The following is a 111,858-nucleotide window of genomic DNA, read 5'->3' as shown; positions in this document are numbered from 1 at the left end:
TGCGCTGGCGCTGGAAATCGTCGGTAGTTACCTGGAACTGCTGGCCAGCCACGATTTCGTCAAACTGAAAAAAAACACCGGCTGTGACGACGACGCGCTGCGCGCGGCGCATGCGATGATCTGTAGCCTCAACCCGCGGCCTGGCGCGCAGTACGCCTCTTCCGATACGCGTTACGTCACCCCCGATGTGCTGGTGCGCAAGCTGCGCGAACAGTGGTCGGTGAGCGTCAATTCTGACGCTTTCCCTCGTCTGCGAATCAACAGTCTTTATGCCCAGATACTTTCCCGACAGCGTGGCTCGGGGCTGGCGGTCCACCTGCAGGAAGCGCGCTGGTTGATCAGGAACGTGCAACAACGGTTTGACACGATCCTGCGTGTGGCGCAGGCTATCGTTGAACGTCAGCGTCAGTTCTTCGATCATGGTGAAGTCGCGATGCGGCCTCTCGTCTTGCGTGAAGTCGCCGACGTCCTGGGGCTGCACGAGTCGACCATCTCGAGGGTGACGACGCAAAAGTACATGGCGACGCCACGCGGGATCTTTGAACTGAAGTATTTTTTTGGCAGCCACGTCGGCACCGAAGCTGGCGGGGCTTATTCGGCAACGGCCATTCGTGCGCTGATCAAGCAAATGATCGGCGCCGAAGAACCGAAGAAGCCACTTTCGGATAGCCAGATATCCGAAGTTCTTGGTCAGCAGGGCATTGTCGTTGCACGGCGAACGATTGCGAAATACCGTGAAGCGCTCAGTATCCCGCCGGTCAGCTTACGCAAGTCCATCTAAAAGAAGGAGCCACATCATGAACCTGCAAGTCAGTGGACACCACCTCGAGATTACCCCGGCACTGCGCGATTACGTAACCGGAAAGCTCGAGCGGATCACTCGTCATTTCGATAACGTGATCGACGTGAACGTGATCCTGTCGGTGGAAAAGCTGAAGCAGAAGGCTGAAGTGACCGTCCACCTCGCCGGCAAGGATGTTTACGTGGAAACCACCGACGAGGACCTCTATGCGGCCGTCGATGCTCTTGTTGACAAACTCGAGCGTCAGGTACAGAAGTACAAGCAGAAGTTGCAGGACCACCATCGCGGGAGCAAAATTGTCGATCACATAGTCGTTGAGTGATCGTTGTACACTCTGCGCACGGATCGAGGGCTGCACTTGGCCTGCGATCCGTGCGCTTCCTTGTTTGAACTCAACCATGTCAGCCTTTTTCGGGTTTTTGTCGCATGAGCCAGATTACCCAGTTACTCCCCCTCGAAAACATCATTCTTGATCTTGACGCGAGCAGCAAAAAACGCGTTTTTGAACACGTGGGGCTCCTGTTCGAAAATTATCTTGGTATCGCCCGCAGCACCGTCTTTGACAGTTTGTTTGCGCGCGAAAAACTGGGTTCGACCGGCCTTGGTCAAGGTGTCGCCATCCCGCACGGCCGAATCAAGGGGCTGAAGGACGCCACCGGCGCCTTCCTGCGACTGGCTACTCCGGTAGCCTTTGACTCCCCGGACGGCAAGCCGGTGTCACTGTTGTTCATCCTCCTGGTCCCCGAGGTAGCCACCGAGCAGCATCTGGAAATCCTCTCTGAACTGGCCCAGCACTTTTCCGACCGCACGTGCCGCGAAGCGCTGTCCTCTGCCATTGACGCCAGCGGTATTCGCCAGATTTTTGCCGACGGAAAATGAACGCCCCGCGTCAGTTTAGTGTCGTCCAGTTGTATGAGGACCACCGTGACAAACTTAAGCTTGCGTGGGTCGTCGCCGTCGGTGTCGATCGTCATATCGAACTCAAGGAACAGAGCAACTACGGCGCCGATGTGGTCGGGCACCTCAACCTGATCCACCCCGAACGCCTGCAGGTGATCGGCAGGGCCGAGCAAGCCTGGGCGCTACGCGTTACCAGTGAACGTTTGCGGCAGCAGTTGCGCGAACTGATCGGCGCCAGGCCGCCCGCACTTATCCTTGCCGACGGTCTTGAAATTCTTCCCGAGATTCGCGATGCCTGCGAGTCCACACAGACGCCGGTGTTTGTCAGCTCGAAGCCCTGTTCGGCAGTCATCGACCTGCTGCGCATTTATCTTTCGCGCCGGCTGGCTGGTTCAACGTCGATGCACGGGGTGTTGATGGATGTGTTCGGGATGGGCGTTCTGATCACCGGCGATTCCGGTGTCGGCAAGAGCGAACTGGCGCTGGAGCTGATTTCGCGTGGTCATGGCCTGGTTGCCGATGACGTCGTCGAGCTCTCGTCGATCGCCCCTACGACTATCGAAGGGCGCTGTCCGAGCATGTTGCGCGACTATCTGGAAGTGCGTGGTCTGGGCTTGCTCAACATCCGCACGATCTTCGGAGAGACCGCCTCACGCAGGAAGATCAAGCTCAAGCTGATCGTCCATCTGCAACGGCCACTGACTGGCGCCGATGGTCCGCGTCTGCCGCTCGACGCGCAGTCTCAGGATATCCTGGGATTACCTGTCCGCAAGGTTGTCATCCCGGTTGCTGCCGGCCGAAACATTGCCGTGCTACTCGAAGCGGCCGTGCGCAACTGTATCCTTCAATTGCGCGGCATCGACAGCATGGGCGACTTCATCGACCGCCAGCAGCAGGCGCTGCTTGACGAGGAGCTGTAGCAATGGCTTAATCACGGGACTTTCTCAACCCTAGGAGGATTCCCGATGAAAGCCATGCTCGCGCTTGCCGCTCTTGTCTTCGCTACTGGTGGCGCCTTTGCTGCCGACGCAAAAAAGGAACCCTCGGAAGCTCAGAAGGCACAGCAGGAAAAGATGAAGTCCTGCAATGCCACGGCCAAGGAAAAAGCCTTGCTGGGCAACGAGCGCAAACAGTTCATGAGCAATTGCCTCAAGGCGGCGCCGGCGAAAGCGACTCAGCAGGACAAGATGACCTCGTGCAACACCGAGGCCGCTAGCAAGGAGCTCAAGGGCGACGAGCGGAAGGCCTTCATGAGCACTTGTCTGAAAGGCTGAGCGAAGCGCTTTGCCGGTCGCTACTCACCGCCGGCCCGCAGCACCGGGGCCGGCGTTTCATTGCCGCCACTGCTGCCGGTGGCCGGCGCCAGTGACGCGTGCGACATCAGCCAGCGGCTTGCACCGCGCCGCCATCGGCCAGGTTTTCAGACCAGGCATTGTGCCGATCTGAACACTGGTCCTGGCTCCCGGCTGGCAGGCAAGCGACATAGCCCTGCCGGTGCCGCTTGAGCAGTTGCAGCAAGCGCCGATACGCTTCCTGCGGCGTCGCGTGGAGGTCCGCGCAAAACGCGTTGCAGGCGGCCCAGCGCCTTTCCGGGGTACGCAAAACGACGACCGTCCGACCACCAGCAACAATGGCCATGAGGCAGTTCGCGGCGCCGTCCGTCCAGGAGGCGGTGACCAGATTCATCGCCTCGTCACGCGGCACGCACAAGCCGACCAGCGCGTCGATCGGTGAATCATGTTCGGCACAAACAATTGCCGGAAAGTAGGCGTGCGCAGCGAGCTTGGCAGACGGGTTCATGGGAGTGAGCTTCTAGCACTCCTGGCGGTGTTTGTAAATCCGGCTCGTGCGTTGCACGCAGACCACTCTTTGAGCCCCACGGCATGCAAGCGACAGACTTTGACGTTCTTATTGTAGGGGGAGGGCTGGCGGGCCTCTCGCTGGCTTGCGCGCTGCGCGACGCTCGCCTGCGGGTCGCACTCGTCGAACAGCGGGCGCCGCATCGCCCCTTGGGTTGGGACGCCCGCGTCTATGCGGTCTCGCCGGCCAACGCCGCCTTCCTGCAGGCGATAGGCGCCTGGAAACACATGCCGGCAGAGCGTATCGCGCCGATTCACGCCATGCAGATTTTCGCTGACGGCGCTGCTCGACTCGATTTCTCGGCCTATGAGGCGGGGCTTCCGGAACTGGGCTGGATCGTCGAGTCATCGTCGATGGCCTGCGAGTTGTGGGAAAACGTCAAGCGGCAAAGCCAGTTGACGGTGCTTTGTCCAGCGGCGCCAAAAGCCCTGGAGATCGGCGCGTCGGCGGCGGTCCTTACCCTGACCGACGGTAAAGCGGTGTCGGCGCGCTTGCTGGTCGGCGCTGACGGGCGTGACTCATGGGTTCGCGAAACGCTTGGCATGTCTGCAACCAACACACCGTACGGCGAAATGGGCCTGGTCGCCAACCTCGAGTGTGAGTACCCGCACCGGGGTATTGCGCGGCAGTGGTTTCGCGACGACGGCGTTCTGGCGTGGCTACCGATGGCCGGCAATCGCGTCTCGATCGTCTGGTCCACGCCTGACGAAAACGCCAGGAAGCTGCTGGCGATGTCCGGCGAAGAGCTGTGCGCCTGCGTCGCCGCGGCCGGCGATCACCAGTTGGGCGCCTTCCGCTTGCTTACCCCGGCGGCAGCGTTTCCCTTGCGACTGATGCAGGTGCCGCGGGTCATCGCCCACCGCCTGGCGCTGATCGGTGACGCGGCGCACGGCATCCACCCGCTTTCCGGTCATGGCATCAACCTCGGTTACCAGGACGCCAGGGTGCTCGCTCGTCTGCTCGCCGCGACCGCCGATTGGCAGGACATTGGTAACGAGCGTCTGCTGGCGCGCTACCAGCGCGAACGCCGGGAAGAAACGCTCCTGATGCAAACCACCACGCACGCGCTGCATGAACTGTTCCGACACAGTTTCCCGGGCCTTCGGCCCTTCCGCAAGCTGGGAATGAACCTCACGAATGCTTTGCCAGTCGTAAAGAACCTGCTCGTCCGCTACGCCATTGGCGCCTCTTGAAGCGCCAGAATTCCTAACCCGGAGAAACCAGATGTACAAGACCCTCGTGCCAATTGCTCTCGCCCTCGCCTTCAGCCAGCCGACTCTCGCCGACGAGGCCAGCGTGAAGAAAGCGCTTGAAGGCAAGCTCGGAGCACCGGTCACCAGCGTCACCAAGACGCCCTATCTCGGGCTCTACGAGGTCTACGCCGACGGCCAGATCGTGTACACCGACGAAAAGGTCTCGGCGCTGCTGGTCGGCTCGCTGATCGACGGCAAAACGATGAAAAACGTGACGTCCGAGCGGATGCAGAAGCTGACAGCGATAAAATTCTCCGACTTGCCGCTGGCTCTCGCCGTCAAGCAGGTGCGCGGCGACGGCAAGCGTGTTTTCGCGACCTTCGAGGATCCGAACTGCGGCTATTGCAAGAAGCTGGCGAAGGAAATGAGCAAGCTGGATAACGTGACGATCTACACCTTCCTCTATCCGATTCTCTCGCCGGATTCCCTCGAGAAATCGAATCAGATCTGGTGTGCCGCTGACAAGGCCAAGGCCTGGAACGAGTGGATGGTCGACGGCAAGGCACCGGCCGGCAAGGGCGATTGCGATACCACGGCGGTGAAGAAGAGCGTCGAACTCGGGCGCAAGCTGGCGATCAGCGGCACCCCGACGATCTTCTTTGGCGACGGCGAGCGGATTCCCGGCGCCGTACCGCTGGCCAGGATCGAGCAGAAACTCGCCGAGACGCCGGTGCCGGTAAAGTAGCCGCCGGCGAGCGCCGCTGACCTGCGCCAGCCGGGCAGCGGCAGAGCGACCCCGCTCAGCGGTCGGTCAGCGTCAGCAGGATGTCGGCGTACCAGGCGCAGTTCAGGCCCAGCGCCTCGTCCTGATCGGGGTCGCGGGCGCCGACGTCGAGCCTGGCCGAGTGCACCCCGAGCAGTAGCCATGGCAGATCGTCGCGCGCCGGGTCCGCGGCGGCAACGCGCATGACCACCGGCGCACCGCTGGTTCCCCGGTGCGTACGTGCATCGGTGAGGAAATACCCCTCACCTTCAAAACGAAGCCCGAAGGATGACGCAATGATCGCCTGCCGGACGACCGGCATGTGGTGGAGGTTGTCGTGGAATCCCATGGGGAAGCCGACCACCAGCAGTGAACTGCCGACGTCCACCTGGTCAAACCGGCCCGGCAGATGGGTCGGCGTGAAGGCCCGGTAGACGAGTGTCAGGGGCAGTGCCGCACGGTCGATTTCGATCACCGCGACGTCGATCTCGCCTGCTGCATCAAGACCCTGGCGCCAGACCTGGCGACGGTTGTGGTCGTACAGAGGGATCGAAAACCCGGTCGATTCGGCGATGTTTTCCGGATTGACGTGCAACTCGATCTCGATGCGGTCGGGAAAATGCCGACTGGGCTCGTCGAAGAGAACGTGCCGGCTGGTGACCAGAAACAGCTTTTCATCGCGTTTGAAGAAAAAGCCGCTGGCGTTGGTCAGTGGCTGCCGCTGATGGAAGGTCGAGATGCGCGTCGCGGTAAGCAGGATGGATTCGATCATGGCTCGCTGGTCGGGTACGGTCGGACGGGCGGTCGGCAATCGCTGGCGACCTAGCTTGGCAGCGGCGGCGCCCCGAAGTGCCGGGCGACCGCTCAGATCGAGGCTTCAGCGATCGTGACCACGGTCGCCATTGTAGCCGCGCCGGTCGTGCCTGGGGTCCGCACGATAATTCCGCTGCCCGTCACGGTGGCCATAGCGACGATAGTGAGGCGCTCGCGGCGGCGGCGCGGCGGCGTCGCGCTGATACCAGCTGGTGTTAACGAAATAGACGCGTTCTCCACAAGCCCGGTACGAGTGGCAGTGCCTGGCCCAGTGCCTGGCGTGGCCGGGGGCTACCTGCAGATACACCGGCGGCCGGCCTGGCGGAACGCGTTCGACGAAGATCGGCTGCGGATAGACAAGTCGTGGCGGCGGGTAGCCGCCGATGTCAACACGGCCATAGAAGCCGGGTTGGCCAACAGTCACCGAGACGCCAAGGTCGGCCGCAAGCGCTGGTGCGGTGATGGCCAGTAGCGCGGCAGCGAAGAGCAGGAAGCGTTTCATGTTGAGCCCAGGGTTGTCGATACCCTTGGCTAACGCGCGCCCCCGCTCGCCCGATGACCCGTCCGCCCGTCGCCGCGGCCTGACAAATCGCCGAAAGCGTCAAGCGAAGCGCGGATAGCGGTGGCTTTTCAAAGGCTTCCGTGGGAAAAATGCGAGATTGACGCCACTTGATGGAGGCCCATATACTGCTGCCCTTGTTTTTCAATCCTTGAATGCCTCGCGGGCCGAGCTTTCAGACCGCCCTTTTTGAGAGTGAGAACGATGAAAACGATTCTGGGTTTAATGGCGTTGGCGCTGGCTGCCGCCGCGTTCGCACAGACGCCGACCGGCAACGCCGAGGCGGCCAAGGGCAAGACGTCGATGTGCGAAGGCTGTCACGGCGTTCCGGGTTACCGGACCACTTCTCCGCACGTCTATCGCGTGCCGAAGCTCGGCGGACAGCAAGCGGCGTACCTCGTCAATGCCTTGCAAGAGTACAAGTCGGGGGCCCGCAGCCATCCGACGATGAGCGCCATCGCGCAGGGGCTGTCGGAGCAGGACATGGCCGACGTCGCGGCCTTTTATTCCAGTATGCAGAAATAAGGGATCGACCATGAAAGCGAGCTTACTCATCGCTCTGTTGGCAGTCGTCAGCGCGTCGGCCCACGCCGGTGCCGGCGCAGCGGCACAAAAAGCCGAGGTCTGTGCGGCCTGCCATGGCGCCGATTTCAATACGCCGATCTCGGCAGACATCCCGCGCCTCGCCGGCCAGTATCCAGACTATCTGGCGCGCGCACTGACCGATTACAAGTCGGGGGCCCGCAAGAACGCGCTGATGAACGGCCAGGCGGAAGGCCTCTCGGCGCAGGACATCACGGAGCTTTCGGCCTACATCGGCGCCCTTCCCAGCAGCCTGATCGTCATCCCGCTGCACCGCTTCATTCGCTAACGACATCCACGACTCGCCGCCTGCGTGCTTGTTTCTCCCGCCACGGCGAGAAACGAGCACGCTGAGTCGCGGACGCAACTTTCGCGCTAACGGTCATGACAGGTCGAGATACCCCAGATCGTGAAAGTCATGACCGTTTCCCTCTCACTTGCAGTGCGCATTCCGGCTTGCACGCCGGAATCGTTCGCCGAGCAGGGAGCAAGCTCCCTGAATTCCCCGCCTCACCCCTGGCCCTTCTCCCGCAAGGGGAGACGGGAGTTTCGTGAGCCGCGTACGCGACTTTCACATTAAAGCACCTCCGTCGGCGCGCAGCACGATGACCGACGGCGCGTCGACGACTGCATTGGCGCTCGAGCGCTTCTGGACGCAGGCGACTACGGGCTGGCGCTGGCGCGGTTGATGCTGGATCTGTTCGAAGACGCGGCGACCTTTCTCAAGCCCGAGCACTTCCGCTGCAACCCCAGTGACGACAGCCGAAATCGCATCGGCGCCGCGCCGGCTGAACGCCGATCGCTGCGTTCGCCGCGGGGTCGTCGTCGCTGACAACGAAAACTGGGCGGCATGGCGCTGCTCGCCAGGTCAACAGCTGCGCCGCTCGGCGGCGGCAGTCTGCTCCGCGAAGCGCACACGGGTGGCGCGGTCGGTCGACGTGGCTGCTACTATGGGAACGTCAACCGTGCCCGGCGTGAACACCTGACCAACCGACAGGAGCCCCATGAGAACAGCGACAGACCTGCGCTTGCTGCTGGCTGGCATCGCCCTGCTCTGCGGCGCAACCGACGCGGCCGACGCGCCGCCGGCCGGGGTGATCGTCGCCCCCGTCCGCCAGGTCGCTTTTGCCGATACCGTCGAGGCGCTCGGCACGGTGGCCGCCAACGAATCGGTGGCCTTGACGGCGTCGGTCACGGAAACCGTCAGCGCCATTCACTTTGACGATGGCGACCGCGTCAAGAAGGGACAACTTCTCGCCGAGCTGAGCAGCCACGAGGAACACGCTCAGCGCGACGAGGCCCGCGCCACGCTCACCGAGGCGAACCGGCAGTATCAGCGCTTCAAGTCACTGGCCGCCAAAGGCACGGCTGCACAATCGCTGCTCGACGAGCGCCAGCGCGACTGGCAAACCGCAGGCGCGCGCCTGGCGGCCATCGAGTCGCGACTGGCCGACCGGCAGATCAAGGCACCGTTTGCCGGCATCGTCGGCCTGCGCGACGTGAGCGTCGGCGCACTCGTCGAGCCCGGCGACCTGATCACCACGCTCGATGACGACAGTGTCATCAAGCTCGAGTTTTCGGTCGCCGCGACTTACCTCGGCGCGCTGCGTCCGGGATTGAAGGTGATGGCCAGCAGCCGCGCCTTTGCCGGGCGCCGTTTCACCGGGACGGTGAAGGCCGTGAACAGCCGTATCGATCCGGTAACGCGTTCGGTCCGCGTTCGCGCCATGCTGCCGAACCCGGAACACCTGCTCAAGCCAGGCCTGTTGATGCACGTCGTACTTCAGCAGGAGTCGCGCCTGACGCTGCTCATCCCGGAAGAGGCGCTGTTGCCCATCGCCGAGAAGCAGTTTGTTCTTGTGGTGACCGCCGGCAACAGGGTAGAGCAGCGCGAACTCCGCATTGGCGGGCGTCGTCCCGGCCAGGTCGAGGTGGTCGAGGGTCTGGCGGCCGATGAGCGGGTCATCACCCACGGGCACATGCAATTGCGCGCGGGCCAGAAGGTAAACATCATCGCCATTGACGACGGCAGCCGTACCCTGCCCGAATTGCTGCGCTCATTGCCTGGCGGCGGCAGTAGCCGATGATGCTCTCCGATGTCTCGATCACGCGGCCGGTTTTTGCTTCGGTGATGTCCTTGTTGCTGGTCGCCTTCGGCATGCTCGCGTTCGATCGTCTGCCGCTGCGTGAATACCCCGACATCGACCCACCGATCGTCACCGTCGATACCAGCTACCCGGGCGCCGCCGCCAACGTCGTCGAAAACCGCATCACCGAGCTGATCGAGGAGCGCATCTCGGGGATCGAGGGAATCCGCTTCATTGCCTCGACCAGCGAGGACGGGCGTTCGCGCATCACCCTGGAATTCGCCGTCGGTCGCGACATCGACGCCGCCGCCAACGACATCCGCGACCGCGTCTCGGCGATCGTCGATGAGCTGCCCGACGAGGCCGAGCCGCCGGACATCCAGAAGCAGGACAGCAACGAAGACGTGATCATGTGGCTCAACCTGGCCGGCGACGGCATGAGCATCCCGGAACTGACCGACTACGCCAGGCGTTACCTGACCGATCGCTTTTCGGTGCTCGACGGCGTCGCCCGGGTGCGCGTCGGTGGTGGCCAGGAATACGCGATGCGCATCTGGCTCGACCGGCGAGAACTGGCGGCGCGCAAGCTCACCGCCGCCGACGTCGAGGCCGCGCTACGCGCCGAAAACATCGAACTGCCAGCAGGCAGCATCGACTCCGAGAACCGTCAGTTTACCGTCCGCACCGAGCGCAGCTTCCTGACCGCGCAGGACTTCGGCCAACTGGTGCTGGCGCGCGGCGACGATGGTTATCTGGTACGACTCGCCGATGTCGCGCGCGTCGTTCGTGGCACCAGCGAAGACCGCCTGTTCTTCCGCGGTAACGGCGTACCGATGGTCGGCATCGGTATCACCAAGCAGTCGACGGCCAATACCCTGGCCGTGGCCAAGGCGGCGAAGGCGGAAATGGCGCGCATCAACGGCACGCTGCCGCCGGGTATGGCGATCAAGCAAAGCTATGACAGCTCGGTTTTCGTCGAGGGCGCCATCCACGAGGTCTACAAGACGCTGTTCATCGCCATCGCCATGGTCATCGGCGTCATCCTGCTGTTCCTCGGCAGCCTGCGCGCGATGCTGGTGCCGGCGGTGACTGTGCCGGTGTCGCTGGTGGCCAGCTTCATGGTCCTCCTGGCGCTCGGTTTCTCGCTCAACATTCTGACCCTGCTGGCGCTGGTACTGGCCATTGGCCTGGTCGTTGATGACGCCATCGTGGTCATTGAGAACATTCACCGGCGGATGCAGGAATACGGCGAAACACGGCTGGTGGCGGCGTACCGCGGCACCCGCCAGGTGGCTTTCGCGGTGATCGCCACGACCGTCGTGCTGGTCGCCGTGTTCGTCCCGATTGCCTTCCTGCAGGGCAACATCGGCCGCCTGTTTGCCGAGTTCTCGCTGACCATGGCCGCGGCGGTGTGTTTCTCGAGCTTTGTCGCGCTGTCGCTGTCGCCGATGCTGGCCTCGAAGATCCTGCCGCAGAACACCGGCGGCGCGCCCGTATCGGGTGTCGTCGATCGGCTGTTCGGCAAGGTGCGCGGCGGCTATCACACGCTTCTGCAGGGGGCGCTCAGGCACAACTGGCTGGTTGGCCTGCTGTTTGCCAGCCTCTTGGGCGCTTCGCTTTGGCTCTACCAGAACATTCCCGACGAATATGCCCCGAGGGAAGACCGTGGCGTCTTCTATGTCATGGTCAGCGGCCCTGAAGGAAGCTCGTATCCCTACATCGCCGCGTACATGACCGAGATCGAACAGCGCCTGATGCCGCTCGTCGAAAACGGCGAGATCGCGCGCATGCTGGTGCGCGCTCCGCGCGCCTTCGGCAATTTCCAGATCTTCAATACCGGCATTGTCACCAACGTGCTCAACGACTGGTCGCAGCGTCGCTCAGCGTGGGAGATCATGGAAGACGTCCGCCTGCGCCTCAAGGACTTACCCGGCGTGCGCGCCTTTCCGGTGATGCGCCAGGGTTTCGGGTCGCGCATCCAGAAGCCGGTGCAGTTCGTTATCGGCGGCGGCACCTATGAACAACTGGCGAGCTGGCGCGACACGCTGGTCGAGAAGATCAACACCAACAACCCCGGGCTGGTCGGGCTCGACTGGGACTACAAGGAAACCAAGCCGCAATTGCGCGTGGTCATCGACTACGACCGAGCAGCCGAACTCGGCGTCAGCATCGGCAGCATCGGTCGCACACTCGAAACGATGCTCGGCTCGCGCCGCGTCACCACCTACATCGACGCCGGCGAGGAATACGACGTGATCGTCGAAGGCGAGCGCAGCACGCAGCGCACCCCCGCCAGTCTGGAGAACATCTACGTGCGTTCGGCGCGCACGCAGGCGCTGATCCCGCTCGCCAACCTGGTGCGGCTCGAAGAGTTCGCCGATTCGATCCAGCTCAACCGTTACAACCGGGTGCGCGCCATTACCCTCGAGGCCAATCTCGCTGAAGGCGTGGCGCTGGGCGACGCCTTGCGCAGCCTTGAGAAATTGACCCGGGAATATCTGCCGAGCGAGGTAATCATCGACTACAAGGGGCAGTCGGAGGACTACAAGTCGACCGGCGGCGCCATCGTCTTCGCCTTCGTTCTCGGCGTCGCCGTCGTTTTCCTGGTGCTGGCGGCGCAGTTCGAGAGCTGGGTCCATCCCTTCGTGATCATGCTCACCGTGCCGCTGGCGATGGCCGGGGCGCTGCTCGGTCTGTATCTTTCCGGCCAGACGCTCAACCTCTACAGCCAAATCGGCCTGATCATGCTGGTCGGGCTGGCCGCCAAGAATGGCATTCTGATCGTCGAATTCGCCAACCAGCTGCGCGACGCCGGCAGGCCTTTCCGCGAAGCTCTCGTCGAGGCCGCCGAGATACGCCTGCGGCCGATCATCATGACCGGCGTGACCACCGCCGCCGGCGCCATCCCCTTGCTGCTTTCTACCGGCGCTGGCACCGAGACACGAACGGTGATCGGTACGGTGGTGCTCTGCGGTATTCTCTCGGCAACGCTGTTCACCCTGTTCGTCGTGCCGGTCGCCTACGACATGCTGGCGAGGCACACCGGTTCGCCGCAGCGGGTCCACCGCCAGCTCGAGAAAGAACTGGCGGCGAGCGACGAGTAGGCCGCGCGGGCGCAGCGCGAACTCTCGACAAGCTGCGACCGTCAACGGCGATCACGCGCCAGCCCTTTGCCAGCACGACCATCCCCCGGCGTTGCACCCCAACCAAAATCAATTTCAGCAGGATGAATATCGCCATGTCCAAACCGCTCACCATCGACGAACAGCAACCGCAGAATGGCGCGCCAGTTGCGAAATCAGCGCTCCTGGCGCTGGGTTTTCGACCGTTTTATCTGCTCGCCAGCGTCTTCGCGGCGCTGTCGATTCCGCTCTGGGTCGCCCAATACGCGGGCTATCTGCCGGCCGCCTTGGCCCACCGTCCCGCCTGGCACGGTCACGAGATGCTCTTCGGGTACACGCTGGCGGTGATCGCCGGCTTCCTGTTCACGGCGGGCCGCAACTGGACCGGACAACCGACGCCGAGCGGCGGCGCCCTGCTCGCTTTCGCGCTGCTCTGGGTCGCCGGACGGCTGCTGATGCTGACGCCGTACGCGATCGCGGCAGCGCTCGTAAACGCCGCCTTCCCAATAGCGGTGGCGATCGCGCTGGCCATCCCGCTATGGAAGAGCCGCAATCAGCGCAACTACTTCTTCGTCCCATTGCTGCTCCTGCTCGGTGCAGCGGTGCTGGCCATGCATCTTTCGTGGCTCGGTCTCGTGGCCTGGCCGGAACGCGCCAGCTTGCTCGCCGGGCTAGACGTCGTCCTGTTCATCATCGCCGTAATGGGTGGGCGCGTGATCCCGATGTTCACCAACAACGGCATCCCGGGGACGCAAGCGACCCGCCATCCGCTCGTCGAAAAACTCGCCCTGGGGAGCGTTCTGCTCTTGCTGGCCGCCGATGTTCTGCCCGCACCCGCGGCGGTGATCACGGTCATCGCCCTGGTCGCCGCGCTGGCGCACGCCACCCGACTCGCCCTCTGGCAGCCGTGGCGGACATTGAAAACGCCGCTGGTATGGGTGCTGCATGCCGCCTACGCCTGGATCGTCATCTACCTCGTGTTGCGTGCTCTGGCCGCGCTCGGCCTGGTCGCCGAAACGCTGGCGCTGCACGCCTTGACCATCGGCGCGATCGGCGGCATGACCATCGGCATGATGACCCGCACCGCGCGCGGACATACCGGCCGACCGTTGCTTGCCGACCGCTACGAGATCGCAGCTTTTGCCCTCGTCCTGTGCGCTGCGCTGATCCGCGTCTTCGGCGCGATGATCGTTCCCGACGCCTATCTGAGCACGTTGATCGGCTCGGGAGCTTGCTGGTCGCTGGCTTTTGCGCTCTATGCAATTCGCTATTGGCCGGTGCTGTCACGGGCGCGGCTCGACGGCAAGCCCGGCTAGCCGGGCGCCTTAGCTCGCCGGTGGCGCGCACCTCGAGCAGCGATGTGTCGAGAGACGCGGCCTGGAAAAGCCCGCGCGCGAACACAAACGGGCCGGCGACGGTCAATATTGCGCGAACTACTGGACTGCCGCGTCGCTACGCTCCTTGCAGTGACGTTGGCATGTGCGGGCGACGGGTCGTCATCGGGTGCGCGGTGAAGCAATCCAGAGGCATGCGCCAGCGGCTGGGGAGGACCCCCTGAGCGTCAGCGAAGCAACAAGGTCGGGATAGTGGCCGAGCGGAGCAGATCAGAGGTTTTGCTGCCAAAAAACAGGCTGCGCAGCGGCGAATGCGAGTAGGCGCCCATGATCAGTAGATCAATCGACTGCTCGCGAACCGTTCTGGCAATGACACTTTCCGCGTCGCCTGGAATCAAGGACGCTGGCGCGACAAAACCTGCCGCGGCCAGGGTGGTGGTGGCCCATTCGAGTTGTCGGCAGGCCTCCTGGCTTTCCTTTCCGGACATCAGCAGGTGTACCGGCAGGCCACGGAAAAGCGGACTGGCGGCAATCATTTCGACGCCGCGGCGGGTGACGATACCGCCGTCGAAGGCGATCATCACGCGTTGCGGTTGCTTGAAGTCGGCGGTGACGGTGAGGATCGGTTTGTGCAGTGCGCGCACGACGTGTTCGACATTGCGGCCGATAGTGCGGCCACTATCGCGCTGGCCGTGTGCGGCCGCTTCGCCGCGGCGACCGAGGATGACCAGGCAGACACCAGCCTCCTGTTCGGCCAGCGTCTCCGCCAGTTCGCCGTGACGTTGGCGGACGTCGACCGAGAGGCTACCGGCGGCGATGGCGCGCTGGCGCAGGCGATCGAGGAAAATGCGGCCCTGTTCGCGAGCCGCCTTGGTACGTAGTTCATCCTCGCTGGAGAGTCGGCTGAGGAGCTTTTCCTGAGCATCGACACCGATTGCGCCGCTGTGGTCGTCACCCGAGCCGATCTCGGGATGGTGGTCGATGACGTGCAGGAACTCCAGCGGCGCCGCCAGGCGGCGGGCGACCCAGGCCGCGTAGTCGGCCACATGTTCGGAAAAGTGCGATTGATCGACGCAGGCCATCACCTTGTCTTGGCTGTTGCTGTTCATTTCGGCACTCCTCTCAGTGGCCCATCAGTTGTTCGACGGCATCCGGTTTGTCGTGCTCCGCGAAACGGTCGACCATCGTGCTGCTGGCTTCATTGAGACCGATCACTTCGACTTCAGTCGCTTCGCGGCGGAATTTGACGACCACCTTGTCGAGCGCGCTGATCGCCGTGATGTCCCAGAAGTGGGCGCGGCTGACGTCGATGCGCACCTTCTCGATCACTTCCCGGAAGTCGAAGGCGTTCACGAAGCGCTCGGACGAGGCGAAGAACACCTGCCCGGTCACCTTGTAGGTGCGCACGCGTCCCTCGTCCTCGGACATCGAGCCGATGTGCAGAATCTTGCCGACCTTGTGCGCGAAGAAGAACCCGGACAGGAGCACGCCAACCAGCACCCCCTTGGCCAGATCATGCGTGGCGACGACCATCACCACCGTCGCCAGCATCACCACGCTGGAGCTTTTCGGGTGCTCGCGCAGATTGCGCACCGACGCCCAGTTGAAAGTGCCGATCGAGACCATGATCATCACCGCGACCAGGGCGGCCATCGGGATGCGCGCCACCCAGTCACCGGCGAAAACCACCATCAGCAGCAGGAAGACGCCCGCGGCCAGGGTGGAAAGGCGGCCGCGCCCGCCCGACTTCACGTTGATCACCGACTGGCCGATCATCGCGCAACCGGCCATGCCGCCGAGGAAGCCACAGGCAATATTGGCGACGCCCTGGCCGACGCATTCGCGATTCTTGTCGCTGCCGGTGTCGGTGAGTTCGTCGACGATCGATGCGGTCATCATCGATTCGAGCAGGCCGACCACCGCCAGCGTCGCCGATACCGGGAAGATGATGCGCAGTGTTTCAAAATTCAGCGGCACCTCCGGCAGCAGGAATATCGGCAGGCTGTCGGGCAAGTCGCCCATGTCGCCGACCGTGCGGATGTCGAGGCCGAGGCCCAGCGCTAGCGCGGTGAGCACGACAATCGCCACCAGCGGCGATGGCACCGCTTTGCTGATATACGGAAACAGGTAGATGATCGCCAGGCCGCCAGCGACCAGCGCATAGACGACCCAGCTGACGCCGACCAGTTCCGGCACCTGCGCCATGAAGATCAGGATCGCCAGCGCATTGACGAAGCCGGTGATCACCGAGCGCGAAACAAAACGCATCAGCGCGCCGAGTTTGAGCCAGCCGGCGACGATCTGCAGCGCGCCGGTGAGGATCGTCGCGGCGAGCAGGTATTGCAGGCCATAGTCCTTGACCAGCGTCACCATCAGCAGCGCCATGGCGCCCGTGGCCGCAGAAATCATGCCCGGGCGACCGCCAGCGAAGGCCATCACGGTGGCGATGCAGAAGGACGCGTACAGCCCAACCCGGGGGTCTACGCCGGCGATGATCGAGAAGGCTATCGCTTCCGGAATCAGCGCCAGCGCGACCACCAGGCCGGCGAGCAGATCGTTGCGGACGTTGGCGAGCCAGTCCTGATGTAAGGTTTTCATTGTTTTCCTGTTGCCTTGCTGGTGCCAGTCATGGCCCGGCCTTTGCCGGCTCGTGGACGCGCTCAGGGCGGTGAATGGTGAGTGTGGTGAGTGCTGAATGCGGCCAATGCACAGCGCGGACGCCGCCTGCGTGCGGCAAGAAAAGCGCGAAGGCCCCTGATGCGTCGTGCCGGAGCCGGGCCGGGGGGCGATTCTAGCCGACTTGTTGCGCCGCAGCAAACCGACGCTGGCCAGCTGGCCGATGCCGGGGAGTGCGTGGAACGTCTGGTCGGACGGGTTTGGCAACGAGTCAAAAACCAGCGGAATGTCGCCCTCAGCCTTGAGCGCGGCTCGCCGACCGTTGTCCGTCCCGGACGGCTATACGGCCAGCCGCTCCGCTCAGGCCGGCTCCGCCGGCCCCGGGTGACCGAGGGCGAACCGGAAGCCGAAGATCCGGTCACAGAGGTCAGGCCCCTCCCAGCTCCGGTAGGCACAACGCACGAAACTGCCGTCGTCACTCGACGAACCGCCGCGCAAGACGCGGTTGTCGCCGGCCTGCGGGCCGCTTGGATCGACCTGCGCTGCGGTCGGGTAATCGCCGTACGGGTCGGCGCACCATTCCAAGACATTGCCGTGCATTTCGTGGAGACCCCAGGCGTTCGCCGGCATGCTAGTGATCGGCACGGAGCACCCGCGGTACAAGCCCATGCGGCCATCGGCGTAGGGGTAGTTGCCGTCGTAATTCACCTGTTCCGGCGTGATGTTTTCGCCGAAGGAGAAAGCCGTCGTCGTCCCGGCCCGACACGCGTACTCCCACTCGGCCTCGCTCGGCAGCCGCGCCTGCAGGCCCGGCACGTGGCGATTCAGCTCGGCGAGGAAGGCCTGCACGTCGTTCCAACTGACGTTCTCTACCGGCAGCTTCGGATCGTCCTTTAAGCGACTTGGGTTATTGCCGGTCACGACTTGCCAGAGCGCCTGGGTGCAGGCGGTGTCTGCCAGCCAGAATCCTCGACTTAGCATGACTTCGTGCTGCAGCTCGTTTTCCGAACGCTCAGCCTCGCCGGCCGGCGAACCCATCAGGAAACGCCCAGGCATAATCCAGCGGAAGCGCTGGACGATGTTGGCGACCTCGATCTCGGCAAACTGGCCATACGCGTCCTTACCAGCGCCGCTGGCCCATGCCGGCCGTTCGATCGCCAGGGACGAGCCGGCGCTGGCAGGGCTCGCCGGCGTCGCTGGTGTCGTGCTACCGAAACTGGCGCCGCATTCCCGGGCGCGCGCCTGCAAAGCGTTCTGCAACCGCTGGTAACCGGCTTCGTGGAAGAGGTCAACCCAGTGCTTGCGACCCAGTTCCTCGGCCACGTAGCTGATCTGAACGCCCTCCTCGATGCGCGCGGGGACAAGGAAGATGCTACCGTCGGGCTGCTCCGCCGCGACGTCGAGAACAAACTTGATCTCTTTCTGCAAATAGCCAGCCTTGCTTACCGAGCCCTTCGAAAGGCAGACCAGGACCAGGTCGCTGGCACGCACGGCACGGCGGATTTCCCGGTCCCAATGCTGGCCGGGGAGAAGATCTTCCTCGTCGAGCCAGGGCGCCACGCCGTCGCGCTGCAGCTTCCCGTACAGGTCCCTGACGAAAGCCTTGTCCTGCGAACTGTGGCAGAGGAACACCGAAAGCGGACGCGGGCTGGAAGTCATTGTTGGAGAGTGGCCGAAAGGAAGTCACATCTATGCAGTGGAGATGGCCGGATATTACCACCGGCGGCGCACGGCTTCGTCAGCAGCCGGTTTGGCGCCAGCGGCAGTCGAGCGTGGCGTTGCACGCAGTATGGAACATATACATCCCAGCCACCGCAGGGGTTGCGCGCTGCTGTCGGGCTTGCTGAAAGTCTCGTCGGGAAGGCGGCAACACGCCAGCCACTCGTCATTGCGAGGAGGCGCAGCCGACGCGGCAATCCAGTTCCATCGTCTTGCTATCTTCCGCCGCATCGACCACGCGAAGAGTAAAACCTCTGGATTGCCACGTCGGCTTTGCCTACTCGCAATGACGCTGTGGGTGGGTGCCGCGTGTCGTGCGTAGACCGTGGCGCCCGGCAACTCTCGCCGAGCGGGACGCTTTCCCTTGAAGGGCAGCCGGGAATGCCCGCTCGTCAGCGAGTTATCGACGAGAGCCGCCGTCGAGCCCGGACTGCCTATCTGAAGTGGCGCGGTTTGTATCCACAAGAATAGATATCTGAATTGGCGAATAGCGCTTGGGCAGCCTCAAGGCTGCCCAAGCGGAGGATCTCCGCGAACCAGCGGACGCGATGAGGGGCACGACCATTTTTCTCAACCAACTCGCCCAGCACATGGAAGCGCTCGCCGCTGCATTGGCCGGCTTCGAGCTGGCATACTCCTTTGCTGACGAACTGGGTATGGGTCGCACGGCAATTGAAGCTCTGCGTGCAGCGATCTTCAGGCTCTCACCGAAAGCCGTGCCTGTATTTGCACGATGGGCGGTATGGGATCACGACAAACCGCGTGACGAGCAAGCGGCTGGCTGGACTTGCGGTGAGCCCTTGACGCTCCCCGGAACTGACCCGCCTTTGCTCACCAAAGCTGACCCATCAAGCGTGACCCATTGAGCCCGTGTTGAGGCCCGTAGTGGTTCCCGGAAAGCGAACTTCGTAACTCCCCAAGCTTGGTTCGGCAGGCATCGCCCGTTGGCAACGCGGCAGCGCGCGTCGCTCCGGCTGCCCGACCTTCTGATTGCGCGGTCAAGCCCCTTCGCCAAGCTCGTCGCGTTCGCCGAGTCCGCCCGCCGCCAGGTTGCGATCAAGCCTCGCCAGCTCTCCGGCTCCGCGACAGGAAGCCCGGCACGGGCCCATTCTTCCCGCACGACGTCGTGTGGGGAGAAACCGTCATGGAATTCCGACAGTGCGAGGCGTGTCACCAGCCGTTCCGGCCGCGTCCGCAGAACCCCGACCAATGCTTCTGTTCGGCCGCCGCCTGCCAGCGCGAACGGCGACGGCGTTGGCAGGCGGCCAAGCGCCAGAACGATCCCGACTATCGCGATAACCAGAAGCGTGCGCAGAAGGCCTGGGCGGAGCGTCACCCCGACTACTGGCGGGCGTATCGAGAGCAGCATCCGGAGTACGTCGCACGCAATCGGGCTCGGCAGCGGGAACGCGCGCCCGCCCCGGCCGGCGTTGCAAAGATGGACGCGTCAATGGCTGAAACAGGCTTTTCCTCAGGCACTTATCGCCTATCGCGGGTAGTGGACGCGTCGCTTGCAAAGAAGAACGCGTGGATGGTTGAAATCACCGTTATTTCAGCCGCTTGCGCCTCGCCCTGAGGCCCCTGCCGCGGCTTGCAAAGAGAGGACTCGATCGCCTTGCGGCGGTCGCCTCGCTAGGCTGGATGCCATAGGAGGTCAAGCGCATGGATCACACGGCCGCTACGGCTCAGACTCTGGATTTGCACCGCCTGGAGTTGCGCTACGCCGATCTTCGCGTGCTGGATACGGCGGCGATCACGCGTCTGGCCCAATCGATCGCGGTCAATGGCCAGCTCGTCCCGTGCATCGCGGTCGCCGGCGAGGGCAACTCGGCGATCCTGCTCGACGGCTATCGACGCGTCGCCGCGTTGCGGCAACTCGGCCGGGATACGGCCGAGGTCGAATGCTGGGACGGCGATCCGGTGCAAGGCCTGCTGGGCGTGTTGGCACGAACCCGCAGCCGCGCGTTTGCGCCGATCGAAGAAGCGCTGCTGCTGCGCGAACTGATCGCCAGCGGCCCCCTGAGCCAGCATGAAATCGCCCGCCGCTGCGGCCGCGACGTGAGCTGGGTCAGTCGCCGCCTGCAACTCGTGACGGTCCTCTCGGATGCGGTGTTGACGGCGGTACGCCAGGGAAAGGTCTCGACCTGGGCGGCGGTGCGGATTCTCGGCCCGTTGGCGCGCGCCAACAGCGCCCACGCCGAACAGCTACTGGAGAGTTTGCACACGACGCCGCTGACGACCCGCCAGCTGGCGACCTGGTTCGCGCAGTATCAAGGCGCTTCCCGGACGGTGCGCGAGCGGATGGTCGAGGCCCCACAGCTGTTGCTCAATTCGCTGACCGCCAAAGCCGACGAGAAGAGCGCCGAGAGCCTGCGCGAGGGTCCGGAAGGCGAAGTCCTGGCCGACATCCGCATTCTCGACGCGGTGGGCGCCCGTCTGGCTCGGCGGTTGTTCGCCCTGGCGCCCTCGCCAGCGGAGCTGCCGCCCGCCGTCACCACCGCGGTCGGCGCTTTGCAATTGGCGCTGGCGTCTCTTCAGTGCCACCTGAGGAAGGTATGCCCCGATGAAATCGCCCGAAATTCATCAAGCCGTGCTGACATTGCATCAGCAAGGTCTGGCGCTGCGCGAGATCAGCCGGCTCTTGAAGCTCTCGCGTAACACCGTTCGCCGTATCCTGCGGTATCCGGCGGCTTCCCCGCCCGATACCGCAGAGGGCGCTCGGCCAGCCGCGTGCCCGGCGCCTGTCGCGTGCCCAGCGCCGGTTCGGCTTTGGCTGGTCTCGGCCTTCGAGCGCGCGCGCGGCAATGGGGTGCGGATCCAGGAGATGCTGGCCGCGGAGCTGGACCTTCGTCCGGGCTACAGCACGCTGACCCGCTGGATCCGCGATGCCGATCTGCGCACGCCGCCGAAACGCGCCGGCGAATATTACTTCGCCCCTGGTCAGGAGATGCAACACGATACCTCGCCACATCGCGTGATCCTGGCCGGCAAGCCGCTGACGGCGCAATGCGCCTCACTGATCCTGGCGTATTCGCGGCGGCTCTTCGTTCAGTACTTTCCGCGTTTCACGCGTTTCGAAGCCAAGCAGTTCCTGCTCGAAGCCGTCCGTTTCATGGCCGGCAGCTGCCCGACCTGCGTCATCGACAATACCAGCGTGATCGTCGTCGCCGGGGCCGGCGACGAGGCCGTGTTTGCGCCCGAGATGGTCGCCCTGGCACGTACGCTGGGCTTCGCTTTCCGCGCGCACGCGGTGAACAAACCCGATCGCAAGGGGAGGATTGAAAGACCTTTTTCCTGGATCGAAGGCAATTTCCTGGCCGGCCGGACGTTTCGCGATTTCGCCGACCTGAACGCGCAGGTGCTGGCCTGGTGCGAGAACGTCGCCAATGCCAAACCGAAGCGCGCTCTGGGGGTGGCGCCAAGCGCCGCCTACGCCGTCGAGAGGCCTTGCCTGCAGCCGCTGCCGGCGGTGCTGCCGCCGGTCTATCAGGTCGTCGAGCGGGTGGTCGATCTGCAGGGTTTCGTGTCGCTTGAGACGAATCGCTATTCGGTACCCGAACGCTGGGTGGGCAAGGCGCTGAGCGTCTATCTGTATGCCACCGAGGTCAGGGTCTGCCGGGGTGAGCAACTGCTCGCCGTGCATGCCCGCCTGCTTGGCGTGCGCGATACGAAGCAGAAGCTCCCCGGGCATCACCCGACCCCGCAGCCGCGGCCGCGCACGCCGCCGCGCGAGGCGACATTGTTGCAGGGGCACGACCCGCTGCTCGATGCGTATGTCGCCGCGCTGGTCCGGCAGGCGCATGGCCGGGGGGTGCGACCGCTGCGCCGCTTGCTGGACTTCAAGCGGACCTATCCGCAGGAGCCTTTGCTGGCGGCCGTGGCCCAGGCGCTGCAGTTCGGTCTGTTCGACATGGGTCGCCTGGAGCACATGATCCTGCAGCAGGTGGCGGGGGAGTTCTTCAATCTCGACGATGGAGGTGATGATGCGTGAGCGTCTGAAGGCTTTGCTTGGGCAGATGCGCTGGTCGGGGATGGCGGCGGTGCTCGATGAGGAGCTCGATTTGGCCGAGCGCCAGGGGACGCCGGTTCCGGAGGTGCTCTTCCGTCTACTCGGCGCGGAAGACGCGGCCCGACGTGAGAAGAGTCTGGCTTATCGTCTCAGTCAGGCGCATTTGCCTTGGCCGTGGACCTTGCAGTCGTTTCCTTTTGCGCGGCAGCCGAGCGTGAACAAGACGCAGGTGATGACGCTGGCCGGACTGGAATTCCTGCGCCGGGGCGAGAACGTGTTGTTGATCGGTCCGCCGGGAACCGGCAAGTCCGGGATCGCGGTGGGATTGCTTCGCGAGGCGTGTCTGAACGGTTATCGCGCGCGCTTCTACACCGCGCAGGCTTTGCTCGACGCTTTGTATGCCTCGCTTGCCGATCGTTCGACGGTGGCGCTGCTCAACCAGTTGTGCCGCATGCCACTGATCGCCATCGATGAGCTGGGCTACCTCAATCTGAAACCGGAACAGGTCAACGCCTTCTTCCGCCTGATGGATCAGCGCTATAGCCTGGGGCTGTCAACGCTGATCACGACGAATCTCGATCTGCCCGACTGGTACGAGCTGTTTCAGAGGAAGCCGCTCGTCGATGCGCTGCTCGACCGACTGCAGCACCGCTGCATCATCCTGCGCTTGAGCGGACCTTCTCTGCGCAGCGAGCCAGGAAGCGCCCCGACGATCACGGCGGCGGCCTCGGTAGCGGCGGCTAAACGCTCGGCGTCGAGGAGCATCGCCCCAACGAACGAGTCCGCGGCATCCTGAAGGCGCGGCGGCGTGTGCACTGGATCGCTCGCCGGCGGCTGAGCTGCTCGCCCGCTCGCGCCCTGACCGCCGCCGGGAGGGTCACCATAATCAGTAGCTGAAACGGCGATCGGCGCGAATTCGATCCACGCAAACACCCGTCTCCAGGGCAGTAAGCCCGATACTGCCGCGCTTACTGCCACCCCTCAGTCTCGCGCCCCTCCGCTGCGTCAAGGGAGGCTTCGCCAGGCTGCAAAAAACCGCAGCCTGCCCTTGACCCAGCTCCGAGGCCTTCCTGCCGCACGCGTCAAGCGCATCCATTTGCCGTCAAAAAATCCCCGGCGGACGGAGCGTGTCGCCGCGCCGCCGCGCCGCCACAAAACCTCATTCGATCATAGCCGGCATCGCGCAGATGGCCGACTCCTGCGCATCTCCTGGATCCGTTCTAGTGAGCGAAAAAGGGTCAGGTTTCGTGAGCGTCGAGGGGTGAGCTGATAGTTCCGCACAGGGCCGCAGAATACATGCGCCTGATGTATGCCGTAGGGCGCGTTGCGGCTACTATCTGCAGCGCAGAAGACCCACGCTTCGAGCGCTGCTTTTACGCGGCGGATGAGCCTTTTTTGACTGGCGTGGCCGGCCGGCGAGGGTCGCGGCCTTTTCCAGCCGCGCGGCCAGCAGTAGCCGCCTCGAATATTCGACTTGCCCACGAGGTATCGAGAGCGCAGCAGCCATGCATGCGTGCACGAGAATATTTTCACGCTGACTGCATCCAAACCGCGATTGAATACGAAACCACTACAAGCGGCGCAAAGTCTTGTGCTCTGGTAACCCTCAACCGATAGGAAGATGACCATGAAACCAGTCCGCTTGAAGATTCTGGCTGCCGTCTTGAGTCTCGCGTCGAGCCCCTTGCTGGCGCAGATCGCGCCGGTCAAGGACGGCACTTCCAATACCCTGGTGGCGGCCGAGAAGTCCGCGGCGCCGGCCGATACGCTTGGCGGGCAGCCGCCGACATCTGTCGGCGCCAATGATCTGACCACTCGTGGCTCGCTGGTCGGCAGCGTTGATCAGGCCAGTGACAGTGCGGGCGGCCGGCAGGATGTCTCGGTGGGCGGCGTCAGCGGCACGACGACGGGAACGGTGAGTGCCGACGGAACGCTGGCCGGCAGCCTGGTGCAGAGCAAGAGCGGCGTTTCCGGGCGCTCGACGGCGAGCGACGCGCAGGAAGTCCGGGTCGGCTCCACGGCCGGGAACGTGCAAGCGGGCAACGCGACGCTTTCCGGCACCGTCAAGGCCAATGTGGTGCAGACGCAGAGCGCCACGTTCGGGCAGCGGACGCAAAAAATCGATGCCGGCAGCCTGTCGGATTCGCGCGTCGGGTCGCTCACGACCAGTGGCGTCGTCTCGGGCAACGTCACTCAGAGCCAGGTCAATGACTCGAGCAGCGCCGGTCTGAGTCAGGAGATTCGTGCTGGAGCGGTGCAGAACTCGCAGATCGGCTCGGCAGCGAGCAGCGGCCGGATCGTCGGCGCTAGCGTCAGCCAGCAGTCAAGTGGTGGCAACGCGGGCAATCTGGCGAATGCGCAGACCATCGATGCGGGCAGCATCACCGCCACCCAGGCCAGCAACGTGAACACCGACGGGCTGATTGGCGGCGCGGTCACGCAGACCCGGCAGGGGAGCGCGGCAGGCAGGCAGAACCTTTCCGTCGGCGCCGTCAGCGGTGTCGACGCGGGCGGCAATATTTCGACGCGCGGCGCCGTCAGCAACACGGTGACCCAGACGCAGAACAGCCAGGCGGATCAGAGCATCGCCATCGGCACCGTCAGCGGCGGCTCGCCGCAGAGCGCGACGACCAAGGCGCAGGTATCGGGCGCGATTTCGCAGTCGGCCAGCTCGCGCACCGGCAACACCGCCGCTAACCAGCAGCGTGTGCTGATCGGCAGCGTCGTCGGCAGCAGCGGTCGCGTCACCACCAATGCAAGCACCACCAACGCCATCTCGCAGTCGCTGGCCGATACCCAGGGCGGCGCCCGGCAGACGATTTCCGTGGGCAGCGCCGAGCGTACTTCGGGAACGGTGAGCACCGATGCGGTGGTGACCGGCAGGATCGATCAGTCGGCGCGCAGCACGATCAACAGCGAGCAGACGGTGGCCATCGGCAGCGTCGAGAATACGGCGGCGACGGTTGCTACCCGGGCCGTCGTCGACGCCGGCATCCAGCAGGACGCGCTCGGCACGACCAACGCTTCGCAGACCATCAACCTCGGCAGCGTGCGCAATGCGGGCGGCGGCAATATAGCCACCGATGTGCGTGTCAGCGGGGCGATCAACCAGAGCAGCCGGCTGGGCAGCGGTGGCAGCCAGCGCGTGCTGGTCGGCGGCGTCGAAGGTGCGCAGTAAGCGCCCGAACGTACAGCAATGAACCGGAAAGAAAAGGGAGTCAGAGGCCATGCCGAAATTTTTCGCCTTGTTGTTCGCTGCCGGACTGGCGCTGCCGGTCCTGCCAAGCCTGGCCGGGACGCCGGAACTGTCCGATGACATCAATGCGCGCATCGCGCGTTCGAAAAGCGACCAGGCGGCGCAGGCTTCGGAGCGCGCCCGTAACCGGCTCGATCGTGGTGATGGTGACCGCGACGGCCCTGGCGCCGGCGCCAGGGCCGGCAGCGCGGCGGCTCTGACACGACTCGACAACGGCTGCACGATTGCCGTCGGCAATGTCTTCGAGGACGACAAGAAAATCGGCACCTCGGCGCGCCGCGAAACCACGGTCATCATCACCGGTGACATCATCCAGGCAGGCAACAACTGTCGCTAAAAACCCAGGCCATTCCACGACCATGACCCATAAATCGATCTGCCTGCTTGCTGCCGTGCTCACTGCATGCTCGCCGCTACCGCCCAAAAGCCAGGATGTGCGCACCGCCGTCAAGCCCCCGGATACGGTACCGCAGCGCAATGTCACCAACTTCTCGGAGGCATTGCGCTGCATGGACAAGCTGTACATCGGCTACGGTGTGCGTGACGTCAGCGTGCTTCTCGAGGACCTCGACGACTCGACGAAGAAAGTGAACGCCGGCACCCGCGACATGATGATGTCGGCGCTTTCCGACCAAACGCGTCGAAGCCGGGCCATCGAGGTGATCGCTTTCGGCAAGGACGCCAACAACACCGTCGCTTTTCTCGCCAATGCGCAGAAGCGCAGCGCCTTTGCCGTCGTGCCGCGTTTCAGCTTGCGCGGCTCGGTCACGCAACTCGACGAAGGCGTCGTCAAGCGTCAGGCCGATTCCGGCGTTTCGCTCGCCAACCTGCTCGGGCTGGGCGCCTCGGCCAGCCGTCAGTTCAACGTCCTCGGGCTCGATGTGGCGATGGCCGATACCGATCGCCTGGCGCTGGTTCCCGGGGTGGTGTCGAAGAACCTGACGACGATCACCAAGGAGGGCGACGCGCTCGACTCGCAAGCGACCTTCAACAAGGTGGGAATCAACTTCAGCACTTCTTTTCAGCGTAGCGACGGCACCGCGCAGGCGCTGCGCAACATGGTCGAGCTGTCGTCGGTCGAACTTTTCGGGCGACTGCTCAAGCTTCCCTACTGGAGTTGCGTCGGCGCCGACGTCGACAATCCGGAAGTCGCCAACGAGATCGAAGACTGGTTCGTTGGCATGGAGCGCGCCGGTGAGCTGACGCCGTACTTCCAGGCGCAGTTGCGCAATCGCGGCTTTTACGACGGACCGGCCGACGGCACGGTGACGCCGGCCTTGCGTCAGGCCGTTGCCGCCTACCGCAGCGCAGTCGGCATGGGGGGCGCGCCGAACGTCGATCTGGCGTTCTTCACGCGCTTCCTGGCCGGCCCCTTCCCGGCGCAGCCTTTCGGCGCTGCCACGCGGAGCGCTCCGACAGCGCCCGCCGCCGCAGCGCCGCGCATCGGGATCGAGCTGCAATCCGCCGCGGCGGACGGCCCGGACGGTGGCCTCGCGTTCAAGGTGCTGACCAGCGCGCCGGCCTACGTCTACTGCTACGCGCAGACGGCGGCAGGCAAGTTGCAGCGGATTTTCCCGAACCGCTTCGTCAGCGATCCACGGGTCGATCCGGGCGTGCCGCTGCTCTTGCCCGGCAGGCAGGGCTTCAAGTTGCTGCCTGGCGACAGCGACAGCGTGCCGGTGGCCTGCTTCGCCACCGCGCGCGAGATCTACAACGACATTCCGGCGGCCTTGCGCTGGGGCGATTTCCACGATCTCAAGGCGGTCCGCGACTTCGCCGACGTGCACCAGATTCTCGAAGGCGTAGCCGGCGAAACGGTGGCCACGGCCAGCGTCAGCCTGAAGAAGACCGCCCGTCGGTGAGCCAGGCACTTACCCTGGAGGGCTTGATCGGCCGCATCGCGCTGGGTGACCGTGAGGCTCTGCGGGCGGCGTACGAGGCCAGTTCGGCGCGCTTGTTTCCGATCGCCCTGCGCCTGCTTGGCGACCGCTCGCTGGCCGAGGACGCCCTGCAGGAGGCGTATCTGGCGCTCTGGCATCACGCCGGGCGCTACCGTCCCGAGCGTGCTCCGGCACTGGCCTGGCTGACTACGCTGGTGCGCAACAAGGCTCTCGACATCGCCCGTGCCCGGCCGACCCATTTGCCGCTCGAGCGTCGCGATGCGCAGGGCGCCAGCGTCGTTGAAGACGCCCCGAGTGACGGCCTGACGCCCGAAGAGGCACTGCTGCAGCGCTGCGAGGACGAGCGTCTCAAACACTGCCTCGGCGAACTTGACGAGGACCGGCGGCAGGTGCTGCTGCTCGCCTACTATGGCGGCCATAGCCATCGTCAGCTGGCCGAGCGGCTGGCGCAGCCGCTGGGCACGATCAAGGCCTGGATCCGGCGCAGTGTGCTGCGCTTGCAGACCTGCATGGAGCACTGAGCATGCGTTACCAGAACCCGGCCTTGCGGCGCCATCTGGCCACGGCCTACGCCCTGGGCTTGCTGACCCGGCGTGCGCGTGCGCGACTCGAGCGTCTGATGGCGCACGATTCTGCCTTGCAGGAGCGGGTGGACGAGCAGGTGGCGCGCTATGCGCCCCTGGCGCTGGCGCTGCCGCCGCAGGCACCGTCCGATGCGCTGTGGACGCGCGTCGAGCAGCGCCTGGGTTTCGCAGCCGCGCCGCCGACACCCGGCAGCGACTGGCGCAGGTTTTTCGGTGGCGCGCGTGCCCGCGAGGAAGTGGGCAGCCGAGCGGACAGCAGAGCGGGCACGGGTCTGGCGCGGGGCGTCGGCTGGGCATTCGCCGGACTCGCCAGCGGCCTCGTGCTGGGCGTCATGATCGCGCCGCCGGCAAGCTCGCCGTCGCCATCGTCGCCGGCGGCGCTGAACGCGCCGCAACTGCCCGCCAGCTACGTCGGCGTCCTTGCCGATCAAGCGGGCCACGCCGGCATGCTGGTCAGCAGCCTGCGGCAGGGCCGCGTCGCCGACATCAAGCTCCTGCAGCCGGAGGACTTTCCCGACGGCAGCGTCCTGTATCTCTGGGGATTGCCCGCCGATGGTGGCACGCCGATAGCGCTGGGCGCTCTACCGCGCGGTCAGAGCGTCCGCCTGGAACTGGCTGCACCCTCCGAGAAGCTCTTGTCGGGGGTGACTCGCCTCGGCGTGACCCTGGAAGCAGCGGGGGCGTCGCCGCGAGTCCCCGCCACGCCCTACCGTTTTCTCGGTTTCTGCGGCAAGTTCTGGCGCTGATCGGCGCGGCGAGACCTGCGCCGGCGGGTGTAGCGGTGCTTTTCGCTGGCTTCAGCCGTGGCCTGGTGTCGACCAGCGGGGGTTTGCTGGGGCCGCCACGGCGGCCAGGAGCGCAGTCGGCGGCAGCGCGAGAACGCCCTTGGCTGGTCGATGCTGTCCCGCCAAGGCGGCGCTGAAGCGATCAGGAGCGAGTCGTCGCGGCGGGAAGCAGCGCGCGCTCGGTCCGCTCGAGACGATCCTCGATCGTGCCAAGAGTGGCGGCGAGGTTGCTCGCGGACTGCTCGACAGCGCCCAGCAGCTCTTTCTCGACGCGATCGAGCCTGGCCAGCGTCGCCGAATTGTCGGTCGCCGACGAACCCGCGTTCTCGCGCTGCCTGGCGAGTTGCTGCAGTTCGGTGGTGATAAAGCTGCGCAATTCGGTGAAGCGCGAAGCCTCGGCCTTGTCGGCGAGTTCGCGGTTGGCCTGTAGCTCCTGTGCATGACGCCGCGAATCGAACAGCGCCGAGGCCTGAACGTAGATCACGAAGACCAGGAAATACGCCGTCAGGAAGCTGACCACGCCGAGCATGATTACGCCGATCGGCGCCTGGACGTCGGTCACCCCTACCGATAGCGTCGTCGGGGTAACGAAGGCATCCCAGTTGAGCGCTGAAAAACCGGCTGTGGCGCCGAGGATGAACAGCAGGAACAGCGTGCGAAACTTCATGGTTTGATCACTCCTTGAAGGTATTTCCGGAAAGGACCCGGCGCGGCATCGACCAGATGCCGATAGTATCCCAGGATCGCCGCAAGGTCGCCATCTGTCGGCCAACGACAGCGGCTGGCGCACGTTTCAGGTTCAGGGAAGGTCAGCGGAGCGCATCCGCGCCACAATGATCGCCGTCTTCCTGGCCAGCCCGGGGGCATTGCGGTTGCGGTCATAGAAGCGTGGGCTGGGGACCATGCCGGCCAGCCGTGCCGCCTGTTCGGCCGACAGCTGTGCCGCCGAAATGCCATAGTAGTGGCGCGCGGCAGCCTCGGCGCCGAAGACGCCGTTGCCCCATTCGATGACGTTCAGGTACACCTCGAGGATCCGCTGCTTGCTCCAGACGGTTTCCAGCATCAACGTGATGATCGCCTCCTCACCCTTGCGCCACGGTGTTTTCGCCGGCGTCAGAAAGAGATTCTTGGCGAGTTGCTGCGAGATCGTCGAACCGCCGGCGACAATTCGTCCTCTTTGCTGGTTCTTTTCGATCGCTTTCTGGATGCCTTCCCAGTCGAAGCCCTCGTGATCGACGAACTTGGCGTCTTCGGCAGCGATGACCGCGCGCTTGAGCTGTCCCGAGATTAGTGGGTAAGCAAGCCAGCGGTGCTGCAGTTGCGCCTGCGGATCCTTGACCCGCAGCTCGGCGAGACGAATGCTCATGAAGCGCGTTTGCTCGGGATTGACCCAGTTCCACCACAACACCCAGGCGAACAGCCAGAACTGATAGAGCAGCAGCAGCGCCAGCAGACCGAGAAGCAGCCTCTTCAGCCAGGCGCCGAGGCGGCTCATCGTCGCGCCGCTGGGCCCGGTGCCGCGCTGCGCAGCATGGCGATCACCGGCGCGCTGTCGGGGCGGACACCGCGCCAGAGATGAAACGCTTCGGCCGCCTGTTCGACCAGCATGCCGAGGCCATCGGCCAGGCGTGCCGCGCCGTGTTGCCGGGCAAAGGCGAGAAAAGGCGTCTCACCGCAGCCGTACATCATGTCGTAGGCCAGGCCGCCGGAGGCGACGACAGCTGCCGGCAAAGGCGGCAGTTCGCCGCTCAGGCTGGCCGACGTGGCGTTGATCACCAGATCGAAGGAATGACCGGCCAGCGCCGGATAGCCGCCGCCAGCGAGTTCAGAAAGTGCCGCCAGGCCGGCAAAGCGCTGCACGAGATCGTCCGCCCGCTTGGCGCTGCGGTTGGCGATGAACAGTGCCGCCGGCGCGGCCTCGAGCAAGGGCGCGACGACGCCGCGCGCGGCGCCGCCGGCGCCGAGCAGTAAAACGCGCTGGCCAGCGATCGAGAATGACAGGTTGTGTGTCAGATCACGCAGCAGGCCGGCGCCGTCGGTGTTGTCACCGAGTGCCTCATGGCCTTCGAAAAGCAGCGTATTGACCGCCCCGGCAGCGGCCGCCCGGCTTGTCAGGCGCGTTGCCAGAAGGTAAGCCTCTTCCTTGAACGGCACGGTGACGTTGGCCCCGCGGCCGCCGGCGGCGACAAAGCGGCGGACGCTGGCCGCAAAGCCATCGCTGGGTGCGAGGATCGCCTGGTAGCTGATCTGCTGCCGGCACTGGGCAGCGAAAGCCTGATGGATGGCCGGCGACTTGCTGTGCGCAACCGGATTGCCGAAGACCGCGTAGTGGTCACTCATGATTTCAGCGGGCCTTGGTTTCGAGACTGTCTCGCTGCGTGAACCGCCAGCTGCGGGTAATCACCAAGAGATCGGTATCGTTGCGAATCGTCGGCGGAAAGTCGGCGAACGGCGCCGCCATGGCGACGATCCGGCGCGCCGCGTCGTCGAGGACCTGGTGACCTGACGAGCGATTGATTTCAACGCTGAGCACCGATCCATCGCTCTTCAGCGTCACCGTCAGGACCAGCGTTCCGTAAAGCTTGCCCCTGGCCGCCTCGGGGTAATTGAGCGTGCCGACGCGTTCGACCTTGCTCCGCCACTCTTCGACGTAGCGCGCGAAGCGGTATTCGTCGGCGCGCGTGCCAATGAACTTCTTGCGTGGTCGCTTGTTGTAGTCGTCGAGTTCCTTGCCGATCGCGCCTTCGAGGCGTGCCATGGCCAGCGCGCTGGACGCCAGATCGACGCCGCTGACACTGGGCACAGGCACCGGCTGCGCTTGCTTTTCGGGCGTTGGCGCGACCACCGTCCGGCTGCGCGCCTGCGTGGCCAGTCGCTGCTGCCGCGCTTCGAGTTCCTGGACGCGCCGCTGCGAGTGTTCGAGGTCGTCGCCACCGTGCTCGATCGGCGCCGACGGCAAGGGCGTCGTTGCGATATGTTCCTGCTCGGTGTTGCCACCGCCGTCGACATTCGTTTGTGCCAGCGCTTGCGCTTCGGCAGGCTTCCTGGCCGAGCGGCTATTGACCAGGATGATCTCGAGTGCCCGGTCCTGGACGGCGCGCGCGGCATCAGGGAAGCTGAAATGCAGGGACAGGAGCAAAGCGTGCGCCAGTAGCGAGACAGCCAACGCCAGCCACAGATTGCGCGCGGCGAGCGGGGCTTGGGAGCGATCACGCAAGCTGGCGTTCACCTCAATCGATCGCCTCCAGCAAGCCATCGCCGGCCTCTTCAGCGAGCGTTGTCGGGACGATCGTTTCGAGATAACGACAAGTGAGTTCGAGCGTCAGATAATCGATCGACTCGATGCCCAACACGATCTCCTGACCGGGCTTGAGTTCGGGCGCCGACGGCACTCGCTGCACCAGCGGCAGGCCGTCCAGCCGTGCCAGATTGTCACGACCGATGATCGTCGCCTTGATCGTTTCGGCGCCCTGCTGACGCAGGTAACGCAGGCACCAGTAACGTTCCATGCTGCGCTGGAATTCGGCGTAGGCGGCATAGGTCAACTCGAAGTCGCGCAGCGCGGCAAACAGCGTCTCCGAGCGCGCGGCAAAGGGTGGCGTATCACCGTCCAGAAAAGCGACCAGCTGCCACTGGTTGATCAGGTCCACGTAGCGGCGTAGCGGCGACGACGCCCACGCGTATTCTTTGACGCCAAGACCTTCGTGCGCCTGCGGCGAAGTGCTCATCCGCACCTTGCCACCGGACTGAATGCGGTAGATCGCGGTCACCCCCTTGCTGGCCAGCAGACCACCCCAGGTGCTGTTGGCGACGATCATCAGCTCGGCGACCAGCTTGTCGAGCGGGCTACCCCGGCGACGGGCGCTGATGTCGACACGGCACGCCTCGGGATTGGCGAGATCGCCGTCGATCCTGAAGTTGTAGTCGTGATTACTCTGCATCGCCGAGGGTTTACCGCGCCGCCCTTCGCAGGAATTGGCCAGCTGCCAAAGGGTCATCAACTCGTCGCGAAAAGCGAACTCGGGCAGTCCGGCGGCAATCGTTCGCTCGTTGAACAAGGGTTCGACGTCGTGATGGCGCAGGTTGGCGACGATCGGAACGATTTCGACACGTGATTCGTGAGCCGTGATCTCGAAGTCGGGGGTCACCGTCAGGTACAGCGAGATGGCGGCGCAGTCGCGGCCACTGCTCAGAGTGAAGCAGTCCACCACGCGGTCCGGCATCATGGTGATCTTGCTGCCCGGCAGGTAGACCGTCGACAGGCGCTGGCGCGCAATCTGGTCCAGCGGTGACCCCGGCGCAATGCCCAGCGACGGCGCCGCAATGTGGATGCCGATTTGCCAGCCGAGACCGGGCAAGGCCTGCACCGAGAAGGCGTCGTCGATTTCGGTCGTCGCCGCGTCGTCGATTGAAAAAGCGCGCACGTCGGCACGTCGCAGGCCCGTTGGCAGCCGCGGTGTTTCAGTCGCCGCGAAAGCGGTGCCATGCGGGAAGTAGTCGACCAGAAAGCGCTGCAGGTGATAATCGTATGCCGAGCGGAAGGCGCCGCATTGTTGCAGCAACTGCGGCGCCGACTGGCCCGTTTCGCTACACGCCGCTTCGAGCGCCTTGGTCTCGCTGCGGTTGCGATCGGGCTTGTAGAGCAGTTGCGCGATGATCGGCCGAAACTCTGCCGGCAGCGAAGACGCCTTGAGTTCGCCGATCATGCGGGCGATGGTCAGTGCTTGCTGGCGCTTCTTTTCGAGGCCGGCGAGAGCGGCCTGGAGGATATCGGCCGGGGCGCGGCGAAAGCGGCCCTTGCCTTTGCGATGAAAGTACATGGGCGCCGCGTGCAGCGCCAGCAGCAACGCCGACGCTTCGACCGGCGAGGCGACGTGACCGAAGTACTCGCTGGCAAAATCGGCGAAAGAGAACTCGTCGTCAGCCAGGCATTCCCAGAGGAAATCGTGCTCGATGCCGCCGGCCAGCGCTTCGGCCTGATCGAGCAGAACGGCCGGCGACGGCTCGCTGTAGCGCAAGAGGACGTTCGCCGACTTGATCTTGCTGCGCTTCCCGGAGGCCGTCTCGACCTGCAGCGAGGTGTCGTTGTCGGTCAGAATGGTGGCTGTACGGAAGGCCCCGTCTTCTTCAAATAGAACATGCATCGGTACGATTATAACCCACAGAATTCAATGATTTGCGGCAGGAACTCGGGGAAGCGGGTGAAGCTGTGATTACCGCCCTCGATGATCAACTGGCGGCTGCCGGCGTAGTGCGCGACGGCGTCACGGTAATCGAGGACTTCGTCGCCGGTCTCGGCCAGCAGCAGGTAGCGCGCGGGCGTCACGCGCCCCGTGGCGAGCGTTCGCAGTTGTTCGAAGTGCGCGGCGGTGAACTCGAATGGCTCGCCGCTGTGGAAGTTGCTGTGCGCGCCGACCAGACGGCCAAGCATGCTCGGCGTCATCACCGCCGGGTTGATCAGCACGGCTCGCAGCGCGTGCTTCTCGGCCAGCCAGGTCGCGTAATAGCCGCCGAGCGAACTACCGACCAGCGTCGTCGTCGCGTCGTCGCTGGCCAGCAGCGCTTCGACGCGGGCAATCGCCGTCAGCGGCTCCGGCGGCAGCACCGGGCAGGCAAAGCGATCGGCCAGGCCAGCGCTGTTAAGCGCTTCGCCGAGCAGCCGCGCTTTCCACGATGCCGGCGACGAGCAAAAGCCATGCAAATAGATAATGCGGGGGTCTGCCATCTCAGTCGCTCCAGGAAACCAGTCCGTAATGCCAGGTCAGCAGGATGCCGATGCCGAAAGCGATGCGGTACCAGGCGAAGATCGAGAAGTCGTGCGTGCTGATATAGCGCAGCAGCGCACGCACCGCCCAGAACGCCGAGAGGAAGGCGGCGACAAAACCGACGACCCACATCCCCAGGTCGTCGATGGAAAGCAACGCGCGCTCCTTGTACAACTGGTAGATCGTCGCACCGATCAGCGTCGGAATCGCCAGGAAAAAGGAAAACTCGGTCGCCGCACGGCGCGACAGGCCGAACAACAGGCCGCCGATGATCGTTGCTCCCGAGCGCGAGGTCCCCGGAATCAGCGCCAGCGCCTGCGCGCAGCCGAGCTTGAAGGCGTCGAGCAGCGACAGGTCGTCGACCGACTCGACGCGGACGCGATGCTCGCGGCGCTCGGCCCAGAGGATGATCAGGCCACCGACGATAAACGCCGTGGCGACTACCGGCGGGTTGAACAGCGAAGCCTTGATCGCCTTGCCGAAGAGCAGGCCGATGATCGCCAGCGGCAGAAAAGCGACCAGCACATTGAGCGCAAAGCGCTGCGCGCCACGGTCACTCGGCAGGCCGAGCAGCACCTGTGTGATCTTTGCCCGGAACTCCCAACAGACCGCCAGAATGGCGCCCGACTGGATGACGATTTCGAACAGCTTGCCGCGCTCGTCGTTGAAATCGAGCAGAGCACCCGCAAGGATCAGGTGACCCGTCGACGAAACGGGCAAGAACTCGGTGACGCCTTCGACGATGCCGAGAATCAGGGCTTTCAGCAGAAGCAGCAGGTCCACGCGCGACTTTCAGGAAAAAGTCGCATTTTAGGCGATTGCCGGAGAAGGAGATACCACATTGCGCCGGACTTTCGGTCGTCTTTCAGGCGCGTCAACACGCGCCTGGTCCAACCATGTAACGGTGCGGGCAACGCCGAAGGCGCGTGAACAGACCAACGAGGCGGCTTGCCCCTGGCACAACTCGTCCTGCTACTCAAGGTCGGCTGGCCAGCTCGAGCGCCGACAACCAGGCCAGTGCCTGCTGGCGGTTGTCGCCGCACATCTCGTCCGACGGCTTTAGCCCGGCGCAGCACGACGGCCGTTCGACCTGAGCCCACAAGCGACACCGCAGGTCGCTGCTGAGGTTCGCGCAGGGCTCGGCGGCGGCTTTGCCATTGGCGTGGCCGGGCATCGGCGTACTGATCGACGGCGCGATACAGCAGGCGCCGCATAGCGGCCGGCATTGACGAGCGGCAGGCATCGTCACGGCGAGCCAGCGCCTAGCGACGGCGGCGGCTCGCCAGCAACGCCGTCGCTGCTGCCATGGCCGAGGCGCCGTGAGAGCGTCGCCGCGGCTTCGCGCGTGTCGCGCGCCATCGGGCTATCCCAATCCAGGTCGAAGCTGCCGATGATCCCCAGAGAGGTAACCGCGGCAAGCATCCGGCCAGTATGCCCAAAGACCGGCGCGCTGAAGCCGTTGATGCCGGCCGCAACGCTACCCGAAGCACGTGAAATACCGTGCCTGCGAATGTCGTCCAGGCGCTCGTTGAGCGCCGACAGCACCGCCGCTGGCGTCGAGCCGCTGGCCTCGGCGCTGACCTGTACCTCGGCGTCGAGCATTCTCTTGAGGTAGGGCGAGCGATAGAAAGCGGCGAACGCCAGACCGGTCGCCGACGAGGTCAGCGGCAGAACGACGCCGGTGCGCAGGGTGACGGTCACCGGTCCGCCGGCTTCGACCCAGCGCACACAGGTGGCACCTCGGTTGCCCCACATCGCCAGCGCCACCGTCGCGCCGATGTGCTCGCAGAGGTCGTCGAGTACCGGCCCGGCCAGCCGTACCGGATCGAGCCGCGCCAGGCTTGCCAATCCCAGCTCCAGCGAAAACTCGCCGAGGTCGTAGCGGCCGGTATTGGCGTCCTGCTCGACCAGCCCCATGCGCATGAAGCTGACCAGATAACGACGAGCCTTGGCGGCCGGCATGCCGGCGTTGCGGGCGACGTCGCGCAGCATCATCGACCGCCTGCTGGCAGCCAGCGCGCGCAACAAGCGCGCGCCGACTTCGATCGACTGGATTCCCTGCCGCTGCTTCACCAACTCGCTATTGTTCGTGTCGACCATTGGCCTGCTTCCAGTCAGTGCGGCGCGGTGCGGTGCGCGACGGCGACTGCGCAGCCGACCGCCGAGCGACGAAGCCGGCCGCGCCGCGAGCGCTGCTCGACTTCGCCGGGATTTGCCTCAGACCCTGGCCTCAGGCAAGAGCCCGCAGGGCGGCGTCGTAGTCGGGTTCGTCCTTGATCTCGGCAACCAGCTGGCTGTACAGCACCTGGTCGTCGCCATCAAGCACCACCACCGCGCGCGCTGCCAGGCCAGCCAGCGGGCCGTTCTCCAGCGCGACGCCATAGTCTTCGAGAAACTCGCGCCCGCGCATGGTCGACAGCGTGAGCATCGAATCCAGACCCTCGGCGCCACAGAAGCGGCTCAGCGCAAAGGGCAGGTCGGCCGAGATACACAAGACCACGGTGTTGCTCAGCGCGCTGGCCTGCTCGTTGAATTTGCGCACCGAGGTCGCGCAGGTCGGCGTATCGACGCTGGGAAAGATGTTCAAGACCTTGCGCTGACCGGCAAAACTGCTCAGCGAAACGTCGGCGAGATCCTTGCCGACGAGCGTGAAAGCGGGCGCCACCTGGCCTTTTTGTGGAAGATTGCCCTTGACTTGAAACGGGTTGCCACCGAGTGTCACTGTGTTGGTCATGTTTTTTCCTTATCGTCGTTGAGGTGTCGGGAGATTCGCGAAGCGGCCGACCATTCTGGGCGGCGGTCCTTGGGCATTATTCCACAGCCGAAGTTCGCCTGCCGACGAGATCGCCGTCGATCGCCGTTTGTACCGGCGCTGGCCGGCAAAAAGTCGGCCAATTGACTAGCCCAGCCAGCGTCAGCGATACTTGCCGCCGCCGCCGTGGGTTTCGTGTTCGGGGGCCACCAGCAGGTCGGCAATCAAGGTCGCTTTGAGCAAACATGGAGGCAAGATGGACAGCCACTTTTCAGTTCGGTTACGCGCGCTGGCAGTATTCACCGCGCTGTTTGTTTCGGCGTGCGCCGGCTACGACGGCGGCAATCTGAAAGCGGGCGTGTCGACACTGCCCGAGGTCGTGGCGTCGATGGGCTCGCCGGCAATGGTCTGGAAGAATGCCGATGGCAGCGAACAGCTCGCTTACCCGCGCGGCCCGGCGGGCACGCAGACTTTCATGGCGTATGTCGGACCTGACGGAAAGCTGCAACGCCTCGAAGAGGTGCTGAACACCGAGCATTTTGCTCTTGTCCGGGCGGGAATGAACAAGGACGAGGTGCTGCGCGTGCTTGGCCCATCGGGCTCGCAATGGACAGAGTTTTACTCGCGAAGCAACACCTTGGCCTGGTCGTGGCTGTTCTGCAACAGCTGGAATTCTCAGGAATTTTTCGACGTGATGTTCGACGGCAGCACGGGTATCGTACGTTCAACGGGGCAGCACCCGAATCTTTCGGGGCCAGGTGGCGTGCAGCCGTCTTGCGGGCAATGACCGCCAACCGCCATTGAAAAAGCTTCGCCGGTGTTTCGAGCAGCGCCGAGCCACGGCGTCGCGCGCGCCGGCGGAATGGCGGCGCTTGGTCAGTCGCTGGCGCGGCTCGCGCGGCCGGGCAGCGGCACCATCAACGCTTGCCCGGGCGGCGAGCAGCCGCTGTCGCAGCAGCGTCCCGGTTGGCGGTTGCGGCTAATCGGCCGCACCGGGTCGTCGACCAGACCGCGATCGAGTAGCCGCTCGACCAGAGCCACTTTCTCACCAACCGGGTAAGTGCGCCAGATCTCCTGCTTCATCGCCGCCGGCGAGCCGCCGCCGTGCAGGCTGATCACCGAATACCAGCCGGCCTGGTACGAGGCAGTGAGATCCTCCATGAAGCGTGCGACCTCAATGCGTTTTTCGTAAGGGACGTCCGGATTGGCGCGCAAGACGTCGGCCAGACTGGCGGCGGTGGCCGGATTATGGTCTTCGTCGGGCCCCGGCAGGGCGACAATCAGGCCGCCCGAGACTTCGTGCGCCAAGCGGTGCATGTCGTAGATCTTGGTCGCCAGCAGGAGTTTGCCAACGTTGGCAAAGACCGGGTCGGGCATGAAGCTGCCGCTAACGTCGTCGGCCCGGGAATAGACGCTGGCGGCGACGCCGCAGGCGAAAAAACCCTCGACGATGGTGATCAGCTCGACCATCGAGTCGCGCAGGTTCGACTCGGCGCCGGGGTCGAAGCCGTTGGCTTCGCAGATCAGCGCGCCAGCGCCGATCAGCAGGTCGCCAAAGCCGGCGCGGGCGGCGATACAGCTGTGGCGGTGATGCGTCGCGTAGTTGTAGGTCAGCGCTCCCGAGTGCTGCCAGTCGCCGGCGTAGAAGACCCGCTCCCAGGGGACGAAGACGCGATCGAAGAGGACGACCGCGGTCGCTTGCCCATAGCGGCGCGAGAACAGCGGTTGGCCGTGCTCTGGCTTCTCGCCAGGTCGTCCGGCGGCTCGCGAGACGATGGTCACGCCCTCGGCGTCTACCGGCAGCGCGCAGCAGACGGCGAAATCGGCGTCTTCCGGGCCCATGTTGCGGCACGGCATGACCAGCAGCTCGTGCATGTACGGCGCGCCGGTAACGATCGCCTTGGCGCCGGAGATGACGATGCCGCGACCGTTGCGCTCGACGATGTGCAGGTAGGAATCGGCGTTCGCCTGCTGGTGCGGGCGCTTGCTGCGGTCGCCCTTGGCGTCGGTCATGGCGATTCCCAGCGACAGGTCGCGGTCCTGCACGTGCGTCAGGTATGCGGCGAAGCGCGCACGATGCTCGCTGCTGCCACGCGCGTCGTCGATGCGCGCGCTGACCTGATGGATGGCGTTCAACGCATCGTGCGCCAGATAGCGCTGCGCGCAGCCGGTTTCCTTGCACAGCAGACGAACCGCCTCGAGCTTGTTGAGCAGATCGCCCGCCGACTCGTCGATATGCAGCATGCGGTTCACGACGCTGGCCCGCGTTGACTGATGTGCGGTCATCAGGGGCGCTTTGTCGGCGTCAAGAGCAAAGTCGTAGGTCACCGCCAGGGCATTGATCCCCGGCTGCAACTCCGGCGCGTCGACCACCGACTCGATCCGCCGCCCATCGACGTAGACCAGCGGCCGGTAGCGGCGCAGGGACTCCCGGTAGTCGCTGCCGCTCATCAGCGTCGCCGATGGTAAAGCCTGGTGGGTGTCTTGCATACGCCTTGCCTCTCGGTATTAGAAATTATTTAACATCGTTCAATTTGTCGTCAAGCGTATAATGCGGCCATGCGCGAGTCAATCAAAAGGTCAGCGAAGAACACCACCACAGCTCTCGAAGGCGGCCCCGACGACGATGCGCGCGCGCGCCGCGCCGCGGCGATGACCGAGGTCCGCCGTGGCTTGGTGGTCGATGCGGCGCGCAGCGCTTTCTTCGAGCTGGGGCTGAACGGCACCAGCCTGCGCGAGATCGCCAAGCGCGCCGGCTACACGCCGGGGGCGATCTACAGTTATTTTTCGAGCAAGGAGGAAATCTACGCCGCCTTGCTCGGCGAATCGCTGGCGCGCCTGAACGCAGCGGTCGCTGGCGCAGAAAACGCCGGCAGCACGGCCGCCCGGGTGAACAGCAAGGCCGGCGCCTTGTTCGCTTTCTACAGCGAAAATCCGCGCGATCTCGATCTTGGTTTCTACTTGTTGCACGGCGTGCGACCGCAAGGCCTGAGCCGCGAACTCGACGCGCAGCTGCGCGTCGCGCTGCAACCGACGGCCGCCGCGCTGGCCGAGTACGGCCTCGATCCAGCCGAAGTCGAAACTGAGCTTGCCGCACTGTTCGCGCATATCGTCGGCCTGCTGGTGCTGATCCATACCGGACGGCTGCGGATCTTTCGGCAACAGGCGCGGCCACTGCTGCAACGTTACCTCGAACAACTGACGGAAAGACTGCAGGGCCGTTGAACCAGGGCGGCGCTCTGCCGCCGTGCACCGCTCAGTCGGCGTGAAACTGGTTCGCGTTGCGGCCCTTGAACGGCGCATAGAAGGCCTTGATCGCCGCCATGTCGACGTCGATGTCGCCGCTTGGTTCGAAAATCGCGCCGAGGCCGCTGCGCTTCTTTTCGTAATCCATGTAGGCCATCACGATCGGTACCTGCGCACTCACCGCGATGTAATAGAAACCGGTCTTCCATTGCCGCGACTTGCTGCGCGTTCCTTCCGGCGGCACGATCAGTTGTACCGGACCGTCGGCCGCCCGGATTGCCGCTGCCGACGCAGCGACCAGGTTATTGGACGTCTCGCGTTGCACCGGGATGCCGCCCAGCCACATCATCAGACCACGAAACGGCGGCCTGAAGATCTGTGCCTTACCCATCCAGTAAATGTTCAGGCGCAGCGTGAAAGCGACCATCAGCGTGTACGGCAGATCCCAGTTGCTGGTGTGCGGCGCGGCGATCAAGACGCTCTTGCTGGCGCCGGGCGGCAGGCAGCCTTCGACTTGCCAACCGCCAAGCTTCAGAAAGCTCACCGAGAAGGCGCGCAACACGGTGTTGACGAGCGGCGTGGTAAAGATGGTGCGATGCATGGGTCGGCCTATTACCGTGCAAGTGGAGGGAAAACGTTCATGACTTTGCTTAGCGGGGGTCCGAATGCTCATGACCGGTGCTGGCGGCGCCAGGCAACTCGCCGGGAGAGCGGCCAGCGCGTTCGCGGTGAGCGCGCATTATCGCCCACGTCAGCCCTTGCCGACGCCGAACTAGGCCACGAGCTTGAGGCCCAGGATGCCGGCGACGATCAGCCCGACCGAGACGAAACGAGCCAGTCGAGCCGGTTCCTTGAACACCAGGATGCCGAGAGCAAAGGTGCCGACCGCGCCGATGCCGGTCCACGCCGCGTACGCGGTGCCCATCGGAATGCTCAGCTGCGCGTAGAGCAACAAGGCGCCACTGGCGACGATGCAGACAACGGCGAAGGCGATCCATCCCCAGTGCGTGCCACGCTCGCCGTGGCCAAGCTTGAGGCCGAGCGGCCACCCACACTCGCAGACGCCGGCGAGGAAAATGGCGATCCAGTCCATCGTCGGCGCCTATTTCGACGACGCTTTGAGGCCGACGATGCCGGCCACGATCAGGCCGACGAAAGCGAAGCGCTCGACGGTCGCCGCCTCGCCAAACAGGACAATGCCGAGCAGGAAGGTGCCGACCGCACCGATGCCGGTCCACACCGCGTAGGCGGTGCCGATGGCGATCCGTCGCTGGGCAATCAGCAACAAGGCGCCGCTGGCGGCGATGCAGCCGGCGGCGAAGGCCAACCATCCCCAATGCGTGCCGCTGTCCGACCAGCCAAGCTTGAGTCCGACCGGCCAACCCCATTCGAAGACGCCGGCGACGAGCAGCGCGAACCACTCCACGGCTAGGCTCTAATGTGAAAGTCGCGCAAGCGACTCACGAAACTCCCGTCTCCCCTTGCGGGAGAAGGGCCGGGGGTGAGGCGGGGAATTCAGGGAGCCTGCTCCCTGCCCGGCGAACGATTCCGGCTTGCAAGCCGGAATGCGCACTGTAAGTGAGAGGGAAACGGTCATGACTTTCATGATCTGAGGTCTGTCAACATGTCATGACCGTTAGCGTCGCTTGCCGATGGCGCGGCGGCACTGGCGAGGACTCCCGGATAGAGGCGATCGAGAATCGTTCGGGCGATTTCGTCGATTACCGGCTGCACCCGCGCGGCGACGATGCCCGGCGCCTGGCCGGCAGCGCGCGCCGACCAGCTACCGGTCAGCGCGTCGCTGGCCTCGGCGACGGCGGCGCTGACCAGCGGAGGCCAGAACGCGGGATACTCGGTCTCCTGCCACTCGCCGCGCCCGCGCCCGTAATGCGCCACCGCCAGGTAGCGCAGCAACGAGCTGACCACCAGTTCGGCGAGGAAGGCATCGTCCCAGCGCAGGGTGGTACCGCGTCGGCCGCGCACGATGTTGACGCCGCGAGCGACGCCGGCACCGCCAAGCGCGCCGAGAACGGCGCCGGTAATCATGCCCGTGCCGAGTGTCATGCCGGCGTGTGCAATGTCGACGCCGATACCGGTCAGCGCGCCCGACAGCGCGCCGCCCATCAGCGCCGCCTTCTTCTCGTTGACCGGCGCCTCGACGGTCACCGTCCGCGCGATCCGCCGCAACAGTTCTTCGCTGGCGTGACCCTCGAGTTGATGGATGGCGATCAGCCGATCGAGCGCCGCTCTGAGGTCGGCGTCGAGTCGTCCGCCGAGCGCCAGCAAAGCGCGCGCCTTGTCGTCGTCGCCGTCCTTGTGCGGCAGACCCAGGGCCCGCCCGAGGTCGCGTAAAGCTCCCTTGACGCGCGTTTCCGGCAAGATTTCGATATCCAGCGCGGCAGCTGCCAGGGTTTCCGCGAGAACCGCCATCGCCGCGTCGAACTGCTCCTCCCGGCGCTGCTGCCAGGCGTCGATCAGGCGCGTGTAGGCCGGCTGGCGCTCGCTTGGCAGCACTTTGCCGACTTCGCGAAAAAGCATCATCTCCTGCACCCAGCAGCGCGCGAAAGCGTCCAGTGGCAGCACCGCACGAACCGCCTGGTAGCCGCCGAGAAGTTGCCGCCAGCGCTCGTGCTCGGCGGCCTCTTCGTCGCCGGGTCGGCAGCGGCCGGTCTGGTTGAGGAGCACGATCACCGGTTTGCCGATCCATTCCAGAATCGCCAACTCGGGCTCGAGGTAACCGGCGTCGCCTGGCTCTTCGGCGGCGTTGACCAGATAGAGTACGACGTCCGCCTGGTCACGTACGTTCGCCACTGCCTGCTGCGAGAACCACAAGGAGCGATCACGAAAGCGATCCCATACCTGCCCCATAAACCAGCCGATCGGGTTGCCTTGCTGGCGCAGGCGCTTGGCCAGCCGCGCGCTGTCGCCAAATCCCGGCGTGTCCCAAAGTACCAGTTCGTCGCCGGCCGGCGTGCTGATCAGCGAGTGGACGGTGTTGTCGACGGTCACGTGCGGCGCGTCACGAATTTCACCGATGTCGCGCCCGAGCAGCGTGCGCGCGAGCGTCGTCTTGCCCGCGTTGGTGTGCGAAATCAGCGACAGAGAAATCAGAAAATCGTTCACAAGGAGCCTTCCAGACGGCGTTCGATCTCGTCTTGCGCCGACGCCAGATCGAGTTTTGCCAGATTGACGAATACCGGAACAAGACCACGATTGGCGAGTTCGGCACCTTCTGTGACGGCGGCGAGTTCGGCCCGCCACGCCGAACGGCGCGCCGCCAGACGTTTGGCGTCGGCGTCGAAGCGGGCGTGCCACGGGGCTTCGTCGACCAGCACCAGCAGCGGCGCGGCGCTCGCCGCCGCGCGCAAGGCAGCGACAAAAGCCCCCTGCGTTTCGCGTTCCGGCGTCGCCGCCAGGCTGAACAGCGCGATCAGCGGGCCGTTACCGTCGGGCCGCGCGGCAGCCGGCAGCGCATCCTCGTCGCCATAGTTCACCGGCGCCGTGCAGCGAATCGCTGCCTTGCTCCCGAAGACCCGGCCGAGCAGCGTTTGCAAGCCGGCCAGCGCGATCGGCAAAGGATGATAACTGTAGGGAATCACCGTCAGCTGCACCGGCCCGGCGTGGTAGCCGTGCAACAGGCGCTGATAATAGGGCTCGTCGAAGCGCGTGAGCAGCTGCCTGGATCGACGCCGTTCGACAAAAGCACTGAACACGCCAAGCACGATTCGCGGCACGACGACGACGACGACGATGGTCGCCGCCAGCAGGTGTAGCCAGGGCGCCGCGTTCTCGGTCGCTGGCCACGCCCCCGAGCGAATCGCCGCCAGCGCAGCGACGTCGGGCAAGGCGCCACCGGTCAACCAAACGCCGGGCGCCAGCATTGCCGTCAGCAGCGCGTGCGCGGCGTCGGCGCCAAGGAAAGTACTTTCCCAGGTGGCGCGATATTCGACGGCGAAGCCGCGCAGGTAAAGTCCGGCAACGAGGCCGACGGCAAACAGCGCCGCCGAGAAATGCAGGATACGCGCCAGCCGAGCGCCGTGCAGGGGTGCGGCGACGGCGCTCCAGTCGCCGATCAGGCGCGCCAGAATCGCCGCCGGCATCGGCCCTTGCCGATGCCGCGGCAAGCGACCGCTGGCGCCCACGCAGGCGCCAAGGAAGCGGCGCAAGGGCCCGGCTGCGCGGCCAGCTCGTCGCCGGCGCGACAGCAAAGCGACCAGGATGACGAGGTAGACGCCGACGTTCCAGGCCAGCAGGCCGAGTACCGGCGGTGCCAGCAGGTTGATCTCCTGTGCCGAACCGATACGGTCGATGGCGACGCCGGCAAAAAGCGCCAGCAGCATCACCAGCCCGCCGATCCACGGCCGCCAGAGCAGGCCGTCGACGACGCCAACGAGGGCCGCGTCGCGGCCGCGCAGACGTTCCAGCGCCAGAGCGGCGCGACGGCCGACGAAAACCGCGGCGCTGGCGCCTTCACCGACGGCTTCGGCCGCCGCCTGGCTGGACCACGAGCGATCATCGTCGGTCCACAGCCGCCGATCGCCGTCGACCGTCTCGACTGCCCGCAGCGCCGTGGCCAGCAGCGCCTCGCGTTCATTCATCGTCGGCGACACCAAGCTGGAGACCTCGCTGTTGGCCATCCATCCCGCCGAAAGACGGCGTCACCAAGGCCGCTTGCCAAGACAGGCAGCGCCGCAAAACAGCTGGATTTCCAGCCGTTTGCCGTGCTATCTTCAAGTGCTTTCCATATATTGAGGCTGACCCGTGACGCCGCATCGTCCGATCATCATCATTTTTCTCTGCGGCCTGCTGGCCGCGTGCATACTGACGCGACCAGAACCCGAAGCTTCGCCACGCCAGGCGGTGGTCAGCGGCGACGGCCAACAGCTGCAGTTCAAGCTGGCCAGCGGCGTCTATCGCTGCGAGTCCGGGCAAAACGTGCAGATTCAACGCGACACGATCAACAGCAATCTGATCGAAATCAGCTGGCAGGGCAATCGCCGCACGCTGCTGCGCTACGATTCGACGTCCGGCCTGCCGCGCTACGAGGACCGGCAGCATGGCTTGCTGTGGATTGACCTGCCGTGGAAAGGCGTCCTGATGGACGCCAGAAGCGGACGGCCGCTGGCCAACGAGTGCAAGTTGGCGGGCAGCGCTCGCAGTTCCGAGCGCGCTGGCGGCTAGCACGCCGATCTCTACCAGGGACTGCTGCCGAACGCTCCGGCAAAAAGAGCGGCAATTTCCTCGCGGCTCGGCCGATGGTTCTGGCCACCCCGATGGGCGATCTTGAGCGCTCCCATCACCGCCGCCAGCCGACCCGTCTTGGGCCAATCCCAGCCAGCGCTGATGCCGTACAGCAGGCCCGAGCGGTAGGCATCGCCACAGCCCGTGGGGTCGATCAGCGCCGTCGGCTTGACGCAGGGAATGTCGTGCCAGCCGCCACCCGCGTGAATTCGCGAACCTTCGCCGCCAAGCGTGACGATCAGGGCCTGCACTTCGCCGGCGAGCTGTTCGAGGGTGCGCCCCGTCCGGTCACACAGCAGCTTCGCCTCGTAGTCGTTGAAACAGGCGTAATCAGCCAGCTTCATGAAGCTCATCAGATCGTCGCCCGAGAACATCGGCAAACCCTGGCCAGGGTCAAAGATGAAGGGCACGCCGGCGGCGGCCAGGTCGTGGGCGTGTTGGAGCATGCCGTCACGCCCGTCGGGAGCGACGATGGCCAGCGTCGCACCCGGCGCATCGACCACCCGATTGTCGTGCGAGCTGGTCATTGCGCCGGGGTGAAAGGCGGTGATCTGGTTGTCGTCGAGGTCGGTGGTAATGAAAGCCTGCGCCGTAAAGCTGCCAGCGATCCGGCGCACATGCGCCCGCGACAGACCAAGCTCGTCGAGCCGCAGCAGATAGGGATCGGCGTCGTCACCGACGGTGGCCATGATCAATGGCTCGCCGCCGAGCAATTTCAGGTTGTAGGCAATATTGCCGGCGCAGCCGCCAAACTCGCGGCGCATCTCGGGGACCAGGAAAGCGACGTTCAGGATGTGGATCTGCTCGGGCAGGATGTGATTCTTGAAGCGATCATGGAAAACCATGATGTTGTCGAAGGCGATTGAACCGCAAATCAGTGTGGACATGGATTTTTCAGGGAATATTGACAGCGTTGAATGAATGAGGCACCGCAGCCGATCGCTCGCACGGCTCGCCGCCGAGGCACGTGCTCACGGGTAAAAGACGTATAGCCGGTAGCCCGCCGCGTCGACCTCCTTGGCGTCGAGCGTCAGGCGGACGTCGAGGTCGCCATTGGCCGGGAACGAGCCTTCGGCCAGCGCGCTCGGCGGCAGATACTCCTCGGGCATGAATACGCGGCGGACGACAGCCTTGTCGTCGGCCGCGGTCAGGGTCAGTTCGATCGCCGGCAAGGCCTGCGCATAGCTGGCCCGGTTGCGTAGCGTAGCCTGTAGTGCCAGCAGCTTGTTGCGCCCGGCTTCGCTCTGCAGATCGGAAGCTTCGATACTCACCAGATCGGCGTGCCGTGGCAGCGGGATGGTGGTACCAAGCGCGGTGCTGAGAACGGCCAGCGCGGGTCGCAAGCTGGGTGCGATAAGGACCATGGTGCCGCGGAAATGAAAGATCAGCTGGCCGATGAGCAGCAGCAGCAAGAGCACGATGGCGATCACGAAGGGGCCGCTCGGCCGCTTGCCGGCCGTTGCCGATACGGGCTTGCTGATCGCGCCTTCCAGCCAGCGGTCATGGCCGGCGGCTTCCCTGGTTTCGCCGGGAACGACCATGCCGATGCTCGCCAGCGCGGCGCTTTCCGGCATCGCCGCCGGCTCCGCGGGCGTGGCGGTAATGACCGGCAAGTCGGGCGGTAGCTCGAGCGTTGAATCGAGCGGCGAATCGGGCGGTGAATCAGGCGGTGAATCAGGCGGTGAATCAGGCGGCGAAGCGGCCGGCTCGCTGCCGGTAAGCGCCTCGGCAACGTCGCCATCGCGGCTGGCCGAAGCACTGCTGGCGGCGGGCAGTTCGAGCGAGCCGTCGTCGGCCTCCTGCTGGCGCAGCAGCACGGCTACCGTCGGCGTCGCCGTGTTCCGCTCGCCGCCGTCGGGCGCCGCCGCGAGCGGCGCACTGACGACCGCTTCGCCGTCGTCGACCAGGCCCTCGATGGCGTTGAAGACCTTTCGGCATTGGCCGCAGCGGACCTTGCCAGCGCGTGCCTTGAGTTGCTCGGAGCTGACGCGAAAGACGGTCTGACAGCCTGGACAGCAGGTCTTCATTGGCTCATTCCTTGACGCCCGCCAGGCACACCCAGCCGTCGCGCGTGTCGGCTATGTGGAGCGGCAGATGAGGCGCATAGGCAGCGATCAGCTGCTCAGCCTGTTCGCACAGAATTCCCGACAGCGCCAGCCTGCCGCCCGGCCGGACGTGGCCGCAGATCGCTGGTGCCAGCACCTTCAGCGGGTTGGCCAGGATGTTGGCGACAACGATATCGAACTGGCCGGTCAGCGCGTCTTGCGAACTCTGGAAACGGACGCCGACGCCATTGCGCTCGGCGTTGCTGATCGAAGCAGTCACCGCCTGCTCGTCGATGTCGACTCCGAGCACTTCGGAGGCGCCGAGCCGGGCCGCGGCGATCGCCAGAATTCCCGATCCACAACCGTAGTCGAGAACCGATTTTGCCGGAGCAACGCAGCCTTCGAGCCATTCCAGGCACAGGCGCGTCGTTGGATGCGAGCCGGTGCCGAAAGCCATTCCCGGGTCGAGGACCAAAACAATCGCCTCGGGATCGGGTGCCTGATGCCACGAGGGAACGATCCACAAACGCTCCGAGACGCGAATCGGTTCGAACTGCGCCTGCGTGACGCGCACCCAATCCTGTTCGGCCACGTCTTCCTGGGCGTAGGCCGGCACCTCGACTAGTCCGGCGATCGCCGCGCAGACGTCGATCAGTCGCGCCGCATCGGTTTCCGGCTTGAGCAGCGCGACGACGCGTGAGCGCTCCCAGCCCGGCCGTGTCGCCGCGCCGGGTTCGCCGAACTGCGGCGTTTCGTCCGGCGTCCCGGCGTCGGCGTCCTCGATGCTGGCGGCCAGCGCGCCTTCTGCCAGCAGTGCGTCAGCCAGCGCTTCGGCGTGCAGGCAGTCGGTCTCGATGCTGATGGATAGCCAGGTCATGATGATCGGCGCCGGTCAGCTGTCCCTCTTGACCTCGTTCTTGGCGGCCAAGCGCTGTTCGAGATAGTGAATACTCGTGCCGCCTTCCATGAACCGCGCGTCGTGCATCAGTTCCTGATGGAGCGCGATATTGGTCTTGATCCCCTCGATGCTCATTTCCGATAGTGCCGTACGCATCCGACGAATCGCCTGGTCACGAGTGTCACCGTAGGAAATCACCTTGGCGACCATCGAGTCATAGTGCGACGGAACCGTGTAACCCTGATAGATATGCGAGTCAACGCGGATGCCGGGGCCGCCCGGCGGATGATAAAAGGTGATCTTGCCCGGCGAAGGAACAAAGGTAAACGGGTCTTCGGCATTGATCCGGCATTCGATGGCGTGGCCGCGGAATGCGAGGTCGCGCTGCTTGAAGCGCAGCCGCTCACCGTGCGCGATGCGGATCTGCTCGTTGACCAGGTCGACGCCGCTGATCAACTCGGTAACCGGATGCTCGACCTGGATGCGCGTATTCATCTCGATGAAATAGAACTCGCCGTTCTCGTAGAGGAACTCGAAGGTGCCCGCACCGCGATAGTTGATCCGCCGGCACGCTTCGGCGCAACGCTCGCCGATACGCGTGATGTGGCGCACCGCGATACCCGGGGCCGGCGCCTCCTCGATGATCTTCTGGTGACGGCGCTGCATCGAACAATCGCGCTCACCAAGGTGGACGGCATTCCGGAAGCTGTCGGCAAGAACCTGGATCTCGATGTGCCGCGGGTTTTCGAGGTACTTCTCGAGGTAAACGTTGGGATTGCCGAAAAAAGTCTGCGCCTCGGCGCGAGTCATGGTCACCGCGTTGGCCAGCGCCGCTTCCGTATGGACGACACGCATGCCACGACCGCCACCACCACCGGCGGCCTTGATGATCACCGGGTAACCAACGTCCCTGGCCATGCGCAGGATATCCTTGGGATCGTCGGACAAAGCGCCTTCGGAGCCGGGAACACACGGAACCCCGGCAGCGCGCATGGCGTTTTTAGCGGACACCTTGTCGCCCATCAGGCGAATCGTTTCCGGGCGAGGGCCGATGAAGACGAAACCCGAAGACTCAACGCGCTCGGCAAAATCGGCGTTCTCGGAGAGAAAGCCATAGCCCGGGTGAATCGCTTCGGCGTCGGTCACCTCGGCCGCCGAGATGATCGCCGGCACATTGAGATAGCTCAGCGCCGAAGCGGGCGGGCCGATGCACACCGATTCGTCGGCAAGCCTGACGTACTTGGCGTCGCGGTCCGCCTCCGAATGGACGACGACGGTCTTGATACCGAGTTCGCGGCACGCGCGCTGGATGCGAAGAGCAATTTCTCCGCGATTGGCGATCAGGACTTTGCCGAACATGACTGACACCTCTCCTTGCTGTGAAAGTCGCGCGTGCGACCCACGAATGTCCCTTCTCCGCCGCTGCCGAAGAAGGGCCGGGGTGAGGCGGGAAATTCAGGGCGCATGCTCCCTGCCCGGCGAACGATGCCGGCGTGCAAGCCGGAATGCGCACTGCAAGTGCGAGGGAAACGGTCATGACGGGCATGATCGAGGGTGTCGCGAATGCTCATGACCGTTAGCCGATGATGAACAGAGGTTCGCCGTACTCTACCGGTTCACCATTCTCGACCAGGATCGCGACGACCGTCCCAGCCCGGTCGGCGTCGATCTCGTTGAGCAACTTCATCGCTTCAATGATGCATAGCGTGTCGCCTGCCTTGACGACGCTGCCGATCTCGACAAAAGGCTCGGCGCTGGGGCCCGAGGCCCGGTAGAAGGTGCCGACCATCGGCGACTTGAGCATCTCGCCCTCCGGAAACTCGGGCTCATCGGGCGGCGCGGCGGCCGCGCCTGGCGCTGCCGACATTAGCGGCACCGGCGTGGCCAGCGACATCGCGTAGGCCTGGTGGGCAATCGCTCCGCCATTCTTGACGATGCGAACTTTTTCCTCGGCATCGTTGATCTCGAGTTCGGTAATGCTCGACCCCTCGACGAGATCGATGAGTTTCTTCAGTTTGCGCAGATCCATGAATTCTCTCCGGATGAATAGTCTTGCTTGCGGCCACACCCTGATACCGGCGCCTGCCGGCATTCGCCGCGGCGCGCCGGCCTCACTCTGCCGAAACCTTGCTCAGCAGATACTCGAGGGCCAACAGGTAACCCTCGCTGCCAAGGCCGGAGATGACGCCAATCGCCAGATCGGAAAAGTATGATTGCTGGCGGAAAGACTCACGCGCATGCACGTTGGAGAGGTGGACTTCGATAAACGGAATCGCGGTCCCGGCGACGGCATCGCGAAGCGCGACGCTGGTATGAGTGTACGCTGCGGGATTGATGATCATGTAGCGGACGCCCTGTTCGCCAGCGGCGTGCACGCGCTCGATCAGTGCTCCCTCATGGTTGCTCTGGAAGGACTCGAGGTTGACTCCAGCACCCTCGGCACGGTGAGCCAGAGCCATATTGATCTCGGCCAGGGTGGTCGAACCGTAGTATCTGGGTTCGCGGGTACCGAGGAGATTGAGATTGGGGCCGTGCAGAACCAGTAGCCGGGGAAGCTGCGACGCCTTGTCAGTTTCCGCGGTAGTGTTCTTTTGCTTCTTCATGGGCCGGATTTTGCCGCAAATCGCGGCATTCTGTCCAGCAACACGTCTTCAGCGAGACGTCGCCTGGTGCAGAAAGCGGTCCAGTTCGACCTCCGACAAAGGCCCCAGCCGGACCAGATCGACCTTTTTCGCTGGACTGATGACGACCGTATAGGGAAGAGCCAGCGTCACGTTGCCGAATTGTTGCGCCAGTTCGATGCCGCGTGCGCCGCCGATCAGCAGCGGATAGGTGACGCGCTGGAGTTGCGAAAAATCCAGCACACTTTCGGCAGAATCCAGCGCGATACCGACAAATTGAACGCCCTTCGCTCCATGAAGTCTCTGCAAGCGCGAAAACGCCGGCATTTCATCGCGGCACGGCGGGCACCAGGTGGCCCAGAAGTTGACCACCAGGGTCTTGCCCTGCCACTGCGAGAACGCCTGCGCTTGCCCGTGTACATCGTCCAGACTGGTGGCGAAGAAACGCTCGACGACGGCTGCGTCGTCAGCAGACAAATCCTGCTGACGCGTGTCAAAACGCTGCGATAACGCGTAAAACCCCGCCAGAATCGCGAAGATCGCGGCAAACAGCCCAAGCAGCAAGCCTTGTCGCCGGCTCATTGTGCAAGCAACTTGTTAACCACCTCGAGGCGCGCGTGTTCGCGTACCCGGCCGGCACGCGTCCGGAAGTTGACGCGCTCTTCAGCACGCGGGTAGACCACCAGGTTGACCACCGCGTCATCGCTGAAAATGGTCAGAACGGCTTCGGCACGGTCGCTGCGCGGTTGGCTGTGACGGTAATCGATACGCTCGTTGAGCAGGAAGATCTCGACGTCCTTGGCACTGTCGGTGAAGAGCTGGATGTCGATCTCCGCGTGACGGCCGGCGGTGCCGTCGAGCACCGAACCGCTCAGGTAGGGGTTGAAGCGCTGCACCACGGTCATCAAGCGCGCGGCAACGCGCAGCAGGTGCAGGTTTCTCGCCCGCTGCTCGTCGTCCTGAAAGAGGCGCTGATAAGTTCGCAGCTCGACCTCGACTTCACGGTCTTCGGGCATCGGCGCGCTGTCCGGCAAGCCCAGGCGGCGCACCGCCTTGCGTTTGGCCAGAGCCGGCGCGTTGATACCATCTTCGGCCATCAGGCGTGCCGCGAGGCTGGCAATGAGGCTGCGCTGCTGGGCGTTGTTCTGGCGATCCTGTCGGCTGCTCATGGCGGCGTCGGTTGGCAAATGACAAAGCGGAAGCACGGCGCGGTGAGGCGTACAATCGCGCCCTACTCGCGTCACTTCCCGATTCTAACTTGGATCGCTGACATGCACATTCATATCCTCGGCATCTGCGGTACCTTCATGGGCGGCGTGGCGCAGCTGGCGCGCGCCGCCGGCCACCGGGTGACAGGCTGCGACAGCGCCGTCTATCCGCCGATGAGCGCGCAGCTCGAAGCGGCACAAATCGAACTCGTCGAAGGTTACGACGCCGCGCAAACTTCTTTTGAGCCCGACTGCTATCTGGTTGGCAACGCCATTTCGCGCGGCAATCCACTGCTCGAAGAAATCCTCGACCGTCGCCTGCCCTACCTCTCGGGGCCGCAGTGGCTGGCCGAGCACGTTCTCAAGGGACGCTGGGTGCTGGCCGTCGCCGGCACGCACGGCAAGACGACGACGGCCGCCATGCTGGCATGGCTGCTCGAGTGTGCCGGCCTTGCTCCCGGTTTCCTGATTGGTGGCGTACCCATGAATTTCGCGGTCTCCGCACGGCTATACGGAAACGACGTCAATTCGCCGTTCTTCGTGATCGAAGCCGACGAATACGACAGCGCTTTCTGCGACAAGCGGTCGAAGTTCGTCCATTACCATCCGCGAACCACCGTGCTCAACAACCTGGAGTTCGATCATGCGGACATATTCGCCGATCTAGCGGCGATCGAGACGCAATTTCACCATCTGGTGCGCACCCTGCCGAGCAATGGTCTGCTCGTGTCGAATGCCGCGGAAGACAGTCTGGAACGTGTCCTGGCGCGCGGCTGCTGGACACCGGTCGAGCGCTTCAACGATCGCGCTGGCTGGTGGGTCGACGGCGACGACGTCGATGGCACGCTGCATTTGCGGCACGGCGAACAAGTGCTCGGCAGCACCCACTGGCAGCTGACCGGCGACCATAATCGCCACAACGCGCTGGCGGCGCTGCTCGCGGCCAGGCACGCCGGCGTGCCGTTCGCGCAGGGGCTGGCGGCGCTGGCCGATTTCGCGAGCGTCAAGCGTCGCCTCGAGCTGCGCGGCAGCGCCAACGGTGTCGAGGTCTACGACGATTTCGCGCACCACCCGACGGCGATTGCCACGACCCTCGCCGGTTTGCGGCGCAAGGTCGGAGCCGCACGCATCCTGGCGATCATCGAACCGCGCTCGAACACCATGAAGCTGGGCGTCATGAAGGCCTTGCTGCCAGGCAGCCTGGCTGACGCCGACCTGGTCTTCTGCTACGCCGGCGGGCTCGACTGGAACGCCGCCGAAGCACTCGCACCGCTCGGCTACAAGGCGCTTGTCGCCAATGATCTCGAGCGTCTGGTCGAGCAGATTGTCGCCAGCAGCCGCCCCGGCGACCGGCTCCTGGTGATGAGCAACGGCGGTTTTGGCGGCATCCACGAGAAACTGCTGGCCGCGCTCGCGGCCTGATCGATCAGCGCAGGAAGTGGTCGACCAGCAGCGCCGCAAACAGCAGCGTCAGGTAGATGATTGAATAGCGGAAGGTCAGCCTCGCCAGCTTGTCGCTGTAGTCACGCCACAGGGTGACGCTGTAGACCAGGAAAATCGCATCGAGAATTAGCGCTGCCGCCAGATACCATGGACCACTCATGCCAAGCGTATACGGCAGGATAGTCGCCGCGGTGAGCATCACCACGTAGAGCAGGCTGTGCAGGCAGGTCAGGCGGATGCCATGAGTCACGGGCAGCATCGGCAAGCCGGATTTGGCGTAGTCGGCGCAGCGGTAACACGCCAGGGCCCAGAAATGTGGCGGGGTCCAGATGAAGATGATCAGGAACAGGACCAGCGCTTCCGGGCCAACCTGGCCGGTGATCGCCGTCCAGCCGAGCAGCGGCGGCATCGCACCGGAAGCGCCGCCGATGACGATATTCATCGGTGTCGCCGGCTTCAGCAGCGCCGTGTAGATCACCGCGTAGCCGAGAAAGGTGGCCAGCGTCAACCACATCGTCAGCGGATTGACGAAGACGTGCAGAATCCCGAGTCCGAGGCCACCAACCAGCGTTGCCAGGGTCAGCGTTTCTGCCGCCGAGACCTCGCCACGCGCCGTCGGGCGAGCACGCGTACGCGCCATCAGCGCATCGATCTGTTTCTCGATTAGGCAATTGATCGCTGCCGCGGCACCGGCGACCAGCGCAATTCCAACGGATGCCGCGACGAAGAGGCCAAACGGCGGGAAGGCCGGCGCCGCCAGAAACATCCCGATCATCGCTGTGAAGACGATGAGGCTGTTGACCCGCGGTTTGCACAAAGCGAAAAAAGCCTCTAGGCGCTGCCCAGGCGAACGTCGGGAACTGCTACTGATCACTGCCATATGCTTTCCTGTCCTATGCTGCCCACCAACACCGCCGACCTCGGCGGGCACTCGAAGTCTCGACTCTCTAGGCGTCTCTCGCGCCGGTCACACCAGCACGCCGCCCGGCAGGGCCATCAGCGTTCGCTGGCAAGCGCGGGCGTCATCGCTCAACTGCTGCAGTACTGACTGATCAGGGCGTAGACGACGAACAGCAGAATGGCAAACGGCACCATCGCCCACAACCACTGCACGGTCCCGGTCGGCCCGGTAAACCTGCCGGACTGGTCGTCGGCGCTCTTCCGGTGCTTGGCCAAGGAATAGATCATGACGGCAAACACCACGACGAACAACACCGCGACGATCAGCACGAAGTAAGCGTGCATCGCCAGCGGCACGCGGCCGATCGCGGCAACAGGGGCGTGCAAGCCGGCACTGGAATCGGCAGCAGACGAAGACGGAAAGGCAAGCGCCAAAATACCCGGCGAAAAAGCACCCATCCGCAAACAGCAACGATGAAGCATCTTGAACTGCGCTCCCTAGAGAGTCGTTCCGGGCCACGCCGCACCCAGGTTTCTTTTCAACTCGTTGCCGAGCAGCACTTTTTGTTCATCGGTCAGCAAGCGACCGACTTCGACCTCTTTGCCATGCGAGCAGATCAGCAGCCGCAGGCCAAATTGCCCCGCCGGCCTTGAGCACTGCAGGCGCGCCCAGTAGCGGGGAAACTCATGGCGCTCAAGGCGCGCGCCGCGGCGGATCTCGATCGTCAGCCGTTCCGACTCGATGCTAATCTTCTCGAAATCAGCGGCCTTTTTTTCTACATAGCGCAGCGCGTACCACAACAGGGCGAGATCCAGGCCGGTGAATGGCAGCACCGGCCAAGCGCCAAAATACGAGAAAGTGAAAGCGATCGAGCCGGAAGCAGCAGCCGTGACGACAAATAACCAGTTCCTTGCCGTCACCGAAAGCGAGCTGTTCGGGCGGGCCAGCCACGTCCGGGCGGTTGGTGTCTGCGCAACAACCAGGCTCATCAAGGCCTCCCGGACAACCAGACGCAGGCGCTGCCTGGCTGGAGTTGACCCAAGTCAAGGTATCTGGCCAGAAATTTTAGCACGGGCGCCGAGGCTGATGGCAAGGAGCCGACCAAGGATCGCTTTTCCGCGCGCCCCTTCGAGGCCAGCGTCATCACGACCAGGTCACCCACGACGCGGCCAGAACGCTCCGTTTCCGCGCGTCCTGGGAAGATTTTTTCGCCCGCACATTGATCCATGTCAATTGGAGTGTGTTAACCTCCCGGGCTGGTGAAAAACTGGAACGGGGTCCGACGGACCCTTCTTGGCACGTTTTCGACAACGTCAGGTGTTTGCGCCAATGCTGTGCCGCGCGGCGTGGGACCTGGCGGGGGAGAGGGAGAATATGGCACGACGCTCAAATAACAATCGCGACACCACTGGTGTGCTATCCGGGGCAGCCCGACCGCTGTTCGCGGGACTGCTCGCGCTGCTCAGCAGCACCGCCAACGCGGCTTGGGAGCTCAACCTGCAGGAACCGGTAACCGCCGTCGCCCGGCGGGTCTACGAGTTGCACAGCCTCCTGTTGTGGGTGATCGTGGTCATTTTCGTCGGCGTCTTTGCCGTCGTTGCGTATTCGCTGTACTTTCATCGCAAGTCCAGAGGCCACAAAGCAGCTACCTTCCACGACAACACGGCGGTCGAACTGGCGTGGACCATCGTGCCAGCGCTGGTCCTGGTGGCGATTGCCTTCCCGGCGACGTCGGCGCTGGTCGACATGCGTGACACCTCGCAACCCGATCTGACCGTCAAGGTCACCGGTTATCAGTGGAAGTGGGGTTACGAATACCTCACGGGCGATGCAGCCGGCGTCAAGTTCCTGAGCGTGCTATCGACGCCGCGCGACCAGATCGAAAACAAGGCACCGAAGGGTGAACACTATCTGCTCGAGGTCGATCGTCCGCTGGTCGTACCAGTCGGCAAGAAAGTGCGCATTCTGACGACGTCCAACGACGTCATTCACAACTGGTCGATGCCGGCCTTCGCCGTCAAGACCGACGCGGTTCCCGGCTTCTTGCGCGACACCTGGTTCCGTGCCGAGAAGGAAGGCACCTATCGCGGCCAGTGTTCCGAGCTGTGCGGCAAGGACCACGGTTTCATGCCGATAGTCGTCGAAGTCGTCTCCGCGGAAAAGTATGCGGCGTGGGTCGCCGAACAGAAGCAGCAACTGGCTGCAGGCGCCGAGGATCCGAACAAGGTATGGACGCTCGATGAACAGGTCGCCCGTGGTGAAACGGTGTACGCCGCCAACTGCGCCGCCTGCCACCAGGCCAGCGGCGAGGGAATGCCACCCGCCTTCCCGGCGCTGAACGGCTCCAAAATCGCCACCGGTCCCAAGGAAGCACACCTCGCTCTCGTCCTCAAGGGCAAGGCCGGAACGGCGATGGCGGCCTTCGGCGAACAGTTGAGCGACACCGATATCGCGGCCGTTGTCGCCTACGAGCGGAACGCCTGGAGCAACAAGCTCGGCGAAGTCATTCAGCCCGCCGAAGTCAAGGCGCTTCGCGGCAAGTAAGCACGCCACAGGCCATCAGGAGATTCTGACTATGCAAGCCACACCACACGCCGGTTACGCCGGCAACCACGATCACCATAGCCACGGGCACCCGACCGGTTTGATGCGCTGGGTGACGACGACCAACCACAAAGATATCGGGACGATGTACCTGTGGTTCAGCTTCGTGATGTTCCTGGTCGGCGGCGCGATGTCGCTGATTCTCCGCGCGGAGTTGTTTTCGCCCGGACTGCAGTACGTATCGCCCGAGTTCTACAACCAGATGCTGACGCTGCACGCGCTGATTATGGTTTTCGGAGCGATCATGCCGGCCTTCGTCGGCTTCGCCAACTGGATGATCCCGATGATGATCGGAGCGTCGGACATGGCCTTCGCGCGGATGAACAACTGGAGTTTCTGGTTGCTGCCGCCCGCCGCCATCCTACTGACCACGTCGATCTTCGTCCCCGGTGGCGCAGCCGGCACCGGTTGGACGATGTACCCGCCGTTGTCGATTCAGATGGGCATGGGGATGGACATGGCGATCTTCGCGGTGCACATCCTCGGCATGTCGTCAATCATGGGCTCGATCAACATCGTCACGACGATTCTCAACATGCGCACGCCTGGCATGACCCTGATGAAAATGCCACTGTTTTGCTGGACGTGGCTGGTGACGGCCTTCCTGCTGATCGCCTCGATGCCGATCCTCGCCGGTGCGGTGACGATGCTGCTGACCGACCGCCATTTCGGCACCAGCTTCTTCGCCGCCGCGGGCGGTGGTGACCCGGTACTGTTTCAGCACATCTTCTGGTTCTTCGGACATCCCGAGGTCTATATCATCGCCCTGCCGGCGTTTGGTGTGGTATCGCACGTGATCCCGGCGTTCTCGCGCAAGCCCCTGTTTGGCTATGTCTCGATGGTCTATGCCATCGCCGCGATTGGCCTGATCTCGTTCTTTGTCTGGGCGCACCACATGTACGTGACGGGCATCCCACTCACCGGACAACTCTACTTCATGTACGCGACGATGCTGATCGCCGTACCGACCGGCGTGAAGGTCTTCAACTGGGTCACCACCATGTGGCGTGGCTCGTTGACTTTCGAAACGCCAATGCTCTTCGCGCTCGGCTTCCTCGTTCTCTTTACCATCGGCGGGCTGACCGGTCTGGTGCTGGCGATGACCGCGGTCGACATCCAGTTGCAGGATACGTACTACGTCGTCGCGCACTTCCACTACGTGATGGTTGCCGGAGCGCTTTTCTCCGCCTACGCCGGCCTCTATTTCTGGCTGCCCAAGTGGACCGGGCGTATGTATAGCGAAGGTCTTGGCAAGCTCCACTTCTGGCTGTCGATCATCTTCTTCAATGTCGCCTTCTTCCCGCAGCACTTCCTCGGCCTGGCGGGAATGCCGCGACGCGTCCCTGACTACGCGCAGCAGTTTGCCGACTTCAACGTAATTTCCGGCATCGGCGCTTTCGGCTTCGGCTTCAGTCAGTTGCTGGTGCTGGTGGTCATCTTCCAGGCGTTGAAGAGCGGTGAAAAAGCTTCAAGCCGGCCGTGGGACGGTGCGCACGGACTCGAGTGGACAGTGCCTTCGCCGGCGCCCTACCATACCTTCGAAGATCCGCCTCCGTTCAATCAGGCCGAGGCACACGGATGACCCGCGACCCGTCACGCGAACAGAACAACCGGCGCATCGCGATCGGCCTGGCTCTGTTTGCTGCCGCCGTCTTTCTTAGCTATGTCATCCGACAGTGGCTGGGCAATACATGAATCCGACCCTCACCTCGCCGCCAGCGACGAGTGGACGGCCGCGGCGACCGGCGCGCAGTAATCGGCGCGTCGTCGCGGCTTTGCTGAGCGTTGTCGTCGGCAGCTTGCTTTTTCTGTCGGTGCAGCCGCGCTTCTACAAGGCCTTTTGCGACTGGTCCGGTCTCTATGATATCGACCGCGCGCAACGCGTCGCTGTTTCGTCGATCCCGCCGCGTCCGGTAACGCTTGAGTTCGATGCCAACAGTCACGACGGCAGCTTGCGCTTCCGGCCCGAGACGGCCACCCTTACCGCCAAGACGGGCGAGATCGTGCACGTGGTGTACCGGATCGAGAATACCCTGAACCGGACGGTCGTTGGCCAGGCGATCCCCAGCTATGGGCCGCAATATGCGGGTGCCTACGTCAAGAAACTCGATTGCTTTTGTTTCAAGCAGCAGACTTTTGCGCCGCACGAAGTACGCGAGATGCCCGTCGTCTTCCTACTCGAACAGGGCTTGCCGGAAGAAGTTAACACGGTCACCCTCTCGTACACCTTTTTCGAGGTCCCGAGTGGTGCTGCCACGTCTTCGCCGACGGCCACGGCAGCAGCAAGCGGGAAGTGATCGATGCCGCTGCCAGGACCACAAGCGCCGAAAGGCGAACGCTTTCGCACCATTCGTACAGTCGCCTGGGGCTTACTGGGGGTACGCGGGCACAAGCCGTACGGAGACGACGCGCCAAAGCTGTCGCCGCTGCGGATTTTGTTCATCGCGCTGGCTTTCATGCTGGTTTTCGTGCTGGTACTGGTAAGCGTGGCAACCCATTTCAGTCGCCAGTGAGCGATCGTATGCACAAGCTAACAGGCAATAACGACAATATGATCTTCAGGAGGAAGTCAAGATGAGTCATCCCGCATCCGCAAGCCGCTATTTCGTTCCTCAGCCTTCATACTGGCCGCTGGTTGGCTCTCTGGCGCTGTTACTGCTGGCGAGCGGCGCCGTGTTGATGATGAACTCGATTGACCATGGCGGCTATGTGCTGCTTGGCGGCTTTGCCGTTCTGGCAATCATGCTTTTTGGCTGGTTCGGGCGGGTCATCGGCGAATCCGAAAGCATGCGTTACAACCTGCAGGTTGATCGCTCGTTCCGTCTGGCGATGGCCTGGTTCATCTTTTCGGAAGTCATGTTCTTCGTCGCCTTCTTCGGCGCTCTGTTCTATATTCGCGTCCTCGCCATCCCCGACCTTGCCAGCCCCGACCAGGCCGCGCTCTGGGAAGGCTTCCGGGACGTATGGCCGAGCGCCGGGCCGGCCGCCAGTGATCCCTTCTCGCAGATGCACGCCTGGGGAATCCCGGCGATCAACACCCTGCTGCTGCTGACTTCGGGTGTGACGCTGACCTGGGCGCACTGGGGATTGGTCGCCCACAAGCGGCAGCAACTGATCGTCGGCCTGATCCTGACCATTGCGCTTGGTGTGCTGTTCTTGAGCCTGCAGGCGTACGAATACCTTGAAGCCTACAGCCACCTGAACCTCAAGATGACCACCGGTGTGTACGGTTCAACCTTCTTCATGCTGACCGGTTTCCACGGCTTTCACGTGACGCTCGGCGTGACGATGCTGACGGTGATTCTGATCCGGTCGATCAAAGGGCATTTCACCGCCGAACGTCACTTTGCCTTCGAAGGCGTAGCCTGGTACTGGCACTTCGTGGACGTCGTCTGGCTCGGTCTGTTCATCGTCATCTACTGGTTGTAAGACCTTCCTCGTGCGGCGCCTGGCGAACGGCGCCGCACCGACAAGATCACAGGCGGTCAATCCAGCCAAAGCGCTGCGACGCGACGAGCAGTACGAACAGCGCCAGCGAGAGACCCACACGCCAGGACAGCGCCTTGACGGCGCGCGTCTTTCCCTGACCTTGGTCGCGATAGATAAATACCAGCGCACTGCCGAGACTGGCGATGATGGCGATCAGCATCACTACGACGATGATGTGCATGGATTTTCCTCCTGAAAGTCACAGTCTACCGGACTCGCGCTGCGCATAGAACGCCAGACAGAATGCAGCGACCTACCGATGTCGATATTTCCTAACCAGCGCGGCTACCGACGCTGGCTGCTGATCATCCTGTTGCTGGTGATCTGTCTGGGCATGGCGCGTCTACAGCTGTGGCGCGCTGAAACGCGTGGCGAACGTTTCGAGCGCGAGCAAGCCGCCCTGATCGCCACGCCGATCACCTTGTCGGCAGAGCAACGCCAACGCGAGGAACTACTTGACACGGCGGCGATCGCACGCGGTCACTGGCTCCCCGAGAAGACGATTTTTGTCGACAACAAGATCTATCACAGCCGCCCCGGCTATCACGTTCTCACGCCTTTGCAGCTAACCGGCAGCAAGGCTGTTGTATTGGTCAATCGTGGCTGGATTCCAGCGCCGCGACTACGTTCCGATATTCCGTCGGTGTCGTCGCCAGTGGGCGAGATCGAAGTCACCGGCATCACCCACAGCTTCGCGGTGAAGACATTTGAACTGCAGGAAACTGAGCCGGCGGGGCCGATCTGGCAGCACGTCCGGGAAGCCGAGTATCGGCAACGCAGCGGCCTCGACGCGCTGCCGGTGATCGTCCTGCAAACCGGCGGCGACGATGACGGCTTGATCCGCGACTGGGGTAATCCTGACAATCCAGCAACCAGGCACTACGGCTACGCCGCGATGTGGCTGGTTTTCGCTCTCATGGCTGCAGCCTACGGCCTTTTTGCCTGGCAAAAGAAATGACTACCGAAAAACCCACAGCAGAGAAGCTGGCAGCAAGTTCTGGCCGGCCAGCCTCTGCCACCTCGCCCACAGATCCGGCGCAGCGCAAGGGCAGGTTGACGCTGCTGGCGATCGTTGCCGTCTGCGTGCTGCCCCTTCTTGCGGCCTTGTACTTTCGCTACGTCTCACCGCCAGAGCTCAAAGCCAGCGAGGGGCAGGCGCTCACGCCAGTGGCGCTGCCGTTTGAATTTCTGCGGCAACTTGACGGCACAGCGCTGGCGCATCCCGAAGTCAGCGGCAAATGGTTGCTGATTTTTGCCGCGCCCGGCAGCTGCGACGCGCGCTGTCAGCACACGCTTTACCTGACTCGTCAGGCACGCACCGCACAGGGACGCAATATTGCGCGTCTCGACCGGCTGTGGCTGCTCACGGATGGAACGACGCCGGCGCCCGAGCTGCTGGCCGCACACCCCGACCTGCTGCTGGCCAAGGCCACCGACGACAAAGTGCTGCAGCTTCTCGGCGGTGCTGACGGTCGCTATATCAATCTGATCGACAGGCGGGGCCTGGTGGTCTTCCGCTACGCCGATGACCCCGACCCGAAAGCCTTTATCGGCGAGCTCGGCAAGCTGATCAAGTTCTGACAGCGGCGGCTTCGGGACTTCGGCGCTGGCCAGCGCGCCCTCAGCTATTGGCCAGCAGCGGCGCCAGGCTGGAGCGCATCTTCTGCATCGCCTTGGCTTCAATCTGGCGAATGCGCTCGGCAGACACCGAGAATTCCGCCGCCAGCTCGTGCAAGGTCAATGGGTTTTCCTCGGTCAACCAACGCGCCTCGACGATCCGACGGCTGCGCGGGTCAAGACTGCCCAAGGCACTGCGCAGACCCTCGGTGTGCACTTCCTCGCGGGCACGCGCCTCTAGTACCTGCACCGGTTCGCGCGAACTATCGGCCAGATAAGCGGCCGGCGCAAAGGTTTCATCGTCGTCGCTCTGTGCATCAAACGCCAGGTCGTGACCCGACAGTCGCTTATCCATCTCGATCACTTCGTCGGGCTTGACACTCAGTCGCTGCGCCACGTCGGCAACCTGCGCTGCCCCCATCGCCTGCCGGTCGGTTTTCATGCTGCGCAGGTTGAAGAACAGCTTGCGCTGCGCTTTGGTCGTTGCCAGTTTCACCATCCGCCAGTTTTTCAGGACGTACTCATGAATTTCGGCCTTGATCCATTGAATGGCAAAAGAAACCAGGCGAACGCCGCGTTCGGGATCAAAGCGCTTGACGGCCTTCATCAGCCCGATGTTGCCTTCCTGGATCAAATCGGCGTGCGGTAGCCCGTAGCCCAGATAGCCACGAGAAATCGAGATCACCAGACGCAGGTGCGAAAGGACCAGTTGTCGTGCGGCATCGAGATCGTTCTCGTCGCGGAAACGCGTTGCAAGACCGAACTCCTGCTCCTCGGTGAGCATGGGAATGCGTCGCGCTGCCTGAATGTACGCGTCGATACTGCCGACGGCGGAGATCGTTGGTAAAGCCAAGGCTTGCGTCATCTGAAGGGAGTCCTCCTCACTAGTTTACTATCCACACCAGCATTTTAGCACTCGCAGCCTGAGAGTGCTAAGGGCAGAGAAAGTTCACCCTGAAAAGCGTGCTTGACAGGTGGCTCGCGCTGAAGCGCCCGCCGAAAACGTCGCGTGCCCAGGAATTCGCCGGCTTGCCGCCTGCCGGCGAGTCGAAATGGAACGGTTCAGGAAGCCCTTCAGTCGTTGGCCAGGCCGAACAGTGGGCGCAAGCGCACGCCGATCGACGATCCCAGCAAGGCCGCAACGATCCACAGCCAGCCGTGCAGGCTGGTCGACGCGACGCCGGAAAAGAAGGCGCCGATATTGCAGCCATAGGCCAGACGCGCGCCGTAGCCCATCACCAGGCCGCCGAGCAGCGCCGCGGCAAACGACCGCGCCGACATTCGCCAGACCAGCGCAAAACGCCGGGCGAGCAAGGCGGCGATGGTCGCGCCGAGGACCAGGCCGATGTCCATGGTCGACGTCACGTCGCTGAGGACGCCGTTGTCCAGCGCCGCCAGCTGAAACGGCTGGCTCCAGAACGCATCGGCGACGGGGTTCCAGCCCAGCGCCCGCGCTGCCTTGGCTCCCCACAGCGTGAATGCCCAGGTGATGGTCCACGGGTGACCGGCGAGCAGCAGCGTGGCGAGATTGAACAAGGCCAGGAGCAGCCCGCCGACCAGCAAGGGCCACGGCCCTCGCCACAGGTGCCAGGTCCCGGCGCGTGCAGCGTCGTCGCACGGCAGAAGCCAGGCGGCAGCGCCGAGCAAGAAGGCCTGCAAGCACGCCGTGACGCCCCAGCCAAAGCGCTCGCCGAGAAGCAGCGGCGGCCACTCGGGTAGCGACTGCCACGCGCCAAGATCGAGGCTGGCCCGGAAACCACCGGCGCAGAAGGCCGTCACGACGATCAGCATGCGCGGCGACCCGGCGCCGAGCGCGTACAGGCTTCCCGAGCCGCAAGCGCCGCCGAGCTGCATGCCGATTCCGAAAAGAAAAGCGCCGAAAAGCATCGCCAGACCAAACGGTGCGGCGGCCCCGGACAGCGGCCGCCCGGCGAACTCGCCAGCGGCGAGTAGCGGCGCAAAAAGCAGCGTGGCAACCGCCACCATCGACAGCTGCGCACGGATCGCGCGCAGCTCGCCATGGAGAAGCAATCGCCGGTACGCCGCGCTAAAGCCGAAGCCGCTGTGGTAGAGCGTCACGCCGATCATCAAGCCGACGACGAACAGCGCCGCCATGCGGCCGTTGACAAGCACCAGATAGGCGATCAAGCCGACGGCAATCGTCGCCGTCGCCAGAATCGGCAGCGCTTGCTGATGGCTGGACTGACGCACGTGCCGACCTGGCGAGCGAAAGACGGACGCTTGGCGAGCTGGTGACGAAGCCGCGCAGTCGGCTCAGCTCAGCTGACGACCAGTTTGTAGTCGGGCGTCGTGTTCAGCGGACACGAATAGAGGTACTCACCCGGCTTCAGGTCGATCTTGTAATCCTGCGTCTTGCCGGTCAGCAAGCCGCCGCCAGAAACGCTGGGCAGCGTCACCCGGCCGCTGATCCCCTCGCCGCGTAGCCAGAAACCCAGCTCGTAAGGGACGTCGCGGTTGGTGACGCGAAAAATGTAGGTGCCGGCCTTGAGTTGCAGGGGTTTGGCCTTGGCCAGCCGCGCGGCGGCCGTTTTCGCGTTGATCGCTTCGCAGTCCTTGATAGTGCTGCTGCGGTAACCGTGGTTGGTCCCTTCTTCGCTCTCGAGGAACTGACAGGGTACCTGCGTCAGTTCGATGATCGCCGGTTTGGCGGTTTCGGCGGCGAGCACTGCGCCGTTGAGCAGTGGCGTGGCGAGCAAGAGGCAAGCAGCGAATCGAACGGGCGTTTTCATGGCAATTTCTCCTTGATGGGCCAGTCGCGAAGGCGACTGGCCCGGTAAAAAACAAATGCATCGGACGGCGTCGGGCCGCAGACCGCCGCGGTGCCCGCCAAGCGCGCCCCGGACTTCCGGCCGCGGCGTCGCCAGCTTCATTTCTCGGGCAGCTCTCGCCGTTCTTCGAAAGCAACGAAAGCCGACGATTCTGCTTGTTTGAGCGCGGCGACGATCAGTCGCCGGCCTTTCTGCAGCTGCTCATCGGCGAGCAAGGCGCGGTAGAAGCGGGCGTAGAACTCGTCGGGTTCGACGCGCAGGCGGAAAACCAGCGCCACCGCGCCGCGCTGCCGTGGCCGCTGATACGCGAGGCGCATCTCGCCATCGGGTGGCAGGCGCGTGTCGGCGATCTCTCGTCCGAGATCGAGCGGCAGTTGCCGCTGAATGAGCTGTTCGACACGCGTTGCCGGCAAGCTCCGGCCAGCACTATCCAGCTGCTCGATTTCGGCGATCAGCCTGGGCGTCACATAGGTCGGGAAGTAGTGGCCGGTGCCGCTGTTGCGGACCACCAGAGCCGCCCGGATAAGGCCGCCGACCAGCTCGTCGCCGCCTTCAACGGAGAACTCGACGCCGCTGCGGACCATTTCCGGATCATGGATGCCTCGCCACAGATGCCGACGTTCAGGCATGTGGCACGACTGGCACGTCCGTCCCTCGCGAGCATGGCGTGACGCCCGCCATTCCTCGTAGGTGTTCTCCAGCAGCTTGCCGTTTACCGCGTATTCGTCCGGCTGAAATTGATGGCACGCCGAGCAGAAGCGCGCATCCTCGAAGGCCGGCGTGGCCGTAAAGCCGGCGTGTGGAAGGGCCGCATTCTGGGCCGCGTCGGGTGCCGAGCGATCGCGTCGCGGCGGCCCTGAACGTTCGTGCGCGCGCACGTGACACGCCGCACAGACCACCCCCTCGCTGTGCCGCGCTGGCGATGGACTTTCGCTGGCGGCGAGTGCGGCGGCCAGGTCGTCGGCCTGCTCGGCCAAGGGCGCGTGGCAGCGGATGCAATCCTGATGCTGCTCGCCGCCGGCCGCATCCATCTCGAGCAACTGCCCGAGCAGACCCGGGCCCATGGCGTGCGCGTGCAGCGCGGTCTGCCAGTCCCGGTACTGATCGGCATGGCAGCTGCCGCAAGCGGACGCCGCCAGCGACGCCTCGAGCGGACTAAAGCTTTCTGGGAGCGGCCCCTGCGCGGCCAGCGGCCGCGCCCAATGGCGCTCGAGAAATACCGCAGTCGCCGCCTCCTGGTCGGCCGCCAAGGCTAGCGGCCGCGCGACGGTCGGCGGCGGGACAAGGGCCTCGTGCTGACCACAGCCAGCCAGAACGACAAGAAAAACGGGAAGGGCCAGCAGCACCCTTCCCGCTGGCAGGGTCGCCGGCGCCATTTTCAACCCAAGCGCCTGCGATTTCCGTCAAACGACAGACCATCTTGCGCGTCGTCTCGCCCCTCTTCCGTGCGACAACAGCAATGCCATGGTTCAACTATGCACCTGTTGTTGGGCCTCGAAGGCGAACGAAAAGCCAGCACAGTCTGGTCCGTCATTTTCTGGCAATCGCCTTATTTCTTGGCCGCGCACGGGTTCTTGGCCGCGCAGGGATTCTTCGCGGCGCAAGGATTGGCCGCTTTCGCCGCGCAGGGGTTTGCCGCCTTGGCGGCGCACGGATTGGCGGCCTTGGCCGCGGCGCTTGTCGCCGCACAGGGGTTCTTGGCGGCGCAAGGATTCTTGCCAGCACAGGGATTGGCGGCGTAGGCAAAGGGAACGGCAAGAGCGAGAGCAGCAGCGCCGAGAGCGAACTTCAGGGATTTCTGATTCATGGGTGTCTCCTTGGGTGGGTGGGTGCTGCACAAGCTAGCGGAGCATCCGCTAGTTCTTTACGGCGCAGGGATTTTTTGCGGCGCAGGGGTTAGCACCGCCGCCGGTGGGCTTGAAAGTCTTCTGAACCTCGGCGGTATAGGCGGTCAGCGCTGCCAGTTGTTTCGAGTTCCACGCCAGCGGTTTCGCGGCCATCGGCGCGACCATGCAGATCTGGACCATTTCGTCGAGGTGAATGGTCTTCATGTTGGCGTTATCCTGGGCCATTTGCACGCGGTGCGGATAGGGCTGCGCAAAGCTGTTCTGAAAGGCGCTGTTGGCCTGATGACAGGTATTGCACGACATGCCGTTGGTCGACAGGCGGCTATCGCTCCACAGGCGCTTGCCTTCGCTGCTCAATTCAGCGGCGTCGCCGACGTACCGCCGGTAATTCTTCGGGCGCGTGACCAGCTGCGGGTCGATGCCGTTGCTGGCGGCACACGGATTCTTTGCCGCGCATGGGTTGGCGGCCTTGGCGGCAGCCGGTTTACAGGGATTCGCGGCATGAGTGGCCGCCATCGGCAGCGTCAAGCCGCCGGCAAGAGCAAGGACCAGGGCAAGTGGTTTCGCGTGTGGATTCATCCGGGATCTCCTCGGTTACCGTTCCGTATCGCGGCGATCGCCGCGCCTTCATGGCCGTCAGGCTTTGCCTCTCAATGGCCTTTGGTCGGAGGCAATCGCACATGCTTACACCGTTCGTGCCGTTTTTTCGGATGGCCTGCGGTTCGGCCGCGACGCCGCGCCTTGACGGTCGCGGCAAGCAGCGGGAATTTCTTCTCGCTCGCCAGCCAACGCCAGCCATGGCCGCTGCCGTTCTGGCCATACAGTCGACCGGCAAGCGCAGACCGCGGTTCAGCCGGTTCATGCTTTGCTGCCGCTTGCCAAACTGCTTTCGGTCGTGCCACGCTAGGCGCCGCGCCCGGCCTCGGCCGCGTCTTGATGGCGATGCGCGCGCGAGCCGTCGTCCCTCCCGTCTGACGGGAAGACGACACCGCCCGGCGTTTTGTGAAACGGGCGATCAACAGCACTTTTTCGGTGCACCCTGACTGGCCGTCGGCGACGGCGGATGGAGGCTCAAATGAACGTATCGACTGAACCGGCGATCACCATCGAAGCCCTGCCGGCGGCTTACGGCGACGCTCTACTGCTCACTTGCCCGGTAGCCGATGGCAGCTGGCGCCTGCTGATGGATATGGGTCCCGATGAAACCTGGCCCTTGCTGCAAAAGCGGCTCGCGTCGCTGCCGACGGACAGCCAGGGCAGGCGCCATATCGACCTGGCGATCATCAGCCATATCGACCATGACCACATCGGCGCGGCGCGCCTGCTGTTCGCCGACAGCGCGCTTGGCCTCAGTTTTGGCGATGTCTGGTTCAATGCCCGGCGACATCTGCAGGCAGCGGCGCGTGGCGTCGCCGAGGGCGAGGCGCTGGCGACCATTCTCGGCGCACCCGAACGCAGCCTGCCGTGGAATGGCGCCTTCGGCGGCGGCCGGGTGGCGACCGCCGGCCAGGGTGGCTTTGTCGAACTGCCGTCGGCGCCCGGCTACCCGAAGCTGACGCTGCTTTCGCCAACGCCAGCGCGACTCGCTCGACTGGCATCGGTATGGGACAAAGAGCTGGCTCGCCTGCAGCAGCGCGAGTCGAACACGCAGGAACAGTTCCAGCGCGGCATCACCTTCCCGGACCTTGAAACACTGGCCGCGCTGACCACCACCAAGGACCAGGCGCTGCCGAACGGGTCGAGCATCGCCATCCTGCTCGAACACCGGGGCGCGTCGGTACTGCTCGCCGCAGATGCCTTCCCGAACGTGCTCGCCAGCGCGCTGCGCGCCGTCGCCAAACACCGCAATCAGCACGCGCCGCTGGCGATCGACGCCTTCAAGCTCAGCCACCACGGCAGTCGCGGCAACCTGGTGCTCGACCTCTTGAAGGCGGTGCGCGCCAACTACTACATCGTCAGCACCGACAATTCGCGCTTCGGCCATCCGCACGACGAAACGCTGGCGCGAGTCATTCTGCACGGTGGCGAGCAACCAACGCTGTGCTTCAATCACGCCACCGAATACAACCTGCGCTGGGCAGATCCGCAGCTCCAGGAGCACTACCGCTACGCTACGCTCTTCCCACAAGACGCCGAGCAGGGCGCCGTACTGATCTTGCCGGCGCACCTGTGAGCCACGGCCGCACGGCACCCAGGGAACAAGTGCGCGATGGCGGGCGCTTCCCTGAACACACACGGCTGCCGTATCGTCAAACGCCAATCCACTCGCCGAGAAACGCTTCATGAGCACGCTCTTTTCGCCCTTTGCCATTGCCGATCTTCGCTTGCAGAACCGCATCGTCATCGCGCCGATGTGCCAGTACTCGGCCGACAACGGCAATGCCAGCGACTGGCATCTGATTCACCTCGGCCATCTGGCGCTATCGGGAGCCGCCCTGCTGATCATTGAGGCGACCGCCGTCGAGCCCGCCGGGAGGATCACGCCGGCCGACCTCGGACTGTGGTCCGCCGACAACGAAACGGCGCTGAAAAAGGTGCTGAACGCGCTGCGCCGGCATTCGCCGATGCCCATTGCCATCCAGCTGGCGCACGCCGGCCGCAAGGCGTCGAGCCACGTGCCCTGGGACGGCGGCCAGTTGATCTTGCCCGAGAGCGGCGGCTGGCGAGCCGTGGCGCCATCGGCCGTCGCGCACGCCCTTGGCGAGCCCGCGCCGCTGGCGCTCGATAACGCCGCCTTGCAAGGCGTGGTGCAGGCCTTCGTCGCCGCCGCGCAACGCGCGCACCGGCTGGGACTCGACGCCATCGAATTACACGCGGCGCACGGCTACCTCCTACATCAGTTTCTATCGCCGCTGGCCAACCGCCGCGACGACGCCTACGGCGGCTCGCTCGAGAATCGCATGCGTTTCCCGCTGGCCGTTTTCGAAGCCGTGCGCGCCACCGTGCCGGCGGCGATGCCGGTCGGCGTTCGCCTTTCGGCGACCGACTGGGTCGATCCCGGCTGCGGCTGGGATCTCGAACAGAGCGTGGTCTTTGGGCAGGCCCTGCAGCAGCGCGGCTGCTCGTTCATCCATGTCTCCAGCGGCGGCGTCTCGCCGCTGCAGCAGATCCCGCTTGCTCCGGGTTATCAGGTAGCGCTGGCCGAGACGATACGCCGAGAAACCGGCCTGCCGACGATCGGCGTCGGTCTGATCACCGAAGCCGCGCACGCCGAGGCGATCGTCGCCGAAGGGCGTGCCGACCTCGTCGCGCTGGCGCGCGCCATGCTGTTCGACCCGCGCTGGCCGTGGCACGCGGCAGCCGAACTCGGCGCCGAAATCAACGCGCCGCGGCAATACTGGCGCTCGCAGCCGCGCGGCCTGAGCAACTTGTTTGCTGGCGCCAAGATCGGCCAGCGCTGAGCGCGTCTTCGGCCACGCCCCCTGCGCCGCAAGCCTCGCGGGCGAACCTGCCGTCGACAGAGGAGTACGACAGCTCTAACGTGGCTCTTGCTGCGCGCTGCAACAGCGCGATCGGATAGCACTCTGGATGTAGCTGCCCCGTACCAGCGCCCTCACACCCGGAAAATTTGACCGTCCCTACGCTGGCCAGGCCGGCATCCGGAAAGCGTCGACAAGAAAGTCGATCAGTAGGCGAACCTTGGGCGCGACGAACTTGCGCGAGGGGTAAACCACGTACACGCCGAGTTCGATCGAACGGTAGGCCGGCAATAGCTCGACCAGGCTTCCCGCGATCAGATCCCGGCCGACGAGGAAAGAAGGCTGCAGTACGATTCCCTGATGGCGTAGCGCCGCCACCCGGCAGGTGTCGCCACTGTTGGTGCGCAGGCGCGGTGACACCTTCACCGACACGCTGCCTTGTGGCCCCGTGAACGCCCAGTCGTCGCCCATCGAGAACAGGCTGTAAGCCAACACCTCGTGCTGCGCCAGTTCGGACGGATGTTCTGGCGTACCGTGATTGCGCAAGTAGGTAGGTGATGCACACAACACCAGGCGCGTCGTGGTCAGCTGACGGCTGATCAGCGTCGAGTTGGGCAGGCGGGCGATGCGCACCGCCATGTCGAAGCCTTCCTCGACCAGGTCCACCACACGGTCGGCCAGCGTCACGTCCAGCGTCACTTTCGGGTGCAGGGCCATGAACTCGACCCACAGCGGCGCCAGATGCAAGCGGCCGAAGGTGAAGGGCACGTTGATGCGCAGGATTCCCGTGGCTTCGCCGCTAACCGAGGTGATCTCGGCTTCCGCCTCTTCGACGCCGGCGAGCAGTTCCGCGCAACGCGCGTGGAAGACTTCGCCCTCGGCCGTCAACGACAACTTGCGGGTCGTGCGGTGTATCAAGCGCACTCCCAGCCGCGACTCCAGATCCGCCACATGGCGCGATACCGCCGCCTTGGACATCGCCAGTGCGTCGGACGCGCCAACAAAGCTACCGGCGTCGATCACGGCGACGAAAACCCGCATGGCCTCAAATCGATCCATTGTCTCCATATCCGGAACAGTTTGTCTAACTCAAGCATGTTTATCTATTCAGACGCAACTTCTAGAATGCACCCATCGATTCACAACCCCCGTCCGGAGTACACCATGAGCACAGCCAACACCACTTCCATGCTGCAACGCGTCGTCGGCAGCGACGCCGGCTGGGGCGCGCTGGCCCTGCGCATTCCCGTCGGCGTCATCTTCGTCGCCCACGGCGCCCAGAAACTATTCGGCGCCTTTGGTGGCTACGGCCTCGAGGGAACAGGCCAGTTCATGGCCTCACTCGGCCTAACGCCGGGATACCTGATGGCCTTGCTGGCAGGCAGTGCCGAGTTCTTCGGCGGTCTGGCGCTGATCGTCGGGCTGCTGGTCCGTCCTGCCGCAATAGCCTTGGCGTTCGCGATGCTGGTGGCGATCTTTAGCGTACATATCGACAAGGGCCTGTTCATGGCCAACAACGGTTACGAATTCGCCCTGGCACTGCTCGCCGCATCGCTATCACTGTTGATCAGCGGCGCCGGTCGACTGTCGGTCGATGCCGCGTGGGCCACACGCGGCGCACGTTGAAACTGCGCCGCCCGAACATTGACCCGACCAGGAGCGACGCCATGCACCGCCTACCCAGTGTGTTCGTCTCGCACGGCGCACCTACCTTCGCCATCGAGCCCGGCCTGGCCGGGCCGCAACTGACGACCCTGGGCCGCGAACTGGCCAAGCCCCGCGCGGTGCTGATCGTGTCGCCGCACTGGATGACGCCCAGGCCGCAGGTCGGGATGGTGGAACGGCCCAGGACGATCCACGACTTCGGTGGCTTCGACCCGGCCTTGTACGAGATCGACTACCCGGTGCACGGCCACCCGCAGCTGGCCCGTCGCACACTCGATCTACTGCAAAAAAACGGCTGGTCGCCGCGGCCGGACGAGCGCCGCGGCCTGGACCACGGCGCCTGGGTGCCGATGTTGTACCTCTACCCCGAGGTCGACGTGCCGGTCTTCCAGGTCTCACTGCCGTCACGGCTGGACGCCGATTCGGCCTGGTCCTTCGGTCAGGCGCTCGCGCCGCTTGCTGACGACGGCGTGTTGATCGTCGGTTCGGGCAGCCTGACGCACAACCTCTACGATGTCCGCGGCGGCCACGGCCACGAAGAAGCTTATGCCGCCGAGTTCGCCGCCTGGGTGCGCGACGCCGTCACCACCGGCGACAGCACGCGGCTGCGCCAGACCCTCGCGTTGGCCCCGCATGCCGAACGCGCGCACCCGTCCGCCGAACATTTCTGGCCACTACTGGTAGCCGCCGGCGCGGCTGCCTCCTCCTTGCCGGCGACCGTGATCGAAGGCGGCATTACGCACGGCGTGCTGGCGATGGACTGCTTTATTTTCGGAAGCGGCGGCCGCGAAGGCCGTGCCGACGATTCGACACTTACTGGCAGCATGCTTTTACAACCGTCAATCAATTCCTGACGCGTGCCCCTTGAGATTGCCGGTTAAGCAACCACGAGGAGATCCCCAATCGTGACGAACGCCTTCAAGGGCAGCCTGTCCGCCATCGCTGCTGCGGTGGCCATGGCGCAGGGGGTGCGCGCCGCCTTCCCCCGGGGCAGAGGTAATCAAAGCCCCTGTGGCGCCATCGGGTGCGCCCTGGCTCAGGTTAATCGAGTCGAAATCCGTTCTTTCGGAAGCTTCTGCCCGAACTACCAGCCAGCGCGAACCGGGCGCAAACCACGCACCGGAGTCGCGCTTCCGGTAGCCTGAGCACACCCTTTCATGCCTGCTGCCGCCGGCGAACTCGAGCGCCTCACCGGCGTCGTTGAACGCGTGTCCTTGCACCAGGGGCAGAACGCTTTTCTGGGTGTTACGCCTCAAGGTGAAGGGTGAGCGAGAGCTGATCACCCAGATCGGCCACGCCCCGCCTCGCCAGCCACAACTCAGTCCAGCGCTTCGAGCTGATACGCACCGCAGGAAGCGAGATCGGAGTCGCTGCCGCTGGGAAGCTGTGCGGACAACTCGCGCAGCGCGCTGCGCATTCCCTCTTCGAGTACCGGGTGATAGAAGGGCAGACGCAGCAGCTCCTGGACGCTGAGCCCGCGGTCGACGGCCAGCGCCAACACATGTGCCATGTGCTCGCCCGCAGGCACGCACATCTCGCCGCCGAGCAGCCGGCCGCTACGCTGGTCGGCATAGAGGCGCATCACGCCCTTGTTGCGCTCGGCCGTTCGCGCCCGGCCCTGTCGCTTGAAGCTGGCTTGCCCGATCACCGTACTGGCCTGATCGAGCTCGGCGAAGCGCTGGCCGACGACGGCGACATTGGGGTCGGCAAAGACGATCGCCAGCGGCGTGCGGCGTCGGAAACAGCGCCGCTCCGCCGCCATGGCGTTGATGCCGGCGATGTGGCCCTCGTCGGCAGCCTCGTGCAACAAGGCGGCACGGCCGTTGGCGTCGCCGGCGAGGAAGACCGGCAGGTCGGCGATCTGCTGGGTATTCGGGTTGACCGGCGGCATGCCGCGCGCGTCGAGTTCGACGCCGAGCGTTTCGAGGCCTATACCCTCAATGTTCGGGCGCCTGCCGATGGCGGCGATGACCTGGTCGACGACGACCCGCAGGGCGCCACTGCGGACTTCGACGCCATCGGGCGCGTCGGTCAGTTCGGCGCTGGCGCCGGTGTGCAGCGAAAATTCGCGCTGCAGCAGCTGCCGGAGTTCCTGATCGACGACCTCGTCGCTGATCCCGGCAAGGAGTGGGTTGGAGCCAAAGCCGGTCACTTCGACGCCGAGTCGGGAGAGCGCCTGGGCAATTTCGACACCGATCGCGCCGAGACCGATTACCGCCATGCGGCGCGGCAGCGTGGCCAGTTCGAACAAGCTGTCGGTGGTCACGATGCGCTCACCGAAAGCACGCCAGGGAGCGGGGAGCACGGGTTGGCTGCCGGTGGCGATGACGATCCGCCGCGCACGGTAGCGACGACCATCGACCTCAACCGTTTGCGGGTCCAGCAGGCGCGCTCGGCCCGGCAGATTACGCTCACCGAGCTCGTCGGTGGCTTGCAGCGTGCCGCCGACGAAATCGTCGCGCAGGGCGCGCACGCGGCGGAGCACTGCCGGCACGTCTACGCTCAGGCCGCTGCCACCACGGATGCCGAAGGCCTCGAAGCTGTGCCGGCGATGAAAGGCACTGGCGGCTTCGATCAGCGCCTTGGAAGGCATGCAGCCGACGCGTGCGCAGGTCGTCCCGTAGTGACCATCGTTGATCAGCAGAAAACTCTCGGTACGCTTGCGCACTTCACGCAAGGCCGCCAGGCCGGCGGAGCCGGCACCGATGATGATGACGTCGAGAGTCTTTGCCATTTGTCGTACCTCGCGAGAAAGGCTTCTGGAGCTTGGCGCTGCGCACGCGGGCTTCTCGGGGCCTGGCGAGCAAACGAAACCAAGCGGCCCGGTGACGTTCGTATCGCGGCGCCTAATCCATTCGCGTACCATCAGCGCATGAACAGGGAACACGACTTGCCGCCGCAGAAACAGGATAGCGCATCGCAGCCGACGCTGTGGGAGTTCGTCAGACTCGCCGAGTATCACGTTCCCAGCCCGGCCGGGGCGAGCGCGGCACTGGAGAAATGGGCTTCGCTGAAGCAGCTTTTCCGCAGCGACGACAGGGATGAACAGGCACCGGTCAAGTCCGAGGACGAGTTGCGGATGCTCTCGCAATCGCGCTTGCAGGACCTGCATCTGGCGCGACCGATCGACTGGCGGAGCGCGGCGACAGCGCTGGACACGGCCTTGGCTGATTGGCTGCGTCCCGACAATCCCGGCACGCCGGTCAGGTTCGTGATCGGGCAACCGCATTGCGGCCATCCGGAAATCCTTGCGCAGTGGGCCGCCGACCACGGTGCCAGCGCAATCGAGGCGCCGAGCGTCGAGCAGATTCTCGGCGGTGACGAGCACTGGCTGCAAGCCTGGCCGGCGAGCGATAACCTGTGGGTGCTGGCGAAGCTCGAACATTGCTACCTGCGTCATGCCGACGGTCTTGGGCTCGTTCGGCGCCTGCTGGAACGGGCGGCGAACGGCGCTTTGGGACGCGGCGTGATTGCTTGCGACAGTTGGGCCTGGGCCTACCTGCAGGAAGTCTGGCCACTCGCGCAGCCCGACGCGCTGACCCTGCAGGCCTTCGATGCGCGGCGTCTGTCACGCTATCTGGCCGAGCTGGTGTCGTGCCCGGGGCAAGGCGGCCTGCGCTTCTGCAACGCCAGGACCGGCAAGGAGGTGCGCCTGCAACTCGACGCGAGCAAGGCCGAGGCCAGCCCGGAAATCACTCATCTCGCCGCTTACAGCCGCGGCAATATCGGCAGCGCCTGGACTACCTGGCGGGGGTCGTTGCGGGCGGCGCCCGACCAGGAACAAGATCAGGAGGCCACTGCGAAAGCCGGCGAGACGCGGCCCGGCGCGAAAGCGGCAGCGGACGCCGACATCGTGTGGGTGTCGGCGATCCGGCAGGAAGCCGCTCTGCCCACCGAAAAAGGCGAAGCCATGGCCTTCATCCTGCACGCTCTACTCTTACACAATGGCCTGCCGGCAGCGCTGCTGCCCGAGCTGCTACCGCAACCCGCGCACCGCATCGCCTCCACCCTGCTGCAGCTGCAGGCACTGGGCGTCGTCGCGCTGGCGGACGGGCGCTGCCAGGTCAGCGCGCCGGCCGACGCCGTAGTGCGCGAGTTCTTGCGCCGCCGCGGCTTTCTGAAGGATGCCTTCTGAGGCCTTGAGCATGGATACTCCAAAACTCTTCAAAACACTCGGCGCCGGTACGCTGCTCGAAGTGTTGCTGATCGTCGCCCTTGCGACGACGCTGATCGTTGCCGCGCAAAAGCTTCTGCCATGGCTTGCCGACCAGTTGCACGGCAAGCGCCGACTCTACCTGCTGGCGATCGTGCCGCTGCTGCGGCTGGGCATCCTGGTGGTGACCTTCGTACTGATAGTGCCGCTGATCGTCGAGCCGTCGCTGCAGAACATGGTGGCCTTGTTGGGCACCGTCGGCCTGGCGCTGGGTTTCGCGATGAAAGACTATGCCAGCAGCCTGATCGCCGGCATTGTGGCGGTCAGCGAAATGCCCTATCGCAACGGCGACTGGATCGAAATCAACGGTATCTACGGCGAAGTGACGCATATCGGCATGCGCACGGTACAGGTGCTCACCGCCGACGACAACCTGGTCAGCATCCCGCACCTGCGGCTGTGGAACGATCCGATTTTCAACGCCAACTGCGGCCGTCCGCAATTGCAGTGTGCGGCGGACTTCTATCTGCACCCCGTGCACGATGCCGCGGCTGTCAAGAGCGTCCTTCAGGACGTCGCACTGACCAGCCCCTACCTCTTTTTCGACGATCCGATCATGGTCGTCGTCCATGAAAAACCCTGGGGCACACATTACCGCCTGAAAGCTTATCCGATAGACGCGCGTCAGCAGTTTCGCTTCATCAGCGACCTGACCGTGCGCGGCAAGGCCGGCCTGCTACGACTCGGCGTCAGCTTCGCGACAGCGCCGCCGGTTGCCGGGAAGGAGGCTTGAGTATATCGGGTAGGGAAATACGCCTCGCGCTGAGGGCGGCAGGAGGCTCTCGGAGGTGACCGCAAACGTCCCGGAGGAGGCGAATGCGCTTTTCACGCCAATACCCTCTTCACGTCTATCTACTGCTCAATAATTGGCCGGCTGCAACTCGTCCAACGTCACGTCAAGTTATCTGGGAGCAAATTCCGCGATGCTTTGCTATTGGCGCAGCGCTTTTTCGGCGGCCTGATGTACCAGTCGGCCAAGAAAGTCCAGCGCCGACGAAGCAATCCGCCAGCGATGCCAGAACAGTGGAACGTCCAGGCAGTGCGGCGAAGCGAGCTCGATGAGTTGCCCCGCTTGCAGGTGCGTCGCGGCGAGCTGTTCCGGGATCATCCCCCAGGTCATGCCGCGCAACACAGCTTCAGCAAAGGATCGGGTCGTCGGTAGGTAGTGCGTCGGTGGCTTGACGACGCTATCCGTGAGCCGGGCCAGAAAAGCCTGCTGCAAACCGTCCTTCTTGTTGAACATCAACATTGGCGCGGCGTTCAGCGATTCGGCGTTGACCCCGGCGGCGAAGTGTCGCTCGACATACGACGGCGAAGCCAGGGCCAGATAGCGCATCACGCCGAGCGCTTCGACCTGGCAACCCTGAACGGGCTTCGCATTGGCACTCACGCCAGCCATCACCGTGCCTTCGCGCAGCAATACCAGCGAGTGATCCTGATCCTCGACCCGCAGGTCCAGCGTAATGGCCGTGCTGCTGCCCAGAGTATCGAAGACCTCGGGGAACCAGCTATCCAGGGAGTCGGCGTTGATCACCATCGGGATGCGCACGATCGATGTGGCGCCGGCATCAAGCACGCCCAGCGCCGCTAGAACCTCAGCTTCCAGCATCGCGAGCTCTTCCGCGTAGCGCAGCAGAGGACGTCCGGCCAAAGTCGCCTGGCATGGCGTGGCGCGCTGGATCAGAACCTGCCCCATGCGCTCCTCGAGCAACTTGATGCGCTGACTGATCGCCGATGGCGTCACGTTCAGCTGCCGCGCCGCCGCCTCGAAACTACCTCCGCGGATGGCTTCGGCAAAGGCAGCCAATTGGCCGTTGTCGATCTTCATCGGTTAGAAATTCTAATTAATGGTTACGAAGTTTAACTGGTTTTGTGTCGCGGCGCGCCATAAGCTGACGGCCTTGCCAACTTCACTGACCAATCATGCCAGCCGACCTCGTTGCAGGCTTTCTTTCCGGTGCGGTCCTGATCGTCGCCATTGGTGGGCAGAATTCCTACTTGCTTCGCCAGGGTGTCCGCGGCGAACACATCCTGCCACTGGTGCTCATCTGCGCAAGCGCCGACGCCCTGCTGATCATGGCCGGCGTTGCCGGGCTGGGAGCGGCGATGCAAGCCCAGCCAGCCCTACTCGGCCTAGCTCGCTACGGCGGTGCAGCGTTCTTGCTCGTCTACGGACTGCTATCGGCGCGGCGCGCCCTCAAACCGGAACAACTCGTGCTCGACGCCGGCAGCAGCCTACCGCTCGGCCTGGCCCTGGTGACGTGTCTCGGCTTTACCTTTCTGAATCCGCACGTCTATCTGGATACCGTAATCCTGCTCGGCTCAATGGCCAGCCAAAGAGGAGAAGGAAACTGGATTTTCGGCGCCGGAGCTGTTGGCGCGAGCTTTGTCTGGTTCTTTGCGCTCGGCTACGGGGCGCGTTTTCTGGCGCCGCTGTTCGCGAAACCGATCTCCTGGCGAATCCTCGACTCGCTGATCAGCATGACGATGTTTGGCCTCGCTGGCATGTTGATAATGGAATAGGAGTGACTGCTGGCTTGTCGGCTCTTGGCAATTACTTATCAGACAGGCTTCGAGAGGGCCGCACCACGCCGTCACTGCGAGGAGCGCAGCGACGCGGCAGTCCAGAAAACCTGCGCCCGGAAGGCGCCATGGCCGAAGGCAGAAGGGCCGGGTCTTACCAACCCCAAAGGAGGCGTTTGGCCACCCAGCCCGTGACACCATTGGAGCTTTCGACGCGCACCCAGCCGGTCTTGGCGCCACGGGTACGCAGCAGATCGTAGCGTTCGGCCTTGCCAACGACGTGGTAACGCGTGCCCGGGCCGCTGCGCAGATTGGCCACCCGTGCCTTGACGATATAGTGAGGCGTGCGGTTGGTGAGTGCCTTGGCGACCCATCCCCTGTCGTTTTCGAAGTCACGCACCTGCAGCCAGCGGCCCTGGCGCTTGAGTACCTGCAGCGGGTATCCGCGCTTGAGTTCCCACAGCACTTCGGATCGGGTGCTTGGCGCCGATCGCATGTTCACGATCGAGCCCTTGACGCTGACCATCTCGCGCGCCAGTGCGGGTGACTGAACAAACGCCATGCAAGCGCAGACGATCATGAAGAAACGGTTCGCGGCGTGCTTAAAAGCCATGCAGTAAGACCTCCGGTGTTGTTGCGACTGCCAAGGCAGTCGGACGCAACCCCGCGCCCTGGCAGCACCGCTACCGACGTCAGGGGTGGCAACGCTTGTCGCGTGATCTGACGACCGAGACAAGCCGAATTGGCGTGCATAAACGCTGCTTGTCGCCATGTGACACGATGCGCCATGGCGCGCCGGCAGGTGTCAGATCCGGATGCTGTTCCGCGGCCGTCACGGCGCATTTATCGCGCATGTTGGACAGGAAATTCAACGGCAGCCGGGAGAGTATAGGAGCGCCCAGCAAGTGGCGTCAATCGCAAAGCCGGCCCCGGAAGCCCGCAAGTGTCGTTTGAACAGCCCTCTCAACGCCGCCTTGCTCGGCTCCTGTAGGCACCCATCGGGCTGGTCTGGCAGCGGGGATGAGCACCGGCACGAGTCGTCTCGCGCCGGCCAATGGCGGCTGCTTTGGCGGTGCTTGGCGCTCGCCCGTGCTTTGCCGATGGCCGACCGGACCTTCAGCCCTGCCGTTTGCCGGCGGGCCGTCGACGGCGCATGGCGGCCACGCCGGCCAGGAGCACGAGCAGCGCCGTATTCGGTTCGGGAAGCATCATGAAGAAGACGTTTTTCTGCAGCCTGGTGATGCCGATGTTCTGGCGAATGATGTCCGATAGGCGCGTCGACAGCAGCCAGTCGAGGTCACGCCAGGCATCGCGTCGCATCTATTCGACGGGCGTCCTTGCTGCTCGCTCTTGCACACCGCTTTCACCCAGCACCGGCCGCTGCGATGGGATCAACGGAAAGAATGGCGATTCAGACCGTCAGCGGGCTAGCCCGGGCAAAGTAAGCCCATCGAGCGCAACAAAGGGCGGCTGCCCGCCAATCAGATCGGCGACCGCACGGCCGCTGGCCAGCGACAAGGTGAAGCCGAGCGCACCATGACCGACGTTGAGCCAGAGATTGGCGTACGGAGTGCGGCCCAGGATCGGCCGGCCGCTCGGCGTTGCCGGTCGCAGGCCGGTCCAGGCTTCGACCTGACGATAATCAACCGCACCGGGGAAAACGGCGCGTGCCTCGGCGATCAGCGTCGCCATGCGTTGCCGCTTGATCGCACGGTCGTAACCGACGATGTCGGCGATTCCCGCTGCGCGCAGGTGGCCGTCGATGCGCGCGTAGACGATCTTGCGCTGGAAGTCGGTGACGCTGAGCGTCGGCGCGGCGTTGGCGTCGGCGATCGGCGCCGTCAGGCTGTAGCCCTTGAGCGGGTAGATCGGTAGCGACATGCGCAGCGGCCGCACCAGGCGTGGGCTGTCGCAGCCACCGGCCAGGACATAGGCGTCGGCTTGCAGGCGCCCGTTGCGGGTGTCAACGCCGACGATTTGGCGACCGCTGACACGCAACCGCTCGATAACGGTGTCGAAAAGACACACGTTTTCGGACGAAACGGCGCGCATCCGGTCGACCAGCGCCATGCTGAAGCGATAGCAGTCGGCAGTATCCTCGCTCGGCGTATGGACGCCGCCGACGATCTCGCGGCGGATGTGCTCGAGGGCCGGTTCGATGGCCACGCAGGCGGCCGCATCGAGCACCTGCTGGCGATGATCGCCATCGCCGAGCAAGCGGCTCTGGTAATCGACCTGACGACCTGCGCTGACCAGCGACGCCGTGTCGCGATAGACGACCAGTTTGCCGCTCTTGACGTAGGCGAAGTCGAGCGCTGGCTCGAGCGCCAGCAGGTCGTCCATCAGGCGGCGGCTGGCGTGCCCCAGACGCAACAGATGGCGCGTCGTCTCGGCACTGCGTGCGCTCGTACAGGCGGCCAGGAATTGCAGGCACCAGCGCCATTGCAGGGGGTCGAGTTGGGGGCGGAAACGCACTGGTGAGGTCGGCGAAAGCAGCCAGGGCGCGAGCTTTGTCCAGACGCCGGGGTCGGCCAGCGGCGCCACGTAGCTGTAGCTCAATTGCCCACCGTTGGCGTAACTCGCTTCACGTGCGACGCCTTCGTGGCGGTCGACCAGGGTCACCTGATGGCCGTCGCGCGCCAGGTAGTAGGCGGTGGCGGCACCGATCACGCCGGCACCGAGAACGATGACTCTCATCTTTGCCCCCTGTCCGTTGGCAACGGCGACGACGTGTCACGACCGCGCCGGTCAGCGCGCGCCGAGCGCGCCAGGGCAGCCCCCACCCGAGAATCGCCGAGGCCGTGGGGCGCTTGCCGAAGCGGCACTATACGCTCGCCGGCCGATGGCCACAGGCCGGCCAGTCAGGGGCGCGGCGCCTGGCAGCCGTTCCTACCAGTTGCTCTCGCGTTCGGCGGTCGCCGAGATCTTGTGGATCGAGAGATCGGCGCCGTTGTATTCCTGTTCCTGATCGAGGCGCAGGCCGAAGACGCTTTTCAGAAGGCCATAGACGATGCCACTACCGAGCAGCGCAACAACGATCGCCAGTCCGGTCATCAGCAGCTGCGGCATCAGGGCGACGCCGCCGAGGCCGCCCAGCGCCCGGCTGCCGAAGATGCCGGCGGCGATGCCACCCCAGGCGCCACACAGACCGTGCAGCGGCCAGACGCCGAGGACGTCGTCGATCTTCCAGCGGTTCTGCGTCAGCGTAAACATCCCGACGAAGAGTCCGCCGGCGACACCGCCGACGAGCAGCGCACCAATCGGGTGCATCAGGTCGGAACCGGCGCAGACCGCGACCAGCCCGGCCAGCGGGCCGTTGTGCACGAAACCCGGGTCGTTCTTGCCGGCGACCAGCGCGACCAGCGTGCCGCCGACCATCGCCATCAGCGAGTTCATGGCCACCAGGCCGGAGATCTTGTCGATGGTCTGCGCGCTCATGACGTTGAAGCCGAACCAGCCGACGGTCAGGATCCATGCGCCCAGCGCCAGGAAGGGGATCGACGACGGCGGGTGCGCCGAAATTCGCCCTTCCTTGGTGTAGCGCCCGTAGCGCGCGCCGAGCAAGAGCACGGCGGGCAGCGCGATCCAGCCGCCCATCGCATGCACGACGACCGAGCCGGCGAAATCATGGAATTCTGCGCCGTAGGTCGCCTTCAGCCAGGCCTGCACGCCGAAAGCCTGATTCCAGGCGATGCCTTCGAAGAACGGATAGATGAAGCCGACGATCAGGAAGGTCGCCGCCAGTTGCGGGTAGAACCTGGCGCGTTCGGCGATGCCGCCGGAAACGATCGCCGGGATCGCCGCCGCGAAAGTGAGCAGGAAGAAGAACTTGGTCAGCTCAAAACCGTTCTTGGCCGCCAGCGTTTCGGCACCGGCGAAGAAATTGACGCCGTAGGCGACGCTGTAGCCGACGAAGAAGTAGGCGATCGTCGACACCGAGAAGTCGGTCAGGATCTTCACCAGCGCATTGACCTGGCTCTTCCTGCGCACCGTTCCCAGTTCGAGGAAGGCAAAACCCGCGTGCATCGCCAACACCATGATGCCACCGAGCAGAATGAAGAGAACGTCACTACCAGACTTGAGAGCTTCCATGGCCCCTCCTGAAAATCGCATTGCAGCCTACAAGCAATTTTCGAGCCATGCTCAATTGGTGCGTTCTACAAGGATTCAGGACCCAAAACGGGGATTGGCGCACCTCGACAGTGCGCCAATCGGTCGCGCAGGCACCACGATGGGGCTGCATGCACCATGCTTGTACCGCGCGCCGCCTATTGTGGTGCAGCACCCGCCGGCAGCAGTACCCACATCTGCCCTTGCTGTTTCATGCGGCCGGCTTGCGCGCCGGCCGGTGCGCCGAAACCCCAGAAAAAGTCGGCGCGAACGACGCCACGAATCGCGCTGCCGGTATCCTGCGCCAGCATCAGCCGGCGCAGCGGTGTCGTCGTCGCCGGCAGGGTCGTCGACAGGAAGACCGGCGCGCCGAGCGGCACGTGCGCGGGGTCAACGGCAATGCTCCGCTCGGGCGTCAGCGGCACTCCCAGGGCGCCACTGGGGCCTTCGGCATCGCCGTTCTTGAGCGCTTTTTCGCTGAAAAAGACGTAGCGCGGGTTGGCGTTCAGCAGCTCGGTCAGGCGCGTCGGGTTGGCGCGTGCCCATTGCTTGATGCCCTGCATCGACGCCTGATCGAGCGTCAACTCGCCGCGCTCGACGAGCAGCTTGCCGATCGACTGATAGGGATGGCCGTTCTGATCGGCAAATGCCAGGCGCGCCATGCTGCCGTCGGCGAACTTGACGCGTCCGGAACCCTGGATCTGCAGAAAGAACAGGTCAATCGGGTCGTCGACCCATAGCAGGACGCGGTCGGCGTAGGCCTGTGGACGAGCCGTGATCTCGGCCCGCGAATAATAGGGGACGACCTTCTTGCCCTGCAGGCGGCCGCGCAGGCGCTGATTCTTGAGCTCGGGTTGGACTTCGCCGAGGTCGATGCTGAGCAGGTCGGCGGGGACGCCGAGGACGGCCTGCAGATAGGGCTCGCCACGCGTCCGCGAGCCACGTAGCAGCGGCTCGTAGTAGCCGGTGACCATGCCCTCCGAGCTGCCGTCTGGGTTGGTCAGCAGCCACGGCTGGAAATGCGCCTCGAAGAGGCTACGGATGGCCGCGCTCGACGGCGCCGACAGCGCGTTCGCCTGCTCGCAGGAGGCCCGCCAGAGCGGCCACTGCGGGCGTTTGGCGAGCGTCCGACACGATTGCAGGAAAGCCGGCCAGGCGGCGCGCAAATCGTCGTCGGTCCAGCCCGGCAGATCGCTCCAGCGCGCCGGCTGCAGCGGTTTGAAGCGCGGCGTCGGCGCCTTTGTTCCGGCCGTCGGGTCGCAGGGCTGGCACGCCGGGCAAGCCGGGCAGTCGCCCTGCGGCTCTTGTCGCTTGCTGCCGCAGGCGGTGAGCAGCAAGGCCAGCAGCACGCTGGCCAAGGTGGAGGCAAGGGCAGGGAAGTGCCGTGGTTGGCTTTTGCGCATGTTTTGGCTAGAGTGTTGGGTTCGTCACCCCGCCGAGTATACCGTCCGATGGCCGACCTCTTCCGGCAACTTGCCAGCTTTCTGGTTCGCGCCGAGCAGTTTCTCGATCGACTCGAACCGCTGCTGCCGCCAGCCTCACCGCTTCCCGACTGGCAGGCGGCCAGCGCTTTTCGCTGGCGCAAGAGCCACGGCGCCGGCTACCTGCAGCCGCTCCGCCGCTTGCCGGAAATCACGCTCGCCGACCTGCACGACGTCGATCAGCAGAAAGCGCGTGCCGACGCCAACACCCGCCAGTTCGTCGCCGGCCAGCCGGCCAACAACGTGCTGCTTACGGGCACGCGGGGGTCAGGCAAGTCGTCGCTGGTCAAGGCGCTGCTCAACGCCTACGCGGCCAGTGGCTTGCGCCTGATCGAGGTCGAAAAAGGCGACCTGACCGACCTGCCGGAGATCGTCGAACTGGTCGACGGACGCCCGGAGCGCTTCATCATCTTCTGCGACGACCTCTCCTTCGACTCCGGCGACGCGCGCTACAAGGCGCTCAAGGTCGTCCTCGACGGATCGATCGCGGCAGCACCCGAGAACGTCCTGATCTACGCCACTTCGAACCGCCGCCACCTGATGCCCGAGTATTTTGCCGAGAACCTCGAGAGCAAGCGCGTCGGCGAGGAGATTCATCCGGGCGAGGCGATCGAGGAGAAAATCTCGCTGTCCGAGCGCTTCGGTCTGTGGATCTCCTTCTACCCGTTCGACCAGGACGCGTATCTCAACATCGTCGCGCACTGGCTGAGGTCGTTTGGCTGCGCCGACGACGAAATCGTCCGCGCCGAGCGCGACGCGCTCAACTGGGCGCTCGAACGTGGTTCGCGCAGTGGCCGTGTCGCCTGGCAGTTTGCTCGCGACTGGGCCGGACGGCAGCTGGCCGACGCCGCCGCCCGGAAGGGAGCACGAACGGCGACGGCGCGCGCGGCCAAAGCGTCGCCACGAAAACGCTCGGCGCGCGCGTCGTGAGGCGCTGCGCCAAGCGCCTTGCGCGCCAGCCGCGCCGATGAACGAGCCTGGCGAAGCGGCCACAGCCGGCGCCACCGGCGACGGCCGCAAGATTACCGAAGTCGCGGCGGCCGTTCTCTTGCGCGGCGACCCGGCGGCGCCCGAGTTTCTCCTCGCGCAACGCCCGCCCGGGAAGGTCTATGCCGGCTACTGGGAGTTTCCCGGCGGCAAGGTCGAGCCCGGCGAGAGCGTGCCGCAGGCCTTGCGGCGCGAGCTACACGAAGAGCTGGGGATCACCGTTGAGCAGGCCTGGCCGTGGGTCTGCTGCCAATTCAGCTACCCGCATGCGAGCGTCCGCCTGCGCTTTTTCCGCGTCAACTCGTGGCACGGCGAGATCGCCCCGCTCGAGCACAGCGCCTTCGCCTGGTTGACCGTCGGCGAGGCAGCCAGCGTGGCGCCGATTCTGCCCGCCAATGGCCCGATCCTGGCGGCGCTCGCGCTGCCCGAACTGTATGCTCTGAGCAACGCCGAAGAGAACGGCGTGGCGGCCGAACTGGCGCGGCTCGAGCGCGCCCTGGCGCAGGGGCTGCGGCTGCTGCAGGTTCGCGACAAGACGCTGGCGGCGGCGCAGCGGCAGCGCTTCGCCGCCGCTGTGATGGCGCTGGCGCGTCCTTACGAGAAGGCCTGCGTGCTGATCAACGACGATCAGCAACTCGCCCGCGCGGTTGCCGCGCAGGGCGTGCATCTATCGTCGTCGCAGCTCTGGCAGCTCGAGCGGCGGCCGGATTTCACCTGCGTGGCCGCCTCGTGCCACAGCGCTGCCGACCTGGCTCGGGCAGCCGAACTCGGGCTGGATTTCGTTGTCCTCGGGCCGCTGCTGCCGACGCCCAGTCACGCCGGCGCCGACGGCATCGGCTGGACCGAGTTCGCGCGCCTGGTCGAACGTTCGCCCTTGCCGGTCTACGCACTCGGCGGCATGCAGCCCGAGACGCTCGACCTGGCCTGCAGCCACGGCGCGCACGGCATCGCACTGCTGCGCGGCTGGCGCTGAGCAGCCGTCCGACCAGAAACTCACCTCCCCGCGGCGGGTACTCGGGTCAGTAGCTGGACGCTACGCGCGGCGACCGGGCTGGTGGTCTCGCGTTGCACGCTGGCGAAGGGCGAGGCAGCGCTGCTGTCGCAGAGCTGTTGCCAGGCGCCCGGCGGCAGCAGGAACGGGACCGGTATTTCGTCACGATTGATCAAACACAGCAGCGCGCCGTCATCGGGCGCCTCGCCAGCGAGTTGCAAGGCAAAGGTGCCGAGCGTCGCCGACTGCCAATCGTTGACGCCCATCGGTCGCCCGGCCGGGTGCCACCAGACGGCGTCAGCGTCGCCGCTCAGCCAGCTGCTGCGCCGCAGTTGCGGGAAACGTCGCCGCAAGGCGATCAGCCCGGCAACGAAATCGATCAACTCGCGGTCGGCGTCCTGCCAGTCGACCCAGGTCATCGCGTTGTCCTGGCAATAGGCGTTGTTGTTGCCGGCCTGCGTCCGGCCGAGTTCGTCGCCGCCCTGCAGCATCGGCACGCCCTGGGCGATCAACAGCGTCGTCAATAGCGCGCGCTGCAAGCGGCGGCGTCTGGAGAGTACCGCCGGGTCGCTGCTTTCACCTTCTTCGCCGCAGTTCCACGAGAGGTTGTGGCCATGCCCGTCGCGATTGTCCTCGCCGTTGAGTTCGTTGTGCTTGCTCTGGTAGCTGACCAGGTCGCGCAAGGTGAAGCCGTCGTGGGCGGTGATGAAGTTGACGCCGGCCTGCGGTGCACGTCCGCCACCAGCGAATATTTCGCTGGAACCCGCCAAGCGTTGCGCCAGCGCGCCGACGCCGACTTCGCCGGTCAGCCAGAAGGCGCGTACGTCGTCGCGGAAGCGGTCGTTCCATTCGCTCCAGCCCGGCAGGAAGCGCCCCAGCTGGTAACCGTACGGCCCCATGTCCCAGGGTTCGGCGATCAGTTTGACGTGCTGCAGTACGGGGTCCTGCCTGAGCGCCGGCAGGAAGGCGCTGTTGCGCGCCAGCGCGGCGGCGAGGTCGAAGCGGAAGCCGTCGACGTGCATCACGCCGACCCAGTAGCGCAGGGCATCCATGACCAGTTGCAGAACGCGCGGCTGAGTGAGGTTGAAGGTGTTGCCACAGCCGCTGTAGTTCTCGTAGGCGGCGAGATTGCCTTTCGGAAGCAGGTAATAACTCTGGTTGTCGATGCCGCGAAAGGTCAGCGTTGGGCCGAATTCGTCGGTCTCGGCGGTATGGTTGAAGACCACGTCGAGGATCACCTCGAGGCCGGCGGCGTGCAGCGTCCGGACCATCGTTTTGAATTCGTCGATCACCGACTGGCCACCGACGCCGGCGGCGTAGCGCGGCTCGGGAGCGAAGAAGGCGAGCGTGTTGTAGCCCCAGTAGTTGACGCGCCCCTGCTCGAGCAAGCGTTGCTCGTCGAGGAAGTGGTGCACCGGCAGCAGGCTGACGGCGGTGACGCCGAGCCGCTGGAAGTGTTCGATCATCGCCGCTGAGGCGAGCCCGGCGTAGGTCCCACGCAAGGCTTCGGGAACGTCGGGGTGCTGCCGGCTGACGCCCTTGACATGAACTTCGAGGAACACGCTATCGGCCCACGGCGTCGCTGGCGGCGCGTCGCTGCCCCAGTCGAAGTCTTCGTCGACGACGGTCGCCAGCAGCGCCTGCGTCGGGTCGTCCGGGCTGACCGGAGGATAGCGGCCGACGACCGCGCGCGCGTAAGGGTCGAGCAACAGCCGCCGGGAATCGAAACGCTGGCCCTGCTCGGGCGCTGCCGGGCCGCGCACGCGGTAAGCGTAGCGCAAGCCGGGTGCGGCGCCGGCGAGATAGCCGTGCCAGACCTGATCGCTGCAGTGGCGCAAAGCCAGCGTTTGCTGCCGCTGGCCGTCGAAAACGCACAGCTCGACGGCCTCGGCGTGCGCCGAGAACAGCGCGAAGTTGACGCCGTGCCCGTCCCAGTGCGCACCGAGCGGCCACGGCCGCCCGGCCGCGAGCGTCGCGCCGCCGCTCACGGTACCCACTCCAGGAAAATTGCGGCGAGCGGTGGCAGCGTCAGGTTCAGCGACCATTCGCGGCCGTGTGCCGGCCGCTGCTCGGCGGTAATCGCGTTCGCGCCGTTGCCGACGTTGCTGCCGCCATAGTGTTCGGAGTCGGTATTGATCCGCTCGTAGAACTTGCCGGCGACCGGCACACCGATGCGGTAGCCCTGACGAACGACCGGCGTGAAGTTGCCGACGTAGACGATGGCCCGCGAACGGTCGCGCGTCCAGCGAATGAAGGCGATCACCGAAGCGTCGGCGTCGTCGGCGGCGATCCATTCGAAACCAGCCGGCTCGAAATCGACCTCGTGCAGCGCCGGGCGGCTGCGGTAGAGGCTGTTGAGGTCGCGGATCAGATTGCGGACGCCAGCGTGCGTCGGGAAGTCGAGCAGCGCCCAGTCGAGCGAGGTATCGTGGTTCCACTCGCTCCACTGGCCGAACTCGCCGCCCATGAACAGCAGCTTCTTGCCCGGGTGCGCCCACATGAACCCGTAGAGCGAACGCAGGTTGGCGAATTTCTGCCAGGTATCACCGGGCATCTTGTTGATCAGCGAGCCCTTGCCATGCACCACTTCGTCGTGCGACAGCGGCAGGACGAAGTTCTCGGTAAAGGCGTACATCATCCCGAAGCTGAGCTTGTTGTGATGATAGCGACGGTAGATCGGATCCTGCGCCATGTACGAGAGAACGTCGTGCATCCAGCCCATGTTCCACTTGTAGTGGAAGCCCAGTCCGCCCATCGACGGCGGCCGGCTGACCATCGGCCAGGAAGTCGATTCCTCGGCATAGGTGTCGGCCGCGGGGTGTTCCTGGCCGAGAACCTCGTTCATCCGGCGCAGGAAGGCGACGGCCTCGATGTTCTCGCGGCCACCATGGACGTTCGGCACCCACTGTCCCTCCGAGCGGCTGTAGTCGCGGTAGAGCATCGACGCCACGGCGTCGACGCGCAGACCATCGACGCCGTAGCGCTCGATCCAGAACAGCGCGTTGCCAATCAGGAAGTTGCTGACTTCGCGCCGACCGAAGTTGTAGATCAGCGTTCCCCAGTCCTGGTGCATGCCTTCGCGCGGGTCACGATGCTCGTAGAGCGGATTGCCGTCGAAGCGCCCCAGGCCGTGTTCGTCGGTCGGGAAGTGCGCCGGCACCCAGTCGACGATCACCCGCAAACCGGCGGCGTGGCAGGCGCTGACGAACTGGCAGAAGCCGGCCGGGGTGCCGTGCCGGGCGGTTGGCGCGTACAGGCCGAGCGGCTGGTAGCCCCACGAGCCGTCGAAAGGATGCTCGGAAATCGGCAACAGTTCGAGGTGCGTAAAGCCAAGATCGACGACGTAGGGGATCAGCGTTTCGCTCAGCCGCTGCCAGTCCGGGAAGCCACCGTCGTCAGCGCGCCGCCACGAAGCCAGATGCACTTCGTAGATCGACACCGGCGCACCGAGTGCATCACCAGCGGCTACCGGGATGGGGTCTACCGGCGGCGGCAGCACACAGACCACCGACGCCGTTGACGGCCGCAACTCACCTTCGAAGCCATAGGGGTCCGATTTGAGCGGCAGCAGCTGCCCGTCGCGCGCGCGTATTTCGTACTTGTAGCGCGCGCCGGCGGTCACTCCCGGCAGGAAGATCTCCCAGACGCCGCAGTCCTGGCGCAGGCGCATCGGGTGGCGGCGCCCGTCCCAGGTATTGAAGTCGCCGACGACGCTGACGCGCTGCGCATCAGGCGCCCAGACCGCGAAAGTGGTACCGGCGACGCCGTCGATCTCGGTCAGGTGCGCGCCGAGACGCTCGAATGGCCGCAGGTGCGAGCCCTCGGCGAGCAGCCAGGCGTCCATTTCGCCGAGCACCGCCCAGAAGCGATACGGGTCGTCGGTTTCCTGGACGCCGTCGGCCCAGGTGATCCGCAGGCGGTACGAAAAATCCTTGCGGCGGCGCGGAATGACACCCTCGAAAAAACCCTCGACGCCCTCGACGTCGCGCTGAGCGAGTTCGGCGACCTGTTTGCCGGTCTTGGCGTCGAGTACGGCAACCGCGCGCGCGCCGGGTTGCAGGCTGCGCACCCACAGGCGGTCATCGGCATCGGTGTGCATGCCGAGAACGGCATAAGGATTGCCGTGCTCGGCCCGGCATAGAGAAATAATCTCGGCGTTGTCGATCATCTGGGCATTCCTCAAATATTGCCAAGCGTGGTCAGCTTCCAGGTGTCTTCGGCGTAATCGCGAATCGTCCGGTCGGCCGAGAACGGTCCCATGCCGGCGACGTTGAGAATCGCCTTGCGCTGCCACTCGGCGGGCGTCAGATAGAGCGCGTCGACGCGCTGCTGGGCCACCACGTAGTCGGCGTAGTCGGCGAGCAGCAGGTAATGGTCGCCATAGTGAACCAGGCAGTTGAAGACGTCGTGGTAGCGCGAGCGGTCGCCGGGCGAGAAGAAGCCACCGTCGATCTTGTCGAGCACTTCCTTGAGCGCCGGATCGTTCTGGTAGATTTCGTTCGGTTGATAGCTCGTTTTGCGGATCGCATCGACCTGCGCGGTGTTGTTGCCGAAGATGAAAATGTTGTCGGCACCGACCTGGTCGCGGATCTCGATGTTGGCGCCATCTTCGGTGCCGATGGTCAGCGCGCCATTGAGCGAGAGCTTCATGTTGCCGGTGCCCGACGCTTCGGTACCGGCGGTCGAAATCTGCTCGGAGAGGTTGGCCGCCGGCATGATCAGCTCGGCGACCGACACGCCATAATTGGGTATGAAGACGACTTGCAGCATGTCACGCGTTCGCGGATCGTTGTTCACTACCGCCGCGACGTCGTTGATCAGGCGAATGACCTGTTTGGCCATGTGATACGACGACGCCGCCTTGCCGGCGAAGATCACGCTGCGCGGCGCGCAATCAACAGCCGTACCGTCGAGCAGGGCGTTGTAGCGGGTGATCACGTGCAGCACGTTGAGCAGCTGCCGCTTGTATTCATGGATGCGCTTGACCTGCACATCGAAGAGGCTGTCGGGGTTCAGGATGACGCCGGTTTCGCGCGTCACGTAGTCGGCCAGACGCAGCTTGTTGGTGCGCTTGGCGGCCGCGAATGAGGCGCCGAAAGCGGCATCGTCGGCAATCGCGCGCAGACCCTCGAGGCGGTCGAGATTGAGGCGCCAATCCTTGCCGAGCCGTTCATCGAGCAGCGTCGACAGCCCCGGATTGGCCTGCGCCAGCCAGCGCCGCGGCGTCACACCGTTGGTCTTGTTGTGAAAGCGCTCGGGGTACAGCTGGGCAAAATCGGCAAAGATGGTCTGCACCATCAGGTCCGAATGCAGTTGCGAAACGCCATTGACGCGGTGACTGCCGACGATGCTCAGGTGCGCCATGCGCACGCGCTTGTCCTTCTCGTGGCCATTGCCGTCGTCGATCAGCGAGACGCGGCGCATCAGATCGACGTCGCCCGGGTAGAGGCGAACCACCTCGTCGAGAAACTCCTGGTTGATGCGGTAAATGATCAGCATGTGGCGCGGCAACACGCGCTGCATCAGCGTCAACTTCCAGGTTTCCAGTGCTTCCGGCATCAGCGTGTGATTGGTATAGGAGAAGATGCGACAGCACTGATCCCAGGCGACGTTCCAGGTCATTTGATGTTCGTCGACCAGCAGGCGCATCAACTCGGCGACGCCGATCGCCGGGTGCGTGTCGTTGAGGTGGATGGCGACCTTGTCGGCCAGATTGGCGAAACTGCCGTACTCGTCGTGGTGACGTTGCAGGATGTCCTGCATCGACGCCGAGACGAAGAAGTACTCCTGACGCAGACGCAGTTCGCGGCCGGCGGCGGTGCTGTCGTTCGGGTAGAGCACCCACGAGATGTTCTCGAAGCGATTCTTGAACTCGGCGGCGCGCTGGTAATCGCCGGTATTGAAGGCGCCGAGGTCGATCTGCGATGGCGCTGCTGCTTTCCACAGCCGCAAGGTGCTGACGCGCTCGGTACCGTAGCCGGGGATCACGTGGTCGAACGCTTTCGCCTCGACCGAATCGGCGGCGTGCCATTCGGCCCATTCGCCGTGGTGCTCGGCGGTCCCGCCAAAGCGTACCGTGTAGTGCTTGCCGGCGCGTGGGAATTCCCAGGGCGAACGGTCGTGCACCCAGGCTTCCGGTTGCTCGACCTGCTGTCCGTTGACGATCGACTGCGCAAACATGCCGTACTCGTAGCGCACGCCGTAGCCCCACGAGGGAAGTCCGAGCGTCGCCATCGAATCGAGAAAACACGCCGCCAGCCGTCCCAGGCCACCGTTACCGAGCGCCGCGTCGGGTTCGCATTCCATCACCTCGTCAATCGACGGTCCCGGCGGCGTGAAAACAGCCGCGGCCTGATCGCGCAGATCGAGTGCCGACAAGGCGTTGTTCATCGAGCGGCCGATCAGGAATTCCATCGACAGGTAGTAGACACGCCGGGCCTTGTTCTGGCGGTCGGCGTGTTGCGTCTCGACCCAACGTTTTGCCAGTTGCTCGCGTGCGACGTGTGCCAGCGCCTGGTAGTACTCTGCCTTGCCGGCTACGGATTTCTCTGTCGCCACCTGGCAGAGCAGCTTGTGGTCGATCTGTGAGCGCAATGCTTCGTTCTCGGGTTGGACTGCAGCAGCATCAGACATCAGGGAATTACTCCAGTGGGGTTCATGGGCAGTCTTCGCTCTCGGCCAGGGCATCGGCCGCGCCCAGCAGGGCCGGCGTCGGCGAGAGCATTACATAGGTGGGAATTGCGGCCAAGTAGGCGGCGAAGCGCCCCTTGGCTTCGAAGCGAGCGCGAAAGGCCGAGCGATCAAACAGCTCGCCAAGGCGGGGGATAATACCACCGCCGATATAGACGCCTCCGCGCGCGCCGAGGGTCAGCGCCAGGTTGCCAGCAACCGCGCCGAGCATCGCGCAAAAGGTGTCGATTACCGCGCGGCACTGGACGTCATTGGCCAGCGCCTGGGCAACGATCTCGGCAGGCGTCAGGGCTTCGCAACGGCGGCCGTCGACCTCGCCGACCAGGCGATGCAGCAGCGGCAAGCCGCTACCCGACAGCAGTCGCTCGGCCGAGACGTGCGGCAGTTCGCGCCAGGCGAGCGCGAGGATCGCCGACTCACGCGCGTCGGCCGGCGCCAGCGAGCAGTGGCCACCTTCGCCGGCCAGCGCCAACCAGCGTCCGCGGTCGAAAATGACTCCGGAGACGCCGAGGCCGGTGCCCGGGCCGAGTACCGCCCTGGCCGCCAGCGCGACGCCGCTACCGCCACCGACCTGCCGCAGGTCGCTGGCCGGCAGCCGCGCCAGCGACAAGGCCAGCGCCGTGAAGTCGTTGAGCAACAGCAAACGCGAAATCGCCAGCCGCGACTTCATTTCCGCGCGCGAAAAACACCATTTGGCGTTGGTCAGGCGGACGACTGGCGCATCAACCGGCGCCGCCAGCGCGATCGCGGCGGCCCGCAAGCTGGTACAACCGACCTCGCCGAGGTAGGCCTGGATGGCCTCGACCGGCCCGGCGAAGTCGGCCACCGAAAGGATCCGCAGCAGCTGCGGCGAGCCGTGCTCATCGAGCAGCGCGAAGCGCGCGCGCGTACCGCCGATGTCAGCGACCAGCATCGCCGGGGTGGCCGTAGAAGGGCGATGCTGGGGCGGCAGTTGGGCGATTTCCATGGGCTTCGGCGGATCACGTTGTGGCCGACGCTGGCCGTCTTTGCGGCAGCGCTGCAGGGTTCGGGGACATGCTTGGTGGGTGGTGAAAATGGCAATGGCGTGAATCTTCGCACCAATTGCCACGCTTATCAAAGGGACCTTCTACGAAGTCGCGTTGGCGCCCGGGCGATCAGCCGCCATGAGTCTGTCTGTTACACGCTTCTCGTGTCAAGCTGCGGCGCGATGGTGCTGGCACGGCGTGCCTGCCGACTACTGCCAAGGCGTCCGCAGAGCCGTACAATCGGCCCTGCGGTCAATGGCCATGCAAGCCCGTGGCGATGGCCGCCAGCCACTACAGCGCAGTCATTTTCTTGTCCGAGGGCCAGCCGTGAATCCAGTGAATAGTGAACACGCGAAGCTGCTCCGCACGCTCGCCGAAGCCGTCGGGGCCGAGCAGCTTCTGACGGCCAGCGAGGCCATGGCACCGCACCTCGAGGATTGGCGCGGGCGCTATCGCGGTGCGGCGATCGCCGTCGTCCGTCCAGCCAACACCGCCGAGGTGTCGGCGGTCGTGCGGGCCTGCGCCGAGGCCGGCGTGGCAATGGTGCCGCAGGGCGGCAACACCAGTCTGTGCGGCGCGGCGACGCCGGCGGCAGACGGACAAGCGGTGCTGATCAGCGTCTCGCGCCTCAACAGCGTGCGCGCCATCGATCCGGCGAACAACACCATGACCGTCGACGCCGGCTGCGTCCTGCAGACTTTGCAGGATGCAGCCGCGCAGGCCGGGCGCCTGTTCCCGCTGTCGCTCGCCGCCGAGGGCAGCTGCCAGATCGGCGGCAACCTGTCGACCAACGCCGGTGGCGTGCAGGTTCTGCGCTACGGCAACACGCGCGAGTTGACGCTCGGCCTGGAAGTGGTGCTGCCGAATGGCGACGTCTGGAATGGTCTGCGCGGCCTGCGCAAGGACAACACCGGCTACGACCTCAAACAGCTGTTCATCGGCGCCGAAGGCACCCTGGGGATCATCACCGCGGCCGTTGTCAAGCTCTTCCCCCTGCCGCGGGCGACGGCGACCGCCTGGCTGGCGATTGACTCGCCAGCGCTGGCGGTGCGCTTGCTGGCTGACCTGCAGGCGTCTTTTGGCGCGCTGCTGACGGCCTGCGAACTGGTCTCGGACGTCGCCCTCGGCCTGGTCCGCAAGCATCTCCCGGCTTCGCCAGCGGCCGTCTCGGCCAGCCCCTGGCACCTGCTGATCGAAGTCTCTGGTGGCGACGGCGACGATGCCCGGCGGCAAGCGCTCGAAGTCTTCCTGGCCGAGGCGCTGGACAGCGGCGCGATCAGCGACGCCGTGCTGGCGCAGAGCGGCGAGCAGGCGCAGCGCCTGTGGGCCTTGCGCGAGAACATCGGTGAGGCACAGAAGATCGAAGGGCTGAGCATCAAGCACGACATTTCGCTGCCGATTTCGCGTATTCCCGAGTTTATCGAGCGCGCCGACCAGCAACTCGTGCAGGCCTTTCCCGATATCCGCATCGTCACCTTCGGGCACATCGGCGACGGCAATCTGCACTACAACCAGTCGAAAGCGGCCGCCGGCGAGAACGGCGCGTTCATTGCCGCCCAGCCGGCGGTCAACCGCATCGTCTATGAGCTGGTGCACAAACTCGGCGGCAGCATCAGCGCCGAGCATGGCATCGGCCAGTTGAAGCGCGACGAACTGCTGCGCTACAAGAGCCCGGTCGAGATCGAGATGATGCGGGCGATCAAGCGAACCCTCGATCCGCAGGGCTTGATGAACCCCGGCAAGGTGCTTTGAGCAGATCGGTGTAGCGGTCGTCGGGCAGTCGAGCGCCCGCGTGCCGGCGCGTCGTCAGGAAATCCGTCTATCGTCGGTGCCCGCCAACAATGCCCACGGGCGCTCGCCGCATCATAAAAACGGCGGCTCGCGGCCGCCGGGTGGGTGCAATTGCCTTTTCGCCAGGCGACGTGGCTCAAGCCTTGCGGCGTAGCGCGCGCAGACCCACGAGGCCGATGCCGAGCAGCGCCAGCGAGGCCGGTTCGGGCACGCCTGGGTTGGGTGGCGTCGTCACGGTATTGGTGAATGAGAAGCTCAGGTCGTTGTACTCGTAGCCACCGCCGAGCAGGTCTTCAAAGCTCACCAACGTTGTGTCGGGGGCCCAGTTTTCCTGAACGCGCGCGTGCGCATGATTGTCGGGGTTGCGGCTGGCCGCGCCGGTGAAAAATTGATCACCGGTGTTGGTGACATGCAGACGAAATATCAGCTCGGTGCCGATCGCAAATGAACCGAGATTGACCGTGCTGCCGACCGGCGACGCATGGTTGTTGAAAATGAACAGGTCGTTGCTCACGTCGCCGTCATCGCCGGGCTTGCCAAGCCCGTCGAGCATCAGGTAGAGGTCGTTGCTGTACGCAGCCGAGTTGCCCTGGTAGGTTGCGATGATCGGGTCGGTGCCGCCGACCAGGACGCTGAGGCCCTCGCCGGTGCTGGCAATCGGGAAGGCGTTGGCGACGACGGGCAGCAGGCTGAGGGTAGTGGCAAGAACGGCAAGAGTCTTTTTCATGTTGTCGGCTCCGACATTGGCAGGAAATTCGTTGGGGGGGTGTTTGGACCGAGTTCGTGCGGCCATGCGTGGACTTAAGCAAGACCTGTGCCATACCCTAGTGATCTGTAATAAATCATGGCGTAAGGCGTTTTTATAGGCATGCCTCGCCTGCCCTGAACGTCACCGGTGTAAAAATTCCCGACAACGCCGCTTTCCCGACACTGAACCTGGCATTTCGACCCGCCGGCTGGCGCGGCGCTTTACATCAGTCGAGCGGAGCGCCAGCATTGTCGAAGGTGCACAGCCGGGAGCGCCTTTTCAAACCACCACACGGAGGCACGATAATGATCCAGACCTACCTGACTTTCGAGGGCCGTTGCGAGGAAGCGGTCGAGTTCTACAAGCAGGCGCTTGGCGCCGAAGTCCAGATGCTGATGCGCTACAAGGATAGCCCGGAGCCGCCGCCCGGCTGCGATTCCCCGCAAAACGCAGAAAAAGTGATGCACGCGGAGTTTCGCGTTGGCGAGACCCTGCTCATGGCGTCGGACGGGCGGTGCTCGGGATCGCCCACTTTTCAGGGCTTTTCGCTGTCGATTCCGGCGACCGACGTCGCCGAAGCAGAGCAGTATTTCACTGCCCTGGCCGAGGGCGGGCGAGTGATCATGCCGCTTGGCAAAACCTTCTGGTCACCCGCTTTCGGCATGCTCACCGACCGCTTTGGCGTGCCGTGGATGGTCAACGTCCTGGCCTGAACAAGGCGCCAGGCTGGCTCGAGGAGCTTCTTGCCGGCGTCGTCCCGGCGCGGCGACGACGCGCTCGCCAGGGCTGGTGTGCACGCTGGTGTGATTGCCAGGAGGCCGCCTGCGCCCGCCGTCGAGAAGGAAGAATCCTGACTCCATGACCTCGTGCGACAAGCTTCAAGCTTGCGGCCTGGGTTTCGACGTTCGGGCCGAATTTACGCGTGCCCGCGGTCGCTAGTCCTGGCGATTTCCACCATGCTTGCCGTAGTTGCCGTGACCCTTGTCTTCCTTCTGCTTGCCATGATGATCATCGCGGCGTCCATCACCCTGGTCATGACGGTCGTCGCGGCGATAGTCCTCGCGGTAGTCCTCACGGTGATGGCGCTGTTCCTGATACTGGGGAACGTATTCGCGGTTGTACCAGTTGTTCTGAACAAAGTAGACCCGCTCCCCACAGGCACGGTACTTGTGGCAATTCTTGCTCCAGTGCTTGGCGTGGCCGGGGGGGACGTTCAGGTAGATCGGCTGGCGCATGACCGGTACCCGCTCGATGATGACCGGCTGCCGGTAGATCAGTTGCGGCGGCGGATAGCCGCCAATGTCGAGGCGACCATAAAAGCCGGGTTGGCCAATACTGACCGAGACACCAAGGTCGGCGGCAAGCACCGGCGAGGTGACGACGATCAGTGCAGCAGCGAAGAGGAAACGTTTCATGTGGGCCTTTTACCTGGAGGAATCCTTTAGTAACGCGGCGACCCCTTGCGGCGATGACCGCGAGCCCTCTTTGCCCACCGAACTACTCGGCAACTGCGTGCCGGGGCAACCGGCACCGTATCCTCATCGCATAGCAGAATTTTGGCCAATGTCGTGCTGAAGGTGAAGCGCGGCGGCGACGCGCTCGTGAGCGCTTGTCGCCCGGTCGCCGCCGCGATGGCTGGCTACGCGGTGGCGCCGCATCCGGACCATCCGGAGCGGGCGCGCCGACGTGCAGCGCCAGTTCCCACAGCGACAGCGGCGACCAGCGCCAGGCCAAGCAGCGCCAGGCTGCCGGGCTCCGGGATGGCGTGCTCGGCGGTGTGCACGCCGACACCGGGATGCTGCTCGGTGACGGTTCCGACAAGAAAGAAGTCGACGCAGAGCTGCCCGTCATCGAATACCGGGCAGGCGGCGGTGTTGCGGTTGGTGTGCCGATTGGCGTCCTGGTCGCCGACCGGGCCGGCAACCAGCAGGCCCGCCGCCTGGGTAGACCACACCGCACCGGCCGACGCGAGGTGCAAGGGGGACGGCTGAGGGACGAATGTGGCGCCGCCGTCAGTGCTCAACTCAATAAAGATGTCGAAAAAGGAATCGAATGTTCCGCCGGTTCCCGACCCGTCGCTGCTGATCAACATGCCGCCGGTGCTGCTCTGAATCGGCGATTCGCGCACCATGACCATCGGGTTGACGGTGCTGACCAGTTGCAGCGCGACCATTTCGATCGGTATGCTGCAGTTCGATCCGGCGCTTCCCAGATCGAGCGCACAGTTAGCCTGGCGCTGCACGATGGTGTCGGTGTTGCCCGGGCCGACCGGCAAGCCGGCGAGCGGATTCAGCGCTCCCAGCGGAGTGAAGAAGGTCGGCTGGACGGTCGCGAAGTAGTCCGAACCGAGCAGAACGAGGTCGGCGCGGGCGGCGCCGGTGAGCAGCGTTGCGGCCAGCCCTGCTACCGCAACGATCATGCGACGTGAGAAAACGTGCTTCATGATGTTCCCCTCAAAGAAGAAACGGTTCCGCCAGGTCTGCGGGCTCGGCTGCTGACGAGGCCTGAGCTTCCAGTTCCCTGGCGACGCAGGCTTCGCCGGCTGCGGTAAATGAGAAGCACCTTCTGTACCATCTCGCGAAGTTTATGAGAATGTCTCTAACAATCATTCTCTTGCCATTGGCGCCGTTGCATGACGCGCCTGCTCGTCGTGGCGAATGTAAATTTTTCCGACAGCGAAGCGTGGATTGTCGCGCTGGCAGAGGGCGGCAGCGAGACGCGCTCGGGCGCAATTCCCTGTCCGCCGGTAATCTCTGGACGGCCGCGGTGACTGACCCGGCGCGCGTCCAGTGCCTGACGACGTGTCAGATGCCGCAGGCCTGGATCAAAAACTGCCGCAGCGCCTCGGCGGGCGCGGCCAGGCTGGCGTCGCGCTGCCAGAGCAGGCCGACCTCCATGTAGGGAACGACGTCGAGAATCGGCCGCGCCTCGATCTTCTTTCCTTCCAGCGACCACGGCCGGTAGACCATGTCGGAGAGAATGGTCACGCCGAAGCCGTGCGCGACCAGGCCGCGCAAGGCCTCCATGCCGTTGGTGCGAAAGGCGATCGCCGGCTCGAGGCCGCGCTCGTCCCAGTAGCGGCGGTTGGACTCCTCGCCTTCATCGACCGTCAGCAGGATGTAGGGATGCGTCGCAATGTTTTCCAGCGATGGATACGGCGTGCGCAGCACCGGGTGTCCAGTCGCTGCCCACAACTGCCGTCGCGAGCGGATCAGCACATGGTGTCCGAAGCGCTCGGGAGCCTCGACGTTCGAAACGATCGCCACACCCAGCTCAAGCTCACCGCTGGCCACCGCCGCTTCGATGTCGCGTCTGGCCATGTCGCGCAGGTCGAGTTCGACGCCCGGGTAATTGGCCCGAAAACGCGCCAGCAAGGGCGGCAGGAAATAGCCCAGAACGGTATAGCTGGCAGCGATGCGAATGCTGCCGGCGAGTTGACCGGCGCGAAATCGTGGCTCGCGCAAGGCGTCCTGAAGCGAATCGAGAATATGCTGTGCGTGCTGGTGAAAACGGTGCCCTTCGGCGGTCAGCGAAACACCGTAAGGATGACGTTCGAACAACTTTACGCCGAGGCGGTCCTCCAACAGCAGGATCGCGTTGGTGATCGCCGATTGCGAGACGAACAGCTTCGCCGCCGCCATCGAGAACTGACCGGTTTCAGCGGCAGCGGCGAAGTAGCGCAACTGTCTGAGCGAGACGTCTTTTGCCATCCGTTTTTCGAATACCTGAGCCGTGTATTTGTGAATTTACGATAGCAGATAGTGTTTGTAGCATGCGCAAAAACCTACAAGGAGACGAGTATGGACGAGCCCAAGGATAATTCCGGCGCAAGGTCGCTGCGCGACGCGAGCCTCGCTGACAAGTACACGCTGGCCAGCGGCCACGCCTACATGACCGGCATTCAGGCACTTGTTCGCCTGCCGATGATGCAGCGCATGCGCGACCAGGCGGCCGGACTCAACACCGCCGGTTTCGTCAGCGGCTACCGTGGCTCGCCGCTCGGCAACGTCGACCTGGAATACTGGAAAGCCGCCAAATACCTCGAAGCCCAGCACATCCGCTTTCAGCCCGGTCTCAACGAAGACCTGGCGGCGACCGCGGTGTGGGGGACGCAGCAGGTCAACCTGGACGCCAACGCCAGCTATGACGGGGTTTTTTCGATCTGGTACGGCAAGGGGCCGGGTGTCGACCGCTGCGGTGACGTCTTCCGCCACGCCAACGCCGCCGGCACCTCGCGGCACGGCGGCGTGCTGGCGATCGCCGGCGACGACCACGCGGCCAAGTCGTCGACGCTGCCGCATCAGACCGAGCACGTCTTCAAGGCGCTGATGATGCCGGTGCTGGCACCGGCGGGAATCCAGGATTACCTCGAATACGGCCTGCACGGCTTTGCCCTGTCGCGCTATTCGGGCTGCTGGGTGGCGTTCAAGGCGCTCACCGACACCGTCGAAACGTCGGCTTCGGTCAACGTCGACCCCTTCGCCGTACGCACCGTGCTGCCGACCGACTTCAAGTTGCCGGCGGCCGGCCTCAACCTGCGCTGGCCCGACCCGCCGCTGGTCCAGGAAGAGCGCCTGCTGCATCACAAGCTCTACGCCGCGCTCGCCTATTGCCGCGCCAACGCGCTCAACAAGATCGTCATCGACAGTCCGGCAGCCAAGCTCGGGATCATCAGCAGCGGCAAGAGCTATCTCGACGTGCGGCAGGCGCTGGCCGACCTCGGCATCGACGAGCGCGTAGCCGCCGAGATCGGCCTGCGGGTCTACAAGATTGGCATGGTCTGGCCGCTCGAAGCCGAAGGCGTGCGCGCTTTCGCCGACGGGCTGGACGAAATCCTGGTGGTCGAGGAGAAGCGTCAGTTTCTCGAATACCAGATCAAGGAAGAACTCTACAACTGGCGCGAATCGGTGCGCCCACGTGTCATCGGCAAGTTCGACGAAACCGGCGAATGGGCGCTGCCGCACGCCGAGTGGCTGCTGCCGTCGGCCGGCGAGCTGACGCCGGCGATGATCGCCCGCGTGATCGCCGCACGCATCGCGCTCTTCTACACCTCCGAGCGCATCGCGGCGCGCCTGGCCTTCCTCGAAGCCAAGGAGGCGGCGCTCGCCAAACCGCGCCTGACGCTGCAGCGCGTGCCGCACTATTGCTCGGGTTGCCCGCACAATACCTCGACCAAGGTGCCGCTGGGCTCGCGCGCGCTGGCCGGCATCGGCTGTCACTACATGGCCACCTGGCTGTCGCCGGAATCGACCTCGACCTTTTGCCAGATGGGCGGCGAAGGCGCGCCGTGGATCGGCCAGTCGCCGTTCACCGGCACCCGGCACGTGTTCACCAACCTCGGTGACGGCACCTACATGCACTCGGGAATCCTGGCGATTCGCGCGGCGGTCGCGGCGCGCGTCAACCTGACCTACAAGATTCTCTACAATGACGCCGTGGCGATGACCGGCGGCCAGCCGCACGACGGCAATTTGTCGGTGCCGATCATCGCCCGCCAGCTCGCCGCCGAAGGCGTGCAGAAGATCGTCGTGGTCAACGACGGCAGCGGCCGCGCCTACGAGCGCTCGGGCCTGCCGGCCGGCGTGCCGATCCGCCACCGCGACGAACTCGACCAGGTGCAGCGCGAGCTGCGCGAGGTCCCAGGCGTCTCGGCGCTGATCTACGACCAGACCTGTGCCGCCGAAAAACGCCGCCGTCGCAAACGCGGCACATTTCCCGATCCGGCCAAACGCGTCGTCATCAACGACCGCGTCTGCGAAGGCTGTGGCGATTGCAGCGACAAGTCCAACTGCATGTCGGTGGTGGCGGTGGACACCGAGTTCGGCCGCAAGCGGGCGATCGACCAATCGTCGTGCAACAAGGATTATTCGTGCGTCAAGGGTTTCTGCCCGAGCTTCGTGACCGTCGAGGGCGGCACGCTGCGCAAAGGCAAGGCGACGCACGCCGACGACGGCGCTTTCGAACGCCTCCCGACACCGACGCTGCCGGCTACGACGACGCCGTGGGGGATTCTCGTTACCGGCGTCGGCGGCACCGGCGTGGTCACCATCGGCGCTCTCCTGGGAATGGCCGCGCACCTCGAAGGCAAGGGCGTGTCGGTGCTCGACATGGCCGGTCTGGCGCAGAAAGGCGGCGCCGTCTGGTCGCACGTGCGCATCGCCGATCGCCAGGATCAACTCTACGCGGCGCGCGTCGCCGCCGGTGAAGCCAACGCCGTGATCGGCTGCGACCTGGTCGTCGCCGCCAGCGACGAATCGCTGGCCAAGATGCGCCAGGGCTTTACCCGCGTGGTCATCAACCGCGACCAGACCAATACCAGCGAGTTCGTCCGCGGCTTTGCCGCGCAGGCGCGCTCGGGCAACGTGTTGGCCAACCCGGACCCGATTTTTCCCGGCGACTCGATGGAACAGCAGATCGTCGAAGCCGTTGGCGAGGATCGCGTCGAGTTCCTCGAAGCCTCAAGGCTGGCGACCGCCTTGCTCGGCGATTCGATCGCCACCAACCTGTTCATGCTCGGTTACGCCTGGCAGCAGGGGCTGGTGCCGCTCGGCAAGGCGGCGATCATGCGCGCCATCGAGATCAACGGCACGGCCGTCGCCGGCAACAAGGCGGCATTCCAGTGGGGCCGCCGCGCGGCCGTCGAACCGGCGGCGGTGATCGACGCGGCGCGGCCGCAAAACGGTCTGCCGGCGCACCACCGCTTGTCCACCAGCGTCGACGAGGTGATCGCCCGCCGCAGCGAGCAACTCACCGCCTATCAGAACGCGCGCTACGCCGAGCGCTACACGCGCCTGCTGGCGCGCGTTCGCGACGCCGAAAATGCCGTCGCGCCGGGCATCACGCTACTTACCGAAGCCGTCGCCCGCGGCTACTACAAGCTCCTCGCCTACAAGGACGAGTACGAAGTGGCGCGGCTGTATACCGATGGCGACTTCCTCAAGCGCGTCGAAGAAAGCTTCGAGGGTGACTACCGGCTGGTCTTCCACATGGCGCCGCCGCTGCTCGCCGGCAAGGACGGCGACGGCCATCTACGAAAGCGTAGCTACGGTCCGTGGATGCTCAAAGCGCTGCGTCTCTTGGGCCGCTGCAAGCGTCTGCGCGGCGGCCTGCTCGACCCCTTCGCACGCAGCGCCGAGCGCCGGCTCGACCGGCAGCTAATCGCCAGCTACGAGGCGACGGTCGCCGAAATCATGGCCGGTCTCGAGGCGGCCAACCACGAGACCGCCGTCGCGCTGGCCAGCCTGCCCGAAGACGTGCGCGGCTTCGGCCATGTTCGTGAGCGCTACCACGCCGCGGCCAGCCAGCGCGAAGCGCAGTTGCTGAGCGCTTTCCGCAACAAGGAAGCGCCAGCGGCCAGCAAGCAGCCGCGCCCCCGCAAGACGATTGCCGTGATCGCCGGCTGAGCCACGCCCGGTCCGCTAGCAGCCAAAGCCGCAAAACCGTGACTGTTCCGCCGCCATCGCCACGAGCGATGGCGAGCGGCGCGGCACACCCCTGACAACCCAAAAGGAGACCGAGATGGCCGTATTTTCACTGAGTGATTTCGCCGACCACGAACAGGTGGTTTTCTGCAGCGACGAAAAGAGCGGTTTGCGGGCGATCATCGCCGTGCACAACTCCAATCTCGGACCAGCGCTCGGCGGCTGCCGGATGTGGGCCTACGCCAGCGAAGAAGACGCGGTGCGCGACGTCTTGCGGCTGTCGCGCGGCATGACCTACAAGTCGGCGATGGCCAGGCTCAAGCTCGGCGGCGGCAAGGCGGTGGTGATCGGCAATCCGCGTACCGACAAGACGCGGCAGCTGCTGCAGGCGCTGGCCCGCGCCATCGACCGGCTCAACGGCCGCTACATTGCCGCCGAGGATTCCGGCACCTGCGTCGCCGACATGAAGTTGATGCGCCAGATCACGCCACACATCGCCGGCATCGAGGACAAGCCGAGCGACATCGGCATGCGCAGCGGTGACCCCTCGCCAGCGACCGCCTACGGCGTTTTTGTCGGCATCCGTGCCGCGGTCAAGGACAAGCTCGGGCGCGATTCACTGGCCGGCCTACGCGTCGCCGTGCAGGGAATCGGTAACGTCGGCTTCGACCTGGCGTGCCAGCTGCACGCCGCCGGAGCCAGCTTGTGGGTGGCCGACATTCACCCCCAGCAACTCCTTCGCGCCCGCGACGAACTCGCGGCCACGGTCGTCGCCGCCGATGAGATCTACGCGCAGGACGTCGACGTCTTCGCGCCGTGTGCGCTCGGAGCGGTGCTCAACGACAAGACGATTCCGCAGCTCAAGGCGCAGGTCGTCGCCGGTGCGTCGAACAACCAGCTCGCCGAAACACGGCACGGCGTCGACCTGATGAACCGTGGCATCCTGTACGTTCCCGACTACGTGATCAACGCCGGCGGCATCATCGACATCTATCACGAACGTATCGGCTTCGACCGCGCGGCCCTGGTGCGTCACATCGATGGCATCTACGACAATCTGATGGAGATTTTCGAGCGCGCGCGGCAGGAAGAGCGCCCCACCGGCGAGGTCGCCGACGTCATCGCCGAGGAACGTTTTCGCCGCTGAGCTCGGGCGTCTCGGTCGACACGCGGCACACAGCCACCCCACAGCCGTCATTGCGAGGAGGCAAAGCCGACGCGGCAATCGAGAATTCTTTCTCCTGGCGTTGGCGATGCGCCAGCCGTGAAGAAGTCAGAGGATGGCGCTCCGTAGCCTCGTATTTTCCCTACCGCGTGCAACACGCGCCGCCCATCAAACTTGCTCGCTGCTGAACACCGCCATGGTATCGCTGTCCATCAGCCAGACTGCAGGCTTTCCTGTTGCAGTCAACGACGCCGAGAGAGGAAGACGATGCTGCCGATGCCGGGCAGCAAGACGCCTCCCCAATGACCAGGTCAGGCGCAAACCAAGGAGACCAGCATGAGCCACTTAGCCCAAAAACAGATCGACGAGTTCACAGCACTGTTCACCGGGGAAGTGCTACTTCCGGGTGATCGCGGCTACGACGAAGCGCGCCAGATCTGGAACGCCGTGATCGACCGCAAACCCGCACTGATCGCCCGCTGTACGTCGTCTGAACAGATCGTCCAGGCGGTCAACTTCGCTCGCCAGCAGCAGCTGCTGGTTTCGATCCGGGGCGGCGGGCACAATATCGCCGGCAACGCCGTCTGCGACGACGGCCTGATGATCGATCTCTCGCCGATGAAAAAAGTCGAGGTGAACGCGACCACCCGGCGGGCGACTGTCGAGCCTGGCTGCACGCTCGCCGACTTCGACGCGGCGGCACAGGCGCACGGCCTGGCGACGCCCCTGGGAATCAATTCAACCACCGGCGTCGCCGGCCTGACGCTCGGCGGCGGCTTCGGCTGGCTCAGTCGCAAGCACGGCATGAGCATCGACAACCTGGTCGCCGCGGACGTCGTCACCGCCGACGGCAGCCAGGTGCACGCCAGCGAAAGCGAAAACGCCGACCTCTTCTGGGGGCTGCGTGGTGGCGGCGGAAACTTCGGCGTCGTCAGCCGCTTCGAGTTCCACCTCCATCCCGTCGGGCCGAACGTGCTGAGTGGGCTGATCGCCTTCCCGTTCGAGCAAGCGAAGACGGTACTGACGCGCTTCGCCCGCTTCACCGAGACGATGCCCGACGAACTCAACGTCTGGATGGTCACCCGCAAGGCGCCGCCGCTGCCATTCCTGCCCGCCGAAGTCCACGGCACGGAGATCGTCGTTCTCGCCCTGTGCCATGCCGGCGACCCCGCCGACGGCGAGAAGCTGATCGCGCCGCTGCGCGACTTCGGCACGGTCCTCGGCGAGCACGTCGGCGTGCAGCCGTACGCCGCCTGGCAGCAGGCTTTCGATCCACTCCTGACGCCGGGTGCGCGCAACTACTGGAAGTCGCACAACTTCACGCAACTCAGCGACGGCGCGATCGACACCATCGTCGAATACGCCGGCACGCTGCCGTCGCCGCAGTGCGAAATCTTCATCGGCACGATCGGCGGCCAGACGACCCGCGTCGCCCCCGAGGCGATGGCCTATTCGAGCCGCGACGCCAACTACGTGATGAACGTGCACGGCCGCTGGGAATCGGCCGCCGACGACCAGCGCTGCATCGCCTGGGCGCGCGAATTCTTCGTCAAGGCACAACCCTTCGCCAGCACCGGTGCGTACATCAACTTCCTGACGCAGGAAGAGAGCGAGCGCATCGCCTTCGCCTACGGCGCGACCTACCAACGGCTGCAGCAGATCAAGAAGAAGTACGACCCGAGCAATCTGTTCCGGATGAACCAGAACATCAAGCCGGACTGAGCGGCAACAAACGGGCGCGGCAGTGCTCAACGGCGCTGGGTTTCGCGATCGGGGCGCACGCGTAGCGAGCGAGTGCCGCGTCACCTATCGGCGCCAGCGCAAGGGCATCGTGCTCATCTTCCCCTTGATGGCCGGAGCACCGTCACTGCGAGGAGCGTAGCGACGCGGCAGTCCAGTAGTCACTGTGCCGATCACCCCGCTGGGGCCGCCGCAGCGGGCAATCACCGCCCGATCTGCTGGCGGTAGGCTGCGCCGGCCTGGCACAGACTCTCATTCGGCGCCGGTGGGTTAACGATGCCGGCCAGCTCGGTCGGCGCAATGCCCGAGAAGAGGTGATACAAGGCCAGCATCGAGTGCGTCTTGCCGCCGCCGAAATTGGTCTGTAGCTGCACCACCGAATCACCGCCACCGACCGTCAGACGGCGGACCGCGCCAAGCAGCATCTCGGTCAAGCTCGCGGAGAGGTAGGTGCGGCGGAAAAACTCGACCGGGTTCCTGTATTCGGGCGTGCCTTCGCCCAGATGCACCTGCCACAGGTCGGCAGCGAACTCGGCCTGCTGATAGCGGCCGCTGGCCACGTCCTCGTGCGGCATCACCACTTCGCGCCAGAGATTGAGGCTGCCGGTCACACCGCTCTCGATGGCTGTGCCGACCGATTTGCGCTTTTCGCCGCGCGCCTGCTCAATGAATGGCATCAGGCCGGTCTTGAGAAGCTCCAGCGCCTTGCCGACGCGTTCAAAGTTGGTGATGGACCATGTCAAATTCCCGTTTGTTCTAATCGCTTGCGGCCAGCGCTTGCAGTTGACGCAGCAAGGCGGGGATCTCCTCCGTTACCGTCGCCCAGACGACGCTCGCGTCGATATCGAAATAGGCGTGGACCAGACGGTTACGCATGCCGATGATCGCCTTCCAGGGAATCGCTCCATGCGTGCTTCGCGTTTCCTCGGAAATCTTGCTGGCCGCTTCGCCGACGATTTCAATGGCACGTACGATGGCGAAGACAAGCATCCGATCCCGGTTCAGATCGGCTCGCTGGCGACCGGCAACGAAGTTCTGCGCGCTTTCGGCGGCCTCGATCATGTGCTGTAAGCGCCAGCGGTCATCCGGCGACATACTGCACCTCTGCCGTGCGCACCACCTCGTCACGAAAATAGCGGGAGAGATCCTGTGCGGTGCGTAAATCGACCCTCCGCCCCCCGAGCATCTCTGATAGGGTCAGTTCCATTGCGGCAATACTCAATAGACCGGGGACATGATCCGGGTCGAATTCCACCAGCAGGTCGACGTCGCTGTCCGGACGGGCAGTGCCCTTCAGTTGTGAGCCGAACAGCGACAGACGGCGAATGTGATGAGCTTCGCAGAAGCGCGCCAGCCACTCTTCTTCACGGTTCAATATCTGGTTCATGAAAACGCTCCTTCGCGGCGTCACTGGTGCTCAAACAGGTCTTCCCTCTTCGCTCATCTCTCTGCAAATTGCCCGCCGCCCAATCGATAGTCCGGGCCGCGAGCCGCTCAAACCCGTCCGGATCGATGTGCCGCGGCTCGGCGCCCTCGATGGCTTGGCGCCGACGCGAAAGCTGTAATGGCCGGCGCCGCCGTCCGGCAATGCAAAATCAAGGCGCAGGGCGAAGTGCTTGGGGTGCCCGCCCGAGCGGCGTCGCACCTCCTTGATTGTGCCCCGATCACGCAAGGCATGATCCAGGGAGGTTCTCAGGGAGTCGGCAACGAAGCGCAGGGCGTCGAGAAAATTGCTTTTGCCGGCGCCGTTGGGACCGACCAGAAAGGTGAGCGGCTCCAGGTCAAGCTGGCAAGCTGCAATACTCTTGTAATTGCGGATCGCTACCCGACGAATGAATGCTGTGTTCACTTGGCGCTCCCTTTCATGGTCTGTCACGGGTCATGACGTTCCTTCCAGCAATTTCGCTACGGCCGTGCGCACATTTGCCGCGTCGGCCGGCGCCAGCCGGCCCAGTTCGCCGCGCACCAGGCGATGGTCCAGCGTAAAGAGCTTGAAGCGCACCAGCGAGGGAGCCGGCAAGCCGGCGGCGTTCAGATCGGCAAGCGGGCAGTCGAGTGGCCACGGGGCGTTGCCCTGCGAGGTAATCATCGCCATCACCGAATGACCAGCCGGCGCGTTGAAGCTGGCGGCGTCGGACAGCACCAGCGCCGGGCGGTTCTTGCTGGCGTTGCGTTCGGTGAAGGGGAAGGGCACGCGCAGCACCGTGAAACGCTCAAAGCTCACGATAGGCTTCCTCGTCGGCGCTGCCCGACCATTCGGAGAGAGTCCCTTCGACGGCGCGCAGGTACTCGATGTCCAGCGGTTGCACGCGGCGGACGGTTGCCGTTCCATCGGCGCCGACTTCCCAGGCGATCAGATCCCCGGGCGCAACATGCAGTGCGACGCGCACGTCCTGCGGGATGGTGGTCTGGCCCTTGGCAGTGATCTTGGCAACAGCGAGCATTTCGTTCTCCAGTAAGGATTGCATTACATTCTTACTTTACAGCGAGCATTCGCCTGAATCAAGCGAGCAGCCTTTGCGCTTCCAGCGGCAACGCACCGCCCTCCGGCGAAGGTGTCATGGAAAGCGGGCCGCTTCGACATGGGCGGCGCGGAGTGCCTCGAGCCGTTCATCGCCGCGCTCCGCGCCGCCGGCCCACGCCCCTCCTTGCGCCACCTCTCGATCGGCCTGATCGATCCGCTGACCGAGGAAGACCGCAACGACTCGTGCTGCGCCCCCCTCGATCTGATGCCGCTCTTCGGGTTCTTCCCGGGCCTCCGCGTCCTCGAGCTCCGTGCCGCTCCGCTCGTCCTCGGGTGCCTGGAGTATCCAGCCCTCGAGCTCCCCGCTGGCGCGGGGGAAACTTCGCGGATGATCGCCTCGGCGTTTCCGCCCTGGGCCTATCCCCGCTTGGCGCGGGGGAAACTACGCCACCAACTGGCCGCGCGTCTGGCAGCCGGGCCTATCCCCGCTGGCGCGGGGGAAACACGACTTCTGCCCTGTCGCAGTGGCCGCTATGGGGCCTATCCCCGCTGGCGCGGGGGAAACTCAGCGAGGATGAAATCGACGTTCTGAAGGCTGGGCCTATCCCCGCTGGCGCGGGGGAAACACAATGGCCCGCTGGCGTACTTCGCGAATAACGGGCCTATCCCCGCTGGCGCGGGGGAAACACTAAACCGAGCACTTGAAAGGGGGTGCGGTAGGGCCTATCCCCGCGGGCGCGGGGGAAACAAGGACCCCGAGAAGCAGCGCGACCTGGACACGGGCCTATCCCCGCTGGCGCGGGGGAAACGCTTCGGGATGTCTCCGTCGAGCCGGTCGCGAGGGCCTATCCCCGCTGGCGCGGGGGAAACGTGGTGGCAGGTCGATCAGTTCGCCGCCAGTGGGGCCTATCCCCGCTGGCGCGGGGGAAACTATTCGACTGGCCAGGCGGGCTTGCGCTTGCGGTCGAGGGGCCTATCCCCTCAACGCTCACGAAAACTGACCCTTTTTCGCTCACGGAAATTGACCCACCGTTGGCGCGCGCCAACACCCAGGTTTTCGCCTCGGAGCGGGGTCAAGGGCGGGCTGCGGTTTTTGCAGCCCGGCGCAGCGTACCCTTGACGCCGTGTAGAGGCGAGTACGCTCGGGAATGGCTGTGTGCGCGGCATTTTCGTGCGCACAGCCATGACGACTAGGCGGGTCCGGTTTCGTGAGCAAAAGTGGGTCAATTCCTGAGAGCGTCAAGGCCTATCCCCGCTGGCGCGGGGGAAACTAGACACCGATCGCCGCAAGGTCAGCGGCCAGGGGCCTATCCCCGCTGGCGCGGGGGAAACGGCGCACTGCTGGCGAGCAGCACAACCAAGCTGGGCCGATCCCCGCTGGCGCGGGGGAAACGCCGGATGTCGACACGTTCGACCCTACTGTGGCGGCCTATCCCCGCTGGCGCGGGGGAAACGTCGATCAAGTACTCGCGCACAAACACCGCTTGGGCCTATCCCCGCTGGCGCGGGGGAAACGAGAAGTTGTAGCCGAACGAGCCCCGGACGAGGGGCCTATCCCCGCTGGCGCGGGGGAAACATCTTCATGCTTCCCCCAAGTGATAGCGGCAAGGGCCTATCCCCGCTGGCGCGGGGGAAACGCGTCGGTAATGGCCGTTGTCCTGAACGACAGGGGCCTATCCCCGCTGGCGCGGGGGAAACCCAGCGCATTGGCCGAGGATCAACGGGCTCGACGGCCTATCCCCGCTGGCGCGGGGGAAACAAAATAGCCGGGTGGCTCCACGTGTCCGAGCCGGGCCTATCCCCGCTGGCGCGGGGGAAACATTCAGGAACGGCATAGGCAGCCATTCCTTCGGGGCCTATCCCCGCTGGCGCGGGGGAAACGAGGCGAGCAGCCACAACATGTGCTCGTCGCTGGGCCTATCCCCGCTGGCGCGGGGGAAACCTTATCCGAGGTCTTTGAAGTGGGTGCAAAAAAGGCCTATCCCCGCTGGCGCGGGGGAAACGGGCAATGGGTGTGCCGAACCTGCTTGATAACGGGCCTATCCCCGCTGGCGCGGGGGAAACGGCCTACAAGAATGCGCTGCGGGTTATC

Annotated in this window: 110 protein-coding genes, 2 pseudogenes and 2 CRISPR repeat arrays (2 of these 114 cut by a window edge); of the genes and pseudogenes, 50 read left to right on the top strand and 62 right to left on the bottom strand. The window is 64.6% G+C overall.

Annotation, left to right across the window (positions count from 1 at the left end; all coding sequences use genetic code 11):
• From QZ656_RS12650 to QZ656_RS12630, 5 genes are all read left to right on the top strand, one after another.
• Positions 1–781, top strand: the 3' portion of a protein-coding gene (locus QZ656_RS12650) for an RNA polymerase factor sigma-54 (RefSeq protein ID WP_291993722.1). 647 nt of this gene lie to the left of the window's left edge; the window shows 781 of its 1,428 coding nt (coding positions 648–1,428); the start codon falls outside the window, past its left edge; it ends in the stop codon at positions 779–781.
• 16 nt (positions 782–797) lie between these two features.
• A complete protein-coding gene (gene raiA / locus QZ656_RS12645) occupies positions 798–1,124 on the top strand; it encodes a ribosome-associated translation inhibitor RaiA (RefSeq protein WP_291993721.1) in 327 nt (108 codons plus the stop codon).
• A 104-nt stretch (positions 1,125–1,228) separates the two neighbouring features.
• On the top strand, positions 1,229–1,681 hold the full coding sequence (ptsN, locus tag QZ656_RS12640; RefSeq protein WP_291993720.1) for a PTS IIA-like nitrogen regulatory protein PtsN: 453 nt from the start codon (positions 1,229–1,231) through the stop codon (positions 1,679–1,681).
• Positions 1,678–2,622, top strand: a complete 945-nt coding sequence (gene hprK / locus QZ656_RS12635) for an HPr(Ser) kinase/phosphatase (protein ID WP_291993719.1) — start codon at positions 1,678–1,680, stop codon at positions 2,620–2,622. Before ptsN ends, hprK begins: the two co-directional genes overlap by 4 nt.
• Before the next feature lie 45 nt (positions 2,623–2,667).
• Positions 2,668–2,976, top strand: a complete 309-nt coding sequence (locus QZ656_RS12630) for a PsiF family protein (protein ID WP_291993718.1) — start codon at positions 2,668–2,670, stop codon at positions 2,974–2,976.
• A gap of 106 nt (positions 2,977–3,082) precedes the next feature.
• On the opposite strand, the gene QZ656_RS12625 is transcribed toward QZ656_RS12630, so the two are convergent.
• On the bottom strand, positions 3,083–3,502 hold the full coding sequence (locus QZ656_RS12625; RefSeq protein ID WP_291993717.1) for a hypothetical protein: 420 nt from the start codon (positions 3,500–3,502) through the stop codon (positions 3,083–3,085).
• A gap of 83 nt (positions 3,503–3,585) precedes the next feature.
• On the opposite strand from QZ656_RS12625, the gene QZ656_RS12620 reads away from it, so the two are divergent.
• Positions 3,586–4,755 (top strand): UbiH/UbiF family hydroxylase, encoded by a 1,170-nt coding sequence (locus tag QZ656_RS12620; RefSeq protein WP_291993716.1) that lies wholly within the window; start codon positions 3,586–3,588, stop codon positions 4,753–4,755.
• A 31-nt stretch (positions 4,756–4,786) separates the two neighbouring features.
• A complete protein-coding gene (locus tag QZ656_RS12615; RefSeq protein WP_291993715.1) occupies positions 4,787–5,500 on the top strand; it encodes a DsbC family protein in 714 nt (237 codons plus the stop codon).
• A 55-nt stretch (positions 5,501–5,555) separates the two neighbouring features.
• On the opposite strand, the gene QZ656_RS12610 is transcribed toward QZ656_RS12615, so the two are convergent.
• Together QZ656_RS12610 and QZ656_RS12605 are read right to left on the bottom strand one after the other, a co-directional pair.
• Positions 5,556–6,290 (bottom strand): serine protease, encoded by a 735-nt coding sequence (locus tag QZ656_RS12610; protein ID WP_291993714.1) that lies wholly within the window; start codon positions 6,288–6,290, stop codon positions 5,556–5,558.
• Positions 6,291–6,395: 105 nt separating this feature from the next.
• The gene (locus QZ656_RS12605) at positions 6,396–6,833 is read right to left on the bottom strand and encodes a hypothetical protein (protein ID WP_291993713.1); all 438 of its coding nucleotides are present in this window, start codon (positions 6,831–6,833) and stop codon (positions 6,396–6,398) included.
• A gap of 261 nt (positions 6,834–7,094) precedes the next feature.
• On the opposite strand from QZ656_RS12605, the gene QZ656_RS12600 reads away from it, so the two are divergent.
• From QZ656_RS12600 to QZ656_RS12575, 6 genes are all read left to right on the top strand, one after another.
• On the top strand, positions 7,095–7,415 hold the full coding sequence (locus QZ656_RS12600; protein WP_291993712.1) for a cytochrome c: 321 nt from the start codon (positions 7,095–7,097) through the stop codon (positions 7,413–7,415).
• 10 nt (positions 7,416–7,425) lie between these two features.
• Positions 7,426–7,761: a cytochrome c gene (locus QZ656_RS12595; RefSeq protein WP_291993711.1), complete on the top strand. Its 336-nt coding sequence runs from the start codon at positions 7,426–7,428 to the stop codon at positions 7,759–7,761.
• Between the two features lie 399 nt (positions 7,762–8,160).
• Positions 8,161–8,304, top strand: coding sequence for a hypothetical protein (locus QZ656_RS12590; protein ID WP_291993710.1), 144 nt, complete (start codon positions 8,161–8,163; stop codon positions 8,302–8,304).
• A 172-nt stretch (positions 8,305–8,476) separates the two neighbouring features.
• The gene (locus QZ656_RS12585; protein WP_291993709.1) at positions 8,477–9,559 is read left to right on the top strand and encodes an efflux RND transporter periplasmic adaptor subunit; all 1,083 of its coding nucleotides are present in this window, start codon (positions 8,477–8,479) and stop codon (positions 9,557–9,559) included.
• Positions 9,556–12,663, top strand: coding sequence for an efflux RND transporter permease subunit (locus QZ656_RS12580; protein WP_291993708.1), 3,108 nt, complete (start codon positions 9,556–9,558; stop codon positions 12,661–12,663). The genes QZ656_RS12585 and QZ656_RS12580 overlap by 4 nt, the downstream gene beginning before the upstream one ends.
• Positions 12,664–12,797: 134 nt before the next feature.
• Positions 12,798–13,997, top strand: coding sequence for an NnrS family protein (locus QZ656_RS12575; RefSeq protein ID WP_291993707.1), 1,200 nt, complete (start codon positions 12,798–12,800; stop codon positions 13,995–13,997).
• Between the two features lie 245 nt (positions 13,998–14,242).
• On the opposite strand, the gene QZ656_RS12570 is transcribed toward QZ656_RS12575, so the two are convergent.
• The 3 genes from QZ656_RS12570 to QZ656_RS12560 all read right to left on the bottom strand — a co-directional run bounded on the left by QZ656_RS12570 (position 14,243) and on the right by QZ656_RS12560 (position 18,290).
• Positions 14,243–15,124 (bottom strand): universal stress protein, encoded by an 882-nt coding sequence (locus QZ656_RS12570; RefSeq protein ID WP_291993706.1) that lies wholly within the window; start codon positions 15,122–15,124, stop codon positions 14,243–14,245.
• A 13-nt stretch (positions 15,125–15,137) separates the two neighbouring features.
• Positions 15,138–16,613 carry a SulP family inorganic anion transporter gene (locus QZ656_RS12565; RefSeq protein ID WP_291993705.1) on the bottom strand — a complete coding sequence of 492 codons (1,476 nt, stop codon included), beginning with the start codon at positions 16,611–16,613 and terminating at the stop codon, positions 15,138–15,140.
• Between the two features lie 378 nt (positions 16,614–16,991).
• Complete coding sequence (locus QZ656_RS12560) at positions 16,992–18,290, bottom strand: SUMF1/EgtB/PvdO family nonheme iron enzyme (RefSeq protein WP_291993704.1); 1,299 nt, start codon at positions 18,288–18,290, stop codon at positions 16,992–16,994.
• A gap of 554 nt (positions 18,291–18,844) precedes the next feature.
• On the opposite strand from QZ656_RS12560, the gene QZ656_RS12555 reads away from it, so the two are divergent.
• From QZ656_RS12555 to QZ656_RS12510, 10 genes are all read left to right on the top strand, one after another.
• Positions 18,845–19,216 (top strand): hypothetical protein, encoded by a 372-nt coding sequence (locus QZ656_RS12555; RefSeq protein ID WP_291993703.1) that lies wholly within the window; start codon positions 18,845–18,847, stop codon positions 19,214–19,216.
• 278 nt (positions 19,217–19,494) lie between these two features.
• A complete protein-coding gene (locus QZ656_RS12550; RefSeq protein ID WP_291993034.1) occupies positions 19,495–19,926 on the top strand; it encodes a hypothetical protein in 432 nt (143 codons plus the stop codon).
• An 86-nt stretch (positions 19,927–20,012) separates the two neighbouring features.
• Positions 20,013–21,008, top strand: a complete 996-nt coding sequence (locus QZ656_RS12545) for a ParB/RepB/Spo0J family partition protein (RefSeq protein ID WP_291993033.1) — start codon at positions 20,013–20,015, stop codon at positions 21,006–21,008.
• A complete protein-coding gene (gene istA / locus QZ656_RS12540; protein ID WP_291993702.1) occupies positions 20,914–22,341 on the top strand; it encodes an IS21 family transposase in 1,428 nt (475 codons plus the stop codon). The genes QZ656_RS12545 and istA overlap by 95 nt, the downstream gene beginning before the upstream one ends.
• On the top strand, positions 22,334–23,155 hold the full coding sequence (gene istB / locus QZ656_RS12535; protein ID WP_291993701.1) for an IS21-like element helper ATPase IstB: 822 nt from the start codon (positions 22,334–22,336) through the stop codon (positions 23,153–23,155). The genes istA and istB overlap by 8 nt, the downstream gene beginning before the upstream one ends.
• Before the next feature lie 831 nt (positions 23,156–23,986).
• Complete coding sequence (locus QZ656_RS12530; RefSeq protein ID WP_291993700.1) at positions 23,987–25,537, top strand: hypothetical protein; 1,551 nt, start codon at positions 23,987–23,989, stop codon at positions 25,535–25,537.
• A 49-nt stretch (positions 25,538–25,586) separates the two neighbouring features.
• Positions 25,587–25,952, top strand: a complete 366-nt coding sequence (locus tag QZ656_RS12525; protein WP_291993699.1) for a hypothetical protein — start codon at positions 25,587–25,589, stop codon at positions 25,950–25,952.
• A gap of 22 nt (positions 25,953–25,974) precedes the next feature.
• Positions 25,975–27,477: a DUF4384 domain-containing protein gene (locus QZ656_RS12520; protein WP_291993698.1), complete on the top strand. Its 1,503-nt coding sequence runs from the start codon at positions 25,975–25,977 to the stop codon at positions 27,475–27,477.
• Entirely contained in the window at positions 27,474–28,037 is a 564-nt protein-coding gene (locus QZ656_RS12515) for a sigma-70 family RNA polymerase sigma factor (RefSeq protein WP_291993697.1), read from the top strand. The genes QZ656_RS12520 and QZ656_RS12515 overlap by 4 nt, the downstream gene beginning before the upstream one ends.
• Before the next feature lie 2 nt (positions 28,038–28,039).
• The gene (locus QZ656_RS12510; protein WP_291993696.1) at positions 28,040–28,846 is read left to right on the top strand and encodes an anti-sigma factor; all 807 of its coding nucleotides are present in this window, start codon (positions 28,040–28,042) and stop codon (positions 28,844–28,846) included.
• A gap of 181 nt (positions 28,847–29,027) precedes the next feature.
• Here QZ656_RS12510 and QZ656_RS12505 read toward each other — a convergent pair whose 3' ends face one another.
• The 10 genes from QZ656_RS12505 to tpx form a co-directional block, all read right to left on the bottom strand.
• The gene (locus tag QZ656_RS12505) at positions 29,028–29,552 is read right to left on the bottom strand and encodes a LapA family protein (protein WP_291993695.1); all 525 of its coding nucleotides are present in this window, start codon (positions 29,550–29,552) and stop codon (positions 29,028–29,030) included.
• A gap of 132 nt (positions 29,553–29,684) precedes the next feature.
• The gene (gene mtgA, locus QZ656_RS12500; RefSeq protein ID WP_291993694.1) at positions 29,685–30,380 is read right to left on the bottom strand and encodes a monofunctional biosynthetic peptidoglycan transglycosylase; all 696 of its coding nucleotides are present in this window, start codon (positions 30,378–30,380) and stop codon (positions 29,685–29,687) included.
• Entirely contained in the window at positions 30,377–31,225 is an 849-nt protein-coding gene (aroE, locus tag QZ656_RS12495) for a shikimate dehydrogenase (protein ID WP_291993693.1), read from the bottom strand. The genes mtgA and aroE overlap by 4 nt, the downstream gene beginning before the upstream one ends.
• 4 nt (positions 31,226–31,229) lie before the next feature.
• Positions 31,230–32,102 (bottom strand): TonB family protein, encoded by an 873-nt coding sequence (locus QZ656_RS12490; RefSeq protein ID WP_291993692.1) that lies wholly within the window; start codon positions 32,100–32,102, stop codon positions 31,230–31,232.
• Between the two features lie 13 nt (positions 32,103–32,115).
• Positions 32,116–34,029, bottom strand: a complete 1,914-nt coding sequence (locus QZ656_RS12485; RefSeq protein WP_291993691.1) for an RNB domain-containing ribonuclease — start codon at positions 34,027–34,029, stop codon at positions 32,116–32,118.
• A gap of 8 nt (positions 34,030–34,037) precedes the next feature.
• Positions 34,038–34,610 carry a YqiA/YcfP family alpha/beta fold hydrolase gene (locus QZ656_RS12480; RefSeq protein WP_291993690.1) on the bottom strand — a complete coding sequence of 191 codons (573 nt, stop codon included), beginning with the start codon at positions 34,608–34,610 and terminating at the stop codon, positions 34,038–34,040.
• A gap of 1 nt (position 34,611) precedes the next feature.
• A complete protein-coding gene (locus QZ656_RS12475) occupies positions 34,612–35,433 on the bottom strand; it encodes an undecaprenyl-diphosphate phosphatase (protein WP_291993689.1) in 822 nt (273 codons plus the stop codon).
• 193 nt (positions 35,434–35,626) lie between these two features.
• The gene (locus QZ656_RS12470) at positions 35,627–35,893 is read right to left on the bottom strand and encodes a YkgJ family cysteine cluster protein (RefSeq protein ID WP_291993688.1); all 267 of its coding nucleotides are present in this window, start codon (positions 35,891–35,893) and stop codon (positions 35,627–35,629) included.
• A gap of 2 nt (positions 35,894–35,895) precedes the next feature.
• The gene (locus QZ656_RS12465) at positions 35,896–36,750 is read right to left on the bottom strand and encodes an IclR family transcriptional regulator (RefSeq protein ID WP_291993687.1); all 855 of its coding nucleotides are present in this window, start codon (positions 36,748–36,750) and stop codon (positions 35,896–35,898) included.
• A gap of 130 nt (positions 36,751–36,880) precedes the next feature.
• On the bottom strand, positions 36,881–37,384 hold the full coding sequence (gene tpx, locus QZ656_RS12460; RefSeq protein ID WP_291993686.1) for a thiol peroxidase: 504 nt from the start codon (positions 37,382–37,384) through the stop codon (positions 36,881–36,883).
• A 274-nt stretch (positions 37,385–37,658) separates the two neighbouring features.
• Between tpx and QZ656_RS12455 the strand changes: the two genes are divergently transcribed.
• Positions 37,659–38,189, top strand: coding sequence for a hypothetical protein (locus QZ656_RS12455; protein ID WP_291993685.1), 531 nt, complete (start codon positions 37,659–37,661; stop codon positions 38,187–38,189).
• 89 nt (positions 38,190–38,278) lie between these two features.
• Here QZ656_RS12455 and QZ656_RS12450 read toward each other — a convergent pair whose 3' ends face one another.
• A complete protein-coding gene (locus QZ656_RS12450; protein ID WP_291993684.1) occupies positions 38,279–39,892 on the bottom strand; it encodes a 4-hydroxyphenylacetate 3-hydroxylase N-terminal domain-containing protein in 1,614 nt (537 codons plus the stop codon).
• A 69-nt stretch (positions 39,893–39,961) separates the two neighbouring features.
• Here QZ656_RS12450 and QZ656_RS12445 point away from each other — a divergent pair, with 69 nt between their 5' ends.
• Positions 39,962–40,627 (top strand): TetR/AcrR family transcriptional regulator, encoded by a 666-nt coding sequence (locus tag QZ656_RS12445; protein WP_291993683.1) that lies wholly within the window; start codon positions 39,962–39,964, stop codon positions 40,625–40,627.
• Between the two features lie 31 nt (positions 40,628–40,658).
• On the opposite strand, the gene QZ656_RS12440 is transcribed toward QZ656_RS12445, so the two are convergent.
• From QZ656_RS12440 to QZ656_RS12420, 5 genes are all read right to left on the bottom strand, one after another.
• The gene (locus tag QZ656_RS12440) at positions 40,659–41,249 is read right to left on the bottom strand and encodes a 1-acyl-sn-glycerol-3-phosphate acyltransferase (RefSeq protein ID WP_291993682.1); all 591 of its coding nucleotides are present in this window, start codon (positions 41,247–41,249) and stop codon (positions 40,659–40,661) included.
• 171 nt (positions 41,250–41,420) lie between these two features.
• The gene (locus QZ656_RS12435; RefSeq protein ID WP_291993681.1) at positions 41,421–41,741 is read right to left on the bottom strand and encodes a multidrug efflux SMR transporter; all 321 of its coding nucleotides are present in this window, start codon (positions 41,739–41,741) and stop codon (positions 41,421–41,423) included.
• A 9-nt stretch (positions 41,742–41,750) separates the two neighbouring features.
• Complete coding sequence (locus tag QZ656_RS12430; protein ID WP_291993680.1) at positions 41,751–42,074, bottom strand: multidrug efflux SMR transporter; 324 nt, start codon at positions 42,072–42,074, stop codon at positions 41,751–41,753.
• Between the two features lie 176 nt (positions 42,075–42,250).
• Entirely contained in the window at positions 42,251–43,771 is a 1,521-nt protein-coding gene (locus tag QZ656_RS12425) for a DUF3482 domain-containing protein (RefSeq protein ID WP_291993679.1), read from the bottom strand.
• Positions 43,768–45,246: a DUF2868 domain-containing protein gene (locus QZ656_RS12420; RefSeq protein WP_291993678.1), complete on the bottom strand. Its 1,479-nt coding sequence runs from the start codon at positions 45,244–45,246 to the stop codon at positions 43,768–43,770. Before QZ656_RS12420 ends, QZ656_RS12425 begins: the two co-directional genes overlap by 4 nt.
• Positions 45,247–45,409: 163 nt before the next feature.
• On the opposite strand from QZ656_RS12420, the gene QZ656_RS12415 reads away from it, so the two are divergent.
• Positions 45,410–45,829, top strand: coding sequence for a hypothetical protein (locus QZ656_RS12415; protein WP_291993677.1), 420 nt, complete (start codon positions 45,410–45,412; stop codon positions 45,827–45,829).
• Positions 45,830–45,840: 11 nt separating this feature from the next.
• Here the strand turns inward: QZ656_RS12415 and QZ656_RS12410 are convergent, their stop codons facing one another.
• From QZ656_RS12410 to QZ656_RS12375, 8 genes are all read right to left on the bottom strand, one after another.
• A complete protein-coding gene (locus QZ656_RS12410; RefSeq protein WP_291993676.1) occupies positions 45,841–46,776 on the bottom strand; it encodes a carbohydrate kinase family protein in 936 nt (311 codons plus the stop codon).
• 84 nt (positions 46,777–46,860) lie between these two features.
• Positions 46,861–47,916 carry a DUF3426 domain-containing protein gene (locus QZ656_RS12405; RefSeq protein WP_291993675.1) on the bottom strand — a complete coding sequence of 352 codons (1,056 nt, stop codon included), beginning with the start codon at positions 47,914–47,916 and terminating at the stop codon, positions 46,861–46,863.
• A gap of 4 nt (positions 47,917–47,920) precedes the next feature.
• On the bottom strand, positions 47,921–48,811 hold the full coding sequence (gene prmA, locus QZ656_RS12400; RefSeq protein WP_291993674.1) for a 50S ribosomal protein L11 methyltransferase: 891 nt from the start codon (positions 48,809–48,811) through the stop codon (positions 47,921–47,923).
• A gap of 15 nt (positions 48,812–48,826) precedes the next feature.
• On the bottom strand, positions 48,827–50,191 hold the full coding sequence (gene accC / locus QZ656_RS12395) for an acetyl-CoA carboxylase biotin carboxylase subunit (protein WP_291993673.1): 1,365 nt from the start codon (positions 50,189–50,191) through the stop codon (positions 48,827–48,829).
• Positions 50,192–50,408: 217 nt separating this feature from the next.
• Positions 50,409–50,861 carry an acetyl-CoA carboxylase biotin carboxyl carrier protein gene (gene accB, locus QZ656_RS12390; protein ID WP_291993672.1) on the bottom strand — a complete coding sequence of 151 codons (453 nt, stop codon included), beginning with the start codon at positions 50,859–50,861 and terminating at the stop codon, positions 50,409–50,411.
• An 82-nt stretch (positions 50,862–50,943) separates the two neighbouring features.
• Positions 50,944–51,435, bottom strand: a complete 492-nt coding sequence (aroQ, locus tag QZ656_RS12385) for a type II 3-dehydroquinate dehydratase (protein ID WP_291993671.1) — start codon at positions 51,433–51,435, stop codon at positions 50,944–50,946.
• A 48-nt stretch (positions 51,436–51,483) separates the two neighbouring features.
• On the bottom strand, positions 51,484–52,035 hold the full coding sequence (locus QZ656_RS12380) for a TlpA disulfide reductase family protein (RefSeq protein WP_291993670.1): 552 nt from the start codon (positions 52,033–52,035) through the stop codon (positions 51,484–51,486).
• A complete protein-coding gene (locus QZ656_RS12375; RefSeq protein WP_291993669.1) occupies positions 52,032–52,622 on the bottom strand; it encodes a hypothetical protein in 591 nt (196 codons plus the stop codon). Before QZ656_RS12375 ends, QZ656_RS12380 begins: the two co-directional genes overlap by 4 nt.
• A gap of 102 nt (positions 52,623–52,724) precedes the next feature.
• On the opposite strand from QZ656_RS12375, the gene mpl reads away from it, so the two are divergent.
• Complete coding sequence (mpl, locus tag QZ656_RS12370) at positions 52,725–54,083, top strand: UDP-N-acetylmuramate:L-alanyl-gamma-D-glutamyl-meso-diaminopimelate ligase (RefSeq protein WP_291993668.1); 1,359 nt, start codon at positions 52,725–52,727, stop codon at positions 54,081–54,083.
• Between the two features lie 4 nt (positions 54,084–54,087).
• Here mpl and cyoE read toward each other — a convergent pair whose 3' ends face one another.
• The 3 genes from cyoE to QZ656_RS12355 form a co-directional block, all read right to left on the bottom strand.
• Positions 54,088–54,984, bottom strand: coding sequence for a heme o synthase (gene cyoE / locus QZ656_RS12365; protein WP_291993667.1), 897 nt, complete (start codon positions 54,982–54,984; stop codon positions 54,088–54,090).
• Positions 54,985–55,133: 149 nt separating this feature from the next.
• Positions 55,134–55,487 carry a cytochrome c oxidase subunit II transmembrane domain-containing protein gene (locus tag QZ656_RS12360; RefSeq protein WP_291993666.1) on the bottom strand — a complete coding sequence of 118 codons (354 nt, stop codon included), beginning with the start codon at positions 55,485–55,487 and terminating at the stop codon, positions 55,134–55,136.
• Between the two features lie 15 nt (positions 55,488–55,502).
• A complete protein-coding gene (locus tag QZ656_RS12355) occupies positions 55,503–55,994 on the bottom strand; it encodes a DUF2244 domain-containing protein (protein WP_291993665.1) in 492 nt (163 codons plus the stop codon).
• 385 nt (positions 55,995–56,379) lie between these two features.
• Here QZ656_RS12355 and coxB point away from each other — a divergent pair, with 385 nt between their 5' ends.
• From coxB to QZ656_RS12325, 6 genes are all read left to right on the top strand, one after another.
• Positions 56,380–57,549 (top strand): cytochrome c oxidase subunit II, encoded by a 1,170-nt coding sequence (gene coxB, locus QZ656_RS12350; RefSeq protein WP_291993664.1) that lies wholly within the window; start codon positions 56,380–56,382, stop codon positions 57,547–57,549.
• A 31-nt stretch (positions 57,550–57,580) separates the two neighbouring features.
• Positions 57,581–59,191 (top strand): cytochrome c oxidase subunit I, encoded by a 1,611-nt coding sequence (ctaD, locus tag QZ656_RS12345; RefSeq protein WP_291993663.1) that lies wholly within the window; start codon positions 57,581–57,583, stop codon positions 59,189–59,191.
• A complete protein-coding gene (locus tag QZ656_RS12340; protein WP_291993662.1) occupies positions 59,188–59,304 on the top strand; it encodes a cytochrome oxidase small assembly protein in 117 nt (38 codons plus the stop codon). The genes ctaD and QZ656_RS12340 overlap by 4 nt, the downstream gene beginning before the upstream one ends.
• The gene (locus QZ656_RS12335; protein WP_291993661.1) at positions 59,301–59,906 is read left to right on the top strand and encodes a cytochrome c oxidase assembly protein; all 606 of its coding nucleotides are present in this window, start codon (positions 59,301–59,303) and stop codon (positions 59,904–59,906) included. Before QZ656_RS12340 ends, QZ656_RS12335 begins: the two co-directional genes overlap by 4 nt.
• Before the next feature lie 3 nt (positions 59,907–59,909).
• The gene (locus tag QZ656_RS12330; RefSeq protein WP_291993660.1) at positions 59,910–60,122 is read left to right on the top strand and encodes a DUF2970 domain-containing protein; all 213 of its coding nucleotides are present in this window, start codon (positions 59,910–59,912) and stop codon (positions 60,120–60,122) included.
• A 61-nt stretch (positions 60,123–60,183) separates the two neighbouring features.
• Complete coding sequence (locus tag QZ656_RS12325) at positions 60,184–61,038, top strand: cytochrome c oxidase subunit 3 (RefSeq protein ID WP_291993659.1); 855 nt, start codon at positions 60,184–60,186, stop codon at positions 61,036–61,038.
• Between the two features lie 46 nt (positions 61,039–61,084).
• Here QZ656_RS12325 and QZ656_RS12320 read toward each other — a convergent pair whose 3' ends face one another.
• Positions 61,085–61,279, bottom strand: coding sequence for a twin transmembrane helix small protein (locus tag QZ656_RS12320; RefSeq protein ID WP_291993658.1), 195 nt, complete (start codon positions 61,277–61,279; stop codon positions 61,085–61,087).
• Positions 61,280–61,357: 78 nt separating this feature from the next.
• Here QZ656_RS12320 and QZ656_RS12315 point away from each other — a divergent pair, with 78 nt between their 5' ends.
• Both QZ656_RS12315 and QZ656_RS12310 read left to right on the top strand, forming a co-directional pair.
• Positions 61,358–62,056: an SURF1 family protein gene (locus QZ656_RS12315; RefSeq protein ID WP_291993657.1), complete on the top strand. Its 699-nt coding sequence runs from the start codon at positions 61,358–61,360 to the stop codon at positions 62,054–62,056.
• Positions 62,053–62,679: a hypothetical protein gene (locus QZ656_RS12310; protein WP_291993656.1), complete on the top strand. Its 627-nt coding sequence runs from the start codon at positions 62,053–62,055 to the stop codon at positions 62,677–62,679. The genes QZ656_RS12315 and QZ656_RS12310 overlap by 4 nt, the downstream gene beginning before the upstream one ends.
• A gap of 40 nt (positions 62,680–62,719) precedes the next feature.
• Here QZ656_RS12310 and rpoH read toward each other — a convergent pair whose 3' ends face one another.
• The 6 genes from rpoH to QZ656_RS12280 all read right to left on the bottom strand — a co-directional run bounded on the left by rpoH (position 62,720) and on the right by QZ656_RS12280 (position 67,930).
• Complete coding sequence (gene rpoH / locus QZ656_RS12305; RefSeq protein ID WP_291993655.1) at positions 62,720–63,580, bottom strand: RNA polymerase sigma factor RpoH; 861 nt, start codon at positions 63,578–63,580, stop codon at positions 62,720–62,722.
• A gap of 209 nt (positions 63,581–63,789) precedes the next feature.
• The gene (locus tag QZ656_RS12300; protein ID WP_291993654.1) at positions 63,790–64,926 is read right to left on the bottom strand and encodes a YeeE/YedE family protein; all 1,137 of its coding nucleotides are present in this window, start codon (positions 64,924–64,926) and stop codon (positions 63,790–63,792) included.
• A gap of 68 nt (positions 64,927–64,994) precedes the next feature.
• Positions 64,995–65,465, bottom strand: a complete 471-nt coding sequence (locus QZ656_RS12295; protein WP_291993653.1) for a hypothetical protein — start codon at positions 65,463–65,465, stop codon at positions 64,995–64,997.
• Positions 65,466–65,602: 137 nt separating this feature from the next.
• Positions 65,603–66,880 (bottom strand): multiheme c-type cytochrome, encoded by a 1,278-nt coding sequence (locus QZ656_RS12290; RefSeq protein ID WP_291993847.1) that lies wholly within the window; start codon positions 66,878–66,880, stop codon positions 65,603–65,605.
• A 173-nt stretch (positions 66,881–67,053) separates the two neighbouring features.
• Complete coding sequence (locus QZ656_RS12285) at positions 67,054–67,311, bottom strand: hypothetical protein (RefSeq protein ID WP_291993652.1); 258 nt, start codon at positions 67,309–67,311, stop codon at positions 67,054–67,056.
• 49 nt (positions 67,312–67,360) lie between these two features.
• Complete coding sequence (locus tag QZ656_RS12280; protein ID WP_291993651.1) at positions 67,361–67,930, bottom strand: cytochrome c peroxidase; 570 nt, start codon at positions 67,928–67,930, stop codon at positions 67,361–67,363.
• A gap of 496 nt (positions 67,931–68,426) precedes the next feature.
• On the opposite strand from QZ656_RS12280, the gene QZ656_RS12275 reads away from it, so the two are divergent.
• On the top strand, positions 68,427–69,524 hold the full coding sequence (locus tag QZ656_RS12275; protein ID WP_291993650.1) for a hypothetical protein: 1,098 nt from the start codon (positions 68,427–68,429) through the stop codon (positions 69,522–69,524).
• A 109-nt stretch (positions 69,525–69,633) separates the two neighbouring features.
• Positions 69,634–70,752: an NADH:flavin oxidoreductase/NADH oxidase gene (locus QZ656_RS12270; RefSeq protein WP_291993649.1), complete on the top strand. Its 1,119-nt coding sequence runs from the start codon at positions 69,634–69,636 to the stop codon at positions 70,750–70,752.
• A gap of 177 nt (positions 70,753–70,929) precedes the next feature.
• Here QZ656_RS12270 and QZ656_RS12265 read toward each other — a convergent pair whose 3' ends face one another.
• Positions 70,930–71,829: a LysR family transcriptional regulator gene (locus tag QZ656_RS12265; RefSeq protein ID WP_291993648.1), complete on the bottom strand. Its 900-nt coding sequence runs from the start codon at positions 71,827–71,829 to the stop codon at positions 70,930–70,932.
• Between the two features lie 105 nt (positions 71,830–71,934).
• Here QZ656_RS12265 and QZ656_RS12260 point away from each other — a divergent pair, with 105 nt between their 5' ends.
• The 3 genes from QZ656_RS12260 (at position 71,935) to QZ656_RS12250 (ending at position 73,580) form a co-directional block, all read left to right on the top strand.
• Entirely contained in the window at positions 71,935–72,396 is a 462-nt protein-coding gene (locus QZ656_RS12260; RefSeq protein WP_291993647.1) for a DoxX family protein, read from the top strand.
• 41 nt (positions 72,397–72,437) lie between these two features.
• The gene (locus tag QZ656_RS12255; protein ID WP_291993646.1) at positions 72,438–73,289 is read left to right on the top strand and encodes a class III extradiol ring-cleavage dioxygenase; all 852 of its coding nucleotides are present in this window, start codon (positions 72,438–72,440) and stop codon (positions 73,287–73,289) included.
• A gap of 102 nt (positions 73,290–73,391) precedes the next feature.
• Positions 73,392–73,580 carry an HU family DNA-binding protein gene (locus QZ656_RS12250; RefSeq protein ID WP_366522162.1) on the top strand — a complete coding sequence of 63 codons (189 nt, stop codon included), beginning with the start codon at positions 73,392–73,394 and terminating at the stop codon, positions 73,578–73,580.
• A 173-nt stretch (positions 73,581–73,753) separates the two neighbouring features.
• Here the strand turns inward: QZ656_RS12250 and QZ656_RS12245 are convergent, their stop codons facing one another.
• Positions 73,754–75,169, bottom strand: a complete 1,416-nt coding sequence (locus QZ656_RS12245; protein WP_291993645.1) for a dihydrolipoyl dehydrogenase — start codon at positions 75,167–75,169, stop codon at positions 73,754–73,756.
• Positions 75,170–75,307: 138 nt separating this feature from the next.
• Here QZ656_RS12245 and QZ656_RS12240 point away from each other — a divergent pair, with 138 nt between their 5' ends.
• Both QZ656_RS12240 and QZ656_RS12235 read left to right on the top strand, forming a co-directional pair.
• A complete protein-coding gene (locus tag QZ656_RS12240; protein WP_291993644.1) occupies positions 75,308–76,570 on the top strand; it encodes a hypothetical protein in 1,263 nt (420 codons plus the stop codon).
• Positions 76,571–76,580: 10 nt separating this feature from the next.
• On the top strand, positions 76,581–77,381 hold the full coding sequence (locus QZ656_RS12235) for a mechanosensitive ion channel domain-containing protein (protein WP_291993643.1): 801 nt from the start codon (positions 76,581–76,583) through the stop codon (positions 77,379–77,381).
• 198 nt (positions 77,382–77,579) lie between these two features.
• On the opposite strand, the gene QZ656_RS12230 is transcribed toward QZ656_RS12235, so the two are convergent.
• Positions 77,580–78,476, bottom strand: coding sequence for a LysR family transcriptional regulator ArgP (locus QZ656_RS12230; protein WP_291993642.1), 897 nt, complete (start codon positions 78,474–78,476; stop codon positions 77,580–77,582).
• Between the two features lie 95 nt (positions 78,477–78,571).
• Here QZ656_RS12230 and QZ656_RS12225 point away from each other — a divergent pair, with 95 nt between their 5' ends.
• Positions 78,572–79,171, top strand: coding sequence for a LysE/ArgO family amino acid transporter (locus QZ656_RS12225; protein WP_291993641.1), 600 nt, complete (start codon positions 78,572–78,574; stop codon positions 79,169–79,171).
• 154 nt (positions 79,172–79,325) lie between these two features.
• Here the strand turns inward: QZ656_RS12225 and QZ656_RS12220 are convergent, their stop codons facing one another.
• From QZ656_RS12220 to QZ656_RS12200, 5 genes are all read right to left on the bottom strand, one after another.
• Positions 79,326–79,784 (bottom strand): SH3 domain-containing protein, encoded by a 459-nt coding sequence (locus QZ656_RS12220; RefSeq protein ID WP_291993640.1) that lies wholly within the window; start codon positions 79,782–79,784, stop codon positions 79,326–79,328.
• A gap of 503 nt (positions 79,785–80,287) precedes the next feature.
• Positions 80,288–80,491: a PEP-CTERM sorting domain-containing protein gene (locus QZ656_RS12215; protein WP_291993639.1), complete on the bottom strand. Its 204-nt coding sequence runs from the start codon at positions 80,489–80,491 to the stop codon at positions 80,288–80,290.
• A gap of 99 nt (positions 80,492–80,590) precedes the next feature.
• Positions 80,591–81,868 carry a D-amino acid dehydrogenase gene (locus QZ656_RS12210; protein ID WP_291993638.1) on the bottom strand — a complete coding sequence of 426 codons (1,278 nt, stop codon included), beginning with the start codon at positions 81,866–81,868 and terminating at the stop codon, positions 80,591–80,593.
• Between the two features lie 192 nt (positions 81,869–82,060).
• Positions 82,061–83,263: an ammonium transporter gene (locus QZ656_RS12205; RefSeq protein WP_291993637.1), complete on the bottom strand. Its 1,203-nt coding sequence runs from the start codon at positions 83,261–83,263 to the stop codon at positions 82,061–82,063.
• A 176-nt stretch (positions 83,264–83,439) separates the two neighbouring features.
• Entirely contained in the window at positions 83,440–84,684 is a 1,245-nt protein-coding gene (locus QZ656_RS12200; RefSeq protein ID WP_291993636.1) for a murein transglycosylase A, read from the bottom strand.
• Positions 84,685–84,732: 48 nt separating this feature from the next.
• Between QZ656_RS12200 and QZ656_RS12195 the strand changes: the two genes are divergently transcribed.
• Positions 84,733–85,692: an ATP-binding protein gene (locus QZ656_RS12195; RefSeq protein ID WP_291993635.1), complete on the top strand. Its 960-nt coding sequence runs from the start codon at positions 84,733–84,735 to the stop codon at positions 85,690–85,692.
• 37 nt (positions 85,693–85,729) lie between these two features.
• Positions 85,730–86,722 carry a Nudix family hydrolase gene (locus tag QZ656_RS12190; RefSeq protein ID WP_291993634.1) on the top strand — a complete coding sequence of 331 codons (993 nt, stop codon included), beginning with the start codon at positions 85,730–85,732 and terminating at the stop codon, positions 86,720–86,722.
• 20 nt (positions 86,723–86,742) lie between these two features.
• Here the strand turns inward: QZ656_RS12190 and glgX are convergent, their stop codons facing one another.
• The 4 genes from glgX to glk are packed head-to-tail and all read right to left on the bottom strand — an operon-like array spanning position 86,743 to position 94,397.
• A complete protein-coding gene (glgX, locus tag QZ656_RS12185; protein ID WP_291993633.1) occupies positions 86,743–88,728 on the bottom strand; it encodes a glycogen debranching protein GlgX in 1,986 nt (661 codons plus the stop codon).
• Positions 88,725–90,908, bottom strand: a complete 2,184-nt coding sequence (gene glgB / locus QZ656_RS12180; protein ID WP_291993632.1) for a 1,4-alpha-glucan branching protein GlgB — start codon at positions 90,906–90,908, stop codon at positions 88,725–88,727. Before glgB ends, glgX begins: the two co-directional genes overlap by 4 nt.
• A gap of 11 nt (positions 90,909–90,919) precedes the next feature.
• Entirely contained in the window at positions 90,920–93,373 is a 2,454-nt protein-coding gene (locus tag QZ656_RS12175) for a glycogen/starch/alpha-glucan phosphorylase (RefSeq protein ID WP_291993631.1), read from the bottom strand.
• A 22-nt stretch (positions 93,374–93,395) separates the two neighbouring features.
• Positions 93,396–94,397, bottom strand: a complete 1,002-nt coding sequence (gene glk / locus QZ656_RS12170; RefSeq protein WP_291993630.1) for a glucokinase — start codon at positions 94,395–94,397, stop codon at positions 93,396–93,398.
• 457 nt (positions 94,398–94,854) lie between these two features.
• On the opposite strand from glk, the gene QZ656_RS12165 reads away from it, so the two are divergent.
• Entirely contained in the window at positions 94,855–96,189 is a 1,335-nt protein-coding gene (locus QZ656_RS12165) for an FAD-binding oxidoreductase (RefSeq protein ID WP_291993846.1), read from the top strand.
• A 175-nt stretch (positions 96,190–96,364) separates the two neighbouring features.
• Here the strand turns inward: QZ656_RS12165 and QZ656_RS12160 are convergent, their stop codons facing one another.
• The gene (locus QZ656_RS12160) at positions 96,365–96,955 is read right to left on the bottom strand and encodes a PEP-CTERM sorting domain-containing protein (protein ID WP_291993629.1); all 591 of its coding nucleotides are present in this window, start codon (positions 96,953–96,955) and stop codon (positions 96,365–96,367) included.
• A gap of 323 nt (positions 96,956–97,278) precedes the next feature.
• Here QZ656_RS12160 and QZ656_RS12155 point away from each other — a divergent pair, with 323 nt between their 5' ends.
• Positions 97,279–97,689, top strand: a complete 411-nt coding sequence (locus QZ656_RS12155) for a VOC family protein (RefSeq protein ID WP_291993845.1) — start codon at positions 97,279–97,281, stop codon at positions 97,687–97,689.
• Positions 97,690–97,911: 222 nt separating this feature from the next.
• On the opposite strand, the gene QZ656_RS12150 is transcribed toward QZ656_RS12155, so the two are convergent.
• The 3 genes from QZ656_RS12150 to QZ656_RS12140 form a co-directional block, all read right to left on the bottom strand.
• Entirely contained in the window at positions 97,912–98,391 is a 480-nt protein-coding gene (locus QZ656_RS12150; RefSeq protein WP_291993628.1) for a hypothetical protein, read from the bottom strand.
• A 224-nt stretch (positions 98,392–98,615) separates the two neighbouring features.
• Positions 98,616–99,419, bottom strand: a complete 804-nt coding sequence (locus QZ656_RS12145) for a PEP-CTERM sorting domain-containing protein (RefSeq protein WP_291993627.1) — start codon at positions 99,417–99,419, stop codon at positions 98,616–98,618.
• A 361-nt stretch (positions 99,420–99,780) separates the two neighbouring features.
• On the bottom strand, positions 99,781–100,686 hold the full coding sequence (locus QZ656_RS12140) for a LysR substrate-binding domain-containing protein (RefSeq protein WP_291993626.1): 906 nt from the start codon (positions 100,684–100,686) through the stop codon (positions 99,781–99,783).
• A 90-nt stretch (positions 100,687–100,776) separates the two neighbouring features.
• Between QZ656_RS12140 and QZ656_RS12135 the strand changes: the two genes are divergently transcribed.
• The 3 genes from QZ656_RS12135 (at position 100,777) to QZ656_RS12125 (ending at position 107,284) form a co-directional block, all read left to right on the top strand.
• Complete coding sequence (locus QZ656_RS12135) at positions 100,777–104,379, top strand: indolepyruvate ferredoxin oxidoreductase family protein (RefSeq protein WP_291993625.1); 3,603 nt, start codon at positions 100,777–100,779, stop codon at positions 104,377–104,379.
• Between the two features lie 115 nt (positions 104,380–104,494).
• Positions 104,495–105,544 (top strand): Glu/Leu/Phe/Val dehydrogenase, encoded by a 1,050-nt coding sequence (locus QZ656_RS12130; protein WP_291993624.1) that lies wholly within the window; start codon positions 104,495–104,497, stop codon positions 105,542–105,544.
• 354 nt (positions 105,545–105,898) lie between these two features.
• On the top strand, positions 105,899–107,284 hold the full coding sequence (locus QZ656_RS12125; protein ID WP_291993623.1) for an FAD-binding oxidoreductase: 1,386 nt from the start codon (positions 105,899–105,901) through the stop codon (positions 107,282–107,284).
• Positions 107,285–107,577: 293 nt separating this feature from the next.
• Here QZ656_RS12125 and QZ656_RS12120 read toward each other — a convergent pair.
• The 6 genes and pseudogenes from QZ656_RS12120 to QZ656_RS12095 all read right to left on the bottom strand — a co-directional run.
• A pseudogene (locus QZ656_RS12120) lies at positions 107,578–108,021 on the bottom strand (AAA+ family ATPase); the annotation flags it as partial.
• 37 nt (positions 108,022–108,058) lie between these two features.
• Positions 108,059–108,364 (bottom strand): DUF86 domain-containing protein, encoded by a 306-nt coding sequence (locus QZ656_RS12115; protein ID WP_291993622.1) that lies wholly within the window; start codon positions 108,362–108,364, stop codon positions 108,059–108,061.
• A 19-nt stretch (positions 108,365–108,383) separates the two neighbouring features.
• Entirely contained in the window at positions 108,384–108,689 is a 306-nt protein-coding gene (locus tag QZ656_RS12110; RefSeq protein WP_291993621.1) for a nucleotidyltransferase domain-containing protein, read from the bottom strand.
• A 156-nt stretch (positions 108,690–108,845) separates the two neighbouring features.
• Positions 108,846–109,151 (bottom strand): annotated as a pseudogene (locus tag QZ656_RS12105) (AAA family ATPase); the annotation flags it as partial.
• A 30-nt stretch (positions 109,152–109,181) separates the two neighbouring features.
• The gene (locus QZ656_RS12100) at positions 109,182–109,526 is read right to left on the bottom strand and encodes a type II toxin-antitoxin system PemK/MazF family toxin (protein ID WP_291993620.1); all 345 of its coding nucleotides are present in this window, start codon (positions 109,524–109,526) and stop codon (positions 109,182–109,184) included.
• The gene (locus QZ656_RS12095) at positions 109,516–109,746 is read right to left on the bottom strand and encodes a type II toxin-antitoxin system PrlF family antitoxin (protein WP_291993619.1); all 231 of its coding nucleotides are present in this window, start codon (positions 109,744–109,746) and stop codon (positions 109,516–109,518) included. The genes QZ656_RS12100 and QZ656_RS12095 overlap by 11 nt, the downstream gene beginning before the upstream one ends.
• Positions 109,747–110,117: 371 nt before the next feature.
• Positions 110,118–110,764: a CRISPR direct-repeat array (repeat unit 29 nt; unit sequence GGGCCTATCCCCGCTGGCGCGGGGGAAAC).
• A gap of 244 nt (positions 110,765–111,008) precedes the next feature.
• A CRISPR array of direct repeats spans positions 111,009–111,858; the repeat unit is 29 nt; unit sequence GGGCCTATCCCCGCTGGCGCGGGGGAAAC (it continues 2,596 nt past the right edge of the window).

This window comes from Candidatus Accumulibacter sp. ACC003, from assembly GCF_907163085.1.
In the GTDB taxonomy this organism is placed as follows: domain Bacteria; phylum Pseudomonadota; class Gammaproteobacteria; order Burkholderiales; family Rhodocyclaceae; genus Accumulibacter.
Note: the sequence above shows the minus strand (reverse complement) of the source record. Positions and strands in the feature narration are given on the sequence as shown.

Coding starts and splice junctions, on each gene's coding strand:
- QZ656_RS12220 (WP_291993640.1), bottom strand. CDS start 79,784: ATGGCTTTTAAGCACGCCGCGAACCGTTTCTTCATGATCGTCTGCGCT.
- QZ656_RS12135 (WP_291993625.1), top strand. CDS start 100,777: ATGGACGAGCCCAAGGATAATTCCGGCGCAAGGTCGCTGCGCGACGCG.
- QZ656_RS12570 (WP_291993706.1), bottom strand. CDS start 15,124: ATGAACAGCAACAGCCAAGACAAGGTGATGGCCTGCGTCGATCAATCG.
- QZ656_RS12630 (WP_291993718.1), top strand. CDS start 2,668: ATGAAAGCCATGCTCGCGCTTGCCGCTCTTGTCTTCGCTACTGGTGGC.
- QZ656_RS12590 (WP_291993710.1), top strand. CDS start 8,161: ATGCTGGATCTGTTCGAAGACGCGGCGACCTTTCTCAAGCCCGAGCAC.
- QZ656_RS12200 (WP_291993636.1), bottom strand. CDS start 84,684: ATGCGCAAAAGCCAACCACGGCACTTCCCTGCCCTTGCCTCCACCTTG.
- QZ656_RS12130 (WP_291993624.1), top strand. CDS start 104,495: ATGGCCGTATTTTCACTGAGTGATTTCGCCGACCACGAACAGGTGGTT.
- QZ656_RS12195 (WP_291993635.1), top strand. CDS start 84,733: ATGGCCGACCTCTTCCGGCAACTTGCCAGCTTTCTGGTTCGCGCCGAG.
- QZ656_RS12545 (WP_291993033.1), top strand. CDS start 20,013: ATGGATCACACGGCCGCTACGGCTCAGACTCTGGATTTGCACCGCCTG.
- QZ656_RS12435 (WP_291993681.1), bottom strand. CDS start 41,741: ATGGACTGGATCGCCATTTTCCTCGCCGGCGTCTGCGAGTGTGGGTGG.
- QZ656_RS12280 (WP_291993651.1), bottom strand. CDS start 67,930: ATGAATCCACACGCGAAACCACTTGCCCTGGTCCTTGCTCTTGCCGGC.
- ptsN (WP_291993720.1), top strand. CDS start 1,229: ATGAGCCAGATTACCCAGTTACTCCCCCTCGAAAACATCATTCTTGAT.
- QZ656_RS12620 (WP_291993716.1), top strand. CDS start 3,586: ATGCAAGCGACAGACTTTGACGTTCTTATTGTAGGGGGAGGGCTGGCG.
- accB (WP_291993672.1), bottom strand. CDS start 50,861: ATGGATCTGCGCAAACTGAAGAAACTCATCGATCTCGTCGAGGGGTCG.
- QZ656_RS12290 (WP_291993847.1), bottom strand. CDS start 66,880: ATGGCGCCGGCGACCCTGCCAGCGGGAAGGGTGCTGCTGGCCCTTCCC.
- istB (WP_291993701.1), top strand. CDS start 22,334: ATGCGTGAGCGTCTGAAGGCTTTGCTTGGGCAGATGCGCTGGTCGGGG.
- aroQ (WP_291993671.1), bottom strand. CDS start 51,435: ATGAAGAAGCAAAAGAACACTACCGCGGAAACTGACAAGGCGTCGCAG.
- QZ656_RS12455 (WP_291993685.1), top strand. CDS start 37,659: ATGGACAGCCACTTTTCAGTTCGGTTACGCGCGCTGGCAGTATTCACC.
- QZ656_RS12485 (WP_291993691.1), bottom strand. CDS start 34,029: ATGCATGTTCTATTTGAAGAAGACGGGGCCTTCCGTACAGCCACCATT.
- raiA (WP_291993721.1), top strand. CDS start 798: ATGAACCTGCAAGTCAGTGGACACCACCTCGAGATTACCCCGGCACTG.
- glgB (WP_291993632.1), bottom strand. CDS start 90,908: ATGATCGACAACGCCGAGATTATTTCTCTATGCCGGGCCGAGCACGGC.
- QZ656_RS12205 (WP_291993637.1), bottom strand. CDS start 83,263: ATGGAAGCTCTCAAGTCTGGTAGTGACGTTCTCTTCATTCTGCTCGGT.
- mtgA (WP_291993694.1), bottom strand. CDS start 30,380: ATGAGCCGCCTCGGCGCCTGGCTGAAGAGGCTGCTTCTCGGTCTGCTG.
- QZ656_RS12470 (WP_291993688.1), bottom strand. CDS start 35,893: ATGCCTGCCGCTCGTCAATGCCGGCCGCTATGCGGCGCCTGCTGTATC.
- QZ656_RS12125 (WP_291993623.1), top strand. CDS start 105,899: ATGAGCCACTTAGCCCAAAAACAGATCGACGAGTTCACAGCACTGTTC.
- QZ656_RS12110 (WP_291993621.1), bottom strand. CDS start 108,689: ATGAACCAGATATTGAACCGTGAAGAAGAGTGGCTGGCGCGCTTCTGC.
- QZ656_RS12260 (WP_291993647.1), top strand. CDS start 71,935: ATGAGCACAGCCAACACCACTTCCATGCTGCAACGCGTCGTCGGCAGC.
- QZ656_RS12625 (WP_291993717.1), bottom strand. CDS start 3,502: ATGAACCCGTCTGCCAAGCTCGCTGCGCACGCCTACTTTCCGGCAATT.
- QZ656_RS12190 (WP_291993634.1), top strand. CDS start 85,730: ATGAACGAGCCTGGCGAAGCGGCCACAGCCGGCGCCACCGGCGACGGC.
- tpx (WP_291993686.1), bottom strand. CDS start 37,384: ATGACCAACACAGTGACACTCGGTGGCAACCCGTTTCAAGTCAAGGGC.
- QZ656_RS12140 (WP_291993626.1), bottom strand. CDS start 100,686: ATGGCAAAAGACGTCTCGCTCAGACAGTTGCGCTACTTCGCCGCTGCC.
- QZ656_RS12230 (WP_291993642.1), bottom strand. CDS start 78,476: ATGAAGATCGACAACGGCCAATTGGCTGCCTTTGCCGAAGCCATCCGC.
- QZ656_RS12265 (WP_291993648.1), bottom strand. CDS start 71,829: ATGGATCGATTTGAGGCCATGCGGGTTTTCGTCGCCGTGATCGACGCC.
- QZ656_RS12285 (WP_291993652.1), bottom strand. CDS start 67,311: ATGAATCAGAAATCCCTGAAGTTCGCTCTCGGCGCTGCTGCTCTCGCT.
- QZ656_RS12295 (WP_291993653.1), bottom strand. CDS start 65,465: ATGAAAACGCCCGTTCGATTCGCTGCTTGCCTCTTGCTCGCCACGCCA.
- QZ656_RS12270 (WP_291993649.1), top strand. CDS start 69,634: ATGAGCACGCTCTTTTCGCCCTTTGCCATTGCCGATCTTCGCTTGCAG.
- QZ656_RS12320 (WP_291993658.1), bottom strand. CDS start 61,279: ATGCACATCATCGTCGTAGTGATGCTGATCGCCATCATCGCCAGTCTC.
- QZ656_RS12375 (WP_291993669.1), bottom strand. CDS start 52,622: ATGAGCAGCCGACAGGATCGCCAGAACAACGCCCAGCAGCGCAGCCTC.
- accC (WP_291993673.1), bottom strand. CDS start 50,191: ATGTTCGGCAAAGTCCTGATCGCCAATCGCGGAGAAATTGCTCTTCGC.
- QZ656_RS12335 (WP_291993661.1), top strand. CDS start 59,301: ATGAATCCGACCCTCACCTCGCCGCCAGCGACGAGTGGACGGCCGCGG.
- QZ656_RS12360 (WP_291993666.1), bottom strand. CDS start 55,487: ATGCTTCATCGTTGCTGTTTGCGGATGGGTGCTTTTTCGCCGGGTATT.
- QZ656_RS12355 (WP_291993665.1), bottom strand. CDS start 55,994: ATGAGCCTGGTTGTTGCGCAGACACCAACCGCCCGGACGTGGCTGGCC.
- QZ656_RS12565 (WP_291993705.1), bottom strand. CDS start 16,613: ATGAAAACCTTACATCAGGACTGGCTCGCCAACGTCCGCAACGATCTG.
- cyoE (WP_291993667.1), bottom strand. CDS start 54,984: ATGGCAGTGATCAGTAGCAGTTCCCGACGTTCGCCTGGGCAGCGCCTA.
- QZ656_RS12595 (WP_291993711.1), top strand. CDS start 7,426: ATGAAAGCGAGCTTACTCATCGCTCTGTTGGCAGTCGTCAGCGCGTCG.
- QZ656_RS12585 (WP_291993709.1), top strand. CDS start 8,477: ATGAGAACAGCGACAGACCTGCGCTTGCTGCTGGCTGGCATCGCCCTG.
- QZ656_RS12145 (WP_291993627.1), bottom strand. CDS start 99,419: ATGAAGCACGTTTTCTCACGTCGCATGATCGTTGCGGTAGCAGGGCTG.
- QZ656_RS12600 (WP_291993712.1), top strand. CDS start 7,095: ATGAAAACGATTCTGGGTTTAATGGCGTTGGCGCTGGCTGCCGCCGCG.
- QZ656_RS12510 (WP_291993696.1), top strand. CDS start 28,040: ATGCGTTACCAGAACCCGGCCTTGCGGCGCCATCTGGCCACGGCCTAC.
- QZ656_RS12325 (WP_291993659.1), top strand. CDS start 60,184: ATGAGTCATCCCGCATCCGCAAGCCGCTATTTCGTTCCTCAGCCTTCA.
- QZ656_RS12245 (WP_291993645.1), bottom strand. CDS start 75,169: ATGGCAAAGACTCTCGACGTCATCATCATCGGTGCCGGCTCCGCCGGC.
- QZ656_RS12575 (WP_291993707.1), top strand. CDS start 12,798: ATGTCCAAACCGCTCACCATCGACGAACAGCAACCGCAGAATGGCGCG.
- QZ656_RS12445 (WP_291993683.1), top strand. CDS start 39,962: ATGCGCGAGTCAATCAAAAGGTCAGCGAAGAACACCACCACAGCTCTC.
- QZ656_RS12210 (WP_291993638.1), bottom strand. CDS start 81,868: ATGAGAGTCATCGTTCTCGGTGCCGGCGTGATCGGTGCCGCCACCGCC.
- QZ656_RS12095 (WP_291993619.1), bottom strand. CDS start 109,746: ATGCTCGCTGTTGCCAAGATCACTGCCAAGGGCCAGACCACCATCCCG.
- QZ656_RS12520 (WP_291993698.1), top strand. CDS start 25,975: ATGACCCATAAATCGATCTGCCTGCTTGCTGCCGTGCTCACTGCATGC.
- QZ656_RS12225 (WP_291993641.1), top strand. CDS start 78,572: ATGCCAGCCGACCTCGTTGCAGGCTTTCTTTCCGGTGCGGTCCTGATC.
- QZ656_RS12340 (WP_291993662.1), top strand. CDS start 59,188: ATGACCCGCGACCCGTCACGCGAACAGAACAACCGGCGCATCGCGATC.
- prmA (WP_291993674.1), bottom strand. CDS start 48,811: ATGACCTGGCTATCCATCAGCATCGAGACCGACTGCCTGCACGCCGAA.
- QZ656_RS12550 (WP_291993034.1), top strand. CDS start 19,495: ATGGAATTCCGACAGTGCGAGGCGTGTCACCAGCCGTTCCGGCCGCGT.
- QZ656_RS12450 (WP_291993684.1), bottom strand. CDS start 39,892: ATGCAAGACACCCACCAGGCTTTACCATCGGCGACGCTGATGAGCGGC.
- coxB (WP_291993664.1), top strand. CDS start 56,380: ATGGCACGACGCTCAAATAACAATCGCGACACCACTGGTGTGCTATCC.
- QZ656_RS12605 (WP_291993713.1), bottom strand. CDS start 6,833: ATGAAACGCTTCCTGCTCTTCGCTGCCGCGCTACTGGCCATCACCGCA.
- QZ656_RS12215 (WP_291993639.1), bottom strand. CDS start 80,491: ATGCGACGCGATGCCTGGCGTGACCTCGACTGGCTGCTGTCGACGCGC.
- mpl (WP_291993668.1), top strand. CDS start 52,725: ATGCACATTCATATCCTCGGCATCTGCGGTACCTTCATGGGCGGCGTG.
- QZ656_RS12580 (WP_291993708.1), top strand. CDS start 9,556: ATGATGCTCTCCGATGTCTCGATCACGCGGCCGGTTTTTGCTTCGGTG.
- QZ656_RS12275 (WP_291993650.1), top strand. CDS start 68,427: ATGAACGTATCGACTGAACCGGCGATCACCATCGAAGCCCTGCCGGCG.
- QZ656_RS12115 (WP_291993622.1), bottom strand. CDS start 108,364: ATGATCGAGGCCGCCGAAAGCGCGCAGAACTTCGTTGCCGGTCGCCAG.
- QZ656_RS12315 (WP_291993657.1), top strand. CDS start 61,358: ATGTCGATATTTCCTAACCAGCGCGGCTACCGACGCTGGCTGCTGATC.
- QZ656_RS12150 (WP_291993628.1), bottom strand. CDS start 98,391: ATGAAACGTTTCCTCTTCGCTGCTGCACTGATCGTCGTCACCTCGCCG.
- rpoH (WP_291993655.1), bottom strand. CDS start 63,580: ATGACGCAAGCCTTGGCTTTACCAACGATCTCCGCCGTCGGCAGTATC.
- QZ656_RS12310 (WP_291993656.1), top strand. CDS start 62,053: ATGACTACCGAAAAACCCACAGCAGAGAAGCTGGCAGCAAGTTCTGGC.
- QZ656_RS12560 (WP_291993704.1), bottom strand. CDS start 18,290: ATGACTTCCAGCCCGCGTCCGCTTTCGGTGTTCCTCTGCCACAGTTCG.
- QZ656_RS12610 (WP_291993714.1), bottom strand. CDS start 6,290: ATGATCGAATCCATCCTGCTTACCGCGACGCGCATCTCGACCTTCCAT.
- QZ656_RS12505 (WP_291993695.1), bottom strand. CDS start 29,552: ATGAAGTTTCGCACGCTGTTCCTGCTGTTCATCCTCGGCGCCACAGCC.
- QZ656_RS12405 (WP_291993675.1), bottom strand. CDS start 47,916: ATGAAGACCTGCTGTCCAGGCTGTCAGACCGTCTTTCGCGTCAGCTCC.
- QZ656_RS12530 (WP_291993700.1), top strand. CDS start 23,987: ATGAAACCAGTCCGCTTGAAGATTCTGGCTGCCGTCTTGAGTCTCGCG.
- QZ656_RS12615 (WP_291993715.1), top strand. CDS start 4,787: ATGTACAAGACCCTCGTGCCAATTGCTCTCGCCCTCGCCTTCAGCCAG.
- QZ656_RS12165 (WP_291993846.1), top strand. CDS start 94,855: ATGGCACCGCACCTCGAGGATTGGCGCGGGCGCTATCGCGGTGCGGCG.
- QZ656_RS12160 (WP_291993629.1), bottom strand. CDS start 96,955: ATGAAAAAGACTCTTGCCGTTCTTGCCACTACCCTCAGCCTGCTGCCC.
- QZ656_RS12255 (WP_291993646.1), top strand. CDS start 72,438: ATGCACCGCCTACCCAGTGTGTTCGTCTCGCACGGCGCACCTACCTTC.
- QZ656_RS12420 (WP_291993678.1), bottom strand. CDS start 45,246: ATGAATGAACGCGAGGCGCTGCTGGCCACGGCGCTGCGGGCAGTCGAG.
- istA (WP_291993702.1), top strand. CDS start 20,914: ATGAAATCGCCCGAAATTCATCAAGCCGTGCTGACATTGCATCAGCAA.
- aroE (WP_291993693.1), bottom strand. CDS start 31,225: ATGAGTGACCACTACGCGGTCTTCGGCAATCCGGTTGCGCACAGCAAG.
- hprK (WP_291993719.1), top strand. CDS start 1,678: ATGAACGCCCCGCGTCAGTTTAGTGTCGTCCAGTTGTATGAGGACCAC.
- QZ656_RS12175 (WP_291993631.1), bottom strand. CDS start 93,373: ATGTCTGATGCTGCTGCAGTCCAACCCGAGAACGAAGCATTGCGCTCA.
- QZ656_RS12410 (WP_291993676.1), bottom strand. CDS start 46,776: ATGTCCACACTGATTTGCGGTTCAATCGCCTTCGACAACATCATGGTT.
- QZ656_RS12525 (WP_291993699.1), top strand. CDS start 25,587: ATGCCGAAATTTTTCGCCTTGTTGTTCGCTGCCGGACTGGCGCTGCCG.
- QZ656_RS12250 (WP_366522162.1), top strand. CDS start 73,392: ATGGCGCAGGGGGTGCGCGCCGCCTTCCCCCGGGGCAGAGGTAATCAA.
- QZ656_RS12440 (WP_291993682.1), bottom strand. CDS start 41,249: ATGCATCGCACCATCTTTACCACGCCGCTCGTCAACACCGTGTTGCGC.
- QZ656_RS12465 (WP_291993687.1), bottom strand. CDS start 36,750: ATGGTCGACACGAACAATAGCGAGTTGGTGAAGCAGCGGCAGGGAATC.
- glk (WP_291993630.1), bottom strand. CDS start 94,397: ATGGAAATCGCCCAACTGCCGCCCCAGCATCGCCCTTCTACGGCCACC.
- QZ656_RS12235 (WP_291993643.1), top strand. CDS start 76,581: ATGGATACTCCAAAACTCTTCAAAACACTCGGCGCCGGTACGCTGCTC.
- QZ656_RS12480 (WP_291993690.1), bottom strand. CDS start 34,610: ATGGCAGACCCCCGCATTATCTATTTGCATGGCTTTTGCTCGTCGCCG.
- ctaD (WP_291993663.1), top strand. CDS start 57,581: ATGCAAGCCACACCACACGCCGGTTACGCCGGCAACCACGATCACCAT.
- QZ656_RS12330 (WP_291993660.1), top strand. CDS start 59,910: ATGCCGCTGCCAGGACCACAAGCGCCGAAAGGCGAACGCTTTCGCACC.
- QZ656_RS12380 (WP_291993670.1), bottom strand. CDS start 52,035: ATGAGCCGGCGACAAGGCTTGCTGCTTGGGCTGTTTGCCGCGATCTTC.
- QZ656_RS12240 (WP_291993644.1), top strand. CDS start 75,308: ATGAACAGGGAACACGACTTGCCGCCGCAGAAACAGGATAGCGCATCG.